Annotated in this window: 103 protein-coding genes, 5 tRNA genes, 2 pseudogenes and 2 riboswitches (1 of these 112 running past the window's edge); of the genes and pseudogenes, 77 read left to right on the forward strand and 33 right to left on the reverse strand. The window is 70.7% G+C overall.

What is annotated here, in order from left to right:
* From QIS99_RS07685 to QIS99_RS07710, 6 genes are all read left to right on the forward strand, one after another.
* A protein-coding gene (locus tag QIS99_RS07685) for a L,D-transpeptidase (RefSeq protein ID WP_282511977.1) crosses the window boundary here: on the forward strand, nt 1–148 show its 3' portion. The gene continues 1052 nt to the left of window position 1, outside the view; only the last 148 of its 1200 coding nucleotides appear in the window; the start codon falls outside the window, past its left edge; its stop codon occupies nt 146–148.
* A gap of 156 nt (nt 149–304) precedes the next feature.
* Complete coding sequence (locus QIS99_RS07690; RefSeq protein WP_282511772.1) at nt 305–1543, forward strand: L,D-transpeptidase; 1239 nt, start codon at nt 305–307, stop codon at nt 1541–1543.
* A 66-nt stretch (nt 1544–1609) separates the two neighbouring features.
* The gene (locus QIS99_RS07695) at nt 1610–2377 is read left to right on the forward strand and encodes an enoyl-CoA hydratase/isomerase family protein (RefSeq protein WP_282511774.1); all 768 of its coding nucleotides are present in this window, start codon (nt 1610–1612) and stop codon (nt 2375–2377) included.
* Nucleotides 2378–2674: 297 nt separating this feature from the next.
* A complete protein-coding gene (locus QIS99_RS07700) occupies nt 2675–3178 on the forward strand; it encodes an ATP-binding protein (RefSeq protein WP_282511776.1) in 504 nt (167 codons plus the stop codon).
* 487 nt (nt 3179–3665) lie between these two features.
* Nucleotides 3666–4871: a YncE family protein gene (locus QIS99_RS07705; protein WP_282511778.1), complete on the forward strand. Its 1206-nt coding sequence runs from the start codon at nt 3666–3668 to the stop codon at nt 4869–4871.
* A 56-nt stretch (nt 4872–4927) separates the two neighbouring features.
* A complete protein-coding gene (locus QIS99_RS07710) occupies nt 4928–5143 on the forward strand; it encodes an EF-hand domain-containing protein (protein ID WP_282511780.1) in 216 nt (71 codons plus the stop codon).
* A 106-nt stretch (nt 5144–5249) separates the two neighbouring features.
* Here QIS99_RS07710 and QIS99_RS07715 read toward each other — a convergent pair whose 3' ends face one another.
* A complete protein-coding gene (locus QIS99_RS07715) occupies nt 5250–5804 on the reverse strand; it encodes a glycoside hydrolase family 25 protein (RefSeq protein ID WP_282511782.1) in 555 nt (184 codons plus the stop codon).
* A 184-nt stretch (nt 5805–5988) separates the two neighbouring features.
* Nucleotides 5989–6048: riboswitch (guanidine-III (ykkC-III) riboswitch) on the forward strand.
* 16 nt (nt 6049–6064) lie between these two features.
* Between QIS99_RS07715 and QIS99_RS07720 the strand changes: the two genes are divergently transcribed.
* Nucleotides 6065–6379 carry a DMT family transporter gene (locus QIS99_RS07720; RefSeq protein WP_282511784.1) on the forward strand — a complete coding sequence of 105 codons (315 nt, stop codon included), beginning with the start codon at nt 6065–6067 and terminating at the stop codon, nt 6377–6379.
* Between the two features lie 74 nt (nt 6380–6453).
* Here QIS99_RS07720 and QIS99_RS07725 read toward each other — a convergent pair whose 3' ends face one another.
* The 4 genes from QIS99_RS07725 to gcvT all read right to left on the reverse strand — a co-directional run bounded on the left by QIS99_RS07725 (nt 6454) and on the right by gcvT (nt 10924).
* The gene (locus tag QIS99_RS07725; RefSeq protein WP_282511786.1) at nt 6454–7824 is read right to left on the reverse strand and encodes an L-serine ammonia-lyase; all 1371 of its coding nucleotides are present in this window, start codon (nt 7822–7824) and stop codon (nt 6454–6456) included.
* A gap of 241 nt (nt 7825–8065) precedes the next feature.
* Nucleotides 8066–9328 carry a serine hydroxymethyltransferase gene (gene glyA, locus QIS99_RS07730; RefSeq protein WP_282511788.1) on the reverse strand — a complete coding sequence of 421 codons (1263 nt, stop codon included), beginning with the start codon at nt 9326–9328 and terminating at the stop codon, nt 8066–8068.
* Nucleotides 9329–9340: 12 nt separating this feature from the next.
* On the reverse strand, nt 9341–9718 hold the full coding sequence (gcvH, locus tag QIS99_RS07735) for a glycine cleavage system protein GcvH (RefSeq protein WP_282511790.1): 378 nt from the start codon (nt 9716–9718) through the stop codon (nt 9341–9343).
* Nucleotides 9719–9793: 75 nt separating this feature from the next.
* The gene (gene gcvT, locus QIS99_RS07740; RefSeq protein WP_282511792.1) at nt 9794–10924 is read right to left on the reverse strand and encodes a glycine cleavage system aminomethyltransferase GcvT; all 1131 of its coding nucleotides are present in this window, start codon (nt 10922–10924) and stop codon (nt 9794–9796) included.
* A gap of 158 nt (nt 10925–11082) precedes the next feature.
* Nucleotides 11083–11207: riboswitch (glycine riboswitch) on the reverse strand.
* A 268-nt stretch (nt 11208–11475) separates the two neighbouring features.
* Between gcvT and QIS99_RS07745 the strand changes: the two genes are divergently transcribed.
* From QIS99_RS07745 to QIS99_RS07795, 11 genes and pseudogenes are all read left to right on the forward strand, one after another.
* Nucleotides 11476–12144 (forward strand): AAA family ATPase, encoded by a 669-nt coding sequence (locus QIS99_RS07745; protein ID WP_408909506.1) that lies wholly within the window; start codon nt 11476–11478, stop codon nt 12142–12144.
* Nucleotides 12145–12275: 131 nt separating this feature from the next.
* The gene (locus QIS99_RS07750; protein ID WP_282511794.1) at nt 12276–13076 is read left to right on the forward strand and encodes an enhanced serine sensitivity protein SseB; all 801 of its coding nucleotides are present in this window, start codon (nt 12276–12278) and stop codon (nt 13074–13076) included.
* Between the two features lie 306 nt (nt 13077–13382).
* Entirely contained in the window at nt 13383–14198 is an 816-nt protein-coding gene (locus QIS99_RS07755; RefSeq protein WP_408909499.1) for an enhanced serine sensitivity protein SseB C-terminal domain-containing protein, read from the forward strand.
* A 361-nt stretch (nt 14199–14559) separates the two neighbouring features.
* A complete protein-coding gene (locus tag QIS99_RS07760) occupies nt 14560–15564 on the forward strand; it encodes an ABC transporter permease (RefSeq protein ID WP_282511796.1) in 1005 nt (334 codons plus the stop codon).
* A gap of 102 nt (nt 15565–15666) precedes the next feature.
* Nucleotides 15667–17430, forward strand: a complete 1764-nt coding sequence (locus QIS99_RS07765) for an ABC transporter substrate-binding protein (RefSeq protein WP_282511797.1) — start codon at nt 15667–15669, stop codon at nt 17428–17430.
* A 113-nt stretch (nt 17431–17543) separates the two neighbouring features.
* Complete coding sequence (locus QIS99_RS07770) at nt 17544–18545, forward strand: ABC transporter permease (RefSeq protein WP_282511798.1); 1002 nt, start codon at nt 17544–17546, stop codon at nt 18543–18545.
* Nucleotides 18542–19642 (forward strand): ABC transporter ATP-binding protein, encoded by a 1101-nt coding sequence (locus QIS99_RS07775; protein ID WP_282511799.1) that lies wholly within the window; start codon nt 18542–18544, stop codon nt 19640–19642. Before QIS99_RS07770 ends, QIS99_RS07775 begins: the two co-directional genes overlap by 4 nt.
* Nucleotides 19639–20904 carry an ABC transporter ATP-binding protein gene (locus QIS99_RS07780; RefSeq protein WP_349017282.1) on the forward strand — a complete coding sequence of 422 codons (1266 nt, stop codon included), beginning with the start codon at nt 19639–19641 and terminating at the stop codon, nt 20902–20904. The genes QIS99_RS07775 and QIS99_RS07780 overlap by 4 nt, the downstream gene beginning before the upstream one ends.
* Nucleotides 20905–21159: 255 nt before the next feature.
* Complete coding sequence (locus tag QIS99_RS07785) at nt 21160–21828, forward strand: trimeric intracellular cation channel family protein (RefSeq protein WP_282511800.1); 669 nt, start codon at nt 21160–21162, stop codon at nt 21826–21828.
* A gap of 22 nt (nt 21829–21850) precedes the next feature.
* Nucleotides 21851–22774, forward strand: a complete 924-nt coding sequence (locus QIS99_RS07790; RefSeq protein WP_282511801.1) for a thioesterase family protein — start codon at nt 21851–21853, stop codon at nt 22772–22774.
* 36 nt (nt 22775–22810) lie between these two features.
* Nucleotides 22811–22975, forward strand: a pseudogene (locus QIS99_RS07795) (HTH domain-containing protein); the annotation flags it as partial.
* Nucleotides 22976–23075: 100 nt separating this feature from the next.
* Here the strand turns inward: QIS99_RS07795 and QIS99_RS07800 are convergent.
* On the reverse strand, nt 23076–23732 hold the full coding sequence (locus QIS99_RS07800) for a TetR family transcriptional regulator (RefSeq protein WP_282511802.1): 657 nt from the start codon (nt 23730–23732) through the stop codon (nt 23076–23078).
* Between the two features lie 167 nt (nt 23733–23899).
* Here QIS99_RS07800 and QIS99_RS07805 point away from each other — a divergent pair, with 167 nt between their 5' ends.
* Both QIS99_RS07805 and QIS99_RS07810 read left to right on the forward strand, forming a co-directional pair.
* Nucleotides 23900–24058 carry a hypothetical protein gene (locus QIS99_RS07805; protein ID WP_282511804.1) on the forward strand — a complete coding sequence of 53 codons (159 nt, stop codon included), beginning with the start codon at nt 23900–23902 and terminating at the stop codon, nt 24056–24058.
* Nucleotides 24059–24063: 5 nt separating this feature from the next.
* The gene (locus tag QIS99_RS07810) at nt 24064–24345 is read left to right on the forward strand and encodes a DUF4190 domain-containing protein (protein ID WP_408909500.1); all 282 of its coding nucleotides are present in this window, start codon (nt 24064–24066) and stop codon (nt 24343–24345) included.
* A 47-nt stretch (nt 24346–24392) separates the two neighbouring features.
* Here the strand turns inward: QIS99_RS07810 and QIS99_RS07815 are convergent, their stop codons facing one another.
* Nucleotides 24393–25268, reverse strand: coding sequence for an alpha/beta fold hydrolase (locus tag QIS99_RS07815; protein ID WP_282511805.1), 876 nt, complete (start codon nt 25266–25268; stop codon nt 24393–24395).
* A 112-nt stretch (nt 25269–25380) separates the two neighbouring features.
* Here QIS99_RS07815 and QIS99_RS07820 point away from each other — a divergent pair, with 112 nt between their 5' ends.
* Complete coding sequence (locus QIS99_RS07820) at nt 25381–26565, forward strand: cysteine desulfurase family protein (RefSeq protein ID WP_282511806.1); 1185 nt, start codon at nt 25381–25383, stop codon at nt 26563–26565.
* Here the strand turns inward: QIS99_RS07820 and QIS99_RS07825 are convergent.
* Entirely contained in the window at nt 26558–27301 is a 744-nt protein-coding gene (locus QIS99_RS07825; protein WP_408909501.1) for an N-acetylmuramoyl-L-alanine amidase, read from the reverse strand. The genes QIS99_RS07820 and QIS99_RS07825 overlap by 8 nt on opposite strands.
* An 86-nt stretch (nt 27302–27387) precedes the next feature.
* Between QIS99_RS07825 and mnmA the strand changes: the two genes are divergently transcribed.
* Nucleotides 27388–28518, forward strand: a complete 1131-nt coding sequence (gene mnmA, locus QIS99_RS07830) for a tRNA 2-thiouridine(34) synthase MnmA (RefSeq protein WP_282511807.1) — start codon at nt 27388–27390, stop codon at nt 28516–28518.
* Nucleotides 28519–28527: 9 nt separating this feature from the next.
* On the opposite strand, the gene QIS99_RS07835 is transcribed toward mnmA, so the two are convergent.
* A complete protein-coding gene (locus QIS99_RS07835; RefSeq protein ID WP_282511808.1) occupies nt 28528–28857 on the reverse strand; it encodes a DUF427 domain-containing protein in 330 nt (109 codons plus the stop codon).
* Nucleotides 28858–29030: 173 nt separating this feature from the next.
* Between QIS99_RS07835 and QIS99_RS07840 the strand changes: the two genes are divergently transcribed.
* The 12 genes from QIS99_RS07840 to QIS99_RS07895 all read left to right on the forward strand — a co-directional run bounded on the left by QIS99_RS07840 (nt 29031) and on the right by QIS99_RS07895 (nt 45019).
* On the forward strand, nt 29031–29576 hold the full coding sequence (locus QIS99_RS07840) for an LOG family protein (RefSeq protein WP_282511809.1): 546 nt from the start codon (nt 29031–29033) through the stop codon (nt 29574–29576).
* A gap of 16 nt (nt 29577–29592) precedes the next feature.
* Nucleotides 29593–30291, forward strand: a complete 699-nt coding sequence (locus tag QIS99_RS07845; protein ID WP_282511811.1) for an SDR family oxidoreductase — start codon at nt 29593–29595, stop codon at nt 30289–30291.
* Nucleotides 30288–31283, forward strand: a complete 996-nt coding sequence (locus QIS99_RS07850) for a methionine synthase (protein WP_282511813.1) — start codon at nt 30288–30290, stop codon at nt 31281–31283. Before QIS99_RS07845 ends, QIS99_RS07850 begins: the two co-directional genes overlap by 4 nt.
* Before the next feature lie 22 nt (nt 31284–31305).
* Nucleotides 31306–33507 (forward strand): NAD-dependent DNA ligase LigA, encoded by a 2202-nt coding sequence (gene ligA / locus QIS99_RS07855; protein WP_282511815.1) that lies wholly within the window; start codon nt 31306–31308, stop codon nt 33505–33507.
* Between the two features lie 250 nt (nt 33508–33757).
* Complete coding sequence (locus QIS99_RS07860; protein ID WP_282511817.1) at nt 33758–35875, forward strand: putative bifunctional diguanylate cyclase/phosphodiesterase; 2118 nt, start codon at nt 33758–33760, stop codon at nt 35873–35875.
* Between the two features lie 139 nt (nt 35876–36014).
* Nucleotides 36015–36311, forward strand: a complete 297-nt coding sequence (gene gatC / locus QIS99_RS07865) for an Asp-tRNA(Asn)/Glu-tRNA(Gln) amidotransferase subunit GatC (protein ID WP_282511819.1) — start codon at nt 36015–36017, stop codon at nt 36309–36311.
* Nucleotides 36312–36317: 6 nt separating this feature from the next.
* Nucleotides 36318–37811, forward strand: a complete 1494-nt coding sequence (gene gatA / locus QIS99_RS07870) for an Asp-tRNA(Asn)/Glu-tRNA(Gln) amidotransferase subunit GatA (protein WP_282511821.1) — start codon at nt 36318–36320, stop codon at nt 37809–37811.
* A gap of 5 nt (nt 37812–37816) precedes the next feature.
* Entirely contained in the window at nt 37817–38050 is a 234-nt protein-coding gene (locus QIS99_RS07875) for a hypothetical protein (RefSeq protein WP_282511984.1), read from the forward strand.
* A gap of 16 nt (nt 38051–38066) precedes the next feature.
* The gene (gene gatB, locus QIS99_RS07880; protein ID WP_282511823.1) at nt 38067–39578 is read left to right on the forward strand and encodes an Asp-tRNA(Asn)/Glu-tRNA(Gln) amidotransferase subunit GatB; all 1512 of its coding nucleotides are present in this window, start codon (nt 38067–38069) and stop codon (nt 39576–39578) included.
* A gap of 182 nt (nt 39579–39760) precedes the next feature.
* Nucleotides 39761–41860: a phosphocholine-specific phospholipase C gene (locus QIS99_RS07885; RefSeq protein WP_282511825.1), complete on the forward strand. Its 2100-nt coding sequence runs from the start codon at nt 39761–39763 to the stop codon at nt 41858–41860.
* 181 nt (nt 41861–42041) lie between these two features.
* A complete protein-coding gene (locus tag QIS99_RS07890; RefSeq protein ID WP_282511827.1) occupies nt 42042–44354 on the forward strand; it encodes an MMPL family transporter in 2313 nt (770 codons plus the stop codon).
* A gap of 35 nt (nt 44355–44389) precedes the next feature.
* Nucleotides 44390–45019, forward strand: coding sequence for a hypothetical protein (locus QIS99_RS07895; protein WP_282511829.1), 630 nt, complete (start codon nt 44390–44392; stop codon nt 45017–45019).
* A gap of 38 nt (nt 45020–45057) precedes the next feature.
* On the opposite strand, the gene QIS99_RS07900 is transcribed toward QIS99_RS07895, so the two are convergent.
* The gene (locus tag QIS99_RS07900) at nt 45058–46227 is read right to left on the reverse strand and encodes a PQQ-dependent sugar dehydrogenase (RefSeq protein ID WP_282511831.1); all 1170 of its coding nucleotides are present in this window, start codon (nt 46225–46227) and stop codon (nt 45058–45060) included.
* A gap of 215 nt (nt 46228–46442) precedes the next feature.
* Nucleotides 46443–47495, reverse strand: coding sequence for an aldo/keto reductase (locus tag QIS99_RS07905; protein ID WP_282511833.1), 1053 nt, complete (start codon nt 47493–47495; stop codon nt 46443–46445).
* A gap of 222 nt (nt 47496–47717) precedes the next feature.
* On the opposite strand from QIS99_RS07905, the gene QIS99_RS07910 reads away from it, so the two are divergent.
* The 6 genes from QIS99_RS07910 (at nt 47718) to serA (ending at nt 57612) form a co-directional block, all read left to right on the forward strand.
* Entirely contained in the window at nt 47718–48692 is a 975-nt protein-coding gene (locus QIS99_RS07910) for a 2-hydroxyacid dehydrogenase (protein WP_282511986.1), read from the forward strand.
* Between the two features lie 218 nt (nt 48693–48910).
* Entirely contained in the window at nt 48911–51988 is a 3078-nt protein-coding gene (locus tag QIS99_RS07915) for a putative bifunctional diguanylate cyclase/phosphodiesterase (protein ID WP_282511835.1), read from the forward strand.
* A gap of 222 nt (nt 51989–52210) precedes the next feature.
* Nucleotides 52211–54103: an acetolactate synthase large subunit gene (locus QIS99_RS07920; RefSeq protein WP_282511837.1), complete on the forward strand. Its 1893-nt coding sequence runs from the start codon at nt 52211–52213 to the stop codon at nt 54101–54103.
* A 29-nt stretch (nt 54104–54132) separates the two neighbouring features.
* On the forward strand, nt 54133–54657 hold the full coding sequence (ilvN, locus tag QIS99_RS07925; protein WP_282511838.1) for an acetolactate synthase small subunit: 525 nt from the start codon (nt 54133–54135) through the stop codon (nt 54655–54657).
* Between the two features lie 88 nt (nt 54658–54745).
* Nucleotides 54746–55744 (forward strand): ketol-acid reductoisomerase, encoded by a 999-nt coding sequence (gene ilvC, locus QIS99_RS07930; RefSeq protein ID WP_282511839.1) that lies wholly within the window; start codon nt 54746–54748, stop codon nt 55742–55744.
* Between the two features lie 266 nt (nt 55745–56010).
* Nucleotides 56011–57612 carry a phosphoglycerate dehydrogenase gene (gene serA, locus QIS99_RS07935; protein ID WP_282511840.1) on the forward strand — a complete coding sequence of 534 codons (1602 nt, stop codon included), beginning with the start codon at nt 56011–56013 and terminating at the stop codon, nt 57610–57612.
* Between the two features lie 56 nt (nt 57613–57668).
* On the opposite strand, the gene QIS99_RS07940 is transcribed toward serA, so the two are convergent.
* The gene (locus QIS99_RS07940; protein WP_282511988.1) at nt 57669–58859 is read right to left on the reverse strand and encodes a PucR family transcriptional regulator; all 1191 of its coding nucleotides are present in this window, start codon (nt 58857–58859) and stop codon (nt 57669–57671) included.
* Between the two features lie 192 nt (nt 58860–59051).
* Here QIS99_RS07940 and QIS99_RS07945 point away from each other — a divergent pair, with 192 nt between their 5' ends.
* A complete protein-coding gene (locus QIS99_RS07945) occupies nt 59052–59978 on the forward strand; it encodes a proline dehydrogenase family protein (RefSeq protein WP_282511841.1) in 927 nt (308 codons plus the stop codon).
* Between the two features lie 142 nt (nt 59979–60120).
* Nucleotides 60121–61752 (forward strand): L-glutamate gamma-semialdehyde dehydrogenase, encoded by a 1632-nt coding sequence (gene pruA / locus QIS99_RS07950; protein WP_282511842.1) that lies wholly within the window; start codon nt 60121–60123, stop codon nt 61750–61752.
* Nucleotides 61753–61861: 109 nt separating this feature from the next.
* On the opposite strand, the gene QIS99_RS07955 is transcribed toward pruA, so the two are convergent.
* Nucleotides 61862–62560 (reverse strand): nitroreductase family protein, encoded by a 699-nt coding sequence (locus tag QIS99_RS07955; RefSeq protein WP_282511843.1) that lies wholly within the window; start codon nt 62558–62560, stop codon nt 61862–61864.
* Between the two features lie 272 nt (nt 62561–62832).
* Here QIS99_RS07955 and QIS99_RS07960 point away from each other — a divergent pair, with 272 nt between their 5' ends.
* A complete protein-coding gene (locus tag QIS99_RS07960; protein WP_282511844.1) occupies nt 62833–62967 on the forward strand; it encodes a hypothetical protein in 135 nt (44 codons plus the stop codon).
* Here QIS99_RS07960 and QIS99_RS07965 read toward each other — a convergent pair.
* Complete coding sequence (locus QIS99_RS07965; RefSeq protein ID WP_282511845.1) at nt 62961–64577, reverse strand: purple acid phosphatase family protein; 1617 nt, start codon at nt 64575–64577, stop codon at nt 62961–62963. The two genes, QIS99_RS07960 and QIS99_RS07965, sit on opposite strands and share 7 nt — an antisense overlap.
* Before the next feature lie 368 nt (nt 64578–64945).
* Between QIS99_RS07965 and QIS99_RS07970 the strand changes: the two genes are divergently transcribed.
* Nucleotides 64946–65986 carry a 3-isopropylmalate dehydrogenase gene (locus QIS99_RS07970; protein ID WP_282511846.1) on the forward strand — a complete coding sequence of 347 codons (1041 nt, stop codon included), beginning with the start codon at nt 64946–64948 and terminating at the stop codon, nt 65984–65986.
* A gap of 265 nt (nt 65987–66251) precedes the next feature.
* Nucleotides 66252–67340, forward strand: a complete 1089-nt coding sequence (locus QIS99_RS07975; protein ID WP_282511848.1) for a branched-chain amino acid aminotransferase — start codon at nt 66252–66254, stop codon at nt 67338–67340.
* Nucleotides 67341–67542: 202 nt separating this feature from the next.
* On the opposite strand, the gene QIS99_RS07980 is transcribed toward QIS99_RS07975, so the two are convergent.
* A complete protein-coding gene (locus QIS99_RS07980; RefSeq protein ID WP_282511990.1) occupies nt 67543–68979 on the reverse strand; it encodes a cytosine permease in 1437 nt (478 codons plus the stop codon).
* Between the two features lie 155 nt (nt 68980–69134).
* On the opposite strand from QIS99_RS07980, the gene ureA reads away from it, so the two are divergent.
* Genes ureA through QIS99_RS08000 form a run of 4 tightly spaced genes read left to right on the forward strand, consistent with a single transcriptional unit; the run spans nt 69135 to nt 73265 of the window.
* Entirely contained in the window at nt 69135–69830 is a 696-nt protein-coding gene (gene ureA / locus QIS99_RS07985) for an urease subunit gamma (RefSeq protein ID WP_282511850.1), read from the forward strand.
* A complete protein-coding gene (locus tag QIS99_RS07990; RefSeq protein ID WP_282511852.1) occupies nt 69827–71560 on the forward strand; it encodes an urease subunit alpha in 1734 nt (577 codons plus the stop codon). The genes ureA and QIS99_RS07990 overlap by 4 nt, the downstream gene beginning before the upstream one ends.
* Nucleotides 71561–71604: 44 nt before the next feature.
* Nucleotides 71605–72627 carry an agmatine deiminase family protein gene (locus QIS99_RS07995; protein WP_282511854.1) on the forward strand — a complete coding sequence of 341 codons (1023 nt, stop codon included), beginning with the start codon at nt 71605–71607 and terminating at the stop codon, nt 72625–72627.
* A gap of 29 nt (nt 72628–72656) precedes the next feature.
* On the forward strand, nt 72657–73265 hold the full coding sequence (locus QIS99_RS08000; protein WP_282511856.1) for a TetR/AcrR family transcriptional regulator: 609 nt from the start codon (nt 72657–72659) through the stop codon (nt 73263–73265).
* Between the two features lie 152 nt (nt 73266–73417).
* Here QIS99_RS08000 and QIS99_RS08005 read toward each other — a convergent pair whose 3' ends face one another.
* The gene (locus QIS99_RS08005) at nt 73418–74545 is read right to left on the reverse strand and encodes a S1 family peptidase (protein ID WP_282511858.1); all 1128 of its coding nucleotides are present in this window, start codon (nt 74543–74545) and stop codon (nt 73418–73420) included.
* 476 nt (nt 74546–75021) lie between these two features.
* Between QIS99_RS08005 and cimA the strand changes: the two genes are divergently transcribed.
* Together cimA and QIS99_RS08015 are read left to right on the forward strand one after the other, a co-directional pair.
* Nucleotides 75022–76629, forward strand: coding sequence for a citramalate synthase (gene cimA, locus QIS99_RS08010; RefSeq protein ID WP_282511861.1), 1608 nt, complete (start codon nt 75022–75024; stop codon nt 76627–76629).
* 50 nt (nt 76630–76679) lie between these two features.
* A complete protein-coding gene (locus tag QIS99_RS08015; RefSeq protein ID WP_282511863.1) occupies nt 76680–77999 on the forward strand; it encodes a hypothetical protein in 1320 nt (439 codons plus the stop codon).
* A 62-nt stretch (nt 78000–78061) separates the two neighbouring features.
* On the opposite strand, the pseudogene QIS99_RS08020 reads toward QIS99_RS08015, so the two are convergent.
* Nucleotides 78062–78313 (reverse strand): annotated as a pseudogene (locus QIS99_RS08020) (winged helix-turn-helix transcriptional regulator); the annotation flags it as partial.
* A 121-nt stretch (nt 78314–78434) separates the two neighbouring features.
* On the opposite strand from QIS99_RS08020, the gene QIS99_RS08025 reads away from it, so the two are divergent.
* The 3 genes from QIS99_RS08025 to QIS99_RS08035 all read left to right on the forward strand — a co-directional run bounded on the left by QIS99_RS08025 (nt 78435) and on the right by QIS99_RS08035 (nt 80780).
* Complete coding sequence (locus QIS99_RS08025; RefSeq protein WP_282511865.1) at nt 78435–79232, forward strand: imine reductase family protein; 798 nt, start codon at nt 78435–78437, stop codon at nt 79230–79232.
* Complete coding sequence (locus QIS99_RS08030) at nt 79229–80119, forward strand: NAD(P)-dependent oxidoreductase (RefSeq protein ID WP_282511867.1); 891 nt, start codon at nt 79229–79231, stop codon at nt 80117–80119. The genes QIS99_RS08025 and QIS99_RS08030 overlap by 4 nt, the downstream gene beginning before the upstream one ends.
* 85 nt (nt 80120–80204) lie before the next feature.
* Nucleotides 80205–80780 carry a TetR/AcrR family transcriptional regulator gene (locus QIS99_RS08035; protein WP_282511869.1) on the forward strand — a complete coding sequence of 192 codons (576 nt, stop codon included), beginning with the start codon at nt 80205–80207 and terminating at the stop codon, nt 80778–80780.
* Here QIS99_RS08035 and QIS99_RS08040 read toward each other — a convergent pair.
* Nucleotides 80761–80988: a DUF397 domain-containing protein gene (locus QIS99_RS08040; protein ID WP_282511871.1), complete on the reverse strand. Its 228-nt coding sequence runs from the start codon at nt 80986–80988 to the stop codon at nt 80761–80763. The two genes, QIS99_RS08035 and QIS99_RS08040, sit on opposite strands and share 20 nt — an antisense overlap.
* Nucleotides 80985–81812: a helix-turn-helix domain-containing protein gene (locus QIS99_RS08045; protein ID WP_282511873.1), complete on the reverse strand. Its 828-nt coding sequence runs from the start codon at nt 81810–81812 to the stop codon at nt 80985–80987. The genes QIS99_RS08040 and QIS99_RS08045 overlap by 4 nt, the downstream gene beginning before the upstream one ends.
* Before the next feature lie 112 nt (nt 81813–81924).
* Here QIS99_RS08045 and QIS99_RS08050 point away from each other — a divergent pair, with 112 nt between their 5' ends.
* The gene (locus QIS99_RS08050; RefSeq protein ID WP_282511895.1) at nt 81925–82359 is read left to right on the forward strand and encodes an ATP-binding protein; all 435 of its coding nucleotides are present in this window, start codon (nt 81925–81927) and stop codon (nt 82357–82359) included.
* Nucleotides 82356–82904 (forward strand): YdeI/OmpD-associated family protein, encoded by a 549-nt coding sequence (locus tag QIS99_RS08055; RefSeq protein ID WP_282511897.1) that lies wholly within the window; start codon nt 82356–82358, stop codon nt 82902–82904. The genes QIS99_RS08050 and QIS99_RS08055 overlap by 4 nt, the downstream gene beginning before the upstream one ends.
* Nucleotides 82905–83020: 116 nt before the next feature.
* Here QIS99_RS08055 and QIS99_RS08060 read toward each other — a convergent pair whose 3' ends face one another.
* Complete coding sequence (locus QIS99_RS08060) at nt 83021–83626, reverse strand: YceI family protein (protein WP_282511898.1); 606 nt, start codon at nt 83624–83626, stop codon at nt 83021–83023.
* 278 nt (nt 83627–83904) lie between these two features.
* Here QIS99_RS08060 and QIS99_RS08065 point away from each other — a divergent pair, with 278 nt between their 5' ends.
* The 3 genes from QIS99_RS08065 to QIS99_RS08075 all read left to right on the forward strand — a co-directional run bounded on the left by QIS99_RS08065 (nt 83905) and on the right by QIS99_RS08075 (nt 88179).
* Nucleotides 83905–86172, forward strand: a complete 2268-nt coding sequence (locus QIS99_RS08065; protein ID WP_282511992.1) for a polysaccharide lyase 8 family protein — start codon at nt 83905–83907, stop codon at nt 86170–86172.
* Between the two features lie 173 nt (nt 86173–86345).
* Nucleotides 86346–87929, forward strand: a complete 1584-nt coding sequence (locus tag QIS99_RS08070; RefSeq protein ID WP_282511899.1) for an acyl-CoA carboxylase subunit beta — start codon at nt 86346–86348, stop codon at nt 87927–87929.
* A 40-nt stretch (nt 87930–87969) separates the two neighbouring features.
* Nucleotides 87970–88179, forward strand: coding sequence for an acyl-CoA carboxylase subunit epsilon (locus QIS99_RS08075; protein WP_282511901.1), 210 nt, complete (start codon nt 87970–87972; stop codon nt 88177–88179).
* 240 nt (nt 88180–88419) lie between these two features.
* Here QIS99_RS08075 and QIS99_RS08080 read toward each other — a convergent pair whose 3' ends face one another.
* The 8 genes from QIS99_RS08080 to QIS99_RS08115 form a co-directional block, all read right to left on the reverse strand.
* Nucleotides 88420–89001: a GTP-binding protein gene (locus QIS99_RS08080; protein WP_282511902.1), complete on the reverse strand. Its 582-nt coding sequence runs from the start codon at nt 88999–89001 to the stop codon at nt 88420–88422.
* On the reverse strand, nt 88982–89611 hold the full coding sequence (locus QIS99_RS08085; RefSeq protein WP_408909502.1) for a DUF742 domain-containing protein: 630 nt from the start codon (nt 89609–89611) through the stop codon (nt 88982–88984). The genes QIS99_RS08080 and QIS99_RS08085 overlap by 20 nt, the downstream gene beginning before the upstream one ends.
* 105 nt (nt 89612–89716) lie before the next feature.
* Nucleotides 89717–90130 (reverse strand): roadblock/LC7 domain-containing protein, encoded by a 414-nt coding sequence (locus QIS99_RS08090; protein ID WP_055421938.1) that lies wholly within the window; start codon nt 90128–90130, stop codon nt 89717–89719.
* A gap of 10 nt (nt 90131–90140) precedes the next feature.
* Nucleotides 90141–93404, reverse strand: coding sequence for a nitrate- and nitrite sensing domain-containing protein (locus QIS99_RS08095; protein ID WP_282511906.1), 3264 nt, complete (start codon nt 93402–93404; stop codon nt 90141–90143).
* Between the two features lie 366 nt (nt 93405–93770).
* The gene (locus QIS99_RS08100; RefSeq protein WP_282511908.1) at nt 93771–94358 is read right to left on the reverse strand and encodes a GTP-binding protein; all 588 of its coding nucleotides are present in this window, start codon (nt 94356–94358) and stop codon (nt 93771–93773) included.
* Nucleotides 94339–94743 carry a DUF742 domain-containing protein gene (locus QIS99_RS08105; protein WP_282511910.1) on the reverse strand — a complete coding sequence of 135 codons (405 nt, stop codon included), beginning with the start codon at nt 94741–94743 and terminating at the stop codon, nt 94339–94341. Before QIS99_RS08105 ends, QIS99_RS08100 begins: the two co-directional genes overlap by 20 nt.
* A 145-nt stretch (nt 94744–94888) precedes the next feature.
* Entirely contained in the window at nt 94889–95302 is a 414-nt protein-coding gene (locus QIS99_RS08110; protein ID WP_282511995.1) for a roadblock/LC7 domain-containing protein, read from the reverse strand.
* Nucleotides 95303–95311: 9 nt separating this feature from the next.
* The gene (locus QIS99_RS08115) at nt 95312–99181 is read right to left on the reverse strand and encodes a sensor histidine kinase (RefSeq protein WP_282511912.1); all 3870 of its coding nucleotides are present in this window, start codon (nt 99179–99181) and stop codon (nt 95312–95314) included.
* Nucleotides 99182–99745: 564 nt separating this feature from the next.
* On the opposite strand from QIS99_RS08115, the gene QIS99_RS08120 reads away from it, so the two are divergent.
* The 3 genes from QIS99_RS08120 (at nt 99746) to gltX (ending at nt 102394) form a co-directional block, all read left to right on the forward strand.
* Complete coding sequence (locus QIS99_RS08120; protein WP_282511914.1) at nt 99746–99937, forward strand: hypothetical protein; 192 nt, start codon at nt 99746–99748, stop codon at nt 99935–99937.
* 185 nt (nt 99938–100122) lie between these two features.
* Nucleotides 100123–100920 (forward strand): fumarylacetoacetate hydrolase family protein, encoded by a 798-nt coding sequence (locus QIS99_RS08125; protein ID WP_282511916.1) that lies wholly within the window; start codon nt 100123–100125, stop codon nt 100918–100920.
* Nucleotides 100913–102394: a glutamate--tRNA ligase gene (gene gltX / locus QIS99_RS08130; RefSeq protein WP_282511918.1), complete on the forward strand. Its 1482-nt coding sequence runs from the start codon at nt 100913–100915 to the stop codon at nt 102392–102394. The genes QIS99_RS08125 and gltX overlap by 8 nt, the downstream gene beginning before the upstream one ends.
* Before the next feature lie 239 nt (nt 102395–102633).
* Here the strand turns inward: gltX and QIS99_RS08135 are convergent, their stop codons facing one another.
* Complete coding sequence (locus tag QIS99_RS08135; protein WP_282511920.1) at nt 102634–102825, reverse strand: hypothetical protein; 192 nt, start codon at nt 102823–102825, stop codon at nt 102634–102636.
* A 155-nt stretch (nt 102826–102980) separates the two neighbouring features.
* Here QIS99_RS08135 and QIS99_RS08140 point away from each other — a divergent pair, with 155 nt between their 5' ends.
* From QIS99_RS08140 to QIS99_RS08170, 7 genes are all read left to right on the forward strand, one after another.
* Nucleotides 102981–103292 carry a GntR family transcriptional regulator gene (locus tag QIS99_RS08140; protein WP_282511922.1) on the forward strand — a complete coding sequence of 104 codons (312 nt, stop codon included), beginning with the start codon at nt 102981–102983 and terminating at the stop codon, nt 103290–103292.
* A 60-nt stretch (nt 103293–103352) separates the two neighbouring features.
* Nucleotides 103353–104090 (forward strand): HAD family hydrolase, encoded by a 738-nt coding sequence (locus tag QIS99_RS08145; RefSeq protein WP_282511924.1) that lies wholly within the window; start codon nt 103353–103355, stop codon nt 104088–104090.
* An 86-nt stretch (nt 104091–104176) separates the two neighbouring features.
* A tRNA-Gln gene (locus QIS99_RS08150) sits at nt 104177–104248 on the forward strand.
* Nucleotides 104249–104269: 21 nt separating this feature from the next.
* Nucleotides 104270–104342, forward strand: a tRNA-Glu gene (locus QIS99_RS08155).
* Nucleotides 104343–104404: 62 nt separating this feature from the next.
* Nucleotides 104405–104477 (forward strand) — tRNA-Glu (locus QIS99_RS08160).
* 20 nt (nt 104478–104497) lie between these two features.
* Nucleotides 104498–104569 (forward strand) — tRNA-Gln (locus tag QIS99_RS08165).
* A 27-nt stretch (nt 104570–104596) separates the two neighbouring features.
* Nucleotides 104597–104669 (forward strand) — tRNA-Glu (locus tag QIS99_RS08170).
* Nucleotides 104670–104874: 205 nt separating this feature from the next.
* On the opposite strand, the gene ndgR is transcribed toward QIS99_RS08170, so the two are convergent.
* On the reverse strand, nt 104875–105591 hold the full coding sequence (gene ndgR, locus QIS99_RS08175) for an IclR family transcriptional regulator NdgR (RefSeq protein ID WP_055552755.1): 717 nt from the start codon (nt 105589–105591) through the stop codon (nt 104875–104877).
* 187 nt (nt 105592–105778) lie between these two features.
* On the opposite strand from ndgR, the gene leuC reads away from it, so the two are divergent.
* From leuC to QIS99_RS08200, 5 genes are all read left to right on the forward strand, one after another.
* Nucleotides 105779–107203 (forward strand): 3-isopropylmalate dehydratase large subunit, encoded by a 1425-nt coding sequence (gene leuC, locus QIS99_RS08180; protein ID WP_282511928.1) that lies wholly within the window; start codon nt 105779–105781, stop codon nt 107201–107203.
* A 6-nt stretch (nt 107204–107209) separates the two neighbouring features.
* Nucleotides 107210–107803, forward strand: a complete 594-nt coding sequence (gene leuD / locus QIS99_RS08185; protein WP_282511929.1) for a 3-isopropylmalate dehydratase small subunit — start codon at nt 107210–107212, stop codon at nt 107801–107803.
* 262 nt (nt 107804–108065) lie between these two features.
* Complete coding sequence (locus QIS99_RS08190; RefSeq protein WP_282511930.1) at nt 108066–108320, forward strand: SCO5555 family protein; 255 nt, start codon at nt 108066–108068, stop codon at nt 108318–108320.
* A 126-nt stretch (nt 108321–108446) separates the two neighbouring features.
* Nucleotides 108447–109109 carry an HU family DNA-binding protein gene (locus tag QIS99_RS08195; RefSeq protein WP_282511931.1) on the forward strand — a complete coding sequence of 221 codons (663 nt, stop codon included), beginning with the start codon at nt 108447–108449 and terminating at the stop codon, nt 109107–109109.
* A gap of 238 nt (nt 109110–109347) precedes the next feature.
* On the forward strand, nt 109348–109551 hold the full coding sequence (locus tag QIS99_RS08200) for a hypothetical protein (protein ID WP_282511932.1): 204 nt from the start codon (nt 109348–109350) through the stop codon (nt 109549–109551).
* On the opposite strand, the gene cofC is transcribed toward QIS99_RS08200, so the two are convergent.
* Complete coding sequence (gene cofC / locus QIS99_RS08205; RefSeq protein ID WP_282511933.1) at nt 109523–110221, reverse strand: 2-phospho-L-lactate guanylyltransferase; 699 nt, start codon at nt 110219–110221, stop codon at nt 109523–109525. The genes QIS99_RS08200 and cofC overlap by 29 nt on opposite strands.
* 179 nt (nt 110222–110400) lie before the next feature.
* Between cofC and QIS99_RS08210 the strand changes: the two genes are divergently transcribed.
* The 3 genes from QIS99_RS08210 to QIS99_RS08220 all read left to right on the forward strand — a co-directional run bounded on the left by QIS99_RS08210 (nt 110401) and on the right by QIS99_RS08220 (nt 113514).
* Nucleotides 110401–111240 (forward strand): lysophospholipid acyltransferase family protein, encoded by an 840-nt coding sequence (locus QIS99_RS08210; protein WP_282511998.1) that lies wholly within the window; start codon nt 110401–110403, stop codon nt 111238–111240.
* Nucleotides 111237–112247: an NAD(P)H-dependent glycerol-3-phosphate dehydrogenase gene (locus QIS99_RS08215; protein ID WP_282511934.1), complete on the forward strand. Its 1011-nt coding sequence runs from the start codon at nt 111237–111239 to the stop codon at nt 112245–112247. Before QIS99_RS08210 ends, QIS99_RS08215 begins: the two co-directional genes overlap by 4 nt.
* Nucleotides 112248–112341: 94 nt before the next feature.
* The gene (locus QIS99_RS08220; protein ID WP_282511935.1) at nt 112342–113514 is read left to right on the forward strand and encodes a D-alanine--D-alanine ligase family protein; all 1173 of its coding nucleotides are present in this window, start codon (nt 112342–112344) and stop codon (nt 113512–113514) included.
* Between the two features lie 70 nt (nt 113515–113584).
* Here the strand turns inward: QIS99_RS08220 and QIS99_RS08225 are convergent, their stop codons facing one another.
* Both QIS99_RS08225 and QIS99_RS08230 read right to left on the reverse strand, forming a co-directional pair.
* Nucleotides 113585–114067 (reverse strand): DUF3515 domain-containing protein, encoded by a 483-nt coding sequence (locus QIS99_RS08225; protein WP_282511936.1) that lies wholly within the window; start codon nt 114065–114067, stop codon nt 113585–113587.
* Nucleotides 114068–114087: 20 nt separating this feature from the next.
* On the reverse strand, nt 114088–114321 hold the full coding sequence (locus QIS99_RS08230; protein ID WP_016642988.1) for an Lrp/AsnC family transcriptional regulator: 234 nt from the start codon (nt 114319–114321) through the stop codon (nt 114088–114090).
* Nucleotides 114322–114449: the final 128 nt, after the last annotated feature.

Raw genomic sequence — 114449 nt, forward strand, 5'->3', positions numbered from 1 at the left:
GGCGGGCTGGTTCTTCGACCGGAGCCTGATCGGGGACGTGGTGGAGGTCGTCAACTCCAAGGACGAGAAGGTCGATCCGGACAACGGGCTGAGCGGCTGGAACATGGACTGGAAGAAGTGGAAGGCGGGCTCGGCGCTGCACGGCTGACCCCTCCCGCAAGCCCCCGCCCCTCGCCCCCACTTGGGACCGAACGGTGACAATCCGGAGAGGTCGTCGTCGCAGGTCGTGCCGGTAATCTTGTGGTGTGCGCGAGTTGCGCGAGGGGTGCGGGGCCCGCTCGGGCCTGGCGAGGGGAGACACATCGTGAACGGGCGACCGATATCGGGGGCATCGGTGGGCGCGCGGGGGCGCCGGGGCAGCGGGCGGGCGCGGGCCGGCCTGACCGCCGTACTGACCGCGGCCCTGTTCGCCGTCACCGCCTGTGGGGGAGCGGGCGGCGAGGGGGAGGGCGGCGCGGGCCGGGCGAGGGCCAACGAGCCCTCGAAGGCCGTGGTGACGATCGCGCCCAAGGACGGCGCGAAGTCCGTGGCCACCAGCGGCGCCCTGAAGATAACCGCCGACGACGGCAGGCTGACCGAGGTCGAGGTCGCCGACACCAAGGGCAACGAGATACCGGGCGAGATCACCGCCGACGGCTCCGCCTGGAAGCCCGACCACCACCTCGCCGCCGCCACGAAGTACACGGTCCACGCCACGGCGAAGGACTCCGCGGGCCGCGCGTCCGCCAAGGACACCACGTTCACGACGCTCACCCCGCAGAACACGTTCATCGGCTACTTCACCCCCGAGGACGGCTCCGAGGTCGGGGTGGGCATGCCGTTCTCGGTCAACTTCACCCGCGGCATCACGAGCCCCGAGGCGGTCGAGAAGGCCATCGAGGTCACGGCCGAGCCGAAGGTCGAGATCCGCCACAAGTGGCACGGCAACGACCGGCTCGACTTCCGCCCGGAGAACTACTGGAAGCCGGGCACCGAGGTCACCGTGAAGCTCAACCTCGACGGCGTCGAGGGCCGCCCCGACGTCTACGGCAAGCAGGCCAAGACCGTCTCGTTCACCGTCGGCCGCAGCCAGGTCTCCACCGTCGACGCCAAGTCGAAGAAGATGACGGTCGAGCGCGACGGCAAGCGCATCAAGACCATCCCGATCAGCTCCGGCGCCCCGGCCACTCCCACGTACAACGGCCAGATGGTCATCACCGAGAAGCACAAGGTGACCCGGATGAACGGCGACACGGTCGGCTTCGGCGGCGAGTACGACATCAAGGACGTGCCGCACGCCATGCGCCTGTCCACCTCCGGCACCTTCATCCACGGCAACTACTGGACGGCGCCCTCCACGTTCGGCAGCACCAACGTCAGCCACGGCTGCGTCGGCCTGCGCGACCAGCGCGGCGGCGGCGACAGCAAGACGCCCGCGGCCTGGTTCTACGACCAGTCCATGATCGGCGACGTGGTCATCGTGAAGAACTCCAAGGACAAGCAGATCCAGTGGTGGAACGGCCTCAACGCCTGGAACCTCGACTGGGACGAGTGGGAGAAGTAGCTTTTTGGGGGGTTCGGAGCCGACGCCCCGGACCCCCACGGGTGAACGCCCGTTAGCCTCCCTCCCATGACCGTGAATCTCGAAGTCTCCGCAGGCGTAGGCACGATCCGCCTGGACCGCCCCCCGATGAACGCCCTCGACATCGCCACCCAGGACCGGCTCAAGGAGCTCGCCCAGGAGGCGACCGACCGCGACGACGTGCGTGCCGTGATCCTTTACGGCGGCGAGAAGGTGTTCGCGGCCGGCGCGGACATCAAGGAGATGCAGAACATGGACCACGCGGCCATGGTGCTGCGCTCCCGTGCCCTGCAGGACTCCTTCACCGCCATCGCCCGGATCCCGAAGCCCGTCGTCGCCGCCGTCACCGGCTACGCGCTGGGCGGCGGCTGCGAGTTGGCGCTCTGCGCGGACTACCGGATCGCCGCCGACAACGCCAAGCTCGGCCAGCCGGAGATCCTGCTCGGCCTGATCCCGGGCGCGGGCGGCACCCAGCGCCTGGCCCGCCTGGTCGGCCCCTCCAAGGCCAAGGACCTGATCTTCACCGGCCGCATGGTGAAGGCCGAAGAGGCCCGGGAGATCGGCCTGGTGGACCGCGTCGTGCCCGCCGCGGAGGTGTACGAGCAGGCGCAGGCGTGGGCCGCGAAGCTCGCCCAGGGCCCGGCGCTCGCGCTGCGCGCCGCGAAGGAAGCGGTGGACACCGGCCTGGAGACCGACATCGACACCGGCCTCGCCGTCGAACGCACCTGGTTCGCCTCTCTGTTCGCCACCGAGGACCGCGAGCGCGGCATGCGCAGCTTCGTGGAGGAGGGCCCGGGCAAGGCCAAGTTCCTCTGAGCCACTTCCGCCCCTGGAGCATCAACAGCTCCACGTTCCTGAGGAGTTGACACTCTCGGGGGAATGGAAGTGGTGCGGCTCCGGCTTGTCCGTTCCTTGAGGCAGCCTTGAGCGCTGGGCGTCCGTTGACGGGTTCGTACGACCGCCAACTGCCGGTCAATGCAGGTCAGATGGGTCGTACCGGCATCATGTGTGCCTTAGGCATATGCCGGTGCGTACCCCTGGAATTGGTGGTTCCGGGGGGCGTATTCCGCAGGAACGGCCCCGGAAGGCGCTCCGGCCCGCCATGATGGGTGCATGGCGGGGCTTGAGGGCAGTGAACGACCGCGGCGGCACGGTGCTGTGACCGCCATGCGGTGGACCCCGGCCGTGGAGGACGAACAGGCCCTGAAAGCCCTGGAGTTGTTCGGCAACCCCACGGACGAGGAAGTGCCGCTGCCGTCCCGGCCGGAGTCCGCGGGTACCGCGCGCCGGCTCGCGCAGGTCGTGGTGCTCCGCAAGTGGGGGCTCACCCCGCAGGTCGCGGAGGTCGTCGTGCTGCTGGTCTCGGAGCTGGTCGGCAACGCCGTACGGCACACCGGCGCCCGGGTGTTCGGCCTGAAGATGGGGCGCAGGCCCGGCTGGATCCGGGTCGAGGTGCGGGACCCCTCGCGGGGGCTGCCCTGCCTGATGCCGGTGCAGGCGATGGACACGAGCGGGCGCGGCCTGATGCTGGTCGACAAGCTCTCCGACCGCTGGGGCGTGGACCTGCTCCCGCGCGGCAAGACGACATGGTTCGAGATGCGCATCACCGAGCGCTGAACGCGCCTCTGCCCGCTGAACGCACCCCGTACGCACTGAATGCACCCCGTACGCGCTTGATGCGCCCCTGTACGCACAGAAGCCCCCTCGCGCCGTGTTGCGGCGCCGTGGGGGCTTCTGTGTGGTGCGCCGCGGATCTTCGGGGGGTGTGATCCACGGCCGCAGAGACGACCTGGCCCGGGTCAATGGGGGTCGTTGCATTCAATGATGACAGACCCGCGGCTCGTGAACAAATGAATCCATGGTGACGCGCGGCACTCACCTTGTAAACGCTGGTTAAGTGCGGACTGTGCGGACTGTGCGGGCTGTGCGGGCTGTGCAGGGCGGCCGCCCGAGCCCCGACCCATAAACGTCCTAATTTGGGTGAATCATTACCCATTGGCCTGCCCCGCCCTTAAATAGCGGAGTGACGTCAACGGACCGCCGCACGTCCTGTCGTACGACACCGCGGCCTCGGCGCGGTGACCACCACGGAGCTGCTGACCACATGAACCCCCACCCGAAGTCCCTGCCCCTCACTCGGCGCACCCGCGTCCTGATGTGCGCCGCCCTGTTCGCCGCGAGCGCCGCCCTCGCCGCCTGCGGCGCCCCCGACGACCAGACCTCGAAGGCCGCCCTCGGCGAGAAGAAGCCCGCCAAGCCCAAGGAGGTCGAAATCGACGGCCTCCCCGGCATGCCGCCCGTCCTCGACCCCAAGGACGTCTACGCCGCCGACCGGCCGAACAAGCTCTCCCCGGTGGTCAAGGACTTCCCCTCCCGGGTGTACGTCCCCAACACCAAGTCCAACACCGTCTCCGTGATCGACCCGAAGAAGTTCAAGGTCGTCGACACCATCGAGGTCGGTACGCGGCCCCAGCACGTCGTCCCCTCCTGGGACCTCAAGACGCTCTGGGTCAACAACAACCGCGGCCACACCCTCACCCCCATCGACCCCGCCACGGCCAAGCGCCGCGGGCCCGACGTCGAGGTGCACGACCCGTACAACCTGTACTTCACGCCCAACGGCAAGCACGCCGTCGTCATGGCCTCCCTCGACCGCGAGCTGGTCTTCCGCGACCCGCAGACCATGAAGCGCGTCCACACCGAACCCGTCAGCTGCTACGGCGTGAACCACGCCGACTTCTCGATGGACGGCCGCTACTTCATCGTGTCCTGCGAGTTCTCCTCCGAACTCCTCAAGGTCGACACCCAGAAGATGAAGGTCATCGACCAGCAGAAGCTGCCCTTCGAGGGCGCCATGCCGCAGGACGTGAAGATCTCCCCGGACGGCAAGACCTTCTACATCGCCGACATGATGGCCCACGGCGTCTGGGTCCTCGACGGCGAGAAGTTCACCACCCCCAAGCTGATGCCCACCGGCAAGGGCGCCCACGGCCTGTACATCAGCCGCGACTCCAAGGAGATGTACATCCCCAACCGGGGCGAGGGCTCCATCTCCGTCTTCAACTTCGAGAAGAACAAGCTCACCAAGAAGTGGTGGCTCCCCGACGGCGGCAGCCCCGACATGGGCGGCGTCTCCGCCGACGGCAAGGTCCTCTGGCTGTCCGGACGGTACGACTCCGAGGTGTACGCCATCGACACCCGCACCGGCGTCCAGCTCGCCAAGATCCCCGTCGGCGACGGCCCCCACGGCCTCGCCGTCTACCCGCAGCCCGGCCGCTACTCCCTCGGCCACACCGGCGTCTTCCGCTGAACCGCCCCCGATTAATCTGACCTCCGTCAGTAACGCACCAAGAAGGGGTGGCCCCAGTGGCGGACATCGAGGCAGCACGCGCGCAGTTCCAGCGGATCGACACGGACGGTGACGGTTTCATCACCGCGGCCGAGTTCAAGCAGGCCCTCGCGCAGGGCGGCGACTGGAACGTGACCGACTCCGTCGCGGAGGCCGTGATCGGCGCGCAGGACACCAACCAGGACAAGGCCCTCTCCTTCGACGAGTTCTGGGCCCACCTCAGCAAGGCCTGAGCCCCGCCCACCGTGGGCCCGCACCTCCGTGGCGCGGGCCCACGGCCGCGTTCGGCCCGCCGTGCGCACCGGCTCGCCGCCGTACGGATGTCCTGCCCTCAGCTGCTCAGTCGATAGTCGCCCAATTCCGCATCGCCGTTCGGCTGGAAAAGTCTGCGACGTTCTTGTCGAGCGGCGTCGAAGTGTATTGGTGGATGCGCCACTTGGCCTGGATGCGGGGCTTTCCTGCCGTGACGTAGTCGGCTATCCAGAGGGCGTCCCCTGCGTAGGAAGTTCGGTCGACGTTCAACCAGAAATCCCGATTGCAATAGAGAATAGACCGGTTCAAAGGCCGAAGGCGTTTCACCTCTCTGATGAACTCGTCCTTCTGTGCATTACTCGCATTAGTCCCTTCCCCTGTCCTCTCCCAGTCGCAAGCCAGAATGTCGCCCTGTCTCTCCGCCGCCTTCGAGACGAAGTACTCCGCCTGCGCCTTGATGTTGTGCGGCCACAGGAAGTGGTAGAAGCCCACCACGCAGCCGGCCTCGCGGGCCTTCTTCACCTGGGCGTTCATGCGGGGGTTGACGTAGGAGCGGCCCTCCGTCGCCTTGACGATGACGAAGTCGACGCCCTCGGTGCTGAAGTCGGACTGGTACGAACTGACGTCTATCCCGCGGATCATGAAGCCGCCTTCCGGTGGTCGGGCCGGGTGCCGTGGGTCTGAGAAAGTGCCCGGCCGCCTCAGGCCCGAAACCCGGCCGCCCCGTTCGTCCACAGGGTCGGCACAATGCGAGCCGCGGGGCGAGCGCGGCGCCGCTGTGGCCGGAGTCACCGCTCTGACCTGCACGGGTTGTGCGATTCTGGAGGCAGAGCCCGACCGGCTCCCGGACGAGGTGCGCCGTACCCGGTATTGACGACGGCGCCGAAGGGAGCCGTTCCGTCATGGCTTGGATCGTTCTGGTCGTCTCCGGTGTCCTGGAGGCCGTGTGGGCGACCGCGCTCGGCAAGTCCGAGGGCTTCAGCCGCCTCTGGCCCACCGTGGTGTTCGGTGTCGGCCTCACCCTGAGCATGGCCGGCCTGGCCTTCGCGCTGCGCACGCTGCCGGTGGGCACCGGGTACGCGGTGTGGGTGGGCATCGGTGCCGTGCTGACCGTCGTGTACGGGATGGTGTTCGGCGGCGAGCCGGTGTCGCTGCTGAAGCTGGCGCTGCTCTCGGGGATCGTGGGCTGCGTGATCGGCCTCAAGGCGCTGCACTGAGCGGGTAGTTGGTACGTACGAGGAGGGCGCCGTGGTCGTGGACCGCGGCGCCCTCCTCGTATGCACGATGTGCCTCAGCACTCGATGATGTTCACCGCGAGCCCGCCCCGCGCCGTCTCCTTGTACTTGACGCTCATGTCGGCGCCGGTGTCCTTCATGGTCTTGATGACCTTGTCGAGGGAGACCTTGTGGGAGCCGTCGCCGCGCAGCGCCATCTTGGCCGCCGTCACGGCCTTCACCGCCGCCATGCCGTTGCGCTCGATGCACGGGATCTGCACGAGCCCGCCGACCGGGTCGCAGGTCAGGCCCAGGTTGTGCTCCATGCCGATCTCCGCGGCGTTCTCCACCTGCGAGGGGGAGCCGCCCATGACCTCGGCGAGCGCGCCCGCCGCCATCGAGCAGGCGGAGCCGACCTCGCCCTGGCAGCCGACCTCGGCGCCGGAGATGGAGGCGTTCTCCTTGAAGAGCATGCCGATCGCGCCCGCGGAGAGGAGGAAGCGGACCACGCCGTCCTCGTCCGCGCCGGGCACGAAGTTCATGTAGTAGTGCAGGACCGCCGGGATGATGCCCGCGGCGCCGTTCGTCGGGGCGGTGACGACGCGGCCGCCCGCCGCGTTCTCCTCGTTCACCGCCATCGCGTACAGCGTGATCCACTCCATGGCGTGGGCCAGCGGCTCGCCCTCGGCGCGCAGCTTGCGGGCCGAACCCGCCGCGCGGCGGCGGACCTTGAGGCCGCCGGGGAGGATGCCCTCGCGGGTCATGCCGCGCGAGACGCAGGACTGCATGACGCGCCAGATGTCGAGCAGGCCCTCGCGGATCTCGTCCTCGGTGCGCCAGGCCTTCTCGTTCTCCAGCATCAGCGCGGAGATGGACAGGCCGGTCTCGTCGGCGAGGCGGAGCAGCTCGTCGCCGGTGCGGAAGGAGTACTTCAGGACGGTGTCGTCCAGGACGAGGGGGTTCTCCCCGGCCACCGCGTCCTCGTCCACGACGAAGCCGCCGCCCACCGAGTAGTACGTCTTCTCCAGGGCGAGGGCGCCCTGCTCGTCGTACGCGTGGATCGTCATGCCGTTGGCGTGGTACGGCAGGGCCTTGCGGCGGTGCAGGATCAGGTCCTCGTCGAAGTCGAAGCCGATCTCGTGGGCGCCGAGGAGGTTGATGCGGCCGCTCTGCTTGATGTGCTCGAAGCGGTCGTCGGCGTGCTCCACGTCGACGGTGCGCGGGGAGTCGCCCTCCAGGCCGAGGAGGACGGCCTTGGGGGTGCCGTGGCCGTGGCCGGTGGCGCCGAGGGAGCCGAAGAGCTCGGCGCGGACGGCGGTGGTGTGGGCGAGCAGCCCCTCGTTCTTGAGGCGGCGGGCGAACATGCGGGCGGCGCGCATCGGGCCCACCGTGTGGGAGCTGGACGGGCCGATACCGACCGAGAACAGGTCGAAGACCGAGATGGCCACGGGAACTCCAAGGGTGATTGGTAGACGCCGTTGTCTGCCGGGGTGACGCAGAGAAACAAAGGCGGTGCAGGACGTGCGGGGCGTGCGTACGTGGGGCGGGGCACCTCGCGCACTGTTCACTGTCCAGTGTGCGGGGTGCCCCGACCTTTCGTACGTACGAACTAAAGGTTGCGTACGATCTAAAGGTTACGTACGCACTACAGGGTACGTACGCACTAAAGGGTACGAAAAAGCCCCGGTTTTACTTCAGGCCTGGGTAGAGCGGGTGCTTCTCGGCCAGAGCGGTCACGCGGGCCTTCAGCGACTCGGAGTCGTACGACGGCTTGAGGGCCTCGGCGATGATGTCGGCGACCTCGCGGAAGTCCTCGGCGTCGAAGCCGCGGGTGGCGAGGGCCGGCGTGCCGATGCGCAGGCCCGAGGTGACCATCGGGGGGCGCGGGTCGTTCGGGACGGCGTTGCGGTTGACCGTGATGCCGACCTCGTGCAGGCGGTCCTCGGCCTGCTGGCCGTCCAGGTCGCTGTCGCGCAGGTCGACCAGGACGAGGTGGACGTCGGTGCCGCCGGAGAGGACGTTCACGCCTGCGGTGCGGGCGTCGTCCGAGGTCAGGCGCTCGGCGAGGATGCGGGCACCCTCGATCGTGCGCTCCTGGCGCTCCTTGAACTCCTCGCTCGCCGCGACCTTGAAGGAGACGGCCTTGGCGGCGATCACGTGCTCCAGGGGGCCGCCCTGGAAGCCGGGGAAGACCGCGGAGTTCAGCTTCTTCGCGAAGTCCTTGTTGCGGGCCAGGATGATGCCGCCGCGCGGGCCGCCGAGCGTCTTGTGCGTGGTGGAGGTCACCACGTCCGCGTACGGCACCGGGTTCGGGTGCAGCCCGGCGGCGACGAGGCCCGCGAAGTGCGCCATGTCGACCCACAGCTTCGCGCCGACCTCGTCGGCGATGCGGCGGAACTCGGCGAAGTCCAGGTGGCGCGGGTAGGCCGACCAGCCCGCGATGATCACCTTCGGCTGGTTCTCCTTGGCGAGGCGCTCGACCTCGGCCATGTCGACCAGACCGGCGTCGTCCACGTGGTAGGCGACCACGTCGAACTGCTTGCCGGAGAAGTTCAGGCGCATGCCGTGGGTGAGGTGGCCGCCGTGCGCCAGGTCCAGGCCGAGGATCGTGTCGCCGGGCTGGGCGATCGCGAACAGGGCGGCCTGGTTGGCGGAGGCGCCGGAGTGCGGCTGGACGTTGGCGTACTCGGCGCCGAACAGGTCCTTGATCCGGTCGATGGCGATCTGCTCGGTGACGTCGACGTGCTCACAGCCGCCGTAGTAGCGCCGGCCCGGGTAGCCCTCGGCGTACTTGTTGGTGAGGACGGTGCCCTGGGCCTCCATGACGGCGACCGGAGCGAAGTTCTCCGACGCGATCATTTCGAGGGTGGACTGCTGGCGGTGCAGCTCGGCGTCGACGGCGGCGGCGACGTCGGGGTCGAGCTCGTGGAGAGGGGTGTTCAGCACAGACATGGGTACGGCGCCTCAGCTTCCGGAGAACTCGGTGTACTCGTCGGCGGACATCAGGTCCTGCTGCTCCTCGGAGACGCGGACCTTGAAGAGCCAACCACCCTCGAACGGGGCCGAGTTGACGAGCGACGGGTCGTCCACGACGTCCTGGTTGGCCTCGACGACCTCACCGGTGACGGGCGAGTACAGCTCGCTGACCGACTTGGTCGACTCCAGCTCGCCGCAGGTCTCGCCGGCGGTCACGGTCGCGCCGACCTCCGGGAGCTCCACGTAGACCACGTCGCCGAGAGCGTTCGCCGCGTGCTCGGTGATGCCGACCGCGGACACACCGTCGGCGGCGGCCGACAGCCACTCGTGTTCCTTGCTGTAACGCAGTTCCTTGGGGTTGCTCATGGCCTGAATTCTCCTGTACGCGGGGGAGTGGTGATGCGGAAGGGGGTACGGGGACTGCTGCTGCCGCTGAGGGGGCTACTTCTGCCGCTGGTAGAAGGGCAGCGCGACGACCTCGTACGGCTCGTGGCTGCCGCGGATGTCCACGCAGACACCCGTCGAGGAAGCAGGGCCGGGCTCGGCGTGCGCGGCGTCGACGTACGCCATCGCGATCGGCTTGCCGAGGGTCGGGGACGGGGCGCCGGAGGTGATCTCGCCGATGACCTCGCCGTCGGCCACCACAGCCATGCTGGCGCGGGGCACCCGGCGGCCCTCGGCGATCAGGCCGACGAGCTTGCGCGGCGGGTTCTGCTCGGCGCGCTCGGCGGCGGCCTCCAGGGCGGCGCGGCCGACGAAATCAGCGGCCTTCTCGAACTTGACGACACGGCCGAGCCCGGCGTCGAACGGCGTCAGCCCGGTGCTCAGCTCGTGCCCGTACAGCGGCATGCCCGCCTCCAGGCGCAGGGTGTCGCGGCAGGACAGACCGGCCGGGACGAGGCCGTACTCCTGGCCGGCCTCGGTGAGCGCCTGCCAGACCTGCTCGGCGTGCTCGGGCTTGATGAACAGCTCGAAGCCGTCCTCGCCGGTGTAGCCGGTGCGGGCGATCAGGGCGGGGGCGCCCGCGACGGTGCCGGGCAGGCCCGCGTAGTACTTGAGGCCGTCCAGGTCGGCGTCGGTGACCGCCTTGAGGATGGCGGGGGAGTGCGGGCCCTGCACGGCGAGCAGCGCGTACGCGTCGCGGTCGTCGCGGACCTCGGCGTCGAAGCCGGCGGCGCGCTCGGTGAGGGCGTCCAGGACGGTCTGGGCGTTGGAGGCGTTGGCGACGACCAGGTAGGTGTCGGCCTCCAGGCGGTAGACGATCAGGTCGTCGAGGATGCCGCCGTCCGCGCGGCAGATCATGGTGTAGCGGGCGCGGCCGGGCTTGATGGAGCCCATGTTGCCGACCAGGGCGTGATCGAGGAGGTCCGCGGCCTGGACGCCGGTGACGGTGATCTCGCCCATGTGGGACAGGTCGAAGAGGCCGGCGGCGGTACGGACGGCGTTGTGCTCGTCGCGCTCGCTGCCGTAGCGCAGGGGCATGTCCCAGCCCGCGAAGTCGGTCATGGTCGCGCCGAGCGAACGGTGCAGCGCGTCGAGCGCGGTCAGGCGCGGCGATACGGATTGGCTCATGTGTGTGGCTCCCGGGGCATGACTGCGAGGTCGTCCTCCCCATCTGTCATCGGAACCCGCGGTTTCACAACCGGGGATTCACAACCTGAGAGGTTCGCCGGGAGCCCGGCTTGCACCTTGGGTGGAGCCACACAGCGCGGCTCGCTTTTCAGATCTGCCTCGCCCGCGCGGTAACTGGGCCTGAGAGATTCAAGGGAGGATCTTGCTCCTTCGGCGCCCCGAGGTTGCGTCGTATGAGTTGCATGCGTACGACGCCGGCCGGGGGCTCTCCCGCGCGGATTCAAGCGGCCGGTATGGAGTTGGCCCGCACATCATTGCACGCCGCCGCCCGGAGTGGTCGGGGCGCTGCGGATCTGTGACCCGGCCCGTGGTGGAACCGGTTCCGGTGTGGTGGGAGTCCTCTGGAGGAGAGCGGGTGAGGAGGGCTGTGCCACAGGTAATGCCGTAATCCGCTTGTGCCGCATTACCGTCTCTTTACAGTGGGCGGAGAAGAGTCGTGTGACCGAACGGGGAGGACGATCACGGTGCACAAGGCGAGCGCGTATCCGGCGATGACCGCGACGAGCGGCGTCACGGTGCCCGAGCAGCCGGGCGCTGCGGCAGCGAAGGCGCTCGGGCCTGTCCGGGGGGCCGCGCTCGGTCCGGCGCCGGTGGTCCGTGACCTGCGGGACCGGGCGGGGCGGGCGCCGCGGCAGCTGTGCTTCGGCGCGGGCGACGTCGTCGTGGTCTCCGGGCTGCCGGGCAGCGGCAAGACGACGCTCATCGACCGTGTGGTGGCCTCGCCCCGCTTCGACTCCCAGGACGCCCGCGACCGCTGGGCCCGCCGCATGCCGGGCTTCCTGCCGTACGCGCTCTACCGCCCCCTGGTCCGCCTCGCGCACTACACCGGCCTGCGCCGCGCCCTGCGCTCCGGCGCGAGCGTCGTCGTGCACGACTGCGGTACGCAGTCCTGGGTGCGCAGCTGGCTCGCCCGCGAGGCGCGGCGCCGGGGCCGGGGACTGCATCTGCTGCTGCTCGACGTCGACCCGGACACGGCCCTCGCGGGCCAGCGCTCGCGCGGCCGCGGCGTCTCGCGGTACGCGTTCGCGCGGCACCGCAGGGCCGTCGGCCGGCTGGTGCGGGACGCGGAGCGGGGCCGTATCCCGGCGGGCTGCGCCTCGGCGGTGCTCCTCGACCGGGACGCGGCGGACCGGCTGCGGGGGATCGGGTTCGGGCGCTGAGCGTGCTGAGCGTGCTGACCGGGCTGAGCGTGCTGACCGGGCTGAGCGGGCTGAGCGTGCTGACCGGGCTGAGCGTTAGGGTCTGTGGCGCAGGTTGGACACACAGCTGAGCAGGGCGGCAGAGGGACGAGATGGACATTCCGGTACAGGGTGCACAGGAGCCCCAGGGGCATCCGTACGGAGGCTGGCCCGCGAACGAGCTGGAGGAGGTCCTCGCGGCCTCGCTCGGCACGCCGGCCGAGCCCGGACCCGCATCGGCGGGCGGCCGGATTCTGCAGGTCCTCGGCCGCAGCCGGGTCTGGGTGCCGCTGCCCAACGGCGGCAGCCGGGACAGCACCGACCTCGACCTGCCCACGATGGACATCGGCGGCGCCGCCTACGTGCCGGTCTTCAGCTCCGAGGAACAGCTCCGCCGCGTCGCCGGCGCGCACATGCCGTACACCGTGGCGCCCGCCGTGGAGTTCGCCCGCGGCCTGCCGCCGAAGCTGGGCATCGCCGTGAACCCGGAGGGCACGGTCGGGGTGCCGCTGCCGCCGCCCGCGGTGGCCGAGCTGTGCCGCACCGGCCGTACCGAGCTGGACGGGCCGACGACCGGCGGCCGGGTCCGCCTCTTCGAGCCGGACTGGCAGGACGACCCGGTCGACTTCCTGGCCGCGGCCGGCGAGGAGTTCGCGGCGACGGGCGTGGTGCGCAGCGCGCGCCGGTGTCTGGCCAGCATCGAGGGCGAGAGCCCGGTGATGTTCGTGGGCGTCGAGCTGTCCGCCCTGGAGGGCGACCGCAACCCGGCGATGGACGCGCTCGGCCGTGCGCTGGGCCGCGTACCGGTGGCGTGGCCGGTGAACCTGGTCCTGCTCGACGTGGCCCAGGACCCGGTGGCGGACTGGATGCGGGAGCGGCTGCGGCCGTTCCACGCGGACGGCAACTACTCCTAGTCCCTCGCCGTCCCTCGCCGTCCCTCGCCGTCCCTCGCCGTCCCTCGCCGTCCCTCGCCGTCCCTCGTCACGCGGACGGCGACTGGGCCGGCGACCGGCCCCTCGCCACGCGGACGGCAACAGCCCCTCGGGGCCGGAGCCTTGCGTTCCTTTTGTGCGCGGGATGTTGGCTGTGGAGCGCCGCTGCGAACCGCGACGCATAAGCTGGTTTCATAACCAGGGCGTCCCCGTCGCGGCTCGGGTGCCCGGGCCGGGGAATTACGGGGACGGCAGTCGATGCGTACGGGGCGAAGGGGCGGTCAACTAGTGAGTGCGTCGGGCACGGCTGCGGGCAGTGGGGCCTCCCCTGTTCGAGCGGAGCCGAGAACTCGGGGACAGGTCGAGCACATGCTGCGCCAGGTCACACCCGGGCGGTACGACGCGTACGAAGCGCTGCTCGGCGCGATCGCCGAGGGCCAGGTGTGGATGCTCCTCTGGCACGGCCAGGCGGGGTCCCCGGACGCCCAGTACGGGAACATGGACGTGACGGGCCTCGGCTACGCGCCCTGCGTGACCTCCGCCCAGGAGCTCGCCGCCTCCGGCTGGAACCGGGCGCACGAAGTCGTCACCGGGGCCGACGTCGCCCGCACGCTCTTCCCCGACCACTACGGCCTCTGGCTCAACCCGCACGCGCCCGGCGGCGGGGTCGGCATCCCGTGGCTGGACCTCCGCCGCATCGCGACCGGCCTGGACAAGGCCCCCGCCGGTCCCCTGCGGCTGTCCGAACCCGCCGTGGAAATCCCGCAGTTCTACGCCCACTTGACGCAGAACGCCCACCGGACGCCGGTCGTCCGCTCGCTGCGCCGCGCCTGGGTGCAGCCCGCGGTGGGCGCGCCGTATCTGGCGATCGGCCTGGATGTGTACGGCACGGACGCGGCGTCCGTCGACGCGGTCCGGGCGATGATGCAGCAGTCCATCGCGGCGGTCCCGGAGGGGCTGCCGGTGTCGACGGTCGCGCTGTCCGACGCGTACGACCCGGTCGCGATGTGGCTCCGCGCGAACGCGCGCCCGTTCTACGACCGCGAGGCACAGGTCGCCCCGGGCGGCGCGGGGTACGGCTACCCGCACCAGGGCACGTACTGACCCGCCCGCACCACAGGCGAGTTGACCAAACCCCCTCGCCCACGGAGTGGGAATCACTCACAACTTAGGCCCATCTGCTGCCAGTTGGCCGAATTTGCACCCCCGCGATCCCGCTCTCGGCGTTCGCATAACGGAAGCCTGCTGGCCACATCACGGTTGCGCATCCATTCCCGGACAGGGCTGGCGGGTGATCGCGGACACATTGAAGACTCCCCGGATGTACGGCCATTCGGGCCTGTGTGCGAGCTGCCTGAGACCAACCGGCGAACCATGCCGGTGCCGCTCGCGCCACGCATAGGAACCAGTCGCTACAGCGGCAAGTGTGGGCCGGTCACCACCGGTTGAGAGGGGTCCCTGCACGATGACGGCGCCAATGCATGACACACCCACGGACACGGCGAAAGCCGTGCCCGGCGAGGCCGCGGGCGGGTCCGGGGCCACGAAGGTCGAAGGGCGCTCCCTCAAGCAGATCGCCTGGAACCGCCTCAAGCAGGACAAGGTCGCGCTGGCCGGTGGCATCGTTGTCGTGCTCCTGGTCGTGGTGAGCGTCTTCGCCCCGGTCATCGTCGGCCTCCTCGGCCACCCGCCGAACGTGGGCGACCTCGACACCCTGGAAGACCTCACCAACCTGCCCAAGGGCGTGCTCGGCGGCATCAGCGGGGACCACCTCTTCGGCGTCGAACCCAACACGGGCCGCGACGTGTTCAGCCGGATCGTGTACGGCGCCCGCATCTCGATGCTCGTCGCCGTGCTCGCCGCCCTCGTCGCCGTCGTCCTCGGCACGCTCTTCGGCATCGTCGCCGGCTACTTCGGCGGCTGGGTGGACGCCGTGATCAGCCGCGCGATGGACGTACTGCTCTCCTTCCCGCAGCTGCTCTTCATCATCGCCCTGGTCTCGGTGCTCCCGGACGACCTGTTCGGCCTCTCCGGCAGCGGCGTGCGCATCGTCACGCTGATCATGGTGATCGGCCTCTTCGGCTGGCCGTACATCGGCCGGATCGTGCGCGGCCAGACGCTCTCGCTCCGGGAGCGGGAGTACGTGGAGGCGGCGCGCAGCCTCGGCGGCGGCAGGCGGCACATCCTGTTCCGCGAACTGCTGCCCAACCTGGTCGCCCCGATCACCGTCTACACGACCCTGATGATCCCGACCAACATCCTCACCGAGGCGGCCCTGAGCTTCCTCGGCGTGGGTGTCCGCCCGCCGACCGCCTCCTGGGGCGGCATGCTCAGGGACGCGCTCCAGGTCTACGAGCACGACCCGATGTTCATGGTCTTCCCCGGCCTGGCGATCTTCGTGACCGTACTGGCCTTCAACCTCTTCGGTGACGGGCTGCGTGACGCCCTGGACCCCAAGGGAACCCGATAGACCTCATCTGACCGGCCCCTGCCGCACCGTCAGGTGGCTTCTTCCCCAAGGCTCCTAGGCCGCCAGCGCCAGGACCCGAGAATCCCGGAGGATGCGAGACACATGCCCAGAGGTTCCACGAAACGAAGGTTCACCGCAGGTGCGGCCCTGGTCGTCGCCGCGCTCATGACCGCCACGGCCTGCGGTGGCGGCGAGAGCGAGACCGAGAGCGAGGGCGCCGGCTACAACGCGGGCATCAACAAGGTCGCCAACCCGTCGAAGAAGAAGGGCGGCACGCTCCGGTTCATCGCGAAGCAGCCCATCGACTCGGCCGACCCGCAGCGCGCCTACTACGGCATGACCTGGGACTTCATGCGCTTCTACACGCGCACCCTGGTCACGTACGACACCAAGCCGGGCGAGGCCTCCAACAACCTGGTCCCCGACCTGGCCAAGGAGAAGGCCAAGATCACCGACGGCGGCAAGACGTACACGTACAAGCTGCGTGACGGGCTGACGTGGGAGGACGGCTCGAAGCTGACCTCCAAGGACATCAAGTACGGCATCGAGCGGATCTGGGCCACCGAGGTCATCACCGGCGGCCCCGCCTACCTGAAGAACGTGCTCGACCCCAAGGGTGAGTACGAGGGCCCGTACAAGGACAAGTCCAAGGACAAGCTCGGCCTGAAGGCGATCGAGACGCCCGACGACCAGACGATCATCTTCAAGCTCCCGAAGCCCAACAGCGACTTCGAGTACATGCTGGCCATGCCCTCCGGCTCGCCCGTGAAGCAGGAGAAGGACACCAAGGCCAAGTACGCGAACATGCCGTTCTCGTCCGGCCCGTACAAGTTCGAGTCGTACCGCCCCGGCAAGTCCCTGACGCTCGTGCGCAACACCGAGTGGAACGAGTCCTCCGACCCGGTCCGGCCCGCCCTGCCGGACAAGGTGACGGTGACGTTCTCCACCAACAAGGAGGAGAACGACAAGAAGTTGATGGAGGGCAAGTACGACATCGACATGAACGGCACCGGTATGACCCAGTCGGGCCGTATCACCGCCATGCAGGACCACAAGGCCAATGTCGACAACATGGAGACGGACTTCATCCGGTACGTCGCCCTGGTCACGAAGGCGGAGCCCTTCGACGACATCCACTGCCGCAAGGCCGTCTTCTACGGCACGGACTTCGCCGCCCTGCAGAAGGTCCGCGGCGGCAAGCTCGCCGCCGGTGACATCGCGGTCAGCCCGCTGCCCAAGTCGATCGAGGGTTCGGACCCCACGTACGACCCGTACGGGATCCTGGAGCGCAAGGGCAAGCCGGACGTCAAGAAGGCCAAGGCCGAGCTGAAGGAGTGCGGCAAGCCCAACGGCTTCTCCACCAAGATCAGCGCGCGCAGCGACCAGCCGCACGAGAAGGAAGCGGCCACGCAGCTGCAGCAGGACCTCGCCAAGGTCGGCATCAAGGTGGAGGTCGACACCATCGTCGGCTCCGAGTCCGCCAGCATCACCGGCTCGCCCTCCGTCGTCGAGAAGCGCGGCTACGGCATGATCATGGCCGGCTGGGGCCCGGACTTCCCGTCCGGCCAGGGCTTCGGCCAGCCACTGTGGGACAGCCGCTTCATCTTCGAGAACGGCAACTACAACGAGTCGCAGATCAGCGACCCGAAGATCGACAAGATGTTCGACGAGGCCATTGCCGCCGAGTCCCCCGAGGCCGCCGCGAAGATCTACAAGGACCTGAGCCACCGCATCATCGACCAGGCCGTGTGGATGCCGTTCATCCAGGAGAAGAACATCACCTGGCGCGGTTCGCGGGTGACCAACGTCTACACCTCCGCCGCCTACAGCGGTCGCTACGACTACATCTCGCTCGGCGTGAAGTAGTAGCCACCACCTCCCAACCGCCGAACCCCGCCAGTCCGAAGGGCAGGTGATGGCCCCGGCCGGCGGCCGGAGCTCCGCGACCCGGAGTTCCGGCCGCCGGCGGGCCGCGCACAGTGCTTGCTTATCTCATCCGGCGCCTGGGCGCCGTCATCGTGATGCTGCTGGTCGTCATCCTGACGACCTTCTTCATCTTCTACGTCTTGCCCAAGTGGTCGGGCCAGGACATCGCCGTGCTCTTCGCCGGCAAGAACTCCGGCGCCGAGCAACTGGAGGGCATCCGGCAGAAGCTGGGCCTGAGCGATCCCCTGCTCGTGCAGTTCTGGGAGTTCGTCAAGGGCATCCCGCTCGGCCGGGACTACGGCAGCGGGGACGACGTCACGCACTGCGGTGCACCCTGCCTCGGCTACTCGTTCCGTACGGAACTTCCGGTCTGGGAGACCGTCAAGGACGCCCTGCCCGTCACCCTGGCGCTGGCCGGCGGTGCGGCCGTGCTCTGGCTCATCGGCGGTGTCACCGTCGGTGTCGTCTCCGCGCTCAAGCGGGGCAGCTTCTGGGACCGCGGCGCCATGATCACCGCCCTCGGCGGTGTCTCCATGCCGATCTTCTTCACCGGCATGATCGCGATGGGCGTCTTCGTCCACAGCCTCGGCTGGATCAGCATGGACGACTCGCTCACCACGAAGGACTCGATCGGCACCTGGGTGGAGACCATGATCCTCCCCTGGATCGTGCTGGCCTTCCTGCAGGCCGCGATGTACGCGCGCCTCACCCGCGCCACCATGCTCGAAGTGCTCGGCGAGGACTACATCCGTACCGCCCGCGCCAAGGGCGTCACCGAGCCCGTGGTCATCCGGCGGCACGCGCTGCGCTCCACGATGACCCCGATCCTCACCGTCTTCGGCCTGGACCTCGGCATCCTCATCGGCGGCGCCATCCTCACCGAGACCACGTTCAACCTGCCGGGCCTCGGCCAGGAGGCGGTCAAGGCGATCCAGGGCAAGGACCTGCCGATGATCCTCGGCGTCACCCTGTGCACGGCCCTTGCCATCGCGCTCGCCAACCTCGTCGTAGACCTGATGTACGCCGTCATCGACCCGCGAGTGAGGCTCGGATGAGCGACCTGAAGAAGACCGGAGCCGCCGTCGGCGAGCCGGTCGCGACCGACTCTCCCGCACCCTCCGCGTTCCTCGAAGTACGCGACCTGAAGGTGCACTTCCCCACCGACGACGGCCTGGTCAAGTCCGTGGACGGCCTCAGCTTCCAGCTGGAGAAGGGGCAGACCCTCGGCATCGTCGGCGAGTCCGGCTCCGGCAAGTCCGTCACCTCGCTCGGCATCATGGGCCTGCACACCGCCGGCCAGTACGGCAAGCGCAAGGCGCAGATCTCCGGCGAGATCTGGCTGGACGGGCAGGAGCTGCTCTCCACCGACCCGGACGAGGTGCGCCGACTGCGCGGCCGCGAGATGGCGATGATCTTCCAGGATCCGCTCTCCGCGCTGCACCCGTACTACTCGATCGGCAAGCAGATCGTGGAGGCGTACCGCGTCCACCACGACGTCGACAAGAAGACCGCACGCAAGCGGGCCATCGAGATGCTCGACCGGGTCGGCATCCCGCAGCCCGACAAGCGCGTGGACGCCTACCCGCACGAATTCTCCGGCGGCATGCGCCAGCGCGCGATGATCGCGATGTCGCTGGTCAACAACCCCGAACTCCTCATCGCCGACGAGCCGACCACCGCGCTCGACGTGACGGTGCAGGCGCAGATCCTGGACCTGATCCGCGATCTGCAGAAGGAGTTCGGCTCGGCCGTCATCATCATCACCCACGACCTCGGCGTCGTCGCCGAGCTCGCGGACAACATCCTGGTGATGTACGGCGGCCGCTGCGTCGAGCGAGGTCCCGCCGAGAAGGTCTTCTACGAGCCCCAGCACCCGTACACCTGGGGCCTGTTGGGCTCGATGCCGCGGATCGACAAGGAGCAGACCGAGCGGCTGATCCCGGTCAAGGGCTCCCCGCCCTCGCTGATCAACATCCCCTCCGGCTGCGCCTTCAACCCGCGCTGCCCGTACGCGGACCTGCCCAAGGACAACGTGACCCGCGAGGTACGCCCCGAGCTGGCCGAGAGCGACCCGGGCCACTGGAGCGCCTGCCACCTCTCGCCAGAACAGCGGGAACGTATCTGGACCGAAGAGATTGCGCCCAAGCTGTGAGCGAAGAGCGAAGCGAAGAGCGAAGCGAAGACAGTGAACTCCGCGAACTCCGCGAGATGCGCGAGAACAACGAGGACCGTCCGGCCGCCGCGGACGCCTCAGCGGCGGACGCCCCCGCGCCCGCTGGCGGCTCGGTGAGCTCGGTGAGCTCGGTGAGCTCGGTGGCGACCGTGGAGAACCCCGCCCCGGGCGAGGTGCTGCTCAAGGTCTCCGGCCTGCAGAAGCACTTCCCGATCCGCAAGGGTGTCCTGAAGCGCCAGGTCGGCTCGGTCAGGGCCGTCGACGGCATCGACTTCGACGTCCGTTCGGGGGAAACCCTGGGCGTCGTCGGCGAGTCCGGCTGCGGCAAGTCCACGATGGGCCGGCTGATCACGCGGCTGCTCGAACCCACCGCGGGCAACGTCGAGTTCGAGGGCCGGGACATCACGCACCTCGGCGTGCGCGGCATGCGCCCGATGCGGCGCGACGTCCAGATGATCTTCCAGGACCCGTACTCGTCGCTGAACCCGCGGCACACGGTCGGCACGATCGTCTCGGCGCCGTTCAAGCTGCAGGGCGTCACGCCCGAGGGCGGCGTCAAGAAGGAGGTCCAGCGGCTCCTTGAGGTGGTCGGCCTCAACCCCGAGCACTACAACCGCTATCCGCACGAATTCTCCGGCGGCCAGCGCCAGCGCATCGGCATCGCGCGGGCGTTGGCCCTGAAGCCGAAGCTGGTCGTCGCCGACGAACCGGTCTCGGCGCTCGACGTCTCCATCCAGGCCCAGGTGGTCAACCTCCTGGCCGACCTGCAGGACGAGCTGGGTCTCACGTACGTGATCATCGCCCACGACCTGTCGGTCATCCGGCACGTCTCGGACCGGATCGCGGTGATGTACCTCGGCAAGATCGTCGAGCTGGCGGACCGCAAGTCGCTGTACGAGTCGCCGATGCACCCGTACACGAAGGCGCTGCTCTCCGCCGTGCCGGTGCCGGACCCGCGGCGCCGCGCGGCGAAGAGCGAGCGCATCCTGCTCCGCGGCGACGTGCCGTCCCCGATCGCCCCGCCCAGCGGCTGCCGCTTCCACACCCGCTGCTGGAAGGCGACGGAGATCTGCAAGACGGCCGAGCCCCCGATGCGCTCCCTGGCCACCGGCCACCAGGTCGCCTGCCACCACCCGGAGAACGCGGACGACCAGGCCCCGCAGGACACGGTCCTGCTGACGGCGGCGGTCGCGGCCGCGGAGGCGGCGGGGGTGGAGGTGCCGGAGCCGACGAAGGAGTAGTCGACGGAGGAGCAGCAGACAAAGAGCAGCAGACGAAGGAGTGGCCGACGCAGGAGTAGTCGACGCAGGAGTCGGGGGCACCTCAATCGCCGGACGGGCTGAGCACTCGGCCCGTCCGGCGATTGAGGACGAGCGCGGAGCGCGAAGAGGAAGCCCCTCCGGCGTTCGAGGAGCGAGTGCCGGGGGCCGGGGGCGGAGCCCCCTGGGGCGGACGAGTTCGGCCCGCACCCGCCCGCACCGGGCACAATGCACCCCGTGTTCCAGGAACTCTTCACACCCTCCGTCCTGCACAGCCTCGATCTGGTCGGAATCTTCGTGTTCGCCATCTCGGGCGCGCTTCTCGCGGTACGCAAGAACTTCGACGTCTTCGGCATCGCCGTACTCGCCGAGGTCACCGCGCTCGGCGGCGGCATCTTCCGGGACGTGATCATCGGCGCCGTCCCCCCGGCCGCCTTCACCGACCTCGGCTATTTCCTCACCCCGCTCTTCGCCGCCGCCCTGGTCTTCTTCCTGCACCCGGAGGTGGAGCGGATCAACCGCGCGGTGAGCGTCTGCGACGCGGCGGGCCTCGGCCTGTTCTGCGTCGCGGGCACCGTGAAGGCGTACGAGTACGGCCTCGGCCTCACCTTTTCCGCCGTGCTCGGCCTCGCCACGGCCGTCGGTGGCGGCGTGCTGCGCGACGTACTCGCCAACGAGGTGCCGTCGCTGCTGCGCTGGGACCGCGACCTGTACGCGGTTCCGGCCATGGTCGGCGCGGGCATCGTGGTCCTCTGCATCCACTTCGACGCCCTCAACGCCTACACCAGCGGCCTCGCCGTCGTCACCGCGTTCGTGCTGCGGCTGCTCGCCATCGCCCGGCACTGGCGGGCCCCGCGCGCCTGGAACCGGCGGTCCGCCGTCGACGAAAAAGCTACCGCTCAGTAGTTTCCTGTTGTACCGTGCAGCCATGACTCAGGGCACGCAGGCCGCACAGGCCACGGCACAGTCCGCGACGCAGGCCGCGACACAGGCCGCGACGCAGTCCACGGCACGGGCCGCCGTCGGCGACAGCGAGTTCGACCGCGACACCGTGGTGGTGCGCCGCGCGGACGGCGTCTACGACACGGAACTCTCCGCCGGCTGGACCATCATCAACGCCGTCAACGGCGGCTATCTGCTCGCCGTCATCGGCCGTGCCCTCGCCGACGCCCTGCCGCACCCCGACCCGTTCACCATCTCCGCGCACTACCTCACCGCATCGAAGCCCGGCCCTGCCGTGATCCGCACGGACACGGTCCGCGCCGGCCGCACCCTCTCCACCGGCCAGGCCTCCCTCTTCCAGTACGAGGAAGACGGCACCGAGGTGGAACGCATCCGCGTCATAGCCTCGTACGGAGACCTGGACGCCCTGCCGGACGACGTCCGCACCTCGGCCGAGCCGCCGACCATCCCGCCCGTCGACCAGTGCTTCGGCCCGCAGGACGCGCCCGACGACGCCCCCGTGCAGGGCAGCACCGCGATCGCCGAGCGGCTCTGGCTGAAACTGGACCCCGCCACCCTCGGCTGGGCCCTCGGCGCGCCCTCCGGCAAGGGCGAGATGCGCGCCTGGTTCGGCCTCGCCGACGGCCGTGACGCCGACCCGCTCTCCCTGCTCCTCACCGTGGACGCCCTCCCGCCGACCGCCTTCGAGCTGGGCCTCTCCGGCTGGGTGCCGACCGTCGAACTGACCGTGCACGTGCGCTGCCGCCCCGCCCCGGGCCCGCTGCGCGTCGCCATCGCCACCCGCAACCTGGCCGGCGGCTTCCTGGAGGAGGACGCCGAGGTCTGGGACAGCGCGGGCCGACTCGTCGCCCAGTCCCGCCAGTTGGCCCGTACGGTCCTGGCCCGCTGATCCCCGTACGCCTGTCGGTGGGCGATCCTGGAGGGCGTGAAGTCCGAACGGCTGCTCGCCATCCTGCTGCTGCTCCAGACCCACGGCCGCGTCCCGGCGCCTGAACTCGCCGAGCGCCTCGAAGTCTCCGTACGCACCATCTGCCGCGACGTCGAGGCGCTCTCCGGCAGCGGCGTCCCGGTGTACGCGGAGCGCGGCCGGCGGTCGACCTGGAGGTTCTGCAGGACGCGGTGTTCAGCGACCGCCGCATCGACGTGCGCTACCGGCACAGCGGCCGGTCGGCGGCGTCGGTCGTCGGGCTCTACGCGGACGACGGCTGACCCTCGTCGAGCCAGTGCTCGCTGCCCACATTGATCAGGCGCAGCCTGCGGCGGGCGGTACGCGTGATGCGGGCGGTCTCTGCCGTGTCGTCCGGCCCGGCCTCCAGGAGCGCGGCCGCGGTCATCACCATCTGGTCCACGTACATGCCCGCCAGCATGCGCAGGTCCTCGGGCTGCCAGCCGCGCAGCTCGGACTCTGCGGCCAGCACCTCGGTCAACTCTTCGGAGAACAGGTCGAGTTGGGTCGCGATGGCCCGGCGCACCGGGGCCACTCCGCCGGTCCGCTCGCGTACCAGAAAGCGGAAGTAGGCGGGCTGCTCGGCGACATGGCGGGCGATCAGCTCGACGGTGTGCGCGATGCGCCGCTCGGTGTCGCCGGTCTCGGCCAGGATCGTGGCTATCAGGGTGCGCAGGCTGCCCAGGGTCTCCTCGACCAGGGCCACGCCGAGCTCCGGGATGCCGCAGAAGTGGCGGTAGAAGCCCGCGGGGGAGATGCCGACCGCCCGGGCGACCTCACGCAGGCCGAGGCTGCTGAGGCTCTGCTGCTCCAGGAGTTCCAGGCTCGCGGACATGAGGGCCTGGCGGGTCCGCAACTTCTGGGCCTGGCGGGGGCCCGGGGCGCCGGGGGTGTGACTCATGGAACTCAGTAAACAACTGTTCTCGGTCGCGAGGGACCTCGCGCACCCTTTAGACTCAGGAGTCAGTGAACAGTCGTACTCTGAAAATCCGAGAAATCTGAGAATCAGCGAATCTGAGAATCAGCGAATCTGAGAATCAGCGAATCTGAGAATCTGCGAGGCGCATCGTGATCGCACTGGTCGCCGCACTGCTGCTGTTGGGCGTGCTGCTCGGCTCCGTCGCCCAACTCCCGTTCTCCGTGTCCCTCGTGGCCGCCGCCGTCATCGCGGGCTGGCTGGCCGTCTTCGCCGTGCGCGAGCAGCTCGCGCGCCGCCGTTCGGAGTGAGTTCCGTGACCTCTTCCCTGCTCGCCGACCGTGCCGGCCCGTCGCGTGACGCGACCCGCCGCCCCGACTCCATGGCCGTCGCGTCCTTCGTCCTCGGCCTGCCCGGACTGCTCGTCCTGAACGTCGTCCTCGGGCCGATCGCCATCGTCCTCGCCTGCCTCGCCCTGCGCGGCGGCACCGCCCGCCGCGGCCGCGCGTTCCTCGGCCTCGGCCTGGGCGTCGCCGACCTGCTCGTCCTCGCGGCCCTGACCGCCGCCAACGGCACGGTGGCCTGGAACTTCGGCTGACCCCCAGGGGGCGTCGTGTTCGCCTCGACTCCCGGCGCAGGGCCGTCTCAGCCGAGGAACCGTACGAGCTCCGCCGTCAGCTGCGCGGGTGCGTCCTCCTGTACGAGGTGGCCCGCGCCCTCGATCAGGCGCAGCTCCGCGCCCGGGATCGCCGCCGCCAGCTCATGGCCCTTCGCGACCGGGATCCAGGTGTCGTCCGTGCCCCAGCAGGCCAGCACCGGAAGCTCCAACTCCGCGTACCGGCCCTGGATTTCGTCCGTGAACCGCTGGTCGTTCTGCGCGATCTGCCGATAGAACGCGGCCTGCCCCTGCGGCGTGCACCACGGCGCCGCGAGCCGCTCGCGCACCGCCGGATGCAGTCCGCGGTGGCTCGCCGAGCTCAGGTACTCGCGTACGAGCGCGGCGTGCAGCGGCGCCGGGAGCTGCGCGAACACCTCGGCGTTCGCCCCGAGCAGCCGGTAGGCCGGCGAGCCCCACGGCGCGAGCGCCACCGGGTCGACCAGGGCGAGCCGCTCGTACCGCGCGCCGTGCAGCAGGTGTGCGCGCAGGGCGACGCAGCCGCCGAAGTCGTGCGCGACGACGGCCGGGCGCTCCAGGCCCCAGTGGCCGAGCAGTTCGGCGAGCACCCGCGCCTGCGCGGCGAGCGTCACGTCCTGCCCGGCACGCATCTCCGAGGCGCCATAGCCCGGCATGTCCCAGACGTACACCCGGTGGCGCGGCGCGAGCGCGCGGGCCACCGACCGCCAGACGTACGACGAGAAGGGCGTGCCGTGGCCGAGGACGACGGGCGGCAGGGCGGGATCGCCGAGCGCGGCCCAGCGGACCGTGCCGGTGGGGCTGCGGAAGGTGCGGTCGAGTGCCCAGTCGTCGAGTGCCCAGTCGTCGAGTGCCCAGTCGTCGTCAAGAACCCGGTTGGCTGTCATGAGCGTAAGGCTATTTGGTGCTGACAGCCTGCGCCAGGGTGCCGCCGGACCCCGTCGTGCCCCCCTGCGCCCGCCGTGCCCCCTCCGTACGGCTCGTAGAATCGACCGCACCATGGCCTATCTCGACCACGCCGCGACCACTCCGATGCTTCCGGAGGCCGTCGAGGCGATGACCGCGCAGCTCACCGTCGTCGGCAACGCCTCGTCCCTGCACGCCGCCGGGCGGCGGGCCAGGCGTACCGTCGAGGAGGCCCGCGAGACCCTGGCCGACGCGCTCGGCGCCCGCCCCAGCGAAGTCGTCCTCACCTCCGGCGGCACCGAGGCCGACAACCTCGCCGTGAAGGGCCTGTTCTGGGCGCGCCGGGCCGCCGACCCCGCGCGCACCCGCGTCCTCGCCAGCCCCGTCGAACACCATGCCGTCCTCGACGCGGTGCACTGGCTCGGCGAGCACGAGGGCGCGACCGTGGAGTACCTGGCCGTGGACGCGTACGGCCGGGTGCATCCCGAGACGCTGCGGGCCGCGATCGAACGCAACCCCGGTGACGTCGCCCTCGTCACCGTGATGTGGGCCAACAACGAGATCGGCACGGTCATGCCGGTGCGTGAACTCGCCGACGTAGCCGCGGAGTTCCACGTTCCGCTGCATGCCGACGCCGTTCAGGCCTTCGGGCAGCTGCCCGTCGACTTCGGCCCCTCCGGGCTCGCCGCGATGACGGTCAGCGGCCACAAGGTCGGCGGCCCTTACGGCATCGGGGCGCTGCTGCTCGGCCGGGAGTACAGCCCTGTGCCCGTGCTGCACGGCGGCGGGCAGGAGCGGCACGTCCGCTCCGGCACCCTGGACGTGCCCGCCGTCGCCGCGTTCGCCGTGGCCGGGCGGATCGCCGCCGAGCGCCGCGAGTGGTTCGCGCAGGAGATCGGCGGCCTGCGGGACGAGCTGATCGCCGCCGTGCGCGCCGCCGCACCGGACGCGCTCCTGGGCGGCGACCCGGCCCCGGCAGGCCCGGACACCCTCGGCCGGCTGCCCGCCAACGCGCACTTCACGTTCCCCGGCTGCGAGGGCGACTCGCTGCTCCTCCTCCTCGACGCCCAGGGCATCGAGTGCTCCACCGGCTCGGCGTGCACGGCGGGCGTGGCCCAGCCGAGCCACGTCCTCCTCGCCACCGGCACCGACCCGGACCTGGCCCGCGGCACGCTGCGCTTCTCCCTCGGCCACACGACGACCCGAGCCGACATCGAGGCCGTGGCCAAGGCGATCGGCCCGGCGGTGGAACGGGCGCGGTCGGCGGGGCTCAGCTAGCCGCTGACTTGGCGCGCTTCTTCGCGGCGGCCCGCACAAGGCGCATGTACTTGTCCCAGTCCCAGTGCCGCCCCGGGTCGGTGTGCGTGGCGCCCGGCACCTCGTTGTGGCCGATGATGTGCTTGCGGTCCACCGGGATCCCGTACCGCGCGCAGATGTCCGCCGCCAGGCGGGCCGACGAGCGGTACATCACGTCCGTCAGGGTCTCCGGCTTGTCGACGAAGCCTTCGTGCTCGATGCCGATGCTGCGTTCGTTGTACTCGCGGTTGCCCGCGTGGAACGCCACGTCCAGCTCGCGGGCCATCTGCGCGATATGACCGTCCTTCCCGCGGATCACGTAGTGCGCCGCCGCGGCGTGCAGCGGATCGCGGAAGACCCGCACCGCCGTCGCGTAGCTGCCCTCCGTGACATGGACGACGATGCGGTCGACCGTGAAGTCCGCGGGCCGGTCCGCGTACCGCAGGTTCGCCTCGGAGGCCGCGATCCACTGCGCGCCCGTGTGGTCCACCTCTCCGTTGGTGCGCTGCTTGTCGATGCCGGGCACCCGCCACCACAGGCGGCCCAGCTCCTCGTGGAACATCGCCGCGCCCGCGCCGACGGTGACGGCACCGCCGATCAGCAGCCCGCGCCGGCTGATGCCGCGCCCGGACCGCGCCCGCGCGTGCCGCTGCTCGCCGCGGGACCGTTCCTCCCTCTCGCCGCCGGACTGTTCCTCGCCGGATCGACCCTCGGCCACCCTGAACCTCCCCGTGCTCCCCCGTGCCCCATGATCGTAGAAACGCGCGAGGGGTCCTCGAAGGTTCCGACTACCCTGGAGGAGTTATGACTGAGACCCCCGCCGCCCCGCAGCGCCGCCTCCGTGTCCTCGCCGCCATGTCCGGCGGGGTCGACTCAGCCGTCGCCGCCGCCCGCGCCGCGGAGGCCGGGCACGACGTCACCGGAGTGCACCTGGCCCTCTCGGCCAACCCGCAGTCCTTCCGCACCGGAGCCCGCGGCTGCTGCACGATCGAGGACTCCCGCGACGCCCGCCGCGCCGCCGACGTCATCGGCATCCCCTTCTACGTGTGGGATCTCGCCGAGCGCTTCCGCGAGGACGTGGTCGAGGACTTCGTCGCCGAGTACGAGGCGGGCCGCACGCCCAACCCGTGCCTGCGCTGCAACGAGAAGATCAAGTTCGCCGCCCTCCTCGACAAGGCCCTCGCCCTCGGCTTCGACGCCGTCGCCACCGGCCACTACGCCCAGGTCGTCACGGACGCCGACGGCAACCGCGAACTGCACCGCGCGTCCGACATGGCGAAGGACCAGTCGTACGTCCTCGGCGTCCTGGACGACCGGCAGCTGGAGCACGCCATGTTCCCGCTCGGCGACACCGTGACCACCAAGGACGAGATCCGCGCGGAGGCCGAGCGGCGCGGACTCGCCGTCGCCAAGAAGCCCGACTCGCACGACATCTGCTTCATCGCCGACGGCGACACCCAGGGCTTCCTCGCGAACCGCCTCGGCAAGGCGGAGGGCGACATCGTCGACGAGTCCGGCACGAAACTCGGCACCCATGAAGGCGCGTACGGCTACACCATCGGCCAGCGCAAGGGCCTGCGCATCGGCACCCCGGCCCCGGACGGCAAGCCGCGGTACGTCCTGGACATCTCGCCGGTGAACAACACGGTGACGGTCGGCCCGGTCGAGGCGCTCGACGTCACCGCGCTCACCGCGATCAAGCCCCGCTGGTGCGGCACCGCCCCGGCCGGCCCCGGCGCGTACACGGCCCAGCTGCGGGCCCACGGCGGCGAGACCCCGGTCCGCGTGGCGCCGGCCGACGGCACGCTGCACGTCACGTTCACCGAGCCGGTCCGCGGCGTCGCCCCGGGCCAGGCCATCGTGCTGTACGACGGCACGCGCGTGGTGGGCTCGGCGACGATCGCGACCACGGAGCGCACGACGGCGGCGGTGTAGTTCCGGGTTTCAGCCGGTCACTTCCTCGACCTCGTAGAAGCACAAGTGGTCCTTGATCCCGGCCACTTGAGGCTTCGGCTCCGGATATCCCCACACCAGATCCGGCGCCCCCGGCAACGACCAGTACGAGGCGGTGCCCTTGAACGGGCAGTACGTGTGCGTCTCCGAGGGCGTCAACAGCTCCGTGCGGACGTCCTGCGGCGGCAGGTAGTAGCGCGCGGGGTAGCCGGTCTCGCGCAGCACCAGCGGGCGGGTGCTGTCGGCGATCACCTGCCCGTCCCGCACCACGCGCACGTGCTGAGCGCTCTGCTCGACGGTGATCTCGTGTCCCTCGGCCACGGCGGCCTCCCGTGAGTTGCGGTCTGCGTCACTCCGTACGAGTGCGGCATACGTCACCCCGTACAGCACACGCGCGGTGCCGGATCTTCCCGCATCCCCCCGTACGCGCGCGTGCAGTTGGCCGGCCGCGGGCGGGGGCCCGAGTGTCGGTGGCGGGCCGTACGGTGAACGGCATGAACATCTGTGTCTTCCTCTCCGCGGCCGACCTCGACGACCGCTACACGCGCCCCGCCCGTGAGTTCGCCGAACTGCTCGGCAAGGCCGGGCACACCCTGGTGTGGGGCGGCTCCGACGTCGGCCTGATGAAGGTCGTCGCGGACGGCGTGCAGCAGTCGGGCGGCCGGCTCTTCGGCGTCTCCGTGGAGTTCCTGCAGGCCAAGGCGCGGCCGGTCACCGAGCCCGACCGGATGCTGGTCACGGCCGACCTCGCGGAGCGCAAGGCGGCGCTCCTGGAGCACGCCGACGCGGTGGTGATCATGGTCGGCGGCACCGGCACGCTCGACGAGGCCACCGAGATCCTGGAGCTGAAGAAGCACGGCAAGACCACGAAGCCGGTGGTCCTGCTGAACACGGCGGGGTTCTACGACGGCCTGAAGACCCAGTTCCGCCGCATGGAGGACGAGGGCTTCCTGCCCGTTCCCCTCACCGACCTGGTCTTCTTCGCGGAGGAGCCGGTCGGCGCCCTGGCGTACCTGGAGGAGTCCATGGGCACCCGCTGATCCGCCTGTTGCGAGAATGGCCCGCATGGCTACCCATGTGATCACCGGAGCGGGCTCCGGCATCGGCGCCGCCGTCGCGCGCCGCCTGCACGCGCGCGGCGACGACCTCGTCCTCCTCGCGCGCGACGCCGGCCGCGCCAAGGAACTCGCCGAGCGGTACGAAGGCGCCCGCACCCTCGTCGGCGACCTCGCCGAACCGGACCGCCTCTCCTGGGCGTTCTCGCACCAGAGCCTGCCCGACCGGGTCGACTCGCTGCTGCACATCGCGGGCGTCGTCGACCTCGGCCGGATCGGCGACCTCACCCCCAAGATCTGGCGCCGCCAGCTGGAGGTGAACCTGATCGCCCCGGCCGAGCTGACCCGGCACTTCCTGCCCCAACTCCGCGTCGCCCAGGGCCAGGTGCTGTTCGTGAACTCCGGCGCCGGCCTGAACGCCCACGCCGACTGGTCGGCGTACGCCGCCTCCAAGCACGGCCTGAAGGCGCTCGCGGACGCCCTGCGGGCCGAGGAGAAGCCGAACGGCGTGCGCGTCACCACGGTCTACCCGGGGCGCACGGCCAGCCCCATGCAGGCCAAGGTGCACCAGCAGGAGGGCAAGGAGTACGACGCGGACCGCTGGATCGACCCGGAGTCCGTGGCCACCACGATCCTGATGGCCCTCGACCTGCCGCGGGACGCGGAGGTCAACGACCTGACGGTGCGGCCCGGCCGATGAGCGAGTACGTCTTCGGCCCCGCCACCGGCGTCGGCTCCATGCCCGGCGGCGACGCCCGCGAGGCCGCGAAATCCGTCACCGGAACCTTCGAGGACTTCCCGTACCTGGCGGAGCTGCCCGCGCGCGGACCCGGCGCCGACATGATCGGCCGTACGGCGGGCCTCCTGGTCGAGGTCTACGCGCGCGTGGAGCCCAGCGGCTGGCGCATCGGCGACCGCCCCGGAATGGACACCCGCCGCGCCAGATCCTGGCTCGGCGAGGACCTGGACGCCCTGGAGGAGTTCGCGCACGGATACGAGGGCCCGCTCAAGGTGCAGGCGGTGGGGCCGTGGACGCTCGCCGCCGCCCTGGAGCTGAAGAACGGCGAGGCCGCGCTCTCCGACGCCGGTGCCTGCCGCGACCTCGCGGGCTCGCTGGCCGAGGGCCTGGTCCGGCACCTGGAGGACGTGCGCCGCCGCGTGCCCGGCGCCACGCCGGTGCTCCAGCTCGACGAGCCGTCCCTGACCGCCGTGCTGCGCGGGCAGATCAAGTCCGCCAGCGGCTACCGCACACACCGCGCCGTGGACCGGCAGATCGTGGAGTCCACGCTCCGCTCGGTCCTGGAGGCCGCGGACGTGCCCGTGATCGTCCACTCCTGCGCCCCGGACGTGCCGTTCGCGCTGCTGCGGCGCGCGGGCGTCGCCGGAGTCTCCTTCGACTTCGGCCTCCTCACCGAACGTGACGAGGAGTCCGTCGGAGAGGCCGTCGAGGGCGGTACGAAGCTGTTCGCGGGCGTCGTGCCGTCCACCGACGCCGCATTGTCAGACCCTGCCAGTAACGTCAGTGGGGTCAGGACGCTGTGGCGCAGGCTGGGGCTGAATCCGGGGTTGCTCGCGGACGCGGTCGTGGTCACGCCGTCCTGCGGACTCGCGGGGGCCTCTCCCGCGTACGCCCGCAAGGCGCTCGCGCACTGTGTCACGGCGGCGAGATCACTCGCGGACAACCCTGAGTAACCGTTACGGGAGGACGAAGACGGTGGCCGGCGACAAGGACGCACAGACTGCCTCGACCGGGAGCTCCGTGCCCGCTCAGGCGCGCGAGGAGCACGCCCAGCTCGCGGAGCAGATCGAGGAACACCGCTTCCGGTACTACGTGAAGGACCAGCCGGTCGTCAGCGACGCGGAGTTCGACCAGCTCCTGCGCTCCCTGGAGGCCCTGGAGGACCGGCACCCGGAGCTGCGCACCCCGGACTCCCCGACGCAGAAGGTCGCGGGGTCGTACGAGACGGAGTTCACCGCGGTCGAGCACCGCGAGCGGATGCTGTCCCTGGACAACGCCTTCGACGACGAGGAACTCGCCTCCTGGGCCGACCGCGTGGCCAGGGAGGTCGGCTCGGGGGACTACCACTTCCTGTGCGAGCTGAAGGTCGACGGCCTCGCGGTGAACCTGACGTACGAGCACGGCAGGCTCACCCGCGCCGCCACGCGCGGGGACGGCCGCACCGGCGAGGACATCACGCCCAACGTCCGCACGATCGCGGACATCCCGGAGCGCCTGAAGGGCGAGCGCATCCCGGAGCTCGTGGAGATCCGCGGCGAGGTCTTCTTCCCGATGGAGAAGTTCGAGGAGCTCAACGCCCGCCTGGTAGAGCAGGGCGACAAGCCGTTCGCCAACCCCCGCAACGCGGCGGCGGGTTCACTGCGCCAGAAGGACCCGCGCATCACCGCCACGCGTCCGCTGCACATGGTGGTGCACGGCATCGGCGCCCGAGAGGGCCTCGACATCGACTGCCTGAGCCACGCCTATGAGCTGCTGCGCGGATGGGGCCTGCCCACCGCGCAGTACAACAAGGTGGTCGACGGCATCGACGGCGTCCGCGAGTTCATCGCGTACTACGGCGAGAACCGCCACTCCGTGATGCACGAGATCGACGGTGTCGTCGTCAAGCTCGACGAGATCCCGCTGCAGGGCCGCCTCGGCTCCACCTCGCGTGCGCCCCGCTGGGCGATCGCCTGGAAGTACGCGCCGGAGGAGGTCAACACCAAGCTGGTGGACATCCGCGTAGGCGTCGGCCGCACGGGCCGCGTCACGCCGTACGCGTGCGTGGAGCCGGTGACGGTGGCGGGCTCGGAGGTCGAGTTCGCGACGCTGCACAACCAGGAGGTCGTCAAGGCCAAGGGCGTCCTCATCGGGGACACGGTGGTGCTGCGCAAGGCCGGCGATGTCATCCCGGAGATCCTCGGCCCGGTCGCGGACCTGAGGGACGGCGGCGAGCGGGAGTTCGTGATGCCCGCCGAGTGCCCCGAGTGCGGCACGCCGCTGCGGCCCATGAAGGAGGGGGACATCGACCTGCGCTGCCCCAACTCCCGCTCCTGCCCGGCCCAGTTGCGCGAGCGGCTGTTCTACCTCGCGGGCCGCAAGTGCCTGGACATCGAGAACTTCGGCTATGTCGCCGCCACCGCCCTCACCCAGCCCCTGGAGCCCGCCGAGCCGCCGCTGAAGGACGAGAGCGGCCTCTTCGACCTCACCGTCGAGGAGCTTCTGCCCATCAAGTCGTACGTCCTGGACCAGGACACCGGTCTGCCCAAGCGGGACCCGAAGACCGGTGAGGAGAAGGTCGTCACGTTCTTCGCGAACCAGAAGGGCGAGGCCAAGGCCAACACCCTGGCGATGCTGAAGAACATCCAGGAGGCCAAGGACCGCCCGCTCGCGCGCGTCATCACCGGCCTGTCGATCCGCCACGTCGGCCCGGTCGCCGCCGAGGCCCTGGCCCGCGAGTTCCGTTCCATGGACCGGATCCAGCAGGCGAGCGAGGAGGAGCTGGCCGCCGTCGAAGGCGTCGGGCCGACCATCGCGGCCTCCCTCACGCAGTGGTTCGAGGTGGACTGGCACCGCGCGATCCTCGACCGCTGGCGGACCGCGGGAGTCCGCATGGAGGAGGAAGGCGCGGGCGACGAAGGGCCGCGTCCGCTGGAGGGGCTGACGGTCGTCGTGACCGGAACGCTTCAGACATATACGCGAGATGGCGCAAAAGAGGCCCTACAGCGTCTTGGAGCCAAGGTGACCGGATCCGTCTCCAAGAAGACGTCTTTTGTGGTGGTTGGTGAGAATCCGGGTTCGAAATATGACAAGGCCATGCAGGTCAAAGTCCCGGTTCTGAACGAAGATGGCTTCGCGGTGCTCCTGGAGCAGGGGCCCGACGCCGCTCGCGGCGTCGCGCTTTCGGCCGAGGAGTAGCGGTTGAAGGCCACCCGTTCAGCGCATACCAGATGCATACGGGTGGCCGGGTCGCATTCGGGCAACCGTTGTCGACCGCTGCCCGTAGAAGCCTTCTGCGGCCTACTGTTGAGGAGTGCGCCTGCCGTGCCCCGCTGCCGAATGGGGTATCTCCTGCTCCTCGCGAGCCCGGAGAAAGGTTTCAGACGCGGTGACTTCTGAACACGAGGGCCGCGTGGCGTGGGCACCGACGGCTGTGAGAGGGACGGGAATGAAACCGACCGAAAGCGCCGATCCGGTGTCAGGGCTGCGCCGCTTCCTTGCGCCCGCGCTGCCGGCCGCGGTCGCGGCCACCGCGGCCGTGGTCCTGGCAGCGGGGTTCGTCCGAGCCTTCACCGATCAGCACGCACTCTTCCCCGGCGGCGTCGTCGGCTGGGCACTTGCCGTCCTGACCGGCGTCATCGTGGGCCATCTCGTCCTCCTCGGCCGCGAACGCTGGTGGGGCGGCACCGGTTCCGGAGCCGCCCTGACCCTCGCCGTCCTCCTCCTCTACGGCTGGGTGCCCGCGGGCATGGTCAGCCTCACCGTCGTCGTCCTGGTCGCCGCCGCCCGCAGACGCCGCTGGCGCCAGGCCGTCCTGCACGGCGCGGTGGACATCCTCGGCATCGGCGCCGGAGCCCTGGTCCTCGCCGCCTTCGGCCAGGCCCCGTCCGTCGAGAACCCCTGGACCCCGGACAGCTGGAACGGCTGGAGCGCACCGGAGATCGTCCTGGTCGCCGCCGCGTACCTCCTGGTGACCCGCCTGCTCCTGTGGTACATGAGCGCGCCGCACGGCGAGGGCCTGCCGACCGTCGCCCGCACCGCCGTGGTCCGCCAGGCCCTGGTCGGCGTCGCGCTGCTCGGCATCGCCCCGCTGATCTGCGTCGTCGCCACCGCCCTGCCGGTCCTCCTGCCGCTCTTCGCGGTCCCGCTGATCGCCCTCGACTCCACGCTGTGGATCGCCCGCGCCAGAGCCGAGGAGCAGCTGCGCGACCCGCTCACCGGACTGCCCAACCGGCAGTGGCTGTTGGAGCGCACCTGGACCGCGCTCGACGAGGCCGAACGGATGGGGGCGCGTTCCGCCCTCGTCCTGATCGACCTCGACCGGTTCCGTTCCGTCAACGACACTCTCGGTCATCTCGCGGGCGACCGGCTGCTGCTGCAGATCGCCGACCGGCTCCGGCACGCCCTGCCGCGCGGTGCGGAGGCCGCGCGGCTCGGCGGCGACGAGTTCGCGGTGCTCCTGCCGACCTGCGACTCCACGACCAGCGCCCAGCGGGTCGCCCGCGGCCTGGTCGCCGAGCTCAGCTCCCCGCTCGACCTGGACGGGCTGACCCTCGTCCTGGAGGCCAGCGCCGGGCTCGCGGTCTTCCCCGACCACGCCCTGGACGCCGAGGGGTTGCTGCGCCGGGCGGACGTCGCGATGTACCAGGCGAAGCGGGACAGAACGGGCGTCGAGGTGTACGAGTCGAAGCGGGACTCCAACACCCCCGACCGCCTCGGCCTGTTGGGCGACCTGCGGCGCGCCCTCGACGCGGGCGAGGTCGAGCTGCACTACCAGCCGAAGGTCCGCTTCGACGGCCAGGTCGCCGGCCTGGAGGCACTCGTACGCTGGGTGCACCCGGAGCGCGGCAAGGTCCCGCCGGACGAGTTCATCGCCATCGCCGAGTCGTCCGGCCTGATGCCGCACCTGACGGAGTACGTCCTGGAGACCGCGCTCGCCCAGGTCGCGCGCTGGCACAAGCAGGGCCTGAAGGTGCCGGTCGCGGTGAACGTGTCGCCGCGTGACGTGCACACACCCGGCTTCGCCGGAGCGGTCGCCGCCCGGCTCGCCCGGCACGGCGTACCGGCGGGCGCGCTCCAGCTGGAGATAACGGAACACGTGCTGCTGGAGGACCCGCAGCGCGCGGCGGACACCCTGGCCGGGCTCACCGGGCACGGCGTGAAGATGTCCCTCGACGACTTCGGTACCGGCTACTCCTCGCTCGTCCACCTGCGGCGGCTGCCGGTCAGCGAGTTGAAGATCGACCGCTCCTTCGTGGCCCGCCTCGCCATCGACAACGAGGACGCGGAGATCGTCCGCTGCACCGTCGACCTCGCCCATTCCCTCGGACTGCTCGTCGTCGCGGAGGGTGTCGAGGACGACGAGACCTGGGAGCGGCTGCGGGACCTCGGCTGTGACGCGGTGCAGGGCTGGCTGGTCGCGGCGGCGATGCCCGCCGTCGAGACCACGTCCTGGCTCCGGGCCCGCGGCTCGCGCGGCTGGCGCCGCCCCGCGGAGCTGTCGGCCGAGGCCGACCCCGACACCCAGGAGGAAGCGGATCGGCCCTCGGGGCACGTGGTGCAGTAACGGTCCTGCGGACACCGGACCCGAGCCGGGCGCTGTTTCACGGGGACGCGTCCCGGCCCGCATCACCGTTTCACGGGCACGGGCCCGGGCCCCATAGGATTGGGCCAGACACATCACGCTCATCCCAGTGAGGATCCGCATGCCTGGCATCACGCGCGAGGAGGTCGCCCACCTCGCTCGGCTGGCGCGTCTGGAGCTGAAGGACGAAGAGCTCGACCACTTCGCCGGCCAGCTCGACGACATTCTCGGCGCGGTAGCCCGCGTCTCCGAGGTCGCCGACCAAGACGTACCGCCGACCTCCCACCCGCTGCCGCTGACCAATGTCATGCGCGCGGACGAGGTCCGTCCGTCGCTCACCCCCGAGCAGGCGCTCTCCGGCGCCCCGGCCCAGGAACAGCAGCGTTTCAAGGTGCCGCAGATCCTGGGGGAGGACTAACCGATCATGACGGACATCATCAAGCTCACCGCGGCCGAGATCGCCGCGAAGATCGCCTCCGGCGAACTGACCGCCGTCGAGGTCACCGAGGCCCACCTCGCCCGGATCGACGCCGTCGACGAGAAGGTGCACGCCTTCCTGCACATCGACCGCGAGGGCGCCCTCGCGCAGGCCCGCGCCGTCGACGCCAGGCGCGCGGCGGGCGAAAAGCTCGGCCCGCTGGCCGGAGTGCCGCTCGCCCTGAAGGACATCTTCACCACCGAGGGCGTCCCGACGACCGTCGGCTCGAAGATCCTCGAAGGCTGGCTCCCGCCGTACGACGCGACGCTGGTCAAGAAGCTGAAGGCCGCCGACGTCGTCGTCCTCGGCAAGACCAACATGGACGAGTTCGCCATGGGGTCGTCGACGGAGAACAGCGCGTACGGGCCGACGGGCAACCCGTGGGACCTCACCCGCATCCCCGGCGGCTCCGGCGGCGGTTCGAGCGCCGCGCTCGCGTCGTACGAGGCCCCGCTCGCCATCGGCACGGACACCGGCGGCTCCATCCGCCAGCCCGCGGCCGTCACCGGCACCGTCGGCGTCAAGCCGACCTACGGCGGCGTCTCCCGCTACGGCATGGTGGCCTTCTCCAGCTCCCTCGACCAGGGCGGCCCCTGTGCCCGTACGGTTCTGGACGCCGCGCTCCTGCACGAGGCCATCGCCGGGCACGACCCGATGGACTCCACCTCCATCGACGCCCCGGTCCCGCAGGTCGTCGAGGCCGCGCGGAACGGCTCCGTCGCCGGGATGCGCGTCGGCGTCGTCAAGCAGTTCCGCGGCGAGGGCTACCAGGCCGGTGTCGTGCAGCGCTTCGACGAGTCGGTCGCGCTCCTGAAGGAGCTGGGCGCCGAGATCGTCGAGCTGGACTGCCCGTCCTTCGACCTGGCGCTCGCCGCGTACTACCTGATCGCGCCGTCCGAGTGCTCCTCCAACCTCGCCCGCTTCGACGCGATGCGCTACGGCCTGCGCGTCGGGGACGACGGCACGAAGTCCGCCGAGGACGTCACCGCGCTCACCCGCGAGGCCGGCTTCGGCGACGAGGTCAAGCGCCGCGTCATCCTCGGCACGTACGCCCTGAGCTCCGGCTACTACGACGCGTACTACGGCTCCGCGCAGAAGGTCCGCACGCTCATCACGCAGGACTTCGCGAAGTCCTTCGAGCAGGTTGACGTCATCGTCTCGCCGACCACGCCGACCACCGCCTTCCCGATCGGCGAGCGCGCCGACGACCCGATGGCGATGTACCTCGCGGACGTGTGCACGCTGCCGACGAACCTGGCGGGCAACGCCGCCATGTCGCTGCCCTGCGGCCTCGCGCCGGAGGACGGCCTGCCCGTGGGACTGCAGATCATCGCCCCCGCCATGAAGGACGACCGGCTTTACCAGGTCGGCGCCGCCGTCGAGGCCGCCTTCGTGGAAAAGTGGGGTCACCCGCTGCTTGAGGAGGCTCCGTCGCTGTGACTGCCATGGCAAAGAAGGCCAAGAACTTCAAGAAGTCCAAGACCGGCGTGTACGTCTCGCTGGCCAGCACCGCCTTCGGCGCGCTGAGCGTCGCCAAGCAGGCGAAGATGGCCCGCCAGGACAACGACCTGCTGCGTCTCGCCGACGCCGCGGTCTCCGCCGCCGCCATCGTCACCGGCCTGGCGATCCTCTACCGCGAGCTGAAGCGGCTCGGCGACGACGACGTCCTGCTGGGCTGAGAGGGAAAGTTTCACCGTGACTGTCACGACTGACCTGGTGTCGTACGAGGACGCACTCGCGTCGTACGACCCCGTCATGGGCCTGGAGGTCCATGTCGAACTCGGCACCAGGACGAAGATGTTCTGCGGCTGCTCGACCGCGCTCGGCGCGGACGCCAACGCGCAGACCTGCCCGACCTGCCTCGGCCTGCCCGGCTCACTGCCGGTCGTGAACGCGACCGGCGTCGAGTCCGCGATCAAGATCGGCCTCGCGCTGAACTGCGAGATCGCCGAGTGGTGCCGCTTCGCCCGGAAGAACTACTTCTATCCGGACATGCCGAAGAACTTCCAGACCTCGCAGTACGACGAGCCGATCGCCTTCGACGGCTATCTGGACGTCCAGCTGGAGGACGGCGAGGTCTTCCGCGTGGAGATCGAGCGCGCCCACATGGAGGAGGACACCGGCAAGTCGACACACGTCGGCGGCGCCACCGGCCGTATCCACGGCGCGTCCCACTCCCTGCTCGACTACAACCGCGCGGGCATCCCGCTCATCGAGATCGTCACCAAGCCCATCGAGGGCGCGGGCGAGCGGGCCCCCGAGGTCGCCAAGGCGTACGTCGCCGAGCTGCGCGAGGTCATCAAGTCCCTGGGCGTCTCCGAGGCGCGCATGGACCAGGGCCAGATGCGCTGCGACGTGAACCTCTCCCTGCGGCCCAACGGCACCAAGGAGTTCGGCACCCGCTCCGAGACGAAGAACGTCAACTCGCTGCGCTCCGTGGAGCGGGCGGCGCGCTTCGAGATCCAGCGGCACGCGGCGGTGCTCTCCACCGGCGGCACGATCGTGCAGGAGACCCGGCACTTCCACGAGGACGACGGCTCGACCACCTCGGGCCGCATCAAGGACAACGCCGAGGACTACCGGTACTTCCCGGAGCCCGACCTCGTCCCCGTCGCCCCGGCCCGAGAGTGGGTCGAGGAGCTGCGGGCCGCGCTGCCCGAGATGCCGCGCGTGCGCCGCAACCGGCTGCGCGAGGAGTGGGGCGTCACCGAGCACGACATGCAGTCGATGCTCAACGCCGGTGCGGTCGACCCGATCGTCGCCACGATCGACGCGGGCGCCCCGGCGGACCAGGCCCGCAAGTGGTGGATGGGCGAGCTGGCCCGTAGCGCCAACGAGCAGGGCAAGGCGCTCGACGAGCTGGCGATCACCCCGGCGCAGGTCGCCCGGGTCGCCGCACTCGTCGCGGCCGGTGACCTGAACGACAAGCTGGCGCGTCAGGTCATCGAGGGCGTGCTCGCGGGCGAGGGCGACCCGGACACCGTCGTCGAGAAGCGCGGCCTGAAGGTCGTCTCCGACGAGGGCGCGCTGACCGCCGCCGTCGAGGAGGCCATCGCCGGAAACCAGGCCATCGCGGACAAGATCCGCGGCGGCAAGGTGGCTGCGGCCGGTGCCCTGGTCGGCGCGGTCATGAAGGCCACCCGCGGCCAGGCCGACGCGGCCCGCGTCAAGGAGCTGATCCTGGAGAAGCTGGGCGTCGAGGGCTGACCCCGATTTCGTACGCGCCGAGGGCGGGACCGGAACTTCCGGTCCCGCCCTCGGCGTTGGCGGTGGTTTGGACAACCGCCCCCGGTGCTTGGACCGTTCACCGCCGAGTCGGCCGTACGTCTTCCCTCATCCATCCCTGCTGCATAGCTTCCCGAGCGGCACACCGAACTCGGGAGGATCACTTGACCACGGACACTTCAGGCGCAGGGCTTTCGCGGCGGCGGCTGCTCGCTCTCGGCGGCGGCGCGCTCGGTGCCGCCACGGCGGGCTCGCTGCTTCCGCCCTCGCTGCAGGCCGCACTGGCCGCCGAGCCGCCCGCCGGAGGCCTGAAGGCCGTCAAGCACGTGGTGATCCTCATGCAGGAGAACCGTTCCTTCGACCACTACTTCGGCACCCTGCGCGGCGTACGCGGCTTCGGCGACCGCAACGCGGTCCGGCTCCCCGGCGGCAAGCCGGTGTTCGAGCAGCCCGCGCCGCTGGGCCGGACCGTGCTGCCCTTCCCGGTACGGGCGGCGGCCGAGGCGCAGCAGAAGGACCTGCAGTACATCGGTGACCTCGACCACTCCTGGTCCGGCGGTGCGAAGGCCTGGAACAAGGGCTGGATGGACAACTGGATCACCGCCAAGTCGGCGGCGACGATGGCGTACTACACGCGCGAGGACATTCCGCTGCAGTACGAGCTCGCGGACACCTTCACCCTCTGCGACGCCTACCACTCCTCCATCCACTCCTCCACCAGCCCCAACCGCAACCACCTGTGGAGCGGCAAGACCGGCAACGAGGCGAACGGCGACCGCGCGGTCGGCAACGACGCCTACGCGGAGGGCACGCACCCCGGCTACGACTGGGGCACGTACGCCGAGCGCCTGGAGAAGGCGGGGCGCAGCTGGCGCACGTACACCGAGTGGGAGAACTTCACCGACAACCAGATCGAGTTCTTCACCACCTTCAAGGCCATCGCCCGCAAGGTCCTGGCGAAGACCGAGCACACCTATATGGAGGCGTTTTACGCGAAGGTCCGCGAGGCCGCCGACGAGGCCGAGCGGGAGAAGCTGCTCGCCACTCTCGACGAGGGCGTGAAGTCCCTTGACGCGGGGGAGCGTTCGCTGTTCGAGCGGGCCCTGCGCCGGGTGCCGACGGGCACGCTCGCCGAGGAGTTCCGCCGTGACGTCGCCGCGGGCGAGCTGCCCGAGGTGTCCTACCTGGTGCCGTCCGCGCTCGACTCCGAGCACCCCGGCTCGTCCTCGCCGATCCACAGCGCCACGCTCGTCTACAAGATCCTCGACGCCCTCGGCTCGCACCCCGAGGTGTGGCGGCACACCGCCGTGTTCATCAACTACGACGAGAACGACGGCTTCTTCGACCACGTCCCGCCGCCCGTGCCGCCCGCCGACGTGACCGAGGAGCACTGGCAGGGACAGCCCACCGGGCTCGGGATGCGGGTGCCGATGCTGGTGGTGTCGCCGTGGACGGTCGGCGGGCACGTCACGTCCGAGGTCTTCGACCACACCTCCGTGATCCGCTTCCTGGAGCGGTGGACGGGCATCGAGGAGCCCAACATCGGCACCTGGCGGCGGCAGGTCACCGGCGACCTCACCGGCGCCTTCGACTTCACGCGCGGCCGCCCCCAGCCGGACGTCGAACAGCCCGGACCCGTACCGCCCTTCTCCGGCCGCTGGCGCCCCGAGCCGCCGGGGGACCAGGAGATGCCGCGCCAGGAGCCGGGCCGCCGACCCGCCCGCGCGCTGCCGTACCAGCCGGACGCGCACGGCACGCTCAGCGGCGACGGCAAGCAGGTCGAGCTGCGCCTGACGAACACCGGCCGCTCCAGCGCCCACTTCGCGCTCTACCCGTACGCGGGGGAGTACGAGGTGCCGCAGCACGTCGATGTAAGGGGCGCCGCACCCTTGCGGGTGCCCCTTACCGACGGTGCGTACGACTTCACGGTGACCGGGCCCAACGGCTTCCGCCGCGAGTTCGCCGGCAGTGCGGACGGGACCGCCGCGGTGAGCACGGAAATCGACGCACGCGCGCGTGCCGTTCGCCTCACGCTGCGCAACACCGGCACCGCGGACCTGACCTTCACGGTGCGGCCGCTCGCGTACACCGAGACCGCGCCGCGCACCGTCCGCGTACGGCCCGGAAAGAGCCGCAGCGTCGCGTACGAGGCGGACGAGGCGCACGGCTGGTACGACCTGGAGATCGTGGCCGCGGGCGACGGGCCGTTCCGGCGGCGGCTGATGGGGCACATCGAGAACGGCCGGGACAGCGTGTCCGGCTGACGCGCCGCCGCTCCCTCTCGTGGCCGTTCTCGCCTGTGAGGATGGCCACGAAAGGGGCAAATGATCTCGTCTTGGTGTCAGAGTGCTCCCTGTAGAGCCCGATGTCGGATATGTATCGGGTGAGTGTTCTTTGCCGGGCTGTTCCCGATGAAGATCTACTGAACATCCAGGGAGCAGCTCAGTGGCAGCACTTGCTCGGTGGTGCGTCAAGCGCCGCCTCGTAGCCGTACTGCTGTGGCTGTTCGTCCTCGTCGGCGTCGGCGCCGCCGCGTCCTTCGCCGGAACCGCGTACTCCAACGACTACGACGTCCCCGGCACCGAGTCGGGCCGCGCCACCGAGCTCCTGGAGTCCGGCTTCCCCGACCTCGCGGGGGACAGCAACACCGTCGTCTGGCACACGGACGAGGGCACCGTGGACGCGGCCGGCGTCCAGCAGACGATGACCCGGACCCTCGACGAGATCGCGCGACTGCCCGGCGTCGCCTCCGTCGTCAGCCCGTACCACGCCGACGGCGCCGGGCAGATCAGCCGCGACGGGCACACCGCGTACGCCACCGTGACCTTCGACGGGCCCCTCCACGAGGTCGAGCCAGGACAGGCCCAGGCGGTCGTCGACACCGCGCGTGCGGTCGATTCCGGTGACCTGAAGGTGGCGCTCGGCGGGGGCGCCGTCGGCCTCACCGAGGCGCCAGGCGGGCACCTCGCGGAGGCCGTGGGCGTCGCCGTCGCCGCCGTCGTGCTGCTCATCGCGTTCGGATCGCTCGCCGCGAGCCTGCTGCCGATAGCGACAGCCCTGGTCAGCGTCGGCATCGCGTACGCGGGCACCGTGCTGCTCGGCCACGTCATGACGGTCGCCGACTTCGCGCCGATGCTGGGCCTGCTCATCGGCCTCGGCGTCGGCATCGACTACGCGCTGTTCATCGTGACCAGGCACCGCCGCGGCCTCAAACGCGGCCTCTCCGTCGCCGAGGCCGCGCAGAACGCCGTCGCCACCACAGGGCGCGCGGTCGCCTTCGCGGGCGCCACCGTGTGCATCGCCCTGCTCGGCATGCTCATCCTGCGCCTCAACTTCCTCAACGGCGTCGCGATCGCGGCCTCGCTCACGGTCGTGCTGACCGTGGCCGCTTCCGTGACACTGCTGCCCGCACTGCTGTCCTTCATCGGCACGCGCGCGTTGTCCCGCCGCGAGCGCCGCGCCCTCGCCGAGCACGGGCCGCAGCCCGAACTGCCGACCGGGCTCGCCGCCCGCTGGTCCGCGTTCGTCGAGAAGCACCCGAAGCTGCTGGGCGCCCTCGCGCTCGTCGTGATCGCCGTCCTCGCCCTGCCCACGCTCTCCCTCCGCCTCGGCACCTCCGACCAGGGCAACAACCCGGTCTCCTCGACGACCCGGCAGGCGTACGACCTGCTCGCGGGCGACCCCGCCACGGGCGGCGGGAACGGTTCCGGAGATTCCGGTTCCGTGGGTTCCGGTTCTGTGGGTTCCGGTTCCGGGGGTTCCGGTTCCGTGGGTTCCGGTTTCGGGCCCGGCGTGAACGGTCCGCTCACCCTGGTCGCGGAGATCCACGACGCCGAGGACAAGGTCGCCCTGGACCAGCTGCCCGCCACGCTGCGCGGCACCGAGGGCGTCACGACGGTCACCCCGGTGACGTACGACGAGCGCGGCGAGGTCGGCTTCCTCACCGTCGTACCGGACTCCGCGCCGCAGTCCGAGGCCACCAGCGACCTCGTCGACCGGCTGCGCGGCGAGGTGCTGCCAAAGGCGCGGGCCGAGTCGGGCGCCGCGCTCGACGTCCATGTGGGCGGCGTCACGGCGGGTTACGACGACTTCGCCGACGTCATCGTCGGCAAGCTGCCGCTCTTCGTGGGCGTGGTGATCGGGCTCGGCTGTCTGCTGCTCCTGCTCGCGTTCCGGTCCGTCGGTATCCCGCTGAAGGCCGCCGCGATGAACGTGGCCGCGGTCGCCGGGGCCTTCGGCGTGGTCGTCGCGGTCTTCCAGTGGGGCTGGGGCAGCGAGCTCCTCGGGCTCGGCCGGGCCGGGCCGATCGAGCCGTTCCTCCCGGTGATCATGGTCTCGGTGCTCTTCGGGCTCTCCATGGACTACCAGGTGTTCCTGGTCAGCCGGATGTACGAGGAGTGGCTGGAGACCGGCGACAACCGGCGCGCGGTCCGGGTCGGGCTCGCCGAGACCAGCCGGGTGATCAACTCCGCCGCCGTGATCATGATTTCGGTCTTCCTGGCCTTCGTGCTCAGCGGCGACCGGGTCATCGCGATGTTCGGCATCGCCCTCGCGGCGGCCGTCGCGCTCGACGCGTTCGTGCTGCGCACGCTGCTCGTACCGGCCCTCATGCACCTGCTCGGCGGCGCCAACTGGTGGCTGCCGCGCCGGCTCGACCGCTGGCTCCCGCGTATCAGCATCGAGCCGCCGGAGTGCGGTACGGCGGCGGCCATACCGGCACCACGCGCGGAGGCCGAGGACGGCGCTCCGGCGCGTTAAGAAACCTCTCAGACGCGGCACCTAGCGTGCGCGAAATGAGCACAGAGACGAAGACAGCGGCAGCGGCGACGCCGGGAGACACGGCGACGGACGCGGCTGGGGAAAAGTCGGTGGACACGTCGGTGGACACGTCGGTGGACGCCAAGGAAGTAGCAGAGGCCGAGCCGGACGCGGCCGACGCAGCCCACGCGGCCGACGGAGCCGTACCGTCCGACGAGCCCGAGACCGACCTGGACGACGACTCCACCGACCCCGCACCGCAGGACCCGTCCTACGGCGTCGGCCAGGGCGCCGCGGCCGTGGTCGCCGCCGGGCTCGGTGTCGTGTCCCTGACCGGCAGCTGGGTCGGCACGGTGGCCGCCGCCCGCTCCAACCTCGTCGGCCAGCTGGAGACGGCCCGGACCGCCGGAGTCGCCGACCAGATCCAGGCCCTGTACGGCGACCAGTGGCACCTCACCGCGTTGATCGGCGGCGCCTTCGCGCTGCTCGCGGTGGTGATCGGGGTCGGCGTGCTCGCGCGTCCCGCGTTCGGCCGGCCCGGCCGGGTGCAGGCGCCGTGGATCAAGTCGGTGGCCTGGGCGGGGGTTGGCCTCGGTGTGGTCGGACTGCTGCTGGCCGTCGCCAAGTACACGGACCTGATCCTCGGCCTCCCGTCCGCGCCCTGAGCCCTCGCCAAGCCGCCGTGACGGCGCCCCCTGCTTCACTACTTCACCTCAAGGCGCAGCACCCGGTCGTCGCCCTCCTCCGGTTCGCCCCGGGTGTCCGTCTCGCTCGTCACCAGCCACAGCTTCGCCCCGCCCGCCGCGACGACCGTGCGCAGCCGCCCGTACTTCTCCGTCAGGAACGCCTGCGGGGCCGCCGCGGTCTTCGTGCCGTCGAGGGGGATGCGCCAGAGGCGTTCGCCCCTCAGGCCCGCCATCCAGATCGAGCCCTCGGCCCAGGCGATGCCGCTGGGGGAGGCCACGTCGGTCCGCCACTGGGTGACCGGGTTCACGTACGCCGGGTCCTCGCCCTTGCCCTCGACCTCGGGCCAGCCGTAGTTCCCGCCGGGCTTGATCAGGTTCAGCTCGTCCCAGGTGTCCTGCCCGAACTCGGCCGCCCACAGCCGCTGTTGCCCGTCCCAGGCGAGTCCCTGCACATTGCGGTGGCCGTACGAGTACACCAGCGAGTCGGCCTCCGGGTTGCCCGGCGCCGGGCGGCCGTCCGGTGTCATCCGAAGGATCTTGCCGCCGAGGGACTCCTTGTCCTGCGCGAGGCCGGTGTCGCCGGTCTCGCCCGTGCCCGCGTACAGCATCTTGTCCGGGCCGAAGGCGATCCGGCCGCCGTTGTGGATCGAGCCCTTCGGGATGCCCCGCAGCACGGTGTCGGGGGCGCCCAGCTGCTCGCCGGCGGGCTTCTTCTCGTCGTACAGCATGCGGGCGATGCGGTTGTCGGAGGCGGTGGTGAAGTACGCGTACACCAGGTGGTCCGAGGCGTGGTCGGGCGAGAGCGCGAGGCCCATCAGGCCGCCCTCGCCGCCGGGGGCGACGCCGGGTACGGAGCCCACCTCGGTCTTCTCGCCGGTCTTGCCGTCGATGCGGGTGATCGTGCCCTCGTCCCGCGACGACACGAGCAGGTCGCCGCCCGGCAGCTCCGCGAGACCCCACGGGGACTTCAGGTTCTCGGTGAGCGTGCCGACGACCTTCACCTCGCCCTTGTCGGGCGGTACGGAGTCGTCGGCGGCCCCGCTCGACGGGGCGGAGGGCGAGGAGGTGCCGCCGGGGCTCGCCTCCGGGCCGTCGCCCGACCCGTCCGCGCCGCCGGAACACCCGGCCAGGAGCAGGGCGGAGAGGGCCAACGCGGCTGCCGCAGCTGGTCGTTGCACGGCGGGCATCCCTTCGACGGTGACTGCTTCACCTGTTCATACACCGCAGCAGCCGCCGGAGTTCCCCGCAACAGGAATCACGTACGGCGACCGCCGCAGCCCGACCCGTGAGCGCCGCGCCTGACCGGCCCCGGCTCACCGCCCCCACCCTGCACGCCACCGCACGCCCCCTCGCACGCCATCGCGCGCCCCCCGGCGCCCCTGCTCCCACGACTCCGGCGCCCCTACTCCCACGAGTCCGCCGCCACCGGCAGTGCCGCCAGTTCGGTCAGGTCGCGGACCGTCAGGCGCAGCTCGGCCGCCGCCGCGTTCTCCGTCGCCCACCGCGCGTGCTTCGTGCCCGGCACCGGCACCACCTGCGGACCGCGCGTGAGCAGCCAGGACAGTGCCACCTGGGCCGGGGTGACCTCCGGGCCGTGGCGCTCGGCGATGCGGCGCAGGCCCACCACGATCGACTGGTTCGACGCCATCGTCTCGGCCGTGAACCGGGGGTGCCGGGCCCGCAGATCGTCCGGTTCGAAGCCCTGCCCCGGCGTCAGCGTGCCGGTCAGGAAGCCGTTGCCCAGCGGCATCGCCGCGAGCAGCCCGACCCCGCGCGCCGCGCACCACGGCAGCAGCGTCTCCAGCGCCTCCGGCGACCACACCGACAGCTCGGCCTGGACCGCGCTCACCGGGAAGACCTGCTGGACCCGCTCCAACTGCCGGATCGTTCCTTCGTACAGCGCCGCCCCCGGCCCGCGCCCCCGCGAGCCCCTCCGGCGGCCGGCGGCGGCCGTGTTCCGCTGCGCGCTTCGTTGCGCCCGCGCGCCCACCGCGCACAGTCCGAGGGTGCGCACCTTGCCCGCCGCGACGAGCTCCGCCATCGCGCCCCAGGTCTCCTCGACCGGCACCTCGGGGTCGGCGCGGTGGAGTTGGTAGAGGTCGATGACGTCGGTCTGCAGGCGGCGCAGCGAGGCGTCGCAGGCCCGCTTCACATAGCCGGGCCGCCCGTTGGCCACGATGTGCTGCTCGCCCACGAGGAGCCCGCACTTGGTCGACACGAACGCGTCCGCGCGGCGCTCCTTCAGCACCCGGCCGACGAGCAGCTCGTTGGTGAACGGCCCGTACATGTCCGCCGTGTCGAGGAGTCTCACACCGGCGTCGAGGGCGGCGTGCACCGTACGCAGGGACTCGTCCCCGCGCTGCTGCGAGCCGGTGTAGGCCCAGCTCATCGGCATGCAGCCGAGGCCGACCGCGCCCACATCGAGCGCCCCCGCGCCGATCGTCCTGCGCTCCACCTGCCCGTTCCTCCCCACGTTGCGAACCGCGCCCCAAACTAACGTCTGCGCCACCGAGCACCGCGCTCAGCCCGCCCCCGACCACCCCGGAACCGCCCACCACGCGCGCGTGCCACCGGCCCCGAAAACCCCCACCACGCGCGCGTACCGCATGCCGAACACGGCATCCGCCCGTCAGAAGACGGAAGTTAGCCTCCTCGCATGAGCGCACGCACCGCACGCATGGCAGACGCCGGACAGACGGCAGACACGGCACGCACCGCACGAGACGTATGGATCCCCTTCGCGCCCGACGCGGTTCCCGGGCTGCCGGACGGCTTCGAGTACCGGGTCTGGGACGGCGAGGACGCCTTCCCGGCCGACCCCGCGGACTGCGCCTTCTACGTCGTGCCGTACATGAAGCCCGCGGAGGTCTGCGTCCGGCCGCTGCCCGCGATGAGCTCGGTCCAGGTCGTGCAGACCCTCACCGCGGGCATGGACCACGTCCTGCCCGCCGTCGGGGACCTGGGGCCCGGCGTGCGGCTGTGCAACGCGCGCGGGGTGCACGAGGCCTCCACCGCGGAGCTGGCCCTCGCCCTGATCCTGGCGTCGCTGCGCGGCATCCCCGGCTTCGTCGAGGGGCAGCGCAAGGAGGAGTGGCGCTCCGGCTTCTACCCGGCCCTGGCCGACAAGTCGGTGCTCATCGTGGGCTACGGGTCCATCGGCGCCGCCGTCGAGGACCGGCTCGCCCCCTTCGAGTGCGCGCGGGTCGTGCGCGTCGCGCGCTCCGCCCGCACCACGGAGCGCGGCCCCGTGCACCCGTTCGCCGAACTGCCCGCCCTGCTCCCGGACGCCGACGTCGTGATCCTCTGCACGCCCCTCACCGAGGTGACGAAGGGGCTCGTGGACGCGAAGTTCCTGGCCGGGATGCGGGACGGCGCTCTCCTGGTGAACGTCGCGCGCGGTCCGGTCGTCGACACCCAGGCCCTCCTGGCCGAACTGGAGAGCGGCCGGATCGGTGCGGCGCTCGACGTCACCGACCCGGAACCGCTGCCCGCCGGGCACCCCCTGTGGCATGCTCCGAACCTTCTGGTGAGCCCGCACGTCGGCGGCAGCAGCTCGGCCTTCCTGCCGCGCGCCAAGCGGCTGCTCGCAGCGCAGTTGAACCGGTTCGCCGACGGTGACCCCGTGGACAACGTCGTACACACCACGAAATAAACGCCTCAACTGGGCCATTCCTGAAGGATGTTGCGCACGCTCCGCCATCGCCCGCGTGCGCCCCGTGCTTGCATCTCCGCTACCCGTCACGGAGCGTAGAGAGACTATGTCCCTGAGTGACGAGACTGGTGTATCGTCCCGACAGGGGCTGCGTCGGACCGAGTTCGGCGCCGGGGAGACAGCAGAGGGACGAGGGGGGCGACGGCGATGCACGGCCGATGGACGAACACTCCGACGCGACAGGGCCGCAGGCGGCGACCGCCGCGCGTTCCGCTGCCCGCGTGCGACCGCAGGGCGCACCGCGGCGCAGCGCACCGCACCAGAACTCCGTACGCCCGGACGCTGCGCGGCAGGACCGCGTCGGCCGGGGACGCGAAGGCCCGGTGGCCCCGCCCGAGGTGGGTGGCCCGGTGACCGCGCCGGGAGCGTGGCAGGCCCGCCTCCTCGACCCGCGCCGCAGCCAGTTGAACCAGCTGCTGTTCGCGGGCGTCTGCGCGGCGTACGCGGCGGGCGCCGCCCTCGGCTGGGGCTCTGCCGAACTCTCGTACATCATGGGGGACTTCGGGCTCAGCGCCGCCGCCGCGGTGGCCGCCATATCGTGCTTCGTCTACGCGCGCGGCAAGCGCAGCCGGCTCAGGCCCGCGTGGCTGCTCTTCGGCCTCTCCTCCGCGATGGCCGCCCTCGGCAACGCCGTCTGGGGCTGGTACGAGGTGGTGCTCGGCCGGCCCGTGCCGAACCCGAGCCTCGCCGACCTGTTCTTCCTGTGCTTCGCGCCGCCCGCCATCGTCGGGCTGCTCGTGCTCGCCAAACGGCCCGTCACGCGCGCCGGCTGGGTCTGCCTCGGCCTCGACGCCTGGCTGATCGGCGGCTCGCTCCTGACCCTCGCGTGGAGCCTGGCCCTCGCGCACACCGCGGAGTTCGGCGACCTCAGCGTCGCGCACACCGCGCTGGCGCTCGCGTACCCGCTGCTCGACATCGCGCTCGTCAGCATGGTCCTCGCGCTGCACTTCCGGCGCTCCGCGTCCAACCGCTCGGCGGTCAACACCGCGATCGCCGCGATAGCCCTGACGGTGATGTGCGACGCGCTGTTCATGTCCCCGCTGCTGCGGGAGAACTACCGCTCGGGCCAGATCCTCGACGCCGGCTGGTTCGCGGGCTCCCTGCTGCTCGCGTACGCCCCCTGGGTCGCCGCCCGCGAGCCGGCCGAGGCGGAGCCCGCCGGAGCCCACGCGGGGGCCCACGCCGGGGCCGGAGGCGCGGCGGACGCGACCGGGCTTCGCCGCACCGCCGGGCGCGGACCGCGGCCGATCGCGGGCTCGCTCGCCGCGCTCACCCCGTATCTGGCCGCCGCCGTCTGCACCGTCGGCATCCTCTACAACACCCTGGACGGCCGCAGCGTCGACCGCGTCGTGCTCTTCACGGCCTGCACGGTCGTGCTCGCCCTGGTCGTGCGCCAGGCGATCATGCTGCTCGACAACATCACGCTCACCCAGGAACTCGCCCAGAAGGAGAACCACTTCCGCTCCCTGGTGCAGGGCTCCAGCGACGTCATCATGATCGCCGCCCCGAACGGCATCCTGCGGTACGTCAGCCCGGCCGCCGCCGGAGTCTGGGGGCGGGACGCGGACGAACTGGTCGGCTCCGAGCTCGCGTCCCTGATCCACCCCGCCGACCTCGGCCGCGTCGTCCACGAGATCCGCCGCTTCCTCGCCGTACGACCGCAGGACGAGCCGACCACGCGCATCGAGTGCCGCTTCCGCTCCGGCAGCGGCACCTGGCTGAACGTGGAGTCGACCGTCAACCGCCACCACGGCGGCCTCATCTTCAACAGCCGTGACGTGACCGAACGGGTGCGCCTGCAGGCCCAGTTGCAGCACAACGCCGAGCACGACCCGCTCACCGACCTGCCCAACCGCGCCCTGTTCACCAAGCGCGTCGCGGGCGCCCTCGGCGGCAGACGCATCGGGGACCGCGGCACCGCCGTGCTCTTCATCGACCTCGACGGCTTCAAGGGCGTCAACGACACCATCGGCCACCAGGCGGGCGACGAACTCCTCGTCCAGGCCGCCCGCAGACTGGCCGAATCCGTGCGCTCCGGGGACACCGCGGCCCGCCTCGGCGGCGACGAGTTCGCGGCGCTCATCGTCGGCGACGGCACCCGCGACCGCGCCGCCCGCGAACGGCACATCCACGAGCTCGCCGACCGCCTCCGGCTCAGACTCTCCGAGCCGTACACCATCGACGGCCGGGACGTGCGCGTGGCCGCCTCCATCGGCGTCTCCTTCGCCGAACCCGGCGTCACCGCGGGCGAGTTGCTGCGCAACGCCGACCTCGCGATGTACCGCGCCAAGGCCGCGGGCAAGGGCCGCGTCGTCCTGTACGCACCGCAGATGCAGGCCGAGGTGGTCCGCAGGGCGGAGCTCGCCACGCGCCTGCGCAGCGCGCTGCACGAGGGCGAGTTCGTGCTCCTGCACCAGCCGGTGGTGTCCCTCGACGCCGGAGGCGTCACCGCCGTCGCCGCGCAGGCCCGATGGCGCTCCGCCCAGGGCCTCCTGTTCACCCCCGCCGAGTTCCTGCGCGTCGCCGACGACCACGACCGCGCGGCCGAGCTGGGCCGCTGGCTCCTGGAGGAGGCCGTCGAGCAGGCCGCCGAGCGCGGCCGCGCCGGGCACGCCGTCCCCGTGACCGTCCGGATGAGCGGCAAGGGCCTCCTCGACCGCTCCCTGCCCCTCGGCTCCATCGAGGCGCTCCTGACGCGTTACGGGCTGCCCTCCGGCGCCCTCGTCATCGAGCTGGCCGACAGCGACCCCCGCACGCCCCTCGACGAGCTGGAGCGGCGCCTGGCCGCGCTGCGCCGCCTCGGCGTCCGCATCGCCCTGGACGGCCTGGGCACCGGCCACGCCGCGATCAACGCGCTGCGCCGCCTCCCCGTGGACGTACTGAAACTGGACCGCTCCCTGATCGAGGGGGTGGTGGAATCGGCCAGGCTCCACAAGATCACCAGCGGCCTGCTCCGCATCGCGGGCGACCTCGGCCTGCAGTCGGTGGCCGACGGCGTGGACCTCCCCGAGCAGGTCGTCGCCCTGCGGGAGATGGGCTGTACGCACGGGCAGGGCATGGCCTTCTCCGGCCCGGTCGAGGAACCGCGGCTGCGCCGGGCGCTCGCAGGCGGCGTCTACCCCGTGCCGCAGACCGAGCCGGTCTTCGTGGGCGGCGCCGTGATCGGCGGCGCCAGGGGCGGTACCAGAGACACCCGGCTGCGCTCACATAATGAGACCGCTGTCCCACCCACTTGACAGTCCCCGGGGGTCAGGGGGAAGGTCAGTGCCATGCGCACCCGAATTCTCGTACTTGGAAAGCGCGTCGGCTGAAGCTGAGACTGCGGACCCCGCAGAGATCTCAGCGCGAACGGCACCGACGCGCTCCCCTCGCTTGCCTCTGGCACGAGGGGTTTTTTGTTGCACTGGCACCTCACAAACCCTCACAAAACACCCTCTTAGCTCCGAGAAGAGAAGCCGATGACCGAGCAGGCCACCGGGTCCCATCCGCAGCCGCGGCCCCGACCCTCTGGACAGCAGACCGCCCCCGCCGAGCAGCTGACGGGTGCGCAGTCCCTCATTCGTTCTCTTGAGGAAGTCGGGGCCGAGACGGTATTCGGCATCCCGGGCGGCGCGATCATGCCGGCGTACGACCCGCTGATGGACTCCGCCAAGGTCCGGCACATCCTGGTCCGCCACGAGCAGGGCGCGGGTCACGCGGCCACCGGGTACGCGCAGGCCACCGGGAAGGTCGGCGTCTGCATGGCGACCTCGGGCCCCGGCGCCACCAACCTCGTCACCCCGATCGCCGACGCGCACATGGACTCCGTCCCGCTCGTCGCGATCACCGGCCAGGTCGCCTCCAAGGCCATCGGCACGGACGCCTTCCAGGAGGCGGACATCGTCGGCATCACCATGCCGATCACCAAGCACAACTTCCTGGTCACCAGGGCCGAGGACATCCCGAAGACGATCGCGGAGGCCTTCCACATCGCCTCCACCGGCCGTCCGGGCCCGGTCCTGGTGGACATCGCCAAGGACGCGCTGCAGGTGAAGACCACGTTCAGCTGGCCGCCGCAGACCGACCTGCCGGGCTACCGGCCGGTGACCAAGCCGCACGCCAAGCAGATCCGCGAGGCGGCCAAGCTGATCACCCAGGCCAAGCGGCCCGTCCTCTACGTCGGCGGCGGTGTGCTCAAGGCGCACGCCACCGCCGAGCTGAAGGTCCTCGCAGAACTCACCCGGGCGCCCGTCACCACCACACTGATGGCGCTCGGCGCGTTCCCCGACAGTCACGAGCTGCACGTGGGAATGCCGGGCATGCACGGTGCGGTCACCGCCGTCACCGCGCTGCAGAAGGCCGACCTGATCGTCGCCCTCGGAGCCCGCTTCGACGACCGCGTCACCGGCAAGCTCGACTCCTTCGCCCCGTACGCGAAGATCGTGCACGCCGACATCGACCCCGCGGAGATCGGCAAGAACCGCGCCGCCGACGTGCCGATCGTCGGCGACGCCCGCGAGGTCATCGCCGACCTGGTCCAGGCCGTGCAGGCCGAGACCGCCGACGGAAACGCCGGCGAGGCCGCCAAGAACGGGTACGCCGCCTGGTGGGACCTGCTCAGCAAGTGGCGCGAGACCTACCCGCTCAGCTACGACCTGCCCGAGGACGGCAGCCTCGCCCCGCAGCAGGTCATCCAGCGGATCGGCCAACTCGCCCCGGAGGGCACGGTGTTCGCGGCCGGCGTCGGCCAGCACCAGATGTGGGCCGCGCACTTCATCGACTACGAGAAGCCCGCGACCTGGCTCAACTCCGGCGGCGCCGGAACCATGGGCTACGCGGTCCCCGCCGCCATGGGCGCCAAGGCCGGCAAGCCCGAGGCCCCGGTCTGGGCGATCGACGGCGACGGCTGCTTCCAGATGACCAACCAGGAACTGACCACCTGCGCCCTGAACAACATCCCGATCAAGGTCGCCGTCATCAACAACGGCGCCCTGGGCATGGTCCGCCAGTGGCAGAACCTGTTCTACGACGGCCGCTACTCCAACACCGTCCTGCACGCCGACGACACCGGCCACGAGAACACCGGCTCCCAGGTCGGCGCCAGCAAGGCCGCCCGCAAGGGCACCCGCGTCCCGGACTTCGTGAAGCTGTCCGAGGCCATGGGCTGTGTCGCGCTGCGCTGCGAGGACCCTGCCGACCTCGACAAGGTCATCGCCGAGGCCAACGCCATCAACGACCGCCCCGTCGTCGTCGACTTCATCGTCCACGAGGACGCCCAGGTCTGGCCGATGGTCGCCGCCGGCACCTCCAACGACGAGGTCATGGCCGCCCGGGGCGTCCGCCCCGACTTCGGCGACATGGCAGACGACTGAGAACCGAGAGAGACGAAGGAACAGACACCATGTCCAAGCACACGCTCTCCGTTCTCGTCGAGAACACCCCCGGCATCCTCGCCCGGATCGCCGCCCTGTTCTCGCGCCGCGGCTTCAACATCGACTCGCTCGCCGTCGGTGTCACCGAGCACCCCGACATCTCCCGCATCACCATCGTGGTGAACGTCGAGGACCTGCCCCTCGAACAGGTCACCAAGCAGCTGAACAAGCTCGTCAACGTCCTGAAGATCGTCGAGCTGGAGCCCGGCCAGGCCGTCCAGCGCGAACTCGTCCTCGCCAAGGTCCGCGCCGACAACGAGACCCGCTCGCAGATCATCGAGATCGTCCAGCTGTTCCGCGCCAAGACCGTGGACGTCTCGCCCGAGGCCGTCACCATCGAGGCCACCGGGTCCAGCGACAAGCTGGAGGCGATGCTCAAGATGCTGGAGCCCTTCGGCATCAAGGAGCTCGTCCAGTCCGGCACGATCGCCATCGGCCGCGGCTCGCGCTCCATCACGGACCGCTCGCTGCGCGCCCTCGACCGCTCCGCCTGAGCGGCGCCCGCATACCGAGACCGTCAGACTTCCCTTACAAGCCCGCCGTACGGTGGGACGCACAACCAGCACACATAGGAGATCTCCAGTGGCCGAGCTGTTCTACGACGCCGACGCCGACCTGTCCATCATCCAGGGCCGCAAGGTCGCGGTCATCGGTTACGGCAGCCAGGGCCACGCCCACGCGCTGTCCCTGCGCGACTCGGGCGTCGACGTCCGCGTCGGCCTGCACGAGGGCTCCAAGTCCAAGGCCAAGGCCGAGGAGCAGGGCCTGCGCGTGGTCACCCCGTCGGAGGCCGCCGCCGAGGCCGACGTCATCATGATCCTCGTCCCGGACCCCATCCAGGCCCAGGTCTACGAGGAGCACATCGCCCCCAACCTGAAGGACGGCGACGCGCTGTTCTTCGGCCACGGCCTCAACATCCGGTACGGCTTCATCAAGCCCCCGGCCGGCGTCGACGTCTGCATGGTCGCCCCGAAGGGCCCGGGCCACCTGGTCCGCCGCCAGTACGAGGAGGGCCGCGGCGTTCCGTGCATCGCCGCCGTCGAGCAGGACGCGACCGGCAACGGCTTCGCGCTTGCCCTCTCGTACGCGAAGGGCATCGGCGGCACCCGCGCCGGCGTCATCAAGACGACCTTCACCGAGGAGACCGAGACCGACCTGTTCGGCGAGCAGGCCGTGCTCTGCGGCGGTACGGCCGCGCTGGTCAAGGCCGGTTTCGAGACCCTGACCGAGGCCGGCTACCAGCCGGAGATCGCGTACTTCGAGTGCCTGCACGAGCTGAAGCTCATCGTGGACCTCATGTACGAGGGCGGCCTGGAGAAGATGCGCTGGTCCATCTCCGAGACGGCCGAGTGGGGCGACTACGTCACCGGCCCGCGCATCATCACCGACGCCACCAAGGCCGAGATGAAGAAGGTCCTCGCGGAGATCCAGGACGGCACCTTCGCCAAGAACTGGATGGACGAGTACCACGGCGGTCTGAAGAAGTACAACGAGTACAAGACCGCGGACTCCGAGCACCTGCTGGAGACCACCGGCAAGGAGCTGCGCAAGCTCATGAGCTGGGTGAACGAGGAGGCGTAAGCCTCAGCCGACAGGGCCGGAGCCGCAGGCTCCGGCCCTGTTGTCCAACCCGTCGTACACGGACGGGTGATCCCTTCCGCAGAGGCGCAAGACCACCTCCGCTACGGCACTACACTGCCGTACTACATACGCGTCAGGCCCACAGCGTCGTGCGTCTTCCACGCGGCTCCGCGACACCGGGCGGGTGCCCCTGCCCGGCGCCGCTTCCCCCTCCACCGCCTGCGGCCGTCGGGACGGCCGTCCGCACTGGACTTGTGAGGACACACGTGAGCTCGAACCCTGCCAAACCCGTCGTACTCATCGCCGAAGAGCTGTCGCCCGCGACCGTGGACGCGCTGGGTCCGGACTTCGAGATCCGGCACTGCAACGGCGCCGACCGCGCCGAGCTGCTCCCCGCGCTCGCCGATGTCGACGCGATCCTGGTCCGCTCCGCCACCAAGGTGGACGCCGAGGCCATCGCCGCCGCGAGCAGGCTCAAGGTCGTCGCGCGCGCCGGTGTCGGTCTGGACAACGTCGACGTCTCCGCCGCCACCAAGGCCGGCGTGATGGTCGTCAACGCCCCGACGTCCAACATCGTCACCGCCGCCGAGCTCGCCTGCGGCCTCCTCGTCGCCACCGCGCGGAACATCCCGCAGGCCAACACCGCGCTGAAGAACGGCGAGTGGAAGCGCTCCAAGTACACGGGTGTCGAGCTGGCCGAGAAGACCCTCGGCGTCGTCGGCCTCGGCCGCATCGGCGTCCTGGTCGCCCAGCGCATGTCGGCGTTCGGCATGAAGGTCGTCGCGTACGACCCGTACGTCCAGCCCGCGCGGGCCGCGCAGATGGGCGTCAAGCTGCTCTCGCTCGACGAGCTCCTCGAAGTCTCCGACTTCATCACCGTGCACCTGCCGAAGACGCCCGAGACTCTCGGTCTCATCGGCGACGAGGCGCTGCACAAGGTCAAGCCCAGCGTCCGCATCGTGAATGCCGCGCGCGGCGGGATCGTCGACGAGGAGGCGCTGTTCTCGGCGCTGAAGGAGGGCCGCGTCGCCGGCGCCGGCCTCGACGTGTACGCCAAGGAGCCCTGCACGGACTCCCCGCTCTTCGAGTTCGACCAGGTCGTCTGCACCCCGCACCTCGGCGCGTCCACGGACGAGGCGCAGGAGAAGGCGGGCATCGCCGTCGCCAAGTCGGTGCGCCTCGCGCTCGCCGGTGAGCTGGTGCCGGACGCGGTGAACGTCCAGGGCGGTGTCATCGCCGAGGACGTACGCCCGGGTCTGCCGCTCGCCGAGAAGCTCGGCCGGATCTTCACCTCGCTCGCCGGTGAGGTCGCCGCCCGCCTGGACGTCGAGGTGTGCGGCGAGATCACCCAGCACGATGTGAAGGTGCTCGAACTCTCCGCGCTCAAGGGCGTGTTCGAGGACGTCGTCGACGAGACGGTGTCGTATGTGAACGCCCCGCTGTTCGCGCAGGAGCGCGGCGTCGAGGTGCGCCTGACGACCACGTCCGAGTCGCCCGACCACCGCAACGTCGTCACGGTCCGCGGCACGCTCACCGGCGGCGAGGAGATCGCGGTCTCCGGCACGCTCGCCGGCCCGAAGCACCTGCAGAAGATCGTCGCGATCGGCGAGCACGACATCGACCTGGCGCTCGCCGACCACATGGTGGTGCTGCGGTACGCGGACCGCCCCGGCGTCGTCGGCACGGTCGGCCGGGTCCTCGGCGAGGGCGGCCTGAACATCGCGGGCATGCAGGTGTCGCGCGCGGCGGCCGGGGGCGAGGCGCTGGCGGTCCTCACGGTGGACGACACGGTCCCGGCGCAGGTCCTCACGGAGCTGGCGGCGGAGATCGGCGCGACGTCGGCTCGGTCGGTCAACCTGGCGGATTAGTTTGGGAGTTGGCGGGTCCGGGGTGCGGTGTGCACCCGGGCCCGCTTTTTCGAGGCCTACAGCCGCGCCGCCTTCAACGCCATGTGCAGCAGCAACCGGTCCTCGCCCGCGTCCAGGTCCAGCCCCGTGAGCTGTTCCACCCGCGACAGCCGGTAGTACAGCGTCTGGCGGTGGATGCCGAGGGCCGTCGCCGTGCGGCCCGCCTGACCCGCCTGATCGAGGAACACCTCTGCGGTGCGGGCGAGTTCGGGCCGGGTGAGCAGCTGCTCCACCACCGGATCGTGCGCCGCCTCCGCAGGCAGCGCGGTGAGCAGCCGGTACGGGCCCAACCCGGCCCACTCCGCGACCCGTTCGGCCCCGACCGCCGTACCGCCGGGCCCCCCGCTCGCCGCCGCAGCGCGCCGCGCCGCCGCCGCCCGCGCCGCCGCCCCGGCCTCCCGCCAGGCCGCCGCCAGCTCGGCCAGGCCGCGCCGCGGAACCGCGATCCCCGCCGTGCCCGCGCCGCCCACCGCGTCGACCAGGCGCATGGCCGCCGTACGAGCGGGACCCAGCACCTCCGGCGAGCGCAGCCGCACCAGCGCGGCAAGGGTCTGCGCCGCCGCAGGGCCGCCGGGCGGTCCCGGGACCGCGCTCACCGACACCGTGCCCGCCACCCGCCGCGCACCTGGTGTCGCCGACGCCGGCCACGGCGCGACGCACACCAGGGCGTGCAGCTCGTCCGCCGCCGCGCCGAGCGCGTCCCGCAGCGCCGTCGTCGCCGCCTCGCGCTGCGCGGCCGACGCGGCGGTGAGCAGGGCGCGCAGCTCGCGGGCCACGTCGTCGCCCGCCGAGGCCTCCGCCGCGAGCAGCACCCCGATCCGCTCCGTCACCTGGAGGGCCGCGTCCAACTGGGCGGCGGAGGGGCCCGGCTCGGAGTCGAGCAGCCACACGTACCCGTGCACCACGCCCCGATGGCGTACCGGCAGACAGATCCGGGCGCGAAGCACGCCCGCGTCCGGGGCCGCCGGGATGCGCACCGGGCCGTCCGCGCGGGTGATGCCGAAGCCTTCGAACCAGGACCGCACCGCCGCCGTGGACTTCCGCGTCAGGATCGAGCGCGTACGCACCGGATCGAGGTCCAGTTCGGCCGCGCCGTCGCTGTCCTGCGCGCCGAACGCGATCAGCTCGAAATCCCGGTTCTCCAAGGTCGCGGGCGCGCCGAGCAGCGCGGAGATCTCATCGACCAGGTCCTGGTAGTCGCCCTTCACGAGGGCCATTGTGCGGCACCCGGAAGCCTGTCCCATACAGATGTCTGAGATGCAGGGCACGGATGCGTGACACCTGTCGATGGTTCAGGATCGGAGCGAACCTTAGGTTTCACGGTGGTTCCCCCTGCCGCTCCCTTACGGTCCCCGACCGTTCGGGCGCTGCTCCCTTCACATCCGTTCTGGAGGTGCCCCGTGCTGGCTCCCGTGATTCTCGCCGCGTCGCGCAGCGACAAGATGCGCCGCTTCGTGTCGGCCGCGCCGGGCACCAAGCAGGTCGTCGAGCGGTTCATCCCCGGCGAGACCGTCGACCAGGTCGTGCCGGTCGTGCAGGAGGCCGTCGCCAAGGGCCTCGAAGTGACCCTGGACGTCGTCGGCGAGGACATCACGACGCCCGAGCAGGCCGCCGCCGCCCGGGACGCGTACCTCGACCTGATCGCGCACCTCAAGGACCTCGGCCTCGGCACCAAGGCCGAGATGTCCGTGAAGCTGTCGATGTTCGGCCAGGCGCTTGACGGCGGCCACGAGCTGGCCCTCGCCAACGTCCGCCCGGTCGTCGAGGCCGCCGCCGCCATCGGCACCACCGTCACCCTGGACGCCGAGGACCACACCACCCTCGACTCGATGTTCGCCATCCACGACGAGCTGCGGAAGGACTTCCCGCAGACCGGCTGCGTCATCCAGGCGTACCTGTTCCGCACCGAGGACGACGCCCGCCGCCTCGCCGAGAACGGCAGCCGCGTCCGGATCGTGAAGGGCGCCTACAAGGAGCCCGCCGAGGTCGCGTACCAGGACAAGGGCGAGATCGACAAGGCGTACGTCCGCATCACGCGCATCCTCATGGAGGGCGCCGGATACCCGATGATCGGGTCCCACGACCCGCGGCTCATCGCCATCAGCCAGGAACTCGCCCGCCGTGCCGGCCGCAAACTGGACGAGTACGAGTTCCAGATGCTGTACGGCATCCGCAGCGAGGAGCACGTCCGGCTGGCCGCCGAGGGACACCGCATGCGGGTCTACACCGCGTACGGCACCGACTGGTACGGCTACTTCATGCGGCGCCTCGCGGAGAAGCCGGCCAACCTGCTCTTCTTCGCCCGCTCGACACTCACCAAGAACTGACTGTCGCTCACCGAGAACTGACTGTCGCTCACCGAGAACTGACCGTCGCTCACCAAGAACTGACCGTCGAGCCACAAGAACTTGGCCCCGGGGCCGAGCCCCTCACCCCTCATCACAGACCTCACCAAGGAGGACGGACGCAATGGACGCCGTGACCCAGGTCCCCACCCCCGTCAATGAGCCGGTGCACGGCTACGCCCCCGGCTCCGCCGAGCGCATCCGCCTGGAGGCCAAGCTCAAGGAGCTGGCCGAGAACCCGATCGACCTGCCGTGCTTCATCGGCGGCGAGCGCCGCATGGGCGGCGGCGAGACCTTCCGGGTCGTACAGCCGCACAACCACCAGAAGGTCATCGGCACTGCCCGCAACGCCACCACGCAGGACGCGCAGGACGCCATCGACGCCGCGCTCGCCGCCGCCCCGGCCTGGCGCGCGATGTCCTTCGACGACCGCGCCGCGATCATCCTGCGCGCCGCCGAGCTCCTTTCCGGCCCGTGGCGCGAGACGCTCGCCGCGTCGACCATGCTCGGCCAGTCGAAGACCGCCCAGCAGGCCGAGATCGACACCCCCTGCGAGCTCATCGACTTCTGGCGCTTCAACGTCTCGTACGCCCGCCAGATCCTCGCCGAGCAGCCCCCGGCCAACGCGCCGGGCGTGTGGAACCGTCTGGACCACCGCCCGCTCGAAGGCTTCGTGTACGCGATCACGCCGTTCAACTTCACGGCCATCGCGGGCAACCTGCCGACCGCGCCCGCCCTCATGGGCAACGTGGTCGTGTGGAAGCCGTCCCCGACGCAGACCCACGCCGCCGTGCTGCTCATGCAGCTCCTGGAGGAGGCCGGTCTGCCGAAGGGCGTCATCAACCTGGTCACGGGTGACGGCCTGGCGGTCTCGGAGGTCGCCCTGGAGCACCCGGAGCTCGCGGGCATCCACTTCACCGGTTCGACCAAGACCTTCCAGCACCTGTGGAAGACGGTCGGCAACAACATCGAGAAGTACCGCTCGTACCCGCGCATCGTCGGCGAGACCGGCGGCAAGGACTTCGTCGTCGCCCACCCCTCGGCCGACCCGGCGGTCCTGAAGACGGCCCTGACCCGCGGTTCCTTCGAGTTCCAGGGCCAGAAGTGCTCGGCCTCGTCGCGTGCGTACGTCCCCGCCTCGATCTGGAACAACGGCTTCAAGGAGCAGTTCGCGGCCGAGGTCGACGGCATCAAGATGGGTGACGTCACCGACCTGACGAACTTCATCGGCGCCGTCATCGACGACCGCTCCTTCGCGAAGAACAAGGCCGCGATCGACCGCGCCGAGGCCGACGCGTCCTGCACGATCGTCGCGGGCGGCACGTACGACGACTCGGAGGGCTACTTCGTCCGCCCGACCGTCATCGAGTGCACCGACCCGGAGAACGAGGTCTTCACGACCGAGTACTTCGGCCCGATCCTCGCCGTCCACGTCTACGAGGACGACAAGTACGAGGAGATGCTGGCGCAGATGGAGTCGGTGTCCGCGTACGCGCTGACCGGCTCGATCATCTCCTCCGACCGTGCGGCCGCGGCCGACGCGATGGAGAAGCTCCGCTTCGCGGCAGGCAACTTCTACATCAACGACAAGTCGACGGGTGCCGTCGTCGGCCAGCAGCCCTTCGGCGGCGGCCGTGCCTCCGGCACCAACGACAAGGCCGGCGCCCCGCAGAACCTGATGCGCTGGACGCTGACCCGCGCCATCAAGGAGTCCCTGGTCTCGCCGACCGACTACTCCTACCCGCACATGGGCTGAGCTTCACTGCCCGCCTGAACACCCGCCCCCGTACGGTGACCGCACCGGACGGGGGCGGTGTACGTGCGGGGGCGGTGTATGTGCGGGGGGGGGGCGGTGTACGTGCGGGTCAGACTTCCACCAGCACCTGGTCGAGCGACTTCCGTACCAGGTCCGGGACGTGGCAGTCCGGTGCCGGGTAGCCGACCGGGATCACCGCGAACGCCTTCTCGTTCTCCGGCCGGTCGAGGACCTGGCCGAGGAACCGCATCGGGCTCGGCGTGTGCACCAGCGCCGCGAGCCCCGACAGATGCAGGGCCGAGAGCAGCATGCCGACGGCGATGCCCACCGACTCGTCGACGTAGTAGTGCTTGTGCCGGGTGCCGTCCGCGCCGAGCCAGTAGCGCTGCTGGAAGACGACGATCAGGGCCGGGGCGTCCGTCAGATGGGGCTTCACCTCGTCCGTGCCGAGCGGCCGCAGCGCCGCCAGCCACTCCTCGCCGAGCCGCCCGTCGTAGCTGACCTGCTCCTCGTGCTCGGCGGCCGCCCTGATCCGCCGCCGCACGTCCGGGTCGCGTACGAGCACGAACGTCCACGGCTGCTGATGCGCCCCGGACGGCGCGGTCGCCGCGCACGCGATCGCGTCCCGTACGGCCTGCTCGGGCACCGGGTCGGGCGCGAACTGCCGTACGGTGCGCCGCCCTTGCATCCGCTCCCGCAGCTCGGCGGCGCGGGCCAGGGACTCGTCGTGCGGCATCCGGTCGGGGCGGTAGGGGACGGGCCGGTAGGGCTCTCCGTGGGCCGGGGTCCAGTGCGCAGTCTCGGTCATACGGCGAGTCTGCCGCCCGCCCCGGGGCCGTGGACAGAGGACTCCCGGTCGTGATCGCCGTCTCAGATAGTAGGAAGTCCGAGTAATTGTAGAGACAGCGGCTCGATGCTCGCTTAGCTTTGTAGGAGCCGAACGTCTCGCTCGATCCAGCGATTGGCGGTCGTGAGCCGGGCACCCCGCAGGCAACCCCTGCCGCCCCCGCTCCCCGCCTCGACCGGCGTCTCGTTAACCCCTCTCCGCACTCCGCTGCGTCCTCAAGGAGTCGATTCCTCATGACCGAGACGACCGTCGCCCCCCGCCGAGTCCGTCGCGCCCCGCGCATCGGTGAGACCGAGCGCAAGAACGCCGCCGCCGCCCTCCAGCGCGCCCTCGACCGGAGGGACAACGGCGGCGAGACGGGTCACTGAGCGGCGCCGCCCCGGCCTCGTACGACATCGAAGTGGTCGATGCGCTCGCCGCTCTCGGCGAGCGCGGAGACCTTCATCCGCGGGCGGGTACCGGTCGTGCCGGTCTCCACCTCCACCGCGAGGAACGAGTAGCCGGTGTACCGCACCCGTGACCACTCCACCGTGTCCGGGTCGGGCAGCCGCAGCTTGGTCCAGTGGAACGTGAGGATCGACTCCCGGTCGCTCACGTGGCCCTCGTAGCTGTCCTCCACGCCCGGACCGAAGCCGTACAGCTCCTTGCCCGCGCCGCCGGCCGTGACGTACACGATGCCGTCGCGCGTCGGGTCCGTGCTCTCGCCGACCGGCACGGCCTTGCCGACCTCGCCGTTCTTGATGGCGTCCGTGCGCTCGTAGACATGGTTGTGGCCGTTGATCACCAGGTCCACCTGGTGCTTGGTGAACAGCTCAAGCCAGGCGTCGCGCACCCCGCCGTCCGAGGCGTGCGTGGACGTCGAGTACATGCAGTGGTGGAAGAAGACCACGATGAAGTCGACGTCCGCGTCCGCCCGCAGCTCCCCGAGCCGCTTGTCCAGCCAGGCGGTCTGCTTCCCGTCCGTGTAGCCCTTGTTGGCGGGAATCTCGTACGAGACGTCATTGGCGTCCAGGGCGACGACGCCGACGCTGCCGTACCGGAACGAGTACACGCCCGGCGCGCCCGAAGGGTCGAATCCGTTCTCCGGGAGCGACCAGCGGGCCGACTGGCCGCCGTAGCCGTTCGGTGAGTACCAGGCCTCCATGTCGTGGTTGCCGGTCGTCACCATCCACGGCACCGACTTCGCCACCGACTCGGTCTGCGCGAGGAACGTGTCCCACACGCGCGCGTCGTACGTGTCCGACTCCTTGCCCATGCCGCTGGAGTCCGCGTAGCAGATGTCGCCCGCGTGCAGGTGGAACGACGGGTTCTGACCGAGGATCAACTGGTCGTTGGCGAGCGCGTGGTAGCTCACGCCCTGGTCGCCGAAGGCAGTGAACACGAACTTCTCCGGCTTCGCGGGCGCGGTGCGGAAGGTGCCGATCGTGCCGAGGCGTTCCGGCGCCGCCGGGTCGAAGCCGTCGTGGCCGACGCCGTAGTAGTACGTGGTGCCGGGCTTCAGGTTGTCGAACGCGGCGTGCAGGTAGTACTGGTCCACCTCCGGCAGCTTCTTCGACAGGGCCGGGGTGTGCAGCGGACGCACCTCCGCCTCGATCTTGCGGCTCAGCTCCCAGGGGGCGGTGCCGATCCGGACGTACGGCCGCTGCACCGCGAACGGGACCTGCCAGGAGATCCGCATCTGCGTCGCCGGGTCCGCACCGAAGGCGAGGTGGCGGCCGAAGGGGGCGACCAGCGAGCCGTCCACCTGCGCGGTGGCGCTGCTCGTGGCGAGCGCGGGGGCGGCGGCTGCGGCGGCGGTCCCGGACCCGATCAGCACCCCCGCGCCGCCCGCCGCGCCTGCCGTCGCGAGCCCGCCGATGAGCGCTCCGCGCCGGGAGACCCTGGGGCGGGCGTGCTTGGCCCGCAGGTACTCATGCTGCTCCGGCATGCTCAGGCGCTGCGCCAGCTGTTCGGGTATGCCCACGTTCGGTGTGTCCATGACGGACGAACTTGCCAGTAACTTCCGGCGGGGGCCAGGCTCAGGGGTGAACGTGGGGTGGCGGTTCGGTGGTTCTTCCTCCCCGCCCCGCCCCTTCCCGGCTGTGTCGATAATGCGGCTGGCGCCGCGTGGCTGCGGCGCTTCGGGGGTCAGCCCCCGGACCCCCGCTCCTCAAGCGCCGGAGGGGCTGGTTTTTAGGGGCGCGGGGAACTGCGCGACCGACCACGACGGTGGGGCCGCCGAACGACGGCAGAAAAGCCCCTCCGGCGTTTGAGGAGCGGGGGGCCGGGGGCGGAGCCCCCTGGGGGTGCGTCCAAATAACGGACACGGAATGTCACCGGGTAAGACAACCGCGTACCCTCAAAACCATGTCTCGCAGCATCAATCTCGCAGTCATCCCCGGCGACGGCATCGGCCCCGAGGTCGTGGCCCAGGGGCTCAAGGTTCTCCGTGCCGTGCTCCCGCAGGATGTGAAGCTGGAGACGAAGGAGTTCGACTTCGGCGCCAAGCGGTACCACGCCACCGGTGAGACCCTCACCGACGCCGACGTGGACGCCCTGAAGCAGCACGAGGCGATCCTCCTCGGCGCCATCGGCGACCCGAGCGTCCCGTCCGGCGTCCTGGAGCGCGGCTTCCTGCTGAAGCTCCGCTTCCTCTTCGACCACCACGTCAACCTGCGCCCGAGCAGGCTGCTGCCCGGCGTCGCCACGCCGCTCGCGGGCCAGCCCGAGATCGACTTCGTCGTCGTACGCGAAGGCACCGAGGGCCCGTACACCGGCAACGGCGGCACCATCCGCAAGGGCACCCCGCACGAGGTCGCCACCGAGGTCTCCGTGAACACGGCCTTCGGTGTCGAGCGCGTCGTCCGGGACGCCTTCGCCCGCGCGCAGGCCCGCCCGCGCAAGAAGCTGACCCTGGTCCACAAGAACAACGTCCTCGCGTACGCCGGACACCTGTGGACGGACGTCTTCAACCGCGTGGCCGAGGAGTTCCCCGAGGTCACCACCGACTACATCCACGTCGACGCCGCGACGATCTACCTCGTCACCGACCCGGCCCGCTTCGACGTGATCGTCACTGACAACCTCTTCGGCGACATCATCACCGACCTCGCCGCGGCCGTCTCCGGCGGCATCGGCGTCGCGGCCTCCGGGAACATCAACCCGAGCCGCGAGTTCCCGTCCATGTTCGAGCCCGTGCACGGCTCGGCCCCGGACATCGCCGGTCAGGGCAAGGCCGACCCCACGGCCACGGTCCTCTCCGTCGCCCTGCTGCTCCGCCACCTCGGGTACGACGCCGAGGCCGCGCGCATCGAGGACGCCGTCTCCGCCGACCTGGGCGAGCGCGGCGAGACCCCGCGTACGACGGACGAGATCGGCGACGCGCTCGCCGGGCGAGTAGCCGGCTGACCCGGCAGCTCCACCTCAGGGGTAACCAAGCCGCCGGGTCGCACACGCACCCGGCGGCTTCTCGTATGCGCCGCCGGGTGCCACCATCGACATCTGGACCGCAACCACACCGTTTTCAGCCCTGCACCGTTTTCAGTCACAGCCCCGGCCGGGCGATAATCGGACGTGGGGCCGCGAATTTCGGGTATGCGAGTACGAGACAGTCGCCTCGGGGCGACGTGAGCGCGGTCCGACACACACAAAAAACGGTGAAGGACAAGCACTCATGACGACGCCCACGATCGAGCTCAAGCCCTCCTCAAGCCCGCTCTCCGACCAGGAGCGCGACGCGATCCTGGCCGGCCCCGGGTTCGGCCGCCACTTCACCGACCACATGGTCACCGTCAAGTGGACGGAAGGGCGCGGCTGGCACGACGGCCAGCTGGTGCCGTACGGACCGCTCTCCCTCGACCCGGCGACCAACGTCCTGCACTACGCCCAGGAGATCTTCGAGGGCCTGAAGGCCTACCGCCGCCCCGACGGCTCCGTCGCCACCTTCCGGCCCGACGCCAACGCCCGCCGCTTCCAGGCCTCGGCCCGCCGCCTGGCCATGCCGGAGCTGCCGGTCGAGACCTTCGTCGAGGCCTGTGACGTGCTGGTCCAGCACGACAAGGCGTGGGTGCCGGCGCACGGCGGCGAGGAGTCGCTGTACCTGCGGCCGTTCATGATCGCCACGGAGGTCGGGCTCGGCGTGAAGCCCGCGAGCGAGTACCTGTTCGTGGTCATCGCGTCCCCCGCGGGCGCGTACTTCCCCGGCGGGGTCAAGCCCGTCTCCATCTGGGCCTCGCAGGACCGCGTGCGTGCCGTGCCCGGCGGCATGGGCGACGCCAAGACCGGCGGCAACTACGCCGCTTCGCTCCTCGCCCAGGCCGAGGCCGCCGCGCAGGGCTGCGACCAGGTCTGCTACCTGGACGCCGTGGAGCACAAGTGGGTCGAGGAACTCGGCGGCATGAACCTGTACTTCGTGTACGGGGACCGCATCGTCACCCCGGCCCTCACCGGCTCGATCCTGGAGGGCATCACGCGCGACTCGCTCCTTGAGGTCGCCCGTGACCTCGGGTACGAGTCCGTGGAGGAGCGCGTCTCCATCGACCAGTGGCGCGAGGACACCGCGAACGGCACGCTCACCGAGGTCTTCGCCTGCGGTACGGCCGCGGTGATCACCCCGGTCGGCACCGTCAAGACGGACGGCGCCGAGTGGACCCAGGGCAACGGCGAGCCGGGCCCCGCCACGATGCGGCTGCGGGACGCGCTGCTCGACATCCAGCGGGGCAAGGCCGAGGACAAGCACGGCTGGATGCACGTGCTGGGCTGAGGTGGTCTTGCCGGGGCTTGCCGGTGGGCGTCGACCAGCTGATCGTCGATCGCCTCCGGCCTCGTCCTCAATCGCCGGACGGGCTGGATCATCGGCCTCCGGCCTCCTCCTCAATCGCCGGACGGGCTGGATCATCGGCCTCCGGCCTCGTCCTCAATCGCCGGACGGGCTGGATTCGGCGGTCGCGACCCCAAGCCCGCGTTCAAGTGCGATCGCCGGACGGGCTCACCAGTACGAGCTCGTCCGGCGATGGTGCGTTCGCGGTGCGGCGCGGCGGCAGCAGCGCGTACACCGCACCCCCCACCACCCCCGACAGTACGAAGCTGCAGTCCACGCCCCCGGTCAGCGCAAGCAGCGGGCCCTCGTACAGCGGTGTCGAGACCGCGGCCAGGCCGGTCAGCGCGCCCGCTGTCCACGCCACCGTGGCGCGGGGTTCCCAGCCGGAGCGGTACCAGTAGATCCCGCCGCGGGAGCGGTTGTTGAAGACCTGGAGGGCCTCCGCGTCGTACGCGCCGCGCAGCCGCCGGTGGCCGATCAGGGTGATCACCGCCCAGGGCGTGCCGATCGCCGTCAGGAGCAGCACGAACGACGTCATCGCCGACTGCGCGTCCCACGCGAAGTGCCCGAGGAACACGAACGCGGTGGCGACGACGGCGACGATCACCGTGGCCTGCGTACGGCTGGCGCGCGGGACGATCGCGTCCAGGTCGAGGCCCATCGAGTACAGCATCAGACCCGCGTTGCCGACCGAGCCCGCGGTGGCGGCGAGCAGCAGCGGGAGCAGGTACCAGCCGGGCGCCGCATCGACCAGCGGGCCCGCGTAGTCCAGGCCGGCGCGCGCGGCGAGCGCCGTGAACGTACCGAAGAGCTGCGGGAGCAGCAGGCCCACCGTCAGGCCCACACCCGTCGCGCGCAGGACGGTCCGCGAGGAGTGCCGGGTGGGGGAGATGTAGCGGGAGTAGTCCCCGAGCAGGGTGATGAACGCGACCGGACCGCTGAGGCCCGCCGCGACTGCGGCGAACAGCCAGGTCGGCCAGAACGAGCCGAGCAGGTACGGGGTGTCGGGCGGGGCGGCGGTGGTGAAGTCGCCCGCGTACGCGATCACGCCGAGGGCGAGCAGGACCGTCATGCCGACGGCGAGCGCCTTGCTGAGGCGGAGCAGCAGCTGGTAGCCGAAGACCGCGCCGACGACGGTGGCGCCCGCGAGCAGCGCGTAGACGAGCCCGTGCACCAGGCCGCCGTCCGGCAGGCCCGTCAGCCGCGCCAGCGTGCCGATCATGACGTCGCCGCCGATCCACAGCGTCAGCGCGGTGTAGCCGAGGGAAAGCAGCAGGCCCACGACGGAGCCGATGAGGCGGCCCCGGACGCCGAAGGCGGCGCCGCTGGACGTGGAGAGGTTGGTCGCGGTGCGCAGCGAGATCAGCGCGAGCGGCGCGGTGACCAGGACGCCGACGGCGGTGCCCGCGAGGATCGCCGTGACCGACGGCCACAGGCCGAGCCCGAAGGACGGCGGCAGCCAGCCGAAGACGATCACGCCCAGGCAGAGGTTGGAGCCGAGCAGGATCGAGATCAGATCGCGCGGGCCGCTGGTGCGCTCCGCTTCCGGGATGGTGTCTACTCCGCGCTGTTCTATCGGCATCGGCATCGGCGTCCCCTGTCGGTGGCGTAAGTTTGAGTGGCGCTCTAAACCATCTAGGCTGCTTACCGTGAAGTACGTCAAGACTGCGAGCCAATCCTTTGCCGATCCCGGATCAGGGTTTAGAGTGCTGTACTAACTGGAAGTGAGGGAGTGCCGTGCGACTCACGCCGACCGAACGGGACCGGCTGCTGCTGTTCAACGCCGCCGAGCTGGCCCGCGCCCGCCGCGCCCGCGGTCTCAGACTGAACGTCCCCGAGGCGACCGCCCTGATCGCCGACACCGTCTGCGAGGCCGCCCGGGACGGACTGCGCCTCGCCGAGGCCATAGAGCGGGCCCGCGCCGTGCTCGGCCCGGACGACGTGCTGCCCGGCGTCGCCGACGTGGTGACCGAGGTGCATGTGGAGGCCGTCTTCGACGACGGCTCCCGCCTCGCCGTCGTCTCCGACCCGCTGCAGGGCGGCTCCCTCGGCGACGCCGCCCCGGGCGCGGTCCTGCCCGGACCGCCGCACACGGAGCCGGAACCGGCCGTACGTCTCCGCGTACGCAACACCGCGCCCGTGCCGGTCAGTGTGACGTCGCACTTCCACTTCTTCGAGGCGAATCCGCGGCTGGATTTCGACCGGTCGGCGGCGTACGGGATGCGGCTGGCGATTCCCGCCGGGGCGTCGTTCCGCTTCGATCCGGGTGGTGAGGCGGAGGTGGGGCTGATGCCGATCGGGGGTGCGCGGGTCGCGATCGGGTTCGCCGGGCTCGTGGACGGGGAGCTGGACGCGCCCGGCGCGAAGGAAGAAGCGCTGCGCCGCGCCGCGGCCTGCGGCTATCTGGGGGTCACGAAGGGAGACGGGGCATGAGCAGGCCCACCAAGCACAGCCCGCACGGCATGCCGAGCGGTCCGCACATCGACCCGCGCGAGTACGCCGCCGTGCACGGCCCGCGCGCCGGCGACCGGGTCGTCCTCGGTGACTCCGGGCTCGTCGTCCGGGTCGAGTCGGACTCGCAGGCGCACGGCGACGAGTTCCTGGCCGGGTTCGGCAAGACGGCCCGTGACGGGCTCCACCTGAAGGCCGCCGCCGTACGCGAGACCTGCGATGTGGTGATCAGCAACGTCCTCGTGATCGATGCGGTGCAGGGCATCCGGAAGGTGTCCATCGGTATCCGGGAAGGGCGGATCGCCGCGATCGGGCGGGCCGGTAACCCGGACACGCTCGACGGTGTGGACGTCGTCGTCGGCACCGGCACCACGATCGTTTCCGGTGAGGGGATGATCGCCACCGCCGGTGCCGTGGACACGCATGTGCACCTGTTGTCGCCGCGCGTGATGGAGGCGTCCCTCGCGTCGGGTGTCACCACGATCATCGGCCAGGAGTTCGGCCCGGTCTGGGGTGTGGGCGTCAACTCGCCCTGGGCGCTGCGGAACGCCTTCGGTGCTTTCGACGCGTGGCCGGTCAACATCGGCTTTCTCGCGCGGGGTTCGTCCTCGGACGGTGTGCCGCTGGTGGAGGCGCTGGCCGAGGGTGGGGCGTCCGGGTTCAAGGTGCACGAGGACATGGGCGCGCACACGCGGGCGTTGGACACGGCACTGCGGGTGGCGGAGGACCATGACGTCCAAGTCGCGCTGCACAGTGACGGGTTGAACGAGTGCCTGTCGGTCGAGGACACCCTGAGCGTCCTGGACGGCCGGACCATCCACGCCTTCCACATCGAGGGCTGCGGCGGCGGTCACGTACCGAATGTGCTGAAGATGGCGGGAGTGCCGAACGTCATCGGCTCGTCCACCAATCCGACGCTGCCCTTCGGGCGGGACGCGGTCGCCGAGCACTACGGGATGATCGTCTCCGTCCACGACCTGAAGACGGACCTGCCCGGTGACGCCGCGATGGCGCGGGACCGTATCCGGGCCGGGACGATGGGCGCCGAGGACGTGCTGCACGACCTGGGTGCGATCGGGATCACCTCGTCGGACGCGCAGGGCATGGGCCGGGCCGGGGAGACGGTCCGTCGTACGTTCGCGATGGCCGGGAAGATGAAGGCCGAGCTGGGCCCGATGGAGGGCGACGGGGTCCACGACGACAACGCGCGCGTCCTGCGCTACATGGCGAAGCTGACCCTCAATCCGGCGATCGCGCACGGGCTCGCGCACGAGGTCGGGTCCATCGAGGTCGGCAAGATGGCCGACCTCGTGCTGTGGTCGCCTCAGTTCTTCGGGGCCAAGCCGCAGCTGGTCCTCAAGTCGGGCTTCCCGGCCTATGGCGTCACCGGTGACCCCAACGCCGCCACCGACACCTGCGAACCCCTCGTCCTGGGGCCGCAGTTCGGGGCACATGGGGGGGCGCCGGCGGAGATCTCCGTGGCGTTCGTCGCGCAGGCCGCGATCGACCGCGGGCACGATCTGATGCCGACCCGGCGCCGTCGCGTCGCGGTGCGCGGCACCCGCGGGATCGGTCCCGCCGACCTGAAGCTCAACTCCCGTATCGGCGCCGTGAACGTGGACGCCCGCAGCGGACTCGTCACCCTCGACGGCGACGCGCTGCGCTCCGAGCCCATCGAGTCGATGTCGCTCAACCGCCTGTACTTCCTGTGACTCCGACACACCCTCAACTCTTAGTCGTACGCGAAGGATTCCCCATGACGTTCCGCATGCCGCCCGAGTGGGCCCCGCACGAGCGCACCTGGATGGCCTGGCCAGGACCCAACACCACGTTCTCCTCCTCCGAGGAGCTGGCCGAGTCCCGCGCCGCCTGGGCCTCCGTCGCCCGCGCCGTACGCCGCTTCGAACCGGTCACCGTCGTCCACGGCCCCGGCCAGTCCGCCTCGGCGCGCGCCCTGCTCGGCCCCGACATCGAGCTGGTCGAGCGGGAGCTGGACGACGCCTGGATGCGCGACATCGGCCCGACCTTCGTCACCGACGGCAGCCAACTCGCCGCCGTGGACTGGGTGTTCAACGGCTGGGGTGCACAGGACTGGGCCACCTGGGACCACGACGCGAAGATCGCCTCGCACGTGGCCGACCTGGCCGGGGTGCCCGTGCACAGCTCGCCGCTGGTCAACGAGGGCGGCGGCATCCACGTCGACGGCGAGGGCACCGTGCTGCTCACCGAGACCGTGCAGCTCGGCCCGGAGCGCAACCCCGGCTGGACCAAGGAGCGGGTCGAGGCGGAGATCCACGCCAAGCTCGGCACCACCAAGGCGATCTGGCTGAAGCGCGGCCTCGCCGCCGACTACCCCCCGCACGGCTACGGCACCCTCGGCCACGTCGACATCGTCGCCGCCTTCGCCGGACCGGGCGTGGTCGTCGTGCACGCCCAGCCGGACCCGGACCACCCCGACCACAAGCCCTGCCAGGAGAACGTCGAGTTCCTGCGCACCCAGACCGACGCCAAGGGCCGCCGCCTCCAGGTCGTCGAAGTGCAGGCGCCCACCAAGACCCGCGAGGAGGACGGCGGCTGGGCCGACTACTCGTACATCAACCACTACCTCTGCAACGGCGGCGTCGTGCTCTGCTCCTTCGACGACCCGCGCGACGAGCTCGCCGCCGGGACGTTCCGGAGGCTCTTCCCGGACCGGACCGTCACCCTCGTCGATGCCCGTACGATCTTCGCGGGGGGCGGTGGCATCCACTGCATCACCCAGCAGCAGCCCAAGGTGTGATCCACGATGTGACCCGAGGAGAGACCCGCATGGCTCCGGGAGCCCGCGCGCGCAGAAACGCACCGCCGCGCGACCAGGTGCTGTCCGCGGCCATGGCGATGATCGCGGACAGCGGGCTCGACCGGCTCACCATGGCGGCGCTCGGCCGCGAGGTCGGCATGAGCAGCGGCCACCTTCTCTACTACTTCAAGACGAAGGACGAGCTGCTCCTGCAGACGCTGGAGTGGAGCGAGGGCCGCCTCGGCGAGCGGCGCCGCGCCCTCCTCGACTCCACGGAACCGGCCCGCGCCCGCCTGGACGCGTACGTCGACCTGTACGTCCCGGACGCGCCCCGCGATCCGCACTGGACGCTGTGGATGGAGGTCTGGAACCGCTCGCAGTACGCGGACGCCGAGGCCGAGTCGCGCGGGCGGCAGGCCGCCATCGAGAAGGCCTGGCACCGCGACCTGGTGGCGCTCCTCGCCGAGGGCATCTCGGGCGGCGAGCTGCGCTCGGTCGACCCGGAGCGGTTCGCGGCCCGGCTGCGCGCCCTCCTCGACGGCTTCTCGCTGCATGTGGCGGTCGGCCTGCCGGGCGCGGAGCGGGCCCAAGTCCTCGCGCACGTACGGGAGTTCCTGGACGACACGCTCGGCACGTGAACGGCACGTGAACGGCACGTGAACCGTACGTGAGGCGAGCGTGAGCGGAACGTGAGCGGAGCGTGAGAGGCGCAGCCCCGCTCGCCCCCCAAGAACGAGAGCGGCGCACCCCGGGACGGGGGGTGCGCCGCTCTCTCCGCCCGGCGAGCCCGCTAGTACACCCTCACGCCGTACGTCGACAGCGCCTCCTTGACCGGCTGGAACACCGCCGAGCCGACCCCGTTGTCGCAGGTGCCGCCCGAGCCGGAGTGGATGCCGAGGGCCGTGGTGCCCGCGAAGTGCGCGCCGCCGCTGTCGCCGCTCGACGAGCAGACGTTCGTCCGCACCATCCCGTACGCGGAGTTGCCGTCGCCGTAGTTCACGGTGACGTTCGTCTGCGTGACCGAGCCGGAGGTGACCTTCGTGGTGGAGCCGGACTTCCTGACCGCCTGGCCGACCACGGCGTCGGCGGCCGAGGTGATGTCCTGGAAGCCGCCGTTGTAGAGGTTCACATGCCCGGCGGGCGCCGAGCCGTCGGTGTACCTGACGATCCCGAAGTCGTCCCCCGGGAAGTTCGAGCCCGTGCGCTCGCCGATCACCGGGCCGCCGGACGAGGCGCTCCACTGCGCGGCCGAGTCGGTGCAGTGCCCGGCGGTCAGGAAGTACCGGGCGGACCCGGAGGACACGTTGAAGGCCGCCGAACAGCGCAGGCCGCCGCCGTGGACGGCGTCACCGCCGGCCACCTCCTTCCTGAACTCGCCCGGTACGCGCACCACGCGGACCGCGCCGCCGAGTCCGTCCGCGACCCGCTCGATCCGCGCGAAATCCGCCGCCGAGACCGTGGTGTCCGCCTCGACGACGACCTGGTTGCGTCTGGGGTCCACGCCCCAGCTGGTGCCGGGGATCTTCGCGTGCTTCTCCAGGGCGGCCGTCGCGGCCCGCAGCTCGGCGCCGGTGCGCTCGACGACCTTCGCGGTGCCGCCGGCCTCCCGCACCCGCTCGGCGTCGGCGGCGTCCGTGACGGTGGTGATCAGCTCGCCGCTGCGCGCGTCGAGGTAGCTGCCCGCGCTGCGCTCGCCGAGCAACCGGGCGAGGGCGGAGCTGCGCTCGTACGTGTCGCCGCCGACGCGGACGCCGGGCTCGGGCGAGGGCTCGCCGGAGGCGGATCCGAGGGTGGATCCGAGGGTGGATCCGGGGGTGGATCCGGGGGTGGATTCGGGGGTGGCGGACGCGGAGCCGGGGATGAGGGACAGGGGGAGTGCCGCCAGGGTCACGGCGAGGGCGAGGGGGGTGCGCTTCACGTGCTGCCTCCGACAGGGTGGGGGGTGGTCCGACTGGGTGTCGTGTGCACAACAGAAAGCGCGTGCATCATAGGTCCGGACCAGACCCGCACCGCCGCAACGACGCGTGCGAACTTTTCGGGGCGCTGCCGATCCCCTTCGGGCGACCGGCCCGTGACGGACGCCACGTCACCGGCCGACCGCATAGTGAGACCAGCGCCCGCACACGCCGCAACCTGTGCAAAACTCACCGCGTGTTCCGTAAAGCGATGATTATTCGCAGCGAGCGCGCCGGTCCGCAGTGACCGTCACGTACGAAAAGCCGTACGGGCGGACACCGTCGTCCCAGACCCGCGCGCAGACCTCTCGCACCCGCGAGGGGTTTTTCTGTTTTTCCGGCCCACATCACACCGGGAGCGGAGCGCGAGGGATCATAGGGGAACGGTGGAACCGGTCATTCCGGTAGACCGAGATCCAAATACAGGAGCCAGATCAGCATGACGGTAAGCACGGGAAATCCCGACGACTCGTTCCACGTCTTCGACACCACGCTGCGCGACGGCGCGCAGCGCGAGGGCATCAACCTCACCGTCGCGGACAAGCTGACCATCGCCCGGCACCTGGACGACTTCGGCGTGGGCTTCATCGAGGGCGGCTGGCCCGGCGCCAACCCCCGCGACACCGAGTTCTTCGCCCGCGCCGCGCAGGAGATCGAGTTCAAGCACGCCCAGCTGGTGGCCTTCGGCGCCACCCGCAGGGCGCATGTGAAGGCCGCCGACGACCCGCAGGTCAAGGCCCTCCTCGATTCCGGCGCCCCGGTCGTCACGCTCGTCGCCAAGTCGCACGACCGGCACGTCGAACTCGCCCTGCGCACCACGCTCGACGAGAACCTCGCGATGATCGCCGACACCGTGTCGTACCTGCGCGAGCAGGGTCGCCGCGTCTTCGTCGACTGCGAGCACTTCTTCGACGGCTACCGCGCCAACCCGACGTACGCGAAGTCCGTCGTCCGCACCGCCGCCGAGGCCGGCGCCGACGTCGTGATCCTCTGCGACACCAACGGCGGCATGCTCCCCGCCCAGGTCCAGGCCGTCGTCGCCACCGTCCTCGCCGACACCGGCGCCCGGCTCGGCATCCACGCCCAGGACGACACCGGCTGCGCCGTCGCCAACACCCTCGCCGCCGTCGACGCGGGCGCCACCCACGTCCAGTGCACCGCCAACGGCTACGGCGAGCGCGTCGGCAACGCCAACCTCTTCCCGGTCGTCGCCGCCCTCCAGCTCAAGTACGGCAAGACCGTCCTGCCCGAGGGCGCGCTCGCCGAGATGACCCGGATCTCGCACGCCATCGCCGAGGTCGTCAACCTCACCCCCTCCACGCACCAGCCGTACGTCGGGGTCTCGGCGTTCGCCCACAAGGCGGGCCTGCACGCCTCCGCGATCAAGGTCGACCCGGACCTGTACCAGCACATCGACCCCGAGCTCGTCGGCAACACCATGCGCATGCTGGTCTCCGACATGGCGGGCCGCGCCTCCGTCGAGCTCAAGGGCAAGGAGCTCGGCGTCGACCTGGGCGGCGACCGCGAGCTGGTCGGCCGCGTCGTCGAGCGCGTCAAGGAGCGCGAGCTGAAGGGGTACTCGTACGAAGCGGCCGACGCCTCCTTCGAGCTGCTGCTCCGTGAGGAGGCCGAGGGCCGGCCGCGCCGCTACTTCCGCACCGAGTCCTGGCGCGCGATCGTCGAGGACCGCCCCGACGGCACCCACGCCAACGAGGCCACGGTGAAGCTGTGGGCCAAGGGCGAGCGGATCGTCGCCACGGCCGAGGGCAACGGCCCGGTCAACGCCCTGGACATGGCGATGCGCGTCGGCCTGGAGCGGTTCTACCCGGAGCTGTCCAAGCTGGAGCTCGTCGACTACAAGGTCCGCATCCTGGAGGGCACGCACGGCACGTCCTCCACGACCCGCGTGCTGATCTCGACCTCCGACGGCACCGGCGAGTGGTCCACCGTCGGCGTCGCGGAGAACGTCATCGCCGCGTCCTGGCAGGCCCTGGAGGACGCGTACACGTACGGGCTGCTGCGCGCCGGGGTCGAGCCCACGGAATAAGCCTCTGCTCGGCCCGGTCGAAAGGCGGCCGTTCGAGTTACCGTCGAGGTATGAGGCCTCTCATATCGGTACGGATCACCGTCCGAGTGGTCCTGGTAGTCCTTCTGGCCCTGGGTGCCGCGTTCGCCGCGGCCCCCGGGGCGCAGGCCGAGACGCCCGTGTCCGAAGTGGCACAGGCCCTGAAGAAGAGCCCCGTCTACGTCGACCCCGCGGCCTCCGGCCTGCTGCCGGCCGCGGAGGCGGACGCCCTCGCCACGAAGATCGAGAACGCGGACAAGCCGGTGTTCGTGGCGGTGCTGCCCGCGGACTATCCGAAACAGGACCTGTTCGCGAACCTGCGCACCCAGACCGGCGTCACCGGGCTCTACGGCATCCAGGTCGGAGCCGAGTTCGACGCCAGGGCCGACGAGTCGGTCCTGTCGCAGGACGGCGTCGGCAACCTCGTACGCGCCGTTGAGGGCGACACCCTTGCCGCCCGCCTGAACAACTTCGCCGACCTCGCCGTCACCAGCGCCAACGGCACCGCCCCCGCCTCCTGGGACACCGCCGCCGACGACTTCGACCCCGCCGGCCTGATCGGTCTGGGCGCGGTCGCCCTCGCGGGCGGCGCCGGTGCGTACGCGCTGGTCCGGCGCAACCGGAAGCGCAAGGCCGAGGCCGAGTGGGCCGCGCTGGCCAAGCTGCGGGTGGTCGTCGACGAGGACATCACCGCGTTCGGCGAGGAGCTGGACCGCCTGGACTTCCACCCGGGCGAGCCCGGAGCGACGGACGAGATGCGCACGGACTACGAGCACGCCCTCGACGCGTACGACCGGGCCAAGTCCCTGCTGGGCCAGGCGGAACGGCCGGACGACGTGCGCGCTGTGACCGAGGCGCTGGAGGACGGCCGCTTCTCGCTCGCCGTGCTCGCCGCGCGCCGCGAGGGCCGTGAGCTGCCGGTCCGCAGGCCTCCGTGCTTCTTCGATCCGCGCCACGGCCCGGCGGTCGCGGACTTGTCCTGGGCCCCCGAGGGCGGTACGCCGCGAGACGTGCCGGTCTGCGCGGCGGACCGTACGCGGATCGAAGAGGGCCAGAGCCCGGACGTCCGTACCGTCGACACGCCCCACGGCCGCCGCCCGTACTACGAGGCGGGCCCGGTGTACGGCCCCTGGGCGGGCGGCTACTTCGGCGGCGGCCTGCTGCCGGGCCTGCTCATGGGCACGATGCTCGGCCACATGATGGCCAGCCCGGCGTACGCGGCCACGGACTACGGCGCGGGCGGCTCCGAGGGCGGCGACGTCTCGGGCTCGGACTTCGGCTCCGGCGACTTCGGCGGCGGCTTCGGCGACGGCGGAGGGTTCGGCGGCGGGGACTTCGGCGGCGGGTTCTGAGCGGAAGCGGTGCTGAGCGGTGGCGGGTTCTAAGCGGAAGTCGACACCTCGGAGTCGGGGTGCGGCGGGACTTCCGCGTACACCGTGCGCTGGACGGGACCGTCCTCTTCCATCTGGCGCAGGTGCTGGGTCAGCATCTTCTCGCTCACCCCCGGCAGCGCGCGGCGCAGTTCGGCGAAGCGCCGGATGCCGTGCGAGTGCAGCTCCCAGAGGACGAGGCCCTTCCACTTGCCGCTGACGACGTCGAGTGCGGCGTCGATCCCGCAGATGTAGGGGCCGTTGCGCGGTGCGAACCCCCCGAAAGAACAAGCCAGTTGAACCAGGCCGGCCTGCTCGGCCTCGGCGCGATGGGCAGCGCCCTGGCGTCCGCGCTGCTCGGCGGGCGGCCTCTCCGTGACCGTCTGGAACCGTACCCCTGGCCGTGCCACGGAGCTGGTGGCCCGTGGCGCTCGGGCCGCGGGCTCGGTCCGCGAGGCAGTGGCGGCGAGCCCGGTGGTCGTTGCCTGGCTCTTCGACCACGCCTCGGTCCAAGAGACCCTCGGTCCGGTCGCCGAGGAGCTGCGCGGCCGCACCCTCCTCAACCTCACGACCACCACGCCGAACGAGTCCCGGGAAATCGCCTCATGGGCGGCCGATAACGGCATCGACTACCTCAACGGCGCCATCATGGCCGTGCCCGCCATGATCGGATCCCGCGACGGCCAGATCTTCTGCAGCGGTTCGCGGGCCGCCTACGACGCCCTGCTGCCGACCTCCGACCTCTGGGCCCCGAGCGAGTTCCACGGAGTGGACGCCGGGCGGGCCGCGCTGGTGGACCTGGCGATGCTGTCGGGGATGTACCAGATGTTCGCGGGCTTCTTCCACGGCGCCGCGATGGCCGCCTCCGCGGGGATGAGCGCGTCCGGGTTCGCCGCCCGGCAGGCCCCGTTCCTGTCCGCCATGACCCAGGAACTCGCCGACCTCGCGAAGATCGTCGACGGCGGGGACTACACCGTCCCGGGCCAACAGAGCCTGGAGTTCTCCGACCTGGCGCACCTCGTGCGCGCCAGCGAGGAGGAGGGCGTCGACCCCGCCCCGATCGCCGCCGTCCAGGCGCTCATCAGCCGCGAGATCGCCGCGGGCCACGGCACGGAGGGGTTCGCGCGGATCTACGAGGGCCTGCGCGCCGAAGCCTCCTCCCCCACCACCACGAACTCCTCCTCCACCACCACGAACGAAAGGGACGCCGCGTGAACGCCACGCCCGTCACGCTCATCGGCCTCGGCCCCATGGGTCAGGCCATGGTCCGCTCGCTGCTCGCCGCCGGTCACCCGGTCACGGTCTGGAACCGCACCGCGGGCCGGGCCGACGGCGTCGTCGCCGACGGCGCCGTCCTGGCCGCCTCGCCCGCCGAGGCGGTTGCCGCGAGTGAGCTGGTCATCCTCAGCCTCACCGACTACCAGGCGATGTACGACGTACTCCGCGCCGCCGGAACGGCCCTGGCCGGTCGCACCATCGTCAACCTCAGCTCGGACACCCCCGACCGCGCCCGCGAGGCCGAGGCCTGGGCGGCCGGGCACGGGGCGCGGTTCGTCACCGGCGGGGTGATGACGCCCGCGCCGATGGTGGGCACCGACGCCGCGTACGTGTACTACAGCGGGCCGTCCGAGGCGTTCGAGGCGCACCGCCCGGCGCTGGCCCGGATCGGAGCGCCGCGCTACCTCGGGGAGGACGCGGGCCTCGCGCAGTTGATGTACCAGGCCCACCTGGACGTCTTCCTGACGAGCCTCTCGGCGCTGATGCACGCGACGGCGCTGCTCGGCTCGGCCGGGATCACCGCCGCTGAGGCGGTCCCGGAGCTGATGCCGACGCTGGCCGACATCCCGGCGATGCTCCAGGCGGGCGAGGAGAACGTCGGCGCGCAGATCGACGCGGGCGAGCATCCGGGGCACCTGAGCACGGCGACGATGATGGGCGCCACGGCGGACCACATCGTCGCCACGAGCGCCGCCGTCGGGATCGACCTGACGCTGCCGCGCGCTGTCCGGTCCCACTATCACCGAGCGATCGCCGACGGCCACGGGAAGGAGAACTGGACCCGGATCATCGACGGCATCCGCGATCCGGACCAGCCCCGCTGAGCGTGCGTGCCGTGGTCCGGGACGTCATGGGGGTCCCTCCCTGAATGTGATGTCTCAGTGTGTCATCACTTGTTAGGGTCGGGGTATGGCGAGGTGGGATTCCGGCACGCAGGCGCGTCTGGCGAAGGCGGCACTTGAGCTCTTCATGGAGCGCGGGTACGACGACGTGACGGTGACGCACATCGCGGAGCGCGCCGGGATCACCCGCCGCTCGTACTTCCGCTACTTCCCCGACAAGCGCGCGGTGTTGTTCGCGGGCTCGGAGAAACTGCCGCCCGCGGTCTACAAGGCCGTACGCGCGGCCCACCGCGATACGCCGCCCATGGCGGCGGCCCTTGAGGCCCTTGCCCGGGTCGGCGCACAGCTTGTCGAGCAGTCTCAGGACGCGGCGGAGCGCCGCGCGGTGATCGACGCCAGCCCGGAACTCCAGGAACGCGACCGGACGAAGCGCGCGGAGGTCGCCGCGTCGATCGCCACGGCACTGACGGACCGCGGCACGGACCGAGACACCGCGCGACTCGTGGCGCAGACCGCGACCATCGTCTACGAGAACGCCCTCGCGCGATGGATCGAAGCGGCCGACGGCGAGAACTTCGCCTCCTGCCTCGACGCGATGACGACCTCGCTCCGAGAGGCGATCCTCAGCTCCACCGCGCGCTGACGAAGGCGTCCCAGGCGGCCGGTTCGACGGCGAGGACCGGTCCGCCGGGGTTCTTGGAGTCGCGGATGTGCACGGCGGCGGGGTGGGCGGCGACCTCTACGCAGGCGCCGCCCTCGCTGCCGCTGTGGGTCGACTTCCGCCAGTCGTAGGCGACTTCGAGGCAGTTGCCGCCCTCGTCGCCGCTGTAGCTGGACTTGAACCAGTTCATGTTTCTCCTGCCAGATCGTCCAGCAGGCCCATGCTTTCCTCGGGGCTGAGGGCCTGTGATCGCAGCATCCCATACTTCTGTTGGAGGACACTGACCTCGTCTGGATCATCGACGAGGAAGCTCACGCGTTGGCCTTCGATATAGGCCAGTTGGTCATGGTCGGGAGTCTCAAGCAGCACCATGGCGCCGTTGAGACCGGCGTGGGTCTCCCGCTGCGTGGGGATGATCTGCAAGCCCAGGAAGGGGAGTTCGGCGCAGCGGCGCAGATGCCGGAGCTGTTCGCGTAGAACGTGTGGCCCGCCGATGGGCCGCTGCAGCACCACCTCCTCCACCAGGTAGCTCATCATCGGCGGCCACGGTTCGCGCTCGAAGATCCGGTGCCGGTTCAGTCGCGCTTTTACCCGGTCCTCGCGCTCTTCGGGAGTGATGGGCGGGAACAGGCAACCGAAGACCGCCGCCGCGTACTCCTCTGTCTGTAACAGGCCCGGCACTACCTGGTTCTCGTACGAGTACAAGGTCAGCGCCTCCTGCTCGTAGTCGATCAAGTCCTGAACGAACACAGGAAACTTCTCCCGCTCCGGCACCTTCTCGACCGCCGTCGCCAACGCCCGCTCGGTCTCCAGCAGATCGTCCATGCTGCGCGCGAGCGCGATCTGCAAGGGGCGCCGCCCCTGCTCGATCGACGCCATCTTGTCCTCGCTGATGCGCAACGTCCGCGCCAGCTCCGGCTGGGTCATCCCGGCGTACCGGCGGAAGTTGGCGACCTGCGCGCCGATCGCGTGCCAAGAGGTGGTCCTCTTGCGCCGCTTCTTCGGTGGGTTCATGCGCATCCCGTTCCCCGTTCCGGACCGCGTGCGATCCGATGTGACTCGTGCATAGCCGATGTACGACCTGACGCACTGCCTCAGCGTAGTCACTGCCTGTGACAGTCGCCGCATGAACGAGAAAGCCCAACTCCCTTCCGTGCGCGAGGCGTTCTACCTGAGGGAGCGCAGGTCCGTCTCGCGCGCCCGTGAACTCGCCCGGCGCGCCCTCAAGGACTGGGACCTCACCCGGCGTGCCGACGACGTGGCGCTGTGCGTGAGCGAACTCGCCACCAACGCCCTGCTGCACGGCGTACCGCCGGGACGCGGCTATCTGCTGCGGATCGCCGCACGCGCGGACGGCGCCGTACGAGTCGAGGTGCACGACAGCGGCGGCGGAGAGGTGCGGTCGCCCGGCGCGGAGCCGGAGGACGAGGGCGGGCGCGGGCTGCACCTGGTCGGCGCGCTCGCGGACCGGTGGGGGGTGGGGCAGCGGGTGCCGGGCAAGGTCGTGTGGTGCGAGTTCGACGGCGATTGTCAGTGGCGGGTGGCACGATCGGACGTATGACGGAGACCTTGGAGTTCGCGGACCTGGCCGGGCTGGAGGGCTGGCTGGAGCGGCATCACGACGTGCAGGCCGGGCTCTGGGTGAAGGTCGCCAAGAAGGGCTCGGGCATCGCGTCGGTGACGGCGGGCGAGGTGAACGACGCGGCGCTGTGCTGGGGCTGGATCACCGGTCAGCGCAAGGCAGTTGACGCGGCGTACTACGTCCAGAAGATCACGCCGAGACGGGCGCGCAGCGTGTGGTCGCAGGTGAACGTGCGCAGGGTCGCGGAGCTGATCGCCGACGGGCGGATGCGGGAGCCGGGGCTCGCGGAGATCGAGGCGGCGAAGGCGGACGGCCGCTGGGACGCGGCGTACGCCTCACAGAAGGACGCCACCGTCCCGGAGGATCTCGCGGCGGCGCTCGACGCGGACCCGAAGGCGAGACGGGCGTACGAGAACCTGGGCCGGACGGACGCGTATCTCGTGCTGCTGCCGCTCCTGAAGGCGCGTACGGCCGAGGCGCGGGAGGCCGCGCTGCGCGCGGCGGTGGCCCGGCTCGGGGCATGAGCGCCCGCCCTCCGACGGGGGAGCGGAGGGCGGGCGCAGCTCATGGGGGAGGGTTCCCGGGGCCCGGGGGACCCCGCCTCGCGGACGCCCGGGGTTCTCCCAGGCCTCGCGGACGGTTACTTCTTGATCGCCGAGATGTCGAAGTTCAGCTTGATCTTGTCCGAGATGAGCACGCCACCGGTCTCAAGCGCGGCGTTCCAGGTCAGGTCCCACTCCGAGCGCAGGATCTCCGCCTTGCCCTCGAAGCCGACGCGCTCGTTGCCGAACGGGTCCTTCGCCGAGCCGTTGTACTCCAGGTCGATCGTGACCGGCTTCGTGACGCCCTTGATGGTGAGGTCGCCGGTGATCCGGTAGTCGTCGCCGCCGAGGGCCTCGGCCGAGGTGGAGCGGAAGGTCATCGCCGGGAACTGCTCGGCGTCGAAGAAGTCGGCGCTCTTGAGGTGGCCGTCACGGTCCGCGGCGCCGGTGTCGACGCTGTCCATCTTGATGTCGAGGCTCGCGGTGGACGCGGCCGGGTTCGAGCCGTCCAGGCGCAGGCTGCCCTCGAAGTCGAGGAAGGCACCCTTGACGTTCGTGACCATCGCGTGCCGGGCGGTGAAGCCGAGCGCCGAGTGCGACGGGTCGATCGCGTAGTCACCGGTCAGCGCGGCCAGCTCCGGGCTGACACCCGCGGGGGCGGGGACGGTGGCGGTGGTCTCGTTCTTGCGGCCGAAGATGCCCATGACTGCTCCTGAGGGGGACGGGCTCCGGAAAGACTCCGAAGCAGGAGGTTTAACTTTCAACGAGATTCACCGTAGCGCGATGAAGTTCAAATTTCAACAGTTGGGGGAGGCGGGTGGGATTCGGGTGTGTCGGACTCCTTGCCGGGAGCGGCCGCGGCGGTAACGGTATGGACCACGCCGACCGGGGCAACGCCCGTACCCACAGCGGAGGTTGAGACGTGCCGACGACACGCCGTACGTTCCTGACAGCCACGACCGCCACGGCGGCGGGGGCCGCGATGGCCGTACACGGACCACCCGCCAGCGCCGCGCAGGCGGACCCGTACGACACCCTCAGGGCCCGCTGGCTCACCATCCAGCTCGGCACCGGCTACGACCCGGCCGCCGAGCCCTTCGCCGCCCGCCTCAAGGAGACCGGCGAGCTGGCCCGCGGCTTTCGCGCGACCATGGCGCCCACCGCCGACTCCCTGTGGCCCGGCCACTCCTTCGACCCGCCCGCCGGCATCACCCAGAGCTACAGCCGCCTCTGGACGATGACCAGGGCCTACGCCCAGGAAGGCACCGGCCTGACCGGCGACACCGGCCTCCTCGCCGACATCCGCCGCGGCCTCGACCACCTCTCCGCGACCGTCTACAACCCGTCCACCACCCGCTACGGAAACTGGTGGGAGTGGCAGATCGGCTCCCCCCGCCTGCTCCTCGACATCACCGCCACGCTCCACGACGAGCTGAGCGAGGCCCAGCGCGAGGCGGCCTGCGCGGCCGTCGACCACTTCATCCCGGACCGCATGCTCGGCGACTACACCGGCACCTCGACCGGCGCCAACCGCGTCGACCTGTGCCGCTCGGTCGCCCTGCGCGGCGTCGTCGGCAAGAGGCCCGAGAAGATCGCCCTCGCCCGCGACGCCCTCTCCCCGGTCTTCCCGTACGTCACCAAGGGCGACGGGCTCTACGCCGACGGCTCGTTCGTGCAGCACACCTGGGTCGCGTACTCGGGTACGTACGGGCAGGTCCTGCTCGACGGGCTCGGGCGGCTCTTCGCGCTGCTCGCCGGGTCGACGTGGGAAGTGCGGGACCCCAACCGGCAGATCATCCTGGACAGCGTCGAGCACGCCTTCGCGCCGCTCATCCACGACGGGCTGATGATGGACAGCGTCAACGGCCGTGCCATCAGCCGGGGTTATCTGAAGTCCGACGACCGCCGGGTGATGCGCTCCGACCACTTCCACGGCCAGGCCCTGATCGCCGCGATCGCCCTGCTCGCCCAGGGCGCGAGTCCCGCCGAACGGGACCGCTGGCACGGCATGGTCAAGGGCTGGATCGCGCGGGACACGGTCACCCCGATCCTCACCGGCCGCCAGTTCGGCACCGACGACCTGGCCCGGCTGCACACCGTCCAGGCGGCGCCCGTATCCGCCGCGCCCGAACCGGTCGCGCACCGGCTGTTCACGTCCATGGACCGGGCCGTGCACCGGCGCCCCGGCTGGGCCGCGAACATCTCGATGGCCTCGGAGCGGATCGCGTACTACGAGTGCGGCAACGGCGAGAACCCGCGCGGCTGGCACACGGGCGCCGGGATGCTCTATTGGTGGGGGCCCGAGGGGAAGAGCGACCAGTACACCGACTGGTTCTGGCCGACCGTCGACTTCTACCGGCTGCCCGGAACCACCGTGTCCACCAAGCGACTTGCCGACAAGGCGGGCGGCGAGTGGGGCGAGCCGAAGCCCGGCGTGCAGTGGGTCGGCGGCGCCACCGACGGCGAGTTCGCGGCCGTCGGCCAGCATCTGAAGGGGCTCGGCTCCACCCTGGAAGCCCGTAAGTCCTGGTTCTGCGTGGACGATGCGGTGATCTGCCTCGGCGCGGGGATCACAGCGCGCGACGGCGTGCCGGTGGAGACGGTCGTCGACAACCGGAACCTCGGCGAGTCCGGCTCCAACTCCCTTACAGTGAAGGGCCGTTGGGCCCATCTGGAGGGCCACGGCGGCTGGGTCCTGCCCGCGGGCGGACGCCTGCGCACCCTCCGCGAGGACCGCACCGGCGCCTGGTCCGACATCAACACCACCAGCTCCACCGAGCGCCGCACCCGCCGCTGGCAGACCCTGTGGCTCGACCACGGCACCGACCCCACCGACGCCTCGTACGTGTACCTCCTCATGCCCGGCGCCTCGCCTCCCGAGCTGGCCGAGCGCGCCGCCGACCGGGGCTGGCTGCGGATCCTCGCCAACGACGCCGCCCGCCAGGCCGTCGCCGTCCGCTCCCTCGGCCTGACCGCGGCCAACTTCTGGACGCCCGGTACCGTGAGGGGTCTCACCGTCACCGGGCCGTCCAGCGTGCTGCTGCGCCACCGCGGCCGCACCGCCGGTCTCACGGTCAGCGAGCCGACCCGCACCGGGCGGCCCTTCGAGCTCGTCTGGCACCATCGGGCCGCCCGCGTCACCGCGCACGATCCGTCGGTGGAGGTGCTCTCCACCGGGCGCGAACTGCGGCTCCGGATCACTCCGGGGACGGCGGGCGGCGCTCATCACTGCAGGGTCGCGCTCGGCTGAGCCGCTTCGCGGTTTTGTGGAACCCCCACAAGCCGACGCCCCCTTCAGCAGTCACATCAGCTGCACCCCGAAGGGTTCCAGGTACGGTTCTGTCCGGGGGTACCAGGAAAACGGGCCGGAGACTGTGAGGAGTCGACGGCCCGTTTCCTTGGCCGGCTTCGTAAGGTCGCTACATGACCGTTTTGGACGACACCCCGGGCGAGCCCGCCGACGCCCGCGGCCGCGTGGCCGAGCTGCACGAGATCCGCGCGCAGGCGCTGGCCGGACCCAGCGAGAAGGCGACGGCGGCCCAGCACGCGAAGGGCAAGCTGACGGCCCGGGAGCGGATCGAGCTCCTGGTCGACCCGGGTTCGTTCAAGGAGGTCGAGCAGCTGCGCCGGCACCGGGCGACCGGATTCGGCCTGGAGAGCAAGAAGCCCCACACGGACGGCGTCATCACGGGCTGGGGCACGGTCGAGGGCCGGACGGTCTTCGTCTACGCGCACGACTTCCGGATCTTCGGCGGCGCGCTCGGCGAGGCGCACGCCACGAAGATCCACAAGATCATGGACATGGCCATCGCCGCGGGTGCGCCGCTGGTCTCCCTGAACGACGGCGCGGGCGCCCGTATCCAGGAGGGCGTCTCGGCGCTCGCCGGTTACGGCGGGATCTTCCAGCGCAACACCAGGGCGAGCGGTGTCATCCCGCAGATCTCGGTCATGCTCGGCCCGTGCGCGGGCGGCGCCGCCTACTCGCCCGCCCTGACGGACTTCGTGTTCATGGTGCGGGACACCTCGCAGATGTTCATCACCGGCCCGGACGTCGTGAAGGCCGTGACCGGCGAGGAGATCACCCAGAACGGGCTCGGCGGCGCGGACGTGCACGCGGAGACCTCGGGCGTCGCGCACTTCGCGTACGACGACGAGGAGACCTGCATCGCGGAGGTCCGCTACCTCCTGTCGATGCTGCCGCAGAACAACCGCGAGAACCCGCCCGCCCACCCCTCCGACGACCCGGCCGACCGCCGCTCGGACGTGCTCCTGGACCTGGTCCCGGCGGACGGCAACCGGCCGTACGACATGCACAAGGTCATCGAGGAACTCGTCGACGACGGCGACTACCTGGAGGTCCACGAGCGGTGGGCGCGCAACATCGTGTGCGCGCTGGCCCGGCTCGACGGGCAGGTCGTCGGCATCGTCGCGAACCAGCCGCAGTCCCTTGCCGGTGTCCTGGACATCGAGGCCTCGGAAAAGGCCGCGCGTTTTGTGCAGATGTGCGACGCCTTCAACATCCCGATCGTGACGCTGCTCGACGTGCCGGGCTTCCTGCCCGGTGTGGACCAGGAGCACGGCGGCATCATCCGGCACGGCGCGAAGCTGCTGTACGCGTACTGCAACGCCACGGTGCCGCGGATCTCGCTCATCCTGCGGAAGGCGTACGGCGGTGCTTACATCGTCATGGACTCGCAGTCGATCGGCGCGGACCTGACGTACGCCTGGCCGACCAACGAGATCGCGGTGATGGGCGCGGAAGGCGCCGCCAACGTGATCTTCCGGCGGCAGATCGCCGACGCGGAGGACCCGGAGGCGATGCGGGCGCGGATGGTCAAGGAGTACAAGGCCGAGCTGATGCACCCGTACTACGCGGCCGAGCGCGGCCTCGTCGACGACGTCATCGACCCCGCCGAGACCCGCGAGGTCCTGATCGCCTCGCTGGCGATGCTCAGCAACAAGCACGCGGACCTGCCGTCCCGCAAGCACGGCAACCCGCCCCAGTGACTTCTCGTCCCGACTCTTACGTTACGGAGACCCCGAACTCATGAGCACTCCTACTTCTGCCGATCACCTGCTGCGGGTCGAGAAGGGGCATGCCGAGCCGGAGGAGCTGGCGGCCATCACCGCCGTCCTGATGGCCCGCGCGGCCGCGCAGCCGCAGGCGCCGGCGCCGACGCGCGGTCGTACGAAGGCGGGTTGGCGCCGCCTGGAACGCACGCCGGGCTTCCGTGCCCCGCACAGCTGGCAGGGCTGAGGCCTTCCTCCCGGCTCCTGGGCCCCCCGTCACGCACCCTCGTGGCGGGGGGCCCATGCTTTCCCCCACCCCACCCCACCCCACCCCTTCCCGAAAGTCTGCGGCGCCGTCGTTCGGCTTTCGCGCCGTCGTGGCTGGTCGCGCAGTTCCCCGCGCCCCTTTCGGGGCACACCATTCAGGTAGAAAAAGTCCCGCACCCCCAACCAGGGGTACGGGACCAGAGAGCCGAGCGGCAGCGCGCTAGCGCAGGCGGGCCATCAACGCGTGCTCGACCAGCGTGATCAGCGCCGACTTCGCGTCCCCACGGTGGCGGGCGTCGGTCGTGATGATCGGAGTGTCGGGGCCGATCTGCAGCGCCTCGCGGACCTCGTCCGGCTGGTACGGCTGGTGCCCGTCGAACCCGTTGAGCGCGATGACGAACGGCAGGCCCGAGTTCTCGAAGTAGTCCACCGCCGGGAAGCAGTCGGCGAGACGGCGCGTGTCGACAAGGACGACGGCGCCGATCGCACCCCGCACCAGGTCGTCCCACATGAACCAGAACCGGTCCTGACCGGGCGTACCGAAGAGGTACAGGATCAGGTCCTGGTCGAGCGTGATGCGGCCGAAGTCCATCGCGACCGTCGTGGTCGTCTTGTCGCCGGTGTGCGTCAGGTCGTCGATGCCCGCCGACGCCGACGTCATCACAGCTTCCGTGCGCAGCGGGTTGATCTCCGAGACGGCGCCGACGAACGTGGTCTTGCCCACGCCGAAGCCGCCCGCCACCACGATCTTCGCGCTGGTGGTAGAGCGGGCTGCACCGCCGCTAGAGCTTGCGAAGTCCACTGAGCACCCTTTCGAGCAGTGTCACATCTGGCTGTCCGCCGGCGTTCTCGTCGCCGCCGGGCTGGTGGATGGCCACGAGTCCGGCTTCCGCGAGGTCCGCGACCAGGATCCGGGCCACCCCGAGGGGGATGGAGAGCAGTGCCGAGATCTCCGCGACGGACTTGATCTCCCGGCACAGGTTGCAGATCCGCTGGTGCTCCGGGAGCTGTCCCTGGAGCTGGTGCGGCTGCGCCGTGGTGTGCACCAGCGCCTCGATGGCGAGCTGGTACCGCGGCCTGGTGCGTCCGCCCGTCATGGCGTACGGACGCACGAGCGGGTTGTGCGCACCCCCGGCCGGCTGCTGCTCCGCGGGGCGCGGCTGCGGCTGCACGGGCTGGATGCGCGGTGCCTGCTGCTCGTACGGGGCGCGCGGCGCCGGCGGGCGCTGCTGGTCGTACGGCTGCTGCGGGCGCTGCGGAGGCGGTGCGTACGGCTGCTGCTGCCGACGGCTGGGTGCGGAGGGGAAGTTGTAGCGGTTCGGCGTGCCCTCGCCGCCCTGGCCGCCCTGGGCCTGGCCGTATGACCAGTTGGCCGAAGACGAACCCTCTGGGGGTGTTGCGCCACTTGCCACGTGCTTCCTCCTCCGACTGTGCCGGGCATCCATCAAAGTGGTGCCGCGCCCCGAACCTTACGGCCACGGAACGCGAATACGCACTGCCTGTCTGCTAGTTGAGAACTAGTTGAGAAGGCTTCCCTGCAGCTCTGCGCGCAGGTCGGGGGTGAGGACGGTGCCCGCCCGGTCGACGAGAAGCGCCATCTCGTACCCGATGAGACCGATGTCCGCTTCCGGGTGTGCGAGTACGGCAAGGGAGGAGCCGTCGGAAATGGACATGATGAAGAGAAATCCTCGCTCCATCTCCACAACTGTCTGATTCACGCTGCCGCCCTCGAAGATGCGGGACGCGCCCGCGGTCAACGAGGTCAGACCCGAAGCGACGGCCGCCAGCTGGTCGGCGCGGTCGCGGGGGAACCCTTCGGACATCGCCAGAAGGAGTCCGTCGGCGGAGACCACCACTGTGTGGGAGACACCGGGGGTGTTCTCCACGAAGTTGGTGATCAACCAGTTCAGGTTCTGCGCCGCCTGGCTCATCGGGCTCACACTAACGCTCCTGGTTGTAGTTTCCACCAGGACCACTGTGGTTGTTCCCAGTGGCCTGGCCGTTCGAGTCGCTTCCTGCGTCACGTCCCCGCTGGACGCCGCGGCGCAGGTTGCTCAGCCTGCCCCGTACGTCCTCGGGGGCGCGGGAGACCTGGGGCCCGCCCTGCGGGGTCTGCTCCGCCGTGCCCTCGACCAGGTTGGCCTTGGGCACCCGGCGCGGCAGCCCCGAGGCGGTGACCCCGCCGGCCCTGGGCTGGCGGAGCTGCTCGGCGCGCTGCCAGCGGTCGTCGTTGGCGGAACGCCAATCGTCGTCGCCGGCACCGTTGCCGTCCGCTCCTGCGGGTGCGTGCTCCGCCTGCGGCTGCGGGGGAGTGCTGTCCCGGACCGGTCCCGGCGTCCACACGTCGCCGGCCGCTTCCCGGTGGCCGTTGCCCGTGGGGGTGGAGCCGCGGCGGGGCAGGCCGGCGTCCGTCAGCTCGTGCACAGCCGAAGGGGCAGGTCCCTGACGGTCGAAGCCTACGCGCTCACGGTCCGCTTCGGGAGCGCTGGGAGCAGATTCCGGTTCCGGCTCGTAACCGTTCCCGAAGGCGTCCGCCGGGGCGCCCTGCTGCTGCCAACCACCCTGCTGGGGTTGGCCGTTGTAGTCGGCGTACGTGTCGTACGGGTCCTGGGCGGGGTTCTGCTGCGCGCCCTGGCCGGCGAAGCCCTGGTCCGCGTACCCGGATTCCGGATAGCCGTCGTAGCCGCCGTCCTGGGGTGCGTAACCCGGCCCGTGGCCGCCGTGCTCGGCGTACGCGTCCTGCTGCTCGTAGCCGCCCTGGTGCGCGTACGCGTCCGGCCGGCCGTCGTACGCGTCCTGCCGCGCGTAGTCCTGGACGCCCTGGTCGTACTCCTGGCCGCCCTGGCCGTACGCCTGCTGCGGGGCCTCGTCGCGGAAGAGGGGGCGGTCGCCGGACTGGGACTCCAGGGCGGCGCGGCGCTCCTCGCGGAGCAGGGAGCGGCCCACCGGGTCGAGGTTCGGGTTGCCCTCGTCGTAGCGGCTGTCGTCGAAGCCGAGCTCGGCGGCGGTGCGCAGCGGCGGGGCCTCGTACGCGGGCGCCTGCTGCTGCTCGGGCACGATCCGGGAGACCGTGAACTCGCTCTCCGGCAGGTCGTTGCCGCTGCCGCCGTGCGTGATGGCGTCCGGAAGCATGACGAGCGAGGTGGTGCCGGCCTGCTCGCCGGAGGGGCGGAGCTGGACGCGGATGCTGTGCCGGTCGGACAGGCGGCCGACCACGAACAGGCCCATGCGCTGCGAGATCGCCGCGTCCACGGTCGGCGGGTTGGCCAGCTTGTGGTTGATGTCCGCGAAGTCCTCGGCGGTGAGGCCGATGCCCTTGTCGTGGATCTCGATCATGACCCGGCCGTCGGGCAGCCGGGTGGCCGTCACCCGGACCTTGGTCTGCGGGGAGGAGAACGTGGTGGCGTTCTCCAGGAGCTCGGCGAGCAGGTGCACCAGGTCGGTCACGGCGCGGCCGTGGATCTCGGCCTCCGGGACACCGGCGAGCTCGATGCGCTCGTACTGCTCCACCTCGGAGGAGGCGGCGCGCAGCACGTCGACCAGCGGGACCGGCTGGTCCCAGCGGCGGCCCGGCTCCTCGCCGGCGAGGACCAGCAGGTTCTCGCCGTTGCGGCGCATACGGGTCGCGAGGTGGTCCAGGCGGAAGAGGTTCTCCAGCTGGTCCGGGTCGGCCTCGTTGTTCTCCAGGTCGGTGATCAGGGTCAACTGGCCCTCGATCAGCGACTGGTTGCGGCGCGACAGGTTGGTGAAGATCGCGTTGACGTTGCCCCGGAGCAGGGCCTGCTCGGCGGCGAGCCGGACGGCCTCGCGGTGCACCTGGTCGAAGGCGCGGGCGACCTCGCCGATCTCGTCCTGCGTGGTGATCGGGATGGGCTCGACGCGGGTGTCGACCCGGCCCGGGTCGGTGCGGGACAGCTGGTCGACCAGCATCGGCAGGCGCTGCTCGGCCACGTCGAAGGCGGCGGTGCGCAGCCGGCGCATGCTGGTGCTCATCTGGCGGGCCATGAGACCGGCGACGATGAACGCGGCGAGCACGGCGGCGACCACGATCGCGCCGCTGATGTACGCGTCCCGCTCGGCGTCGTCGGCGATCTTTGCGGACTCGGCGACCGCCTTGTCGATCAGCTCGGTCTCGATCTCGCGGTAGCCGTCGAACTTGGAGGTGGTGGCGGCGAACCAGGCCTCCGGCGTGACGCCCTGGGCACGCAGGGTGGAGGGCTTCGCACCGCTGCCGATCAGCTTGATCATCTCTTCGACAGAGGGCGGCGGGGTGACCTCCTGGCCCTTCGCGCGGGCCTCCCGCGCGGCCGCGGCCAGCTTCTTCTTGCCCTCTGCCTGCTTGTCCGCCATCACGGACTTGAGGTTCTGCTCGTCCTGCTCGGTGCCGGCGGAGATGTACTCGTTGATCGCGATGTACTCAAGGTACGCGTACGAGCTGAACGCCGTGGACTGGCCCTGCAGCGTCTTCGCGTCCGAGGCGGGGCGGATCAGGAGGTGCATGCCGATGGAGCGCTGCAGCGACACGGCGGCCTTGGACAGCGAGATGGCGTAAATCGTCCGGCCGTAGCTGGTGATGTTGCCGGTGCCGAGGCCGAGCTCGTTGGCGAACTCCATCAGGGAGTGCTGGACCTCGACGTAGCCCTCTTCGGTCTTCACCGGGTCCATGGCGCGGGTGTAGGCCGACTTGCGCAGGTCCGCGAGCTTGGACTCGTTCTCCTTGAAGAGCGAGAGGCGCCGCTCCAGGCCCTGCTTCTCCGGCATGTCCTCGACGGCCTCGTCGAAGGCGGCCTTCGCGGCGTCGGTGGCGTCGCGGGCCTTGTCGACCGTGCCGTTCGCGCCCTTGCCGCTGAGCAGCGGGGCGGCGGACAGGTCACGTTCATTGAGCAGCGCCTGGCCGTAGTTCTCGGCGGCGCGCACGATCAGCGCGGTCTTCTCCGCGTCCTCGGCCTCGCTCCACGTGTCAATGTCGCCCTTGACCTGGAAGGTGCCCATGACGATGGCGACGATCACGGGTATGAGGAGAATCGCGTTCAGGCGGGTCGCCACCCGCCAGTTGCGGGGCGAGAGCCTGCTCCCGCTGCCGGTCGGCGCCGCGTCGGCCCCGGACACCGGCGCCGGCGTGGGGGCGGGTGCCGCAGCTCCGCGCGACGGCGGGGTGAAGTTGCCCCGCTCCTGCGGCTCGGGGCTGTTCTTGCTTCGCCTCACTCGACCAACAACCTCTCGGCGAGGGCACCTGCATCGTGCCGCTTCGTCTTCATGCCCCGGCTACTGGGCAGTTCAGCGAATTTCAGCACGTCAGCGGCGGCTCCTCCAAACAGTGGGGAGAGCTTGATTCCGGTGACCTGCGCCTCAGATAAAACGGGCATAAAGAGGGAGGTCCGGCAAAAGGTGAGCGTGATGTGAGCGCAGCGGTACCGCGTGAACGCAAGCCGTGTTGGCCGTGGCGGAATTCTCTGTCGAAACGTTATGAACACCCGGGCGGGCCGTGTCAAAGGACACAGCCCGCTCCAGGGGGCCTACGGCAACTGCCTTACGCCGTCGCCGACTTGAGCCGTATCCGCCGGACAGGCCCTACCGCAGCCGGGCCATCAGCGCGTGCTCGACCAGCGTGATCAGCGCCGACTTGGCGTCCGAGCGGTGCCGGGCGTCGGTCGTGATGATCGGGGTGTCGGGGCCGATCTGCAGGGCTTCGCGGACCTCGTCCGGCTGGTACGGCTGGTGTCCTTCGAAGCCGTTGAGGGCGACGACGAACGGCAGGCCCGAGTTCTCGAAGTAGTCCACCGCCGGGAAGCAGTCGGCGAGACGGCGCGTGTCGACAAGGACGACGGCGCCGATCGCCCCCCGCACCAGGTCGTCCCACATGAACCAGAACCGGTCCTGACCGGGCGTACCGAAGAGGTACAGGATCAGGTCCTGGTCGAGCGTGATGCGGCCGAAGTCCATGGCCACCGTGGTGGTGGTCTTGTCGCCGGTGTGCGTCAGGTCGTCGATGCCTGCCGAGGCCGACGTCATGACGGCTTCCGTGCGCAGCGGGTTGATCTCCGAGACGGCGCCGACGAACGTGGTCTTGCCCACGCCGAAGCCGCCCGCCACCACGATCTTCGCGGACGTGGTGGAACGACCCGACGAGCCCGGGTCGTTAGAGCTTGCGAAGTCCACTGAGCACCCTTTCGAGCAGTGTCACATCTGGCTGTCCGCCGGCGCTCTCGTCGCCGCCGGGCTGGTGGATGGCCACGAGGCCCGCCTCGGCGAGGTCCGCGACCAGGATCCGCGCCACCCCGAGCGGCATACCGAGGAGCGCGGACACCTCGGCCACCGACTTCACCTCACGGCAGAGGTGGCAGATCCGCTGGTGCTCGGGGAGCAGCCCCATCAGCTGGGCCGGGTCGGCCGTCGTGCTGACCAGCGCCTCGATGGCGAGCTGGTAGCGCGGCCGGGTCCGGCCACCGGTCATCGCGTACGGACGCACCAGTGGCTGGTCGCCCTCAGGCCCGTACGCGGAATGGCCTCCGTACGGATCGTGAGCGGCGGTGGGCGGGGTCATGGATCCTCCGGTCTTGGACAGCAAGTGGTCGGCTAGCCGTCTTACGGGGCCGGTGGGGGACGGGCCGGACGGGTGGGCGGGGTGCGCTGCGGTGCGCACGCCTGGCTGGTGCTCCTGGCTGGTGCTACCTGGCTGGTACTCCTGGCTAGTGCAGCAGGCTCCCCTGGAGTTCGGCGCGCAGGTCCGGGGTGAGCACGCTGCCCGCCCGGTCGACGAGGAGCGCCATCTCGTATCCGACGAGGCCGATGTCGCACTCGGGGTGCGCCAGTACGGCAAGCGAGGAACCGTCGGAGACGGACATGATGAAGAGGAAGCCGCGCTCCATCTCCACCACGGTCTGGTTGACCGGCCCGCCCTCGAAGATGCGGGACGCGCCCGCGGTGAGGGAGGTCAGGCCGGACGCGACCGCCGCCAGCTGGTCGGCGCGGTCCCGCGGGAAACCGTCGGACATCGCGAGCAGCAGACCGTCGGCCGACACCACCACCGTGTGGGAAACACCGGGGGTGTTGTCCACGAAGTTGGTGATCAACCAGTTCAGGTTCTGCGCCGCCTGGCTCATCGGACTCAACTAACGCTCCTGCTGGTGAGAGGGGCCGCGGAAACTGCCGGTCTGGCCGGTGCCGGCCTCACGACCCTGCTGGATTCCGCGGCGGAGGTTGGTCAGCCGGCCGCGCACGTCGTTGGGCGCGCGCGACACCTGAGGGCCGCCCTGCTGCTGTTGCTGCTGCTGTGCCGTACCGGCCACGAGGTTCGCCCGTGGCACACGGCGCGGCAGGCCGGAGGTGGTGACCCCGCCCGCCGAAGGCTGCTTGACGCGCTCGGCCTGGCGGCCCAGCTCGTCGTTGGGGGACTGACGCCAGTTGCCGGGGCCGCCGTTGCCGGGGGCTCCGTTGCCGGGCGCCATGTTGCCGGGTCCGCCGTTGCCGGGTGCGGCCGGGGGAGCGGGCGGCATGGGCGGGGCGGCCTGCGGCTCGGGGCGCCGGCCGGGGGCGGCGGGACGGCCGCCGTTCTGCTGCGGGCCGCCGTTCTGCGCCCGCCCCTGCGAGGCCTGGTGTCCTTGCTGGCCCTGCTGGGCCTGCTGTCCTTGCTGGCCCTGCTGCTGGCGTTCTTGCTGCTGCCCGTGGAACCAGTTGGTCTCCAGGGTGTCGTACAGCGGCGTACGGCCGTCGTCCGGGGGCAGGTCGACGGGGCCCGTCAGCGCGTCGGGCTGCTGCGGTTCCGGCCTGCGGGGGGCCTGCGGCTGCTCCGGCGGGTGCGGCGGCCGGTGCTCGCCGGTGTCCCGGGCGCCGTTGCGCGCACCGCCGCCGAGCGGGCCCTGCGGCAGCTCGGGACGGCCGAACTGCCCGGTGGAACCAGGACCGTTGGCGCCGCGCGCGTCGGGCCCGGGCTGCTGCGGCACGGAGTGCGGGCCGGTGCCGTCGGGGCGTGACGAGTCCGGGCGTACGGAGTCGGGGCGTACGGCGTCCGGGCGTACGGCGTCCGGATGCGGGGCGTCGAAGTCGGGGCGGGCGAACTCGGCGGTGGAGCCGGGGCCCTGGCGGTCCTCGGGCTCGAACCGGGCGAGCTGCGCGGTGGAGTCGACGGGCGGCGCGGAGTCGTGCTGCTCGCGCGCGGCGTCGACGGAGGGGCGCAGCTCCGGCTTGGCGCCCCAGGAGGAGGTCTGAGGCTGCGGGTTCCCGCCGGGCAGCTCGGCCCGCGGCCCACCGCGCGGCGGCAGCTGCGGCCGGCCCGCCTCGGGGCGGCCCTGCCCCTGGTCACCGCGGGGCCGCGGCGGTACGGGGCCGGAGTCAGCGAGACCCGAGGGCTGGCCGGCCCGCGGCCCGCCGAACACGTCGGACCGCTGACCGCCGTTGAGCGCGTCCCCCACACCGGGGTGGTCCTGCGGGTCGACCGGACGGTGCTGCGGCTCACCGGCGCCGGGGCGCGTCGGCAGACCGCCCGGCCCCTGCGGCGCCCGCGGCGCACCACCCTGCGGCTGCCCGGCACCGGCACCGGCACCGGCACCCGGACCCTGGCCCTGGTTCTGTCCCTGGCCCGGACTCTGGCTCTGGCTCTGGCTCTGGCCCTGGGGCGCACCGGCCCCCGAACCCTGCCCCTGACCAGGCCCGTTGCCCCGGCTCGGGAGCGCCGCACGCGGGCCCGACCCGGCGGTCAGGCCGTCCTGGCCGCGGCTCGGCGTGGCCCCGAGGCGACCGGCGGGCGCACCGCCCTGACCGCCCCGGCGCGCGGCGGCGACACCGGCGGCGGCCTGGGCCGCGGCGGGACCGCCGGACGGCGCGGGCGCACCGGCCTTGCCCGGCACCTTCTTGCCGCCCTGCGCGATATCGACGGGAAGCATGACGAGGGCCGTCGTACCACCGGAGTCGGACGGGCGGAGCTGGATGCGGATGCCGTGCCGCTGCGACAGGCGGCCGACCACGAACAGACCCATGCGGCGGGAGACCGACACGTCCACGGTGGGCGGCGAGGCGAGCCGCTCGTTGATCGCGGCGAGGTCCTCCGGCGACAGACCGATGCCGGTGTCGTGGATCTCGATGAGGACCCGGCCGTCGGGCAGCGCGTGACCGGTGACCTTGACCTTGGTCTGCGGCGAGGAGAACGAGGTCGCGTTCTCAAGCAGCTCGGCGAGCAGGTGCACGAGGTCGTTGACGACGCGCCCCGCGACCTCGGTGGTCGGCACGGCGGCCAGCTCGATCCGCTCGTACTGCTCCACCTCGGACGCGGCGGCGCGGAGCACGTCGACCAGCGGGACCGGGCGGGTCCAGCGGCGGCCGGGCTCCTCACCGGCGAGGACGAGCAGGTTCTCACCGTTGCGCCGCATGCGGGTCGCGAGGTGGTCGAGCTTGAAGAGGGAGGAGAGCTGATCGGGATCGGCCTCGCGCGACTCCAGCTCGGAGATCAGCGACAGCTGGCGCTGGATGAGGCCCTGGGAGCGCCGCGAGAGGTTGGTGAACATCGCGTTGACGTTGCCCCGGAGCAGGGCCTGCTCGGCGGCGAGGCGGACGGCCTCGCGGTGCACGTCGTCGAAGGCCGTGGCCACCTGGCCGATCTCGTCCCGGGAGTGCACACCGACCGACTCGACGGAGGTGTCGACGTCCTGCGGGTCGGACTCGGACAGTTGCTTGACCAGGTCGGGCAGCCGGTCCTGGGCGACCTTGGTGGCGGTGTCCTGAAGGCGGCGAAGGGAGCGGATCATGGACCGCGCCACGACGAACGCGCCGACCAGGGAGACGCCGAGGACGAGCAGGATCAGCGCACCGTTGATGATGGCCTCGCGCTGCGACTCGTCGCGCAGGTTGCGGGCCTCCTGCTCCATGTCGTTCAGGAGCGTCGTCTCGATCAGCGCCATCTGCCGCAGCTTGGTGGTGGCCGCGTCGTTCCAGTCCGGGTACGAGCGCTTCTCGCGGTTCTTCAGGCCGCTGGCGCTCTCCAGGACGCGGGCCGCGTAGTCGTTGGCGTCCTTGATGACGGCGTTGGAGTCGTCCAGCGGCTTCATCAGCTCGGCCGCGTTGCCGCCGGTGCCCTCGTACGAGCGCTGGAAGCTGTCGAGCTTGGCCTCTTCGTTGCGCAGCGCGGAGAGCGCGTAGAGGCGGTCGTTGTCGGAGAGCTTGCCGAAGTCGGTCTTGTTCGGCGGGAGCGCGGCGGAGATCACGGCGCGCTGGATCGACGCGTACTCCTTGGCGGCCGAGAACGCCGCGAGGGTACGGGTGCGCTGGATCATCTCCGGGTTGCTGGTGGCGAGCGCCATGTCCTGGGAGAGGCCGAGGAGCTGCTCGATCAGCTGGTTGTAGCTGGAGACGGTCTGCGAGGTGGGCAGGCCCTCCTTGTACGCGTTGCGGCGGATGTCCTTGAGGACGCGCAGCTGGGTGGAGATCTGCACCACGTTCTGGCGGATGCTGTCGATCGCCCGGTCGCCGCGGGCGTCGTCGATGTCCGAGGTGTTGTCGATGAACGACTGGCGGGCGCGGTCGGTCTTGGCGCGGGCGCCCCTGACCGCGAAGTCCGAGGCCTTGGCGCCGTGTGCGAGGGGGCCCGCCGACTTGTCGCGCTCGTCCTGCAGCGCGGCGGCCAGCTCGGTGGCCTGCTTCGTCATGTCGGTGAGCAGCTTCATCCGGTCCAGCTGCTCCATCTCGTGGATGGAGTCGCTGATGCGGATGGCGCCGAGCGAGGTCGCGGCGACCACGGGGAGCGCGAGCAGGGAGACGAGACGCGTGGAGATGCGCCAGTTGCGCAGGGCTATTCGTGAGCCGGTGGAAGAGGGCTTCTTCGGACTCGCGGGGGCCGGGCCGCCACTGGACACACCCGTGCCCTTGCCGCGGCCGCCGCCGTCGGAGCCCGCGGCGTCGGGGGTTGAGGAGTTGCCGGGCACGGGGCCAGTACCGCCGCGCAGCTCCGGCTCCGCCGCGGCGCTGCCTTCCCTCTTGAAACGTCCCTGCACTAGCGTCGCAACCTCTGGACCAGGCGCCCCGCCGCGCGAGCGGTGGGACGGTGTCGGCGTCATGGGGCCCCTGCGGGCCCCGGGTGGTCGTGAGTGACCGGCGCGTCTCCCCCTCTCCCACCGCCACTCGACGCTGCGTTGCGCCCGTGCGCGCCGGTTCATACCTGCGGCGGTTCCGGGAATTCCAGCACAGTGCCGGATCTCCAACAAGCCCTGCCGCCGGGCTGTGACGTCTGTGACAGCCGGTGACGGAAGTGTGACGAGATGTCGAGCAGCATCCCGGCGATAACGGACTTTTCCTTGCGTACGGCTCGGGTGGGAGGGGTGTCCCAGTCGCCATGATCGGGAGCGGGATGGGTGATTCGGTAACGGAATGTCCGTTCCGTCTACGCCCCCAACTGGTCCGTTCTGTCTGACTTGTCCGACCGCTCGTGAGCAAACTCACATGAAGATCAAGGGAGTTCCCGCCTTTGCGGGGAATTCGAATGTTTAGCCTGGCGCTTTACAGGGATGGCCCAGCCGTCAACCCCCGGTCCACAGAGAGCACAAGAGGTCGAAGCCGCCGTGAAGACGACGATGATGTTCCGCAACATAGCCAACCCGCGGCGCACCACCCTGGCGCACCTGCAGGACGCCGAGGAACTGCAGGCCGCCCCCGAGCAGCCGACGGCCGACCTCGCGGAGCTCCCGGCCAACACGGCCAACCCGCGCCGCACGATCCTCATGGAGGCCCCCGTCGCGGCGGCCGCGCAGTAACGCCGCTCACGGCGGCCGTGGAGTAACGCCGCTCACGCCTGCCGCGGAGTAATAGCGCGAGGTCGCACCCCCGAGCGCGTTAGCCTGGAGCGTCAGTCTCCGCCTGGAGGCGTGACTCTCCGCCTGGAGGCGCGAGTCTCCAGGCCGTGAGTCTCCAGGCAAGCAAGCAGAGGGGCCCGCATTCCGTGCGCATCGCCAGGTTCTCCATCGACGGCAACGTCGCCTTCGGCGCGGTCGAGGGCGACAGTTCCACCGCGACGGACGGCGAACTCGTCCTCGACATCATCAAGGGCATTCCGTACGCCGACTTCGAGCTCAGCGGCGTCAAGGTCCCGCTCAGCAAGGTCCGCCTGCTGCCCCCGGTGCTCGGCAACAAGATCGTCGCCTTCGGCCGCAACTACGCCGACCACGCCACGGAGATGGGGGGCGAGGTCCCCGAGGCCCCCTTCGCCTTCTTCAAGCCGACCACCTCGATGATCGGCTCCGGCGACCCCATCGTGTACCCCGGCTTCACCGAGGAACTCCACCACGAGGCCGAGCTCGCCGTCGTCATCGGCCGCATGTGCCGCGAGGTTCCGCGCGAGCGCGTCAAGGACGTCATCTACGGCTACACCTGCGCCAACGACATCACCGCCCGCGACGTCCAGCGCCGCGAGAAGCAGTGGGCCAGGGCCAAGGGCTTCGACGGGGCCTGCCCCATCGGCCCCTGGGTGGAGACCGGCCTCGACATCGCCGCCGCGAGCGACCTCGCGATCCAGTGCACGGTCAACGGCGAACAACGCCAACTCGGCTCCACGAGCCAGATGATCCACTCCATCGAGGACCTGATCGTCAACGTCACCGAGGCGATGACCCTGCTCCCCGGAGACGTGATCCTCACCGGCACCCCGGCGGGCGTCGGCCCCCTCAACGTCGGCGACGAGGTCGCCGTCACCATCCAAGGCATCGGCACTCTCACCAACAAGGTGATCAAGCGTGGCTAACGCGTCCAACGTCCGCGTCCGTTTCTGTCCCTCCCCGACCGGCAACCCCCACGTGGGCCTGGTCCGCACCGCCCTCTTCAACTGGGCCTACGCCCGGCACACCGGCGGCAAGCTCGTCTTCCGCATCGAGGACACGGACGCGGCCCGCGACTCGGAGGAGTCGTACCAGCAGCTCCTCGACTCCTTCCACTGGCTCGGCTTCGACTGGGACGAGGGCCCCGAGGTCGGCGGCCCCAACGCCCCGTACCGCCAGTCCCAGCGGATGGACATCTACCAGGACGTCGCGCGGAAGCTGACCGACGGCGGCTACGCCTACCCCTGCTACTGCACCACCGAGGAGCTGGACGCCCGCCGCGAGGCCGCCCGCGCCGCCGGCAGGCCCTCCGGCTACGACGGCACCTGCCGCACGCTCACCGACGAGCAGAAGCAGGCGTACGAGGCCGAGGGCCGCGCGCACATCATCCGCTTCCGCATGCCCGACGAGCCGGTCACCTTCACCGACGCGGTCCGCGGCGAGCTCACCTTCACCCCGGAGAACGTCCCGGACTACGGCATCGTCCGCGCCAACGGCGCCCCGCTGTACACCCTGGTCAACCCGGTCGACGACGCGCTCATGGGCATCACGCACGTGCTCCGCGGCGAGGACCTGCTCTCCTCCACCCCGCGCCAGGTCGCGCTCTACGGCGCCCTGATCGAGCTGGGCATCGCCAAGGAGGTCCCCACCTTCGGGCACCTCCCGTACGTGATGGGCGAGGGCAACAAGAAGCTGTCCAAGCGCGACCCGCAGGCCAGCCTCAACCTCTACCGGGAGCGCGGCTTCCTGCCCGAGGGGCTGCTCAACTACCTGTCCCTGCTCGGCTGGTCGTTCTCCGCCGACCAGGACGTCTTCACGATCAAGGAGATGATCGAGAAGTTCGACCTGGCCGACGTCAACGCCAACCCGGCCCGCTTCGACCTCAAGAAGGCCGAGGCGATCAACGCCGACCACGTCCGCATGCTGGACGTCAAGGACTTCGCGGACCGCTGCAAGCCCTGGCTCCAGGCCCCGCACGCCAACTGGGCCCCCGAGGACTTCGACCAGGCCAAGTGGGACGCCATCGCCCCGCACGCCCAGACCCGCCTCACGGTCCTCTCGGACATCACGGCCAACGTCGACTTCCTCTTCCTGAAGGAGCCGGTCGAGGACGAGGCGAGCTGGACCAAGGCCATGGGCAAGGGCGACCCGGCGGCCCTGCTCACCACGGCCCGCGCCAAGCTTGAGTCGGCCGACTGGACCTCCCCCGAGGCCCTCAAGGAAGCCGTCCTGGCCGCCGGCGAGGAGCACGGCCTCAAGCTCGGCAAGGCCCAGGCCCCGGTCCGCGTAGCCGTCACGGGCCGCACGGTCGGCCTGCCCCTCTTCGAGTCCCTGGAAATCCTGGGCAAGGAGAAGTCCCTGACCCGCATCGACGCGGCGCTGGCGAAGCTCGCCGGCTGATCCGTCATCCCGTACGCCCGAGGGGCGGTGGCCCAAGCACTGGGCCGCCGCCCCTCGGGCGTTGTCTGCTCGCGCCGGGTCTCCCCGGAAACACATCTGTGACCGCCCCCGAAGGGACGGCCACAGGGTCTGCGCAGCCATATGCGCGGTGATTTGCTTTCTGGAACCGATCCTGGCAAGGCGATTACGAACGGTCAAACGAGCCGCCACGCGGTGTGGACGCGAGAGTCAGATTTCGGTCAACTGCCCGGCTCCGGCGGGGTTTCGGGGCGGCGGTGAGCGAACACGTCCGGCACGGGCAGGAAGAACGGGGCGCACGCCTCGCAGGCGTAGACGTTGAAACCGGGGCCGGTGTTCTGGTGCACCTCGTGGACCACGGTCGGGTTGTCGGTGACGGCCTGGCAGCGCACACACATGCGCACGGGCCTCACGCCGGACTTCCCTCGGCCCCGACGAGGTGCCGGTCCAGGTCGACACCGAAGTCCGCGAGGGTCTTGTCGTACGGGACAATCCCTCAACCTGGTCATGCCCTGCCATGGCATGCCATCACTATGCCTCGCCATCCCTGCCCTCATACGGTCTTGTCATGGTGGACATCCCGGAGGGCTACGGCCCGGACGACGAACTGGACCCGGAAGCCGCGGACCCGCTGTACCTGCAGCTCGCCGCGGTCCTGATCTCCCGGATCGCGAACGGCACCTATCCGATGGGCCGTGCCGTGCCCGGCGTCGACCGGCTGATGCAGGAGTTCGGGATCGCTCGGGGGACCGCCCGCAAGACGTTGGTCCTGTTGGCCGAGATGGGGCACGTGCGGACGGTCGTCGGCAAGGGATCGTTCGTCATCGAGCGCGAAACCGGCGAGCCGCCCGCGAGCGGGTCGGACGTAACCGTCGACTGACCGGGCGTGATGGCCGGGGAACGCAACCTCACCGCCGCCTCTTCGCCGTACCGTCGACCCATGCCAATCGAAGCCGTCCTGTGGGACATCGACGACACCCTCTTCGACTACGCCACCGCCGACACCCTCGGCATGCGCGCCCACCTCGAAGCCGAGGGCGCCCTCGCGCGCTACGGCACCGCCGCCGACGCCCTGGCCCGCTGGAAGGTCACCACCGAACGTCACTGGGCCCGCTTCAGCGTCGGCGAAGTGGACTTCCTCACCCAGCGCCGTGACCGCGTACGCGACTTCCTGGACGAGCCGGCCCTCGCCGACGCCGAGTCCGACGCCTGGTTCCACCGTTACATCGATCACTACGAAGCCGCCTGGGCCCTCTTCCCCGACACCCTGCCCGCCCTCGACGCACTCGCCGACCGCTACCGGCACGCGGTCCTCTCCAACTCCCACGCCGACGCCCAGGAGCGGAAGCTGAGCCTCCTGGGCGTGCGCGACCGCTTCGAGGCGCTGCTCTGCGCCGCCCAACTCGGTGTCGCCAAGCCCGCACCCGAGGCCTTCCACGCCGCCTGCGCGACCCTCGCCCTCGACCCCGCGGAAGTCGCGTACGTGGGCGACCAGCCCGAGACCGACGCCCGCGGCGCCCACGACGCCGGGCTGCTCGGGATCTGGCTCGACCGCAGCGGGGCCGAGCCTCCGAGCGCCGAAGTCCCGCCCGGCGTACGGCGGATCACCGGACTCGCGGAGCTGCCCGGACTGCTGGCCGGGGATACCCGTTTTGGAGCGCCGTCCACCTTCGGGTAATGTTCTTTCTGCGCCGCCCGCCGGACCGAGAGTCCGGCCGGAAAGCGCAAGCCGAACAAAGCTCCCAGCAGGGAGTTGCGTTTTGGTGGCCTATGGTGTAATTGGCAGCACGACGGTTTCTGGTTCCGTTAGTCTAGGTTCGAGTCCTGGTAGGCCAGCTCGCAGAGCTTATCTGCAACGCCCCCGTTGTGTAGCGGCCTAGCACGCTGCCCTCTCAAGGCAGTAGCGCCGGTTCGAATCCGGTCGGGGGTACAGATCCTTCCCGCGGGAACAGATCGGGTCGCACCCACTGTTCCTGATGCAGGATCGCTAGGGCCCCCGTTGTGTAGCGGCCTAGCACGCCGCCCTCTCAAGGCGGTAGCGCCGGTTCGAATCCGGTCGGGGGTACTGACTTGCTTGACAAGCATTGGCCTATGGTGTAATTGGCAGCACGACGGTTTCTGGTTCCGTTAGTTTAGGTTCGAGTCCTGGTAGGCCAGCTGAATCACGTGGAAACACGCGATCTCGCCCCCGTTGTGTAGCGGCCTAGCACGCCGCCCTCTCAAGGCGGTAGCGCCGGTTCGAATCCGGTCGGGGGTACGCATCGAAGAGGCCCTCCGCAGAAATGCGGAGGGCCTCTCGCGTATGAGCAACTGCCGTGCAACCTGCGGCCGTTCGCGTACGAGACGCCAACTCCCGTATCACGGCAGGCCATTGGGAAGCGCGCGATGGACGGTTCGCGCGCTTCGGACGACCGGACCCGCCGCGGCGTTGAGGCGGATCCGGCCTTACGTACAAGGGGAGTTCAGCCGGTACGGCGCAGCGCCTCGGAGAGGCGGCCCGCCGCGTCGATCACGGCCTGGGCGTGCATCCGGCCCGGGTGCCGCGTCAGCCGCTCGATCGGTCCGGAGACCGAGACGGCGGCCACCACGCGGTTCGACGGGCCGCGCACCGGCGCCGACACCGAGGCCACCCCCGGCTCCCGCTCGCCGATCGACTGGGCCCAGCCGCGGCGCCGTACGCCGGACAGGGCCGTGGCCGTGAAACGGGCGCCCTGAAGGCCGCGGTGCAGGCGCTCCGGCTCCTCCCAGGCCATCAGGATCTGCGCCGACGAACCGGCCTTCATGGTGAGCGTGGAGCCCACCGGGACCGTGTCCCGCAGACCGGACAGGCGCTCCGCCGCGGCGACGCAGATGCGCATGTCGCCCTGGCGGCGGTAGAGCTGCGCGCTCTCGCCCGTCACGTCACGGAGATGGGTCAGAACCGGGCCCGCCGTGGCGAGCAGGCGGTCCTCGCCGGCCGCGGCCGCCAGTTCGGCGAGCCGCGGGCCGAGGATGAACCGGCCCTGCATGTCCCTCGCCACCATGCGGTGGTGCTCAAGGGCCACAGCGAGACGATGTGCAGTAGGTCGAGCGAGCCCGGTGGCCGCGACCAGACCCGCGAGGGTGGCCGGACCGGACTCCAGGGCGCCCAGGACAAGGGCTGCCTTGTCCAGGACGCCGACGCCGCTAGAGTTGTCCATGCGTCGATACTCGCGTCTCACTCTGTGAAACGCAAGTTCAATTTCCCAGGGAACTTGTCACCCTGTAACCACAGCGGCCCGCAGACCAACGGGTCCAGCGGACCACGTTCGGTACGAGGGGTACGGACGTTGCCGCTCACATCTCTAGAAGTGGCCGGGCACACACCAGCCGGCCGGAGGGAAAGCGATGGGTAGGACACTCGCGGAGAAGGTCTGGGACGACCACGTCGTCCGGCGCGCCGAGGGCGAGCCCGACCTCCTCTTCATCGATCTGCACCTGCTGCACGAGGTGACCAGCCCGCAGGCCTTCGACGGCCTCCGCAAGGGCGGCCGCCAGGTCCGCCGGCTCGACCTGACCATCGCCACCGAGGACCACAACACCCCGACCCTCGACATCGACAAGCCCATCGCCGACCCGGTCTCCCGGGCCCAGCTGGAGACGCTGCGCAAGAACTGCGCGGACTTCGGCGTACGGCTGCACCCGCTGGGCGACGTCGAGCAGGGCGTCGTCCACGTGGTGGGACCGCAGCTGGGCCTGACCCAGCCCGGCACCACCGTGGTCTGCGGTGACTCGCACACCTCCACGCACGGCGCCTTCGGCGCGCTGGCCTTCGGCATCGGCACCTCGCAGGTCGAGCACGTGCTTGCCACCCAGACGCTGCCGCTGGCCCGCCCGAAGACCATGGCCATCACCGTCGACGGCGAACTGCCCGAGGGCGTAACGGCGAAGGACCTGATCCTCGCGATCATCGCGAAGATCGGCACCGGCGGCGGCCAGGGCTACATCCTGGAGTACCGCGGCTCCGCCATCGAGAAGCTCTCGATGGAGGCCCGGATGACCATCTGCAACATGTCCATCGAGGCCGGCGCCCGCGCGGGCATGATTGCCCCCGACCAGACCACCTTCGACTACATCGAGGGCCGCGCGCACGCCCCGCAGGGCGCGGACTGGGACGAGGCCGTCGCGTACTGGAAGACGCTGAAGTCGGACGACGACGCGGTCTTTGACGCCGAGGTCGTCATCGACGCCGATTCGCTGGCGCCGTTCGTGACTTGGGGCACCAACCCCGGCCAGGGCTCCCCGCTGTCGGCGAACGTCCCCGACCCCGCTTCGTACGAAGACGCTTCGGAGCGCCTGGCCGCCGAGAAGGCCCTGGAGTACATGGGGCTCACGGCCGGACAGCCGCTGCGCGACATCAAGGTCGACACCGTCTTCGTGGGTTCCTGCACCAACGGCCGCATCGAGGACCTGCGCGCCGCCGCCGAGATCGTCAAGGGCCGCAAAGTCGCCGACGGCGTACGGATGCTGGTCGTTCCCGGCTCCGCGCGGGTCGGCCTGCAGGCCGTCGAGGAGGGCCTGGACCAGGTGTTCAAGGCCGCCGGTGCCGAATGGCGGCACGCGGGCTGCTCGATGTGCCTCGGCATGAACCCCGACCAACTGGCGCCCGGTGAGCGCTCCGCGTCCACCTCCAACCGCAACTTCGAAGGCCGACAGGGCAAGGGCGGCCGTACGCACCTGGTCTCGCCGCAGGTCGCCGCCGCCACCGCGGTCACCGGCCGCCTGGCCGCGCCCGCCGACCTGACCGACGCCCCCACGCCCGCTGGAGTCTGAACAGCCATGGAAGCATTCACCACGCACACCGGCCGGGCCGTCCCGCTGCGCCGCAGCAACGTCGACACCGACCAGATCATCCCCGCTCACTGGTTGAAGAAGGTCACCCGCGACGGCTTCGAGGACGGGCTGTTCGAGGCCTGGCGCAAGGACGAGTCGTTCGTCCTCAACAAGCCCGAGCGGCAAGGCGCCTCGGTCCTGGTCGCCGGTCCCGACTTCGGTACGGGCTCCTCGCGCGAGCACGCCGTGTGGGCGCTGCAGAACTACGGCTTCAAGGCCGTCATCTCCTCCCGTTTCGCCGACATCTTCCGCGGCAACTCGCTGAAGAACGGCCTCCTGACGGTCGTACTCGACCAGAAGGTCGTCGACGCGCTGTGGGAGCTCACCGAGCAGGACCCGCAGGCCGAGATCACCGTTGACCTGGAGGCCCGCGAAGTGCGCGCCGAGGGCGTCACCGCCTCGTTCGAGCTGGACGAGAACTCCCGTTGGCGCCTCCTGAACGGCCTTGACGACATCAGCATCACGCTGCAGAACGAGGCCGACATCGCCGCCTACGAGACCCAGCGCCCGGCACACAAGCCGCGCACCGTCCAGGCCTGAATCGGCCATTCGGGCAACCGAATCGAACCCCACCTCCGAACCGCGGTCTGCACGCAGACCGCGGTTCGTTCGTTTGTCACAGGCCAGCGCTGACAAGGCCCAACACGCCGATGACGTATGCGAGTTGGGGTACGGGGCAGGAGACGGACGCAGGCGCGTGGCCAGCACGACTTAAGCCCACCTCGCAGCCCGAAAACCCCATTTGGGCGGCGCGCTGAGACCTCGCGAGGCGACAACTCGCCCTAGATGGCACAATCAGTGCATGGACCGCGACAGCCAACTTGAGCTCTACGGGATCGTCGCGGACCGGCTGAAAGAAGCGCATGCGAAGGTGCGCACACTGCAAGTCCCGGAGGGCGTACGGATGGCGCTGACCCGGAAGCTGCTGGTCATTACGGCCGCGGCCAAACACGATCTCACCGACGCGGCCAGGCGCCTGGAGCAGTTCATGATCGAACTGGACTCTGAGCGATTCTCCGCGGATGCCGATCAGGGCCGAACTGACGGAACTCACTGAAGATCCCAGTTCGTTGCGGCACAAGGGTGATCAGCCCGTTTCGTGTTTGATTTGCGGTATATATCTGCCTAACGTGCGAAAAGGCTTGAACACATTGGTTCTGGCAATGTCTCCGAAGGGGAAGACGTGAACAAGGCGCAGCTCGTAGAAGCGATTGCCGACAAGGTCGGTGGCCGTCAGCAGGCCGCCGACGCCGTCGACGCGGTCCTGGACGCGATCGTCCGCGCGGTCGTCAGCGGCGACCGGGTCTCGGTCACCGGCTTCGGCTCGTTCGAGAAGGTCGACCGTCCGGCCCGCTACGCACGCAACCCCCAGACCGGGGAGCGCGTGCGCGTGAAGAAGACCTCGGTTCCGCGCTTCCGTGCGGGCCAGGGCTTCAAGGACCTGGTGAGCGGCTCGAAGAAGCTTCCCAAGCACGATGTCGCGGTGAAGAAGGCGCCCAAGGGCAGCCTCTCCGGCGGCCCTTCGAGCCGCACCACGGTCAAGAAGGCGGCGGCGAAGAAGACCACCGCGAAGAAGGCGGCGGCGAAGAAGACCACCGCGAAGAAGGCGGCGGCCAAGAAGACCACCGCCAAGAAGACCGCGGCGAAGAAGACGACGGCCAAGAAGGCCACCGCGAAGAAGGCCGCTCCGGCCAAGAAGACCGCCGCGAAGAAGGCCACCACGGCCAAGAAGGCCACCGCGAAGAAGACCGCGCCGGCGAAGAAGGCGACGGCCAAGAAGGCGCCCGCGAAGAAGTCGACGGCGCGCAAGACCACCGCCAAGAAGACCACCGCACGCAAGAAGTAGCGGTCGGCAGGGCACCTCACGCGCCGGGCCGGGCTCCCCTCGGGGAGCCCGGCCCGCGGTGTGTCCGGGGCCGGGTGCCTGAGGGGAGTTGGCGGTGCGGGAGGTGTGCGGGGTCCGCGCGGTACGGGCGGTGCGCTGTGCCCGTGCTGTACGGGCGGTGCGCTGTGCCCGTGCTGTACGGGCGGTGCGCTGTGCCCGTGCGGTACGGGCGGTGCGCGGTGCCCGTTACGCTGCGGGCATGCAGGCCACCGCGTACACGTATGACCCCGAGACCCGCAGCGGCAGTGTGCTGCTTGACGACGGCACTCCGGTGCCCTTCGACGGCGCGGCCTTCGACGCCGGCGGGCTGCGGATGCTGCGGCCCGGTCAGCGGGTGCGCATCGAGGTCGACGAGGCGGCGGGGGAGCGGCGGGTCACTCTGGTGACGCTGCTGACCCTCTGAACAGGGCCCGGTTGAACAGGGCCCGGTCCGCGGCCGCGGCCGTATGCGGGCCGACGCCCAGGGTCAGGGCCGCGGCCAGGTCCTCGGGGGTGTCCACGTCCTGGCGGACGCTCGCGACGTCGGGCAGGGGTATCTCCACGGCGCCCGACGCCGCGTGCCGGGCCCGCGAGGCGCCGCCGAACTCCGGGGCCAGCGGAACTCCGGGAGCCGCGCACAGCAGCGTCGTACCGATTTCGGCGGCGTCGGGGAGAAATGCGCGCGGAAATACGCGGGCGTAATTCAGCACTCGCGTCAATTCCGCCGGGCGAAGCGCGGGCAGGTCGGCGTTCAGGGCCGCCACCGGCGCCGCGGGGCGCAGCGCCCGGGCCGTGCGGGCGCCGTGGGCGAGCGCGGCGTTGAGGCCGCCGCCCGGCTCGTCCCGTACGACGCGGGCGCCCAGGGCCGCGAGGGCGCGGGCCGCGCGGGCGTCGTCCGTGACGACCACCACATCGCGCACGGGCCGCGCCGCGAGCGCCGCCGCCACCGTGTCCTGTGCGAAGGCCAGGGCCAGGGAGGGGCGCAGCAGGTCGCCCGCGGCGGCGGCGAGCCGGCTCTTGGCCCGCACCAGGGGCTTCAGGGGGATGACCAGGCTCCACGCGAACGGCTCGGCACGGTCGGCTTGTGTGCGCATCGCGGCCCATTCTCGCCTGCCGGCCCCGGCCGTGTGCGGCCCTGTGGACAACCGGTGGGCGGCCCTGTGGACGGGCCGTCCGAAGGGCTTGGCATACGGTGTTCTCGACAGACGAAGAACCTGGGGCGACAATGTGCGGCGCACCAGCGCATGACAAGTCAGCAGAGGAAGGTGTCCGAGTGCCCCGCCGCAGAATCGGCTTCTGGTACCGCCTGGCGGCGGTCATCGCAAAACCGCCGCTGGTGGTTCTTCTCAAGCGGGACTGGCGTGGTGTGGAACACATTCCGGCCGACGGCGGATTTATCACCGCAGTGAACCACAATTCCCATGTCGACCCTTTCGCGTATGCGCACTTTCAGTACAACACGGGACGTGTGCCGCGTTTCCTCGCCAAGCACGGGCTATTCAAGGGCGGATTTGTCGGCGCCGTGATGCGGGGCACCGGACAGATCCCCGTCTACCGCGAGAGCACCGACGCACTCAGTGCGTTCCGGGCCGCGATCGACGCCGTGGAACGCGGTGAATGCGTCGCTTTCTATCCCGAGGGAACGCTCACCCGCGACCCCGATCTGTGGCCCATGACCGCCAAAACCGGCGCCGCGCGTGTGGCGCTGCAGACCAAGTGCCCGGTGATCCCCGTCGCACAGTGGGGCGCCAACGAACTCCTGCCGCCGTACGCGAAGAAGCCGCACATCCTGCCGCGCAAGACGCACCACGTCCTCGCCGGACCGCCGGTGGACCTGGCGCGCTTCTACGACAAGGAGATGACGCCCGAACTCCTCAAGGAGGCAACGGAAGTCATCATGGCCGCCGTCACCGCGCTCCTGGAGGAGCTCCGCGGCGAGAAGGCCCCCGCGGCGCCCTACGACCCGCGCCAGGTACGCATCGCGCAGCGCCGCAAGGCCGCACAGCAGAAGCCGTCCGGCACGGCCGGCGAACAGACCGGCGAACACGTCGGCGAGCAGGCCGGCGCACCGATCGGCGAACAGACCGGCACGGCCGGGGAGGACACCAAGTGACACCGCCTGTGAAGGCAGCAGTCTTCGGTACGGGTTCGTGGGGTACGGCCTTCGGCATGGTGCTCGCGGACGCGGGCTGCGACGTGACCCTGTGGGGCCGCCGCCCGGAACTCGCCGAGGCCGTCAACTCCACCCGCACCAACCCCGACTACCTGCCGGGCGTCGAACTCCCCGCGCGCGTGCGGGCGACCACCGACCCCGCAGAGGCCGCCGCCGGCGCCGACTTCACCGTCCTCGCGGTGCCCTCGCAGACGCTGCGCGGCAACCTCGCCGCCTGGGCGCCGCTGCTCGCCCCCGACACCGTCCTCGTATCCCTCATGAAGGGCGTCGAACTCGGCTCCGCGATGCGGATGAGCGAGGTCATCGAGGACGTCACCAAGGTGCCCGCCGAGCGCATCGCCGTCGTCACCGGACCCAACCTCGCCCGCGAGATCGCCGCCCGGCAGCCCGCCGCCGCGGTCGTCGCCTGCACCGACGAATCCGTCGCGCAGCGCCTCCAGGCCGCCTGCCACACCCCGTACTTCCGGCCGTACACCAACACCGACGTCGTCGGCTGCGAACTCGGCGGCGCCGTCAAGAACGTCATCGGCCTCGCCGTCGGCATCGCGGACGGCATGGGCCTCGGCGACAACGCCAAGGGCTCCCTGATCACCCGCGGCCTCGCCGAGACCACCCGGCTCGGGCACGCCATGGGCGCCGACCCGCTGACCTTCTCCGGCCTCGCGGGCCTCGGCGACCTCGTCGCCACCTGCTCCTCGCCGCTCTCCCGGAACCACACCTTCGGCACCAACCTCGGCAAGGGCATGACCCTGGACGAGACCATCGCGGTCACCAAGCAGACCGCCGAGGGCGTCAAGTCCTGTGAGTCCGTCCTCGATCTGGCGCGCAGGCACGGCGTCGACATGCCCATCACGGAGACCGTCGTCGGCATCGTGCACGAGGGCACGCCCCCGCTGGTGGCGCTCAAGGAACTGATGGGGCGCAGCGCGAAGGCCGAGCGCCGCTGAGCCGCGGCGTACGGACGCCGAGCGCCCCCGTACGCCGACTCGACGCCGCGCGCACGCTGACTCGGTCACTACCAGCAGGTACGCTCGACGCGATATGAGCAGCGAGACCTCCTCCCAGAGCCCGGTCCCCTCCCAGCCAGGAGGGGAACCCCGCAAGCCGCGCGTCGCGGTCGTCTTCGGCGGGCGCAGTTCCGAACACGGCATCTCGGTCGTCACGGCCGGCGCCGTCCTGCGCGCCATCGACCGCGAGAAGTACGACGTGCTGCCCATCGGCATCACGCACGACGGCCGCTGGACGCTCACCGTCGACGACCCGGAGCGGATGGCGATCACCGACCGCACCGTCCCGGACGTGGACCGGCTCGCCGACTCCGCGGACGGCGCCGTGGTGCTGCCCCTCGACCCGGCCAACCGCGAAGTGGTCGTCACCGAGCCGGGATCGGTGCCCAAGGCACTCGGCGAGGTCGACGTCGTCTTCCCCGTCCTGCACGGCCCGTACGGCGAGGACGGCACCCTCCAGGGCCTCCTGGAGCTGTCCGGGACGCCGTACGTCGGCTCGGGCGTCCTCGCCTCCGCCGTGGGGCAGGACAAGGAGTACATGAAGCGGGTCTTCACCTCCTTCGGGCTGCCCGTCGGCCCGTACGTGGTGATCAAGCCGCGCGAGTGGGAGCTGGACCAGGCGGCCGCCCGCAAGAAGATCGTGGGCTTCGCCGGTGACCACGGCTGGCCGCTGTTCGTGAAGCCCGCGCGGGCCGGCTCGTCCTTCGGCATCACCAAGGTCGACTCCCCGGAGGGCCTGGAGGAGGCGATCGAGGAGGCGCAGCGGCACGACCCGAAGATCATCGTGGAGGCGCTGCTCCGCGGCCGCGAGATCGAGTGCGGCGTCCTGGAGTTCGAGGACGGCCCGCGCGCCAGCGTGCCCGCCGAGATCCCGCCGGTCTCCGACCACGCCTTCTACGACTTCGAGGCCAAGTACATCGACTCGGCCTCCGGCATCGTGCCCGCCCCGCTCACCGAGGAGCAGACCGCCGAGGTGCAGCGGCTCGCCGTCGAGGCCTTCGAGGCGGCGTCCTGCGAGGGCCTGGTGCGCGCGGACTTCTTCCTCACCGAGGAGGGCCGGTTCGTGATCAACGAGATCAACACCATGCCCGGCTTCACGCCCATCTCCATGTACCCGCGGATGTGGCAGGAGACCGGCGTCAGCTACCCGGAGCTGGTCGACCGCCTCGTCCAGGCGGCCCTGCGCCGCCCGACCGGACTGCGGTAGCGCGTACACGTACGTACGAGAAGGGCCCGGCCGCCGTCCAACGGCCGGGCCCTTTCCCGTAGTTGCGGGATCAGCTCGCGATGCCCTCCGGCACCGTCCTCTTGACCGGCTTCGCGAAGTCCGTGAGCGAGCCCGCGCCCTGCTTGGCGTGCTCCGCGTCGAACGTGACCTCGACGTACGCCTCGCGCAGCGTCGTCGTGAAGCGGTACGAGCCGTCCTCCTGCTCCTCGGTCAGCCAGCCCACGCCGTTGACCTCCGCGCCGTACGCCTGCGGGTCCGCGAGCGCGGCGGGCCGGGGTACTCCGCAGCGCAGTATGATCGCCGAGCCGCCCCATCCGGCCGTCAGTTCGGAGTGCGGCTCGGGGTCCTCGCGGTCGAGCCCGTCGATCCGGTCCGGCAGCTGTTCGTGGAGGTTCTGGCAGAGTCGTGCCGTATCGGCGTCGGGGGAGGGAACCGGGGCCGTCGCCCGGTCGTCCGTCGAAGAACAGCCCGCGGTCGCCCACAGCAGCGCGAGGGCGGGCAGAGAGATCAGCCGGCGGCTCGAAAGGTTCACCGGCCAAGCGTAGACGGGGGCTACAAGTGCACGACCGGGCAGGTCAGGGTGCGAGTGATGCCGTCCACTTGCTGGACCTTCGCGACCACCATGCGGCCCAGCTCATCGACAGTGTCCGCCTGGGCACGCACGATGACATCGTAGGGACCGGTCACGTCCTCGGCCTGGATCACGCCAGGGATCTTGCCGATCAGCTCGGCGACCGTGGACGCCTTGCCAACCTCGGTCTGGATCAGGATGTACGCCTGTACCACGGAACCTCCAGGGCGGCCACGAGGATCATGTGGGGAACGGAAGAATCGAGCGTTCAGCGCCCTCGGAAAGGGCGGCTGACGGGAGACGAGCGGGCGCCACGGTATCGCGTCACCGTGCGTCGCGGGGA

This window comes from Streptomyces solicavernae, from assembly GCF_029968095.1.
Taxonomy (GTDB): Bacteria; Actinomycetota; Actinomycetes; order Streptomycetales; family Streptomycetaceae; genus Streptomyces; species Streptomyces solicavernae.

Bases quoted from the DNA above. Each gene is read 5' to 3' on its own strand.
- QIS99_RS07695 (WP_282511774.1), top strand. From the start codon at position 1,610: ATGACCGTGAATCTCGAAGTCTCCGCAGGCGTAGGCACGATCCGCCTG.
- QIS99_RS07700 (WP_282511776.1), top strand. From the start codon at position 2,675: ATGGCGGGGCTTGAGGGCAGTGAACGACCGCGGCGGCACGGTGCTGTG.
- QIS99_RS07705 (WP_282511778.1), top strand. From the start codon at position 3,666: ATGAACCCCCACCCGAAGTCCCTGCCCCTCACTCGGCGCACCCGCGTC.
- QIS99_RS07715 (WP_282511782.1), bottom strand. From the start codon at position 5,804: ATGATCCGCGGGATAGACGTCAGTTCGTACCAGTCCGACTTCAGCACC.
- QIS99_RS07720 (WP_282511784.1), top strand. From the start codon at position 6,065: ATGGCTTGGATCGTTCTGGTCGTCTCCGGTGTCCTGGAGGCCGTGTGG.
- glyA (WP_282511788.1), bottom strand. From the start codon at position 9,328: ATGTCTGTGCTGAACACCCCTCTCCACGAGCTCGACCCCGACGTCGCC.
- gcvH (WP_282511790.1), bottom strand. From the start codon at position 9,718: ATGAGCAACCCCAAGGAACTGCGTTACAGCAAGGAACACGAGTGGCTG.
- gcvT (WP_282511792.1), bottom strand. From the start codon at position 10,924: ATGAGCCAATCCGTATCGCCGCGCCTGACCGCGCTCGACGCGCTGCAC.
- QIS99_RS07745 (WP_408909506.1), top strand. From the start codon at position 11,476: ATGACCGCGACGAGCGGCGTCACGGTGCCCGAGCAGCCGGGCGCTGCG.
- QIS99_RS07750 (WP_282511794.1), top strand. From the start codon at position 12,276: ATGGACATTCCGGTACAGGGTGCACAGGAGCCCCAGGGGCATCCGTAC.
- QIS99_RS07760 (WP_282511796.1), top strand. From the start codon at position 14,560: ATGACGGCGCCAATGCATGACACACCCACGGACACGGCGAAAGCCGTG.
- QIS99_RS07765 (WP_282511797.1), top strand. From the start codon at position 15,667: ATGCCCAGAGGTTCCACGAAACGAAGGTTCACCGCAGGTGCGGCCCTG.
- QIS99_RS07775 (WP_282511799.1), top strand. From the start codon at position 18,542: ATGAGCGACCTGAAGAAGACCGGAGCCGCCGTCGGCGAGCCGGTCGCG.
- QIS99_RS07790 (WP_282511801.1), top strand. From the start codon at position 21,851: ATGACTCAGGGCACGCAGGCCGCACAGGCCACGGCACAGTCCGCGACG.
- QIS99_RS07800 (WP_282511802.1), bottom strand. From the start codon at position 23,732: ATGAGTCACACCCCCGGCGCCCCGGGCCCCCGCCAGGCCCAGAAGTTG.
- QIS99_RS07815 (WP_282511805.1), bottom strand. From the start codon at position 25,268: ATGACAGCCAACCGGGTTCTTGACGACGACTGGGCACTCGACGACTGG.
- QIS99_RS07820 (WP_282511806.1), top strand. From the start codon at position 25,381: ATGGCCTATCTCGACCACGCCGCGACCACTCCGATGCTTCCGGAGGCC.
- mnmA (WP_282511807.1), top strand. From the start codon at position 27,388: ATGACTGAGACCCCCGCCGCCCCGCAGCGCCGCCTCCGTGTCCTCGCC.
- QIS99_RS07840 (WP_282511809.1), top strand. From the start codon at position 29,031: ATGAACATCTGTGTCTTCCTCTCCGCGGCCGACCTCGACGACCGCTAC.
- QIS99_RS07845 (WP_282511811.1), top strand. From the start codon at position 29,593: ATGGCCCGCATGGCTACCCATGTGATCACCGGAGCGGGCTCCGGCATC.
- QIS99_RS07850 (WP_282511813.1), top strand. From the start codon at position 30,288: ATGAGCGAGTACGTCTTCGGCCCCGCCACCGGCGTCGGCTCCATGCCC.
- QIS99_RS07860 (WP_282511817.1), top strand. From the start codon at position 33,758: ATGAAACCGACCGAAAGCGCCGATCCGGTGTCAGGGCTGCGCCGCTTC.
- gatC (WP_282511819.1), top strand. From the start codon at position 36,015: ATGCCTGGCATCACGCGCGAGGAGGTCGCCCACCTCGCTCGGCTGGCG.
- gatA (WP_282511821.1), top strand. From the start codon at position 36,318: ATGACGGACATCATCAAGCTCACCGCGGCCGAGATCGCCGCGAAGATC.
- QIS99_RS07875 (WP_282511984.1), top strand. From the start codon at position 37,817: ATGGCAAAGAAGGCCAAGAACTTCAAGAAGTCCAAGACCGGCGTGTAC.
- QIS99_RS07895 (WP_282511829.1), top strand. From the start codon at position 44,390: ATGAGCACAGAGACGAAGACAGCGGCAGCGGCGACGCCGGGAGACACG.
- QIS99_RS07900 (WP_282511831.1), bottom strand. From the start codon at position 46,227: ATGCCCGCCGTGCAACGACCAGCTGCGGCAGCCGCGTTGGCCCTCTCC.
- QIS99_RS07910 (WP_282511986.1), top strand. From the start codon at position 47,718: ATGGCAGACGCCGGACAGACGGCAGACACGGCACGCACCGCACGAGAC.
- QIS99_RS07915 (WP_282511835.1), top strand. From the start codon at position 48,911: ATGGACGAACACTCCGACGCGACAGGGCCGCAGGCGGCGACCGCCGCG.
- QIS99_RS07920 (WP_282511837.1), top strand. From the start codon at position 52,211: ATGACCGAGCAGGCCACCGGGTCCCATCCGCAGCCGCGGCCCCGACCC.
- ilvN (WP_282511838.1), top strand. From the start codon at position 54,133: ATGTCCAAGCACACGCTCTCCGTTCTCGTCGAGAACACCCCCGGCATC.
- pruA (WP_282511842.1), top strand. From the start codon at position 60,121: ATGGACGCCGTGACCCAGGTCCCCACCCCCGTCAATGAGCCGGTGCAC.
- QIS99_RS07955 (WP_282511843.1), bottom strand. From the start codon at position 62,560: ATGACCGAGACTGCGCACTGGACCCCGGCCCACGGAGAGCCCTACCGG.
- QIS99_RS07960 (WP_282511844.1), top strand. From the start codon at position 62,833: ATGACCGAGACGACCGTCGCCCCCCGCCGAGTCCGTCGCGCCCCGCGC.
- QIS99_RS07965 (WP_282511845.1), bottom strand. From the start codon at position 64,577: ATGGACACACCGAACGTGGGCATACCCGAACAGCTGGCGCAGCGCCTG.
- QIS99_RS07970 (WP_282511846.1), top strand. From the start codon at position 64,946: ATGTCTCGCAGCATCAATCTCGCAGTCATCCCCGGCGACGGCATCGGC.
- QIS99_RS07975 (WP_282511848.1), top strand. From the start codon at position 66,252: ATGACGACGCCCACGATCGAGCTCAAGCCCTCCTCAAGCCCGCTCTCC.
- QIS99_RS07980 (WP_282511990.1), bottom strand. From the start codon at position 68,979: ATGCCGATAGAACAGCGCGGAGTAGACACCATCCCGGAAGCGGAGCGC.
- QIS99_RS07990 (WP_282511852.1), top strand. From the start codon at position 69,827: ATGAGCAGGCCCACCAAGCACAGCCCGCACGGCATGCCGAGCGGTCCG.
- QIS99_RS07995 (WP_282511854.1), top strand. From the start codon at position 71,605: ATGACGTTCCGCATGCCGCCCGAGTGGGCCCCGCACGAGCGCACCTGG.
- QIS99_RS08000 (WP_282511856.1), top strand. From the start codon at position 72,657: ATGGCTCCGGGAGCCCGCGCGCGCAGAAACGCACCGCCGCGCGACCAG.
- cimA (WP_282511861.1), top strand. From the start codon at position 75,022: ATGACGGTAAGCACGGGAAATCCCGACGACTCGTTCCACGTCTTCGAC.
- QIS99_RS08015 (WP_282511863.1), top strand. From the start codon at position 76,680: ATGAGGCCTCTCATATCGGTACGGATCACCGTCCGAGTGGTCCTGGTA.
- QIS99_RS08035 (WP_282511869.1), top strand. From the start codon at position 80,205: ATGGCGAGGTGGGATTCCGGCACGCAGGCGCGTCTGGCGAAGGCGGCA.
- QIS99_RS08040 (WP_282511871.1), bottom strand. From the start codon at position 80,988: ATGAACTGGTTCAAGTCCAGCTACAGCGGCGACGAGGGCGGCAACTGC.
- QIS99_RS08045 (WP_282511873.1), bottom strand. From the start codon at position 81,812: ATGAACCCACCGAAGAAGCGGCGCAAGAGGACCACCTCTTGGCACGCG.
- QIS99_RS08050 (WP_282511895.1), top strand. From the start codon at position 81,925: ATGAACGAGAAAGCCCAACTCCCTTCCGTGCGCGAGGCGTTCTACCTG.
- QIS99_RS08055 (WP_282511897.1), top strand. From the start codon at position 82,356: ATGACGGAGACCTTGGAGTTCGCGGACCTGGCCGGGCTGGAGGGCTGG.
- QIS99_RS08060 (WP_282511898.1), bottom strand. From the start codon at position 83,626: ATGGGCATCTTCGGCCGCAAGAACGAGACCACCGCCACCGTCCCCGCC.
- QIS99_RS08065 (WP_282511992.1), top strand. From the start codon at position 83,905: ATGGCCGTACACGGACCACCCGCCAGCGCCGCGCAGGCGGACCCGTAC.
- QIS99_RS08070 (WP_282511899.1), top strand. From the start codon at position 86,346: ATGACCGTTTTGGACGACACCCCGGGCGAGCCCGCCGACGCCCGCGGC.
- QIS99_RS08075 (WP_282511901.1), top strand. From the start codon at position 87,970: ATGAGCACTCCTACTTCTGCCGATCACCTGCTGCGGGTCGAGAAGGGG.
- QIS99_RS08090 (WP_055421938.1), bottom strand. From the start codon at position 90,130: ATGAGCCAGGCGGCGCAGAACCTGAACTGGTTGATCACCAACTTCGTG.
- QIS99_RS08105 (WP_282511910.1), bottom strand. From the start codon at position 94,743: ATGACCCCGCCCACCGCCGCTCACGATCCGTACGGAGGCCATTCCGCG.
- QIS99_RS08110 (WP_282511995.1), bottom strand. From the start codon at position 95,302: ATGAGCCAGGCGGCGCAGAACCTGAACTGGTTGATCACCAACTTCGTG.
- QIS99_RS08140 (WP_282511922.1), top strand. From the start codon at position 102,981: ATGGTGGACATCCCGGAGGGCTACGGCCCGGACGACGAACTGGACCCG.
- QIS99_RS08145 (WP_282511924.1), top strand. From the start codon at position 103,353: ATGCCAATCGAAGCCGTCCTGTGGGACATCGACGACACCCTCTTCGAC.
- ndgR (WP_055552755.1), bottom strand. From the start codon at position 105,591: ATGGACAACTCTAGCGGCGTCGGCGTCCTGGACAAGGCAGCCCTTGTC.
- leuC (WP_282511928.1), top strand. From the start codon at position 105,779: ATGGGTAGGACACTCGCGGAGAAGGTCTGGGACGACCACGTCGTCCGG.
- leuD (WP_282511929.1), top strand. From the start codon at position 107,210: ATGGAAGCATTCACCACGCACACCGGCCGGGCCGTCCCGCTGCGCCGC.
- QIS99_RS08190 (WP_282511930.1), top strand. From the start codon at position 108,066: ATGGACCGCGACAGCCAACTTGAGCTCTACGGGATCGTCGCGGACCGG.
- QIS99_RS08200 (WP_282511932.1), top strand. From the start codon at position 109,348: ATGCAGGCCACCGCGTACACGTATGACCCCGAGACCCGCAGCGGCAGT.
- cofC (WP_282511933.1), bottom strand. From the start codon at position 110,221: ATGCGCACACAAGCCGACCGTGCCGAGCCGTTCGCGTGGAGCCTGGTC.
- QIS99_RS08220 (WP_282511935.1), top strand. From the start codon at position 112,342: ATGAGCAGCGAGACCTCCTCCCAGAGCCCGGTCCCCTCCCAGCCAGGA.